Below are 115,343 nucleotides of genomic sequence, written 5' to 3'. Positions count from 1 at the left end.
ACCGAGGCGAATCCGTGCGCCTCGGCGATGACGACGGCGCGCCCCGTCTTGCGTACGGACGCGCAGACGGTCTCGTCGTCGAAGGGGACGAGGGTGCGCACGTCGATGACCTCGAGCGAGCGACCCTCCTCGGCAGCGGCAGCCGCGGCTGCGAGCGCAGTGGGAACAGACGGCCCGTAGGCGATCAGCGTCGCGTCGGTGCCAGGACGAGCAACAGCGGCGCGGCCCTCGGTGGAGGTGCCGGCGTCGTGCTCTGCGCGCAAGGCGTCCAGGTCCACCTGGTCTTTGGACCAGTAGAGCTTCTTGGGCTCCATGAACATCACGGGATCATCCGAGTCGATGGCTTCGCGGAGCATGCGGTAACCGTCCGCAACGGTGGCAGGGGTGTAGACCTTCAGGCCAGCGGTGTGGGCGTAGTAGGACTCGGAGGAGTCGCAGTGGTGTTCCACTCCCCCGATGCCGCCGGCGTACGGAACGCGGATGACCAGGGGCATCTTGAGCTTGCCCTTGGTTCTGTTGTGCATCTTGGCGACGTGGCTGACGATCTGTTCGAACGCCGGGTAGGCGAACGCATCAAACTGCATCTCGATGACGGGCCGCATGCCGTTGATGGCCATTCCGACAGCCATGCCGACGATGCCGGATTCTGCCAGCGGGGTGTCGAAGCAGCGCTGCTCGCCGAACTCGGCCATGAGGCCGTCGGTGATGCGGAAGACACCGCCCAGCATGCCGACGTCCTCGCCGAAGACCAGCACGGAGGCGTCGGCACGCATGGCATCGGCCATTGCTGCGTTGAGCGCCTTGGCCATGGTGATGGACTGGGGGCCGCTCGCCTCAGCGGTAGCTGCAGCGGAGGCGGCGGCGCTTGCGGTGGCTGCGCTGACGTTGGCTGTGGTGGTGCCGTTGGCAGTAGTGGTGACGGTCATTTTGCGCTCTCCGTTCCGTGATTTTCGGCGCTTTCAGCGCGGGCGAGTTCGTCAGCCAGCAGTTCAGACTGCTCTCTCAGCTGTGGGGTGGGCTTGGAGAACACGTACTTAAAGAGGTCCAGCGGCTGTACGGGGACATCTTCACCGAGGCCTTCGCGCAACTGTGTAGCGACGGCTTCTGCATGTTCGGCAATACGTTCATTGGCGGCGTCGTCCAGAAGTCCCTTGTGGGTGAGATAGGACTTCATTCGGGCCAGCGGATCCTTCGCTTGCCATTCGGCCACCTCGCTGTCCGGGCGGTAGCGCGTGGCATCGTCGGCGTTGGTGTGCGCCTGCATACGGTACGTGTGCGCCTCGATCAGGAGAGGTCCGGAGCCTTCGCGGGCCAACTTCACTGCACGGTCCATGACGGCGAGGAGCGCGACGAGGTCGTTGCCGTCCACTCGCTCACCGGCCATTCCGTAGCCGACAGCCTTGTGGGCCAGCGACGGCGCCACCGACTGGTGGCTGAGCGGAACGGAAATCGCGTATTTGTTGTTCTGCACGAAGAAGATGACCGGTAGGTGGAAGACGGCCGCAAAGTTCAGGGCCTCGTGGAAGTCACCCTCACTCGTGGCACCATCGCCGCACATTGCCATCACCACGGTGTCCTCACCGCGGAGTTTGGCGGCATGCGCGACGCCGACGGCGTGCAGCAGCTGGGTGGTCAGCGGGGTGCACTGGATCCCGACGTGGTGCTTCTTGGGGTCGTAGCCACCGTGCCAATCACCGCGGAAGATCGTCATCGCTTCGACAGGATCCACACCACGGGTCATCACTGCGACGGCGTCGCGATACGTCGGGAAGAGCCAGTCACCTTCGCTGAGGCACATGGCAGCCGCCACCTGGCAGGCTTCCTGGCCGTGGCTTGACGGATAGACAGCCATACGGCCCTGCCGGACGAGCGCAGAGTTCTGATCGTTGACCCGACGTCCGACGACGAGCTGCTCGTAAGCGGCCATGAGTTCAGCATCGCTTGGCGTGGGGTACTCATGGCCGGGTTCGGTGCCCTGCTCTTCGTGGGAGCGGAGGGTCCCATCCGGATTCACCATCTGAATCTGGTGCCGGGCCGGCAGCATGTAGTCCTCTACGCTGATGCCGAATTTTCTCTGAACGTCAGCAGCTTGGTCCTCTACTGCCGCTTCCGGCGCAGTGTGGTCTGCGTGGATCGTCATTGGTCCGTCCTTCTCTAGCCACTATGTGCTTCCAGTATGTTCCGGGGAGCTGTTTCGTATCCAGCTTTCGCGCAAATCATGGAAGAGCATGCAGGAAGTGGCTATTCTGAAAGACGAATTGCAAATGTGAGCTGGGTAACGCGCCAGTCCTGTAGACGAATTGGAGACCACATGAGCGAGACCGAGGCGGAGCAGACTGCCGTGCCCCTGGACGATGTTGACCGGGACATCATCCGGGAACTCACAACTGACGGCCGGATGTCCATTACGCAAGTGGCCGAGAACGTGCACATCAGCCGGGCGCATGCCTACTCACGCATTGCCCGGCTGACCGGCGAGGGGGTTCTGACCAAGTTCACGGCGTTGGTGGACCCAATCAAAGCCGGCCTGCGATCTTCGGCCTATGTCACGCTCAAAGTCCAGCAGCATTCTTGGCGGGAACTGAAGGAGCACCTGCGGGCGATTCCCGAGGTTCACCACATTGCCTTGGTGGGTGGCGACTTTGACGTCATTCTGCTGGTCCGGGCCACCGACAACATTCACCTCCGCCGTGTGATCTTCGACCAGCTTCAGTCCATGGAGGGAGTGCTGGATACCCAGACTTTCCTGGTGTTTGAGGACGTTGATACGCGGTAACTGCCCGGGCTGCAGGTGCCTCGTACCGAACGCACATTCGGGGACCATAGACTGTCCCCGTGCCCCTCAAAACCGCCTCCGTCACGCGCGCCGCTGCGCGGGTTGCTGTCTCGGTTGTGGCCATCGCCCTGATATGGCTGATTGCCGCTTTTCAGTTCTTTTACAGCCCTCCGAGAGTAGTGCCTCATCGTACCGACGCCATCGTGGTTTTGGGCGGGTTAAGTAAGGAACGACTTCCAGTGGCTCAGGAACTCCAGGAAAGCCTGGACATACCCATTTTGGTGGTCTCGACAACGGGCCTTTCCGGCAACGTTGAGGGTGACGCTTTGTGCCATGAAGACGACGACCCCGATCTGATCTGTTTCCGTCCCTCGCCGCTGAACACCCGAGGTGAAGCCAGAGGCCTTTCGGAGCTGATTGCGCAGAACGGATGGAAGTCCGTCACCGTGGTTACGTCCGACTATCACCTCCTTCGCGCTGGCACCCTCATTCGCCAATGTACGTCTGCTGAGGTCCAAATGGTCGGCTCACAACCCGACCTTTCGGCCGGAGCATGGCTGGACCGATTCGTCGTCGAAACAGGTGGGCTCATCGACGTGTGGATGCAGCCGGAGTGTTCTTCTCGCTAGTGGAACACTCGCGGATTTTAGGTTCTAAAACACAAATTCCATGTGACAGAGTTCGTTAATTCCTACCAAACCTCGCAAAAGAACTGTCACAAAATTTCGTTGACTTTCAGGCGTGCGTTCGTGCGTGAAGGATTTCGTCAAGTTCTTGAATTCGACAGGCATGCCCGTCATCCTTTTGCCATAGGTCCAAGGTCTCAGCCCTACGAGCCCAAGGATCCTCCGTGGCAAAGTTTAAAGCAGAGACGTACTACTTCAGCACGAGCAATGCCCGACATCTAACTGCCAGCATCTTGGCCGCTTTCGTCTTGGTGATGGGTTTCCTTCACGGATCCACAGCCCAAGCCGCGCCCTCCCCGGTTTACCCCATAAGCGGCTACTTCATTTTCGGCAGTACCAGTGATGACGCCAACTTGAAGAAATTGACGGATATTAAGTCCGTCGGCGGGGATACGATCATCACCTTCGGTTCTCAGATCAAACCAGCAACATCCGCTTCCGTGCCGGCAGGCTGCACCATTTCAGGCGTCAACTGCGTGACTGCTGCTACCTCTGGGGTCAGTGTGAATCGATACTTCACCTACGCCGACGGCAACACATGGGGCGCGCCTTCTCTCGCGTGTCCCCGCGACAAGACTGTGACGAGTGGATCCACCGTGTATACGGTCATGGTTATCCCCACCCAGGGAACCGGATGCAACTCGTCCAATAATTTGTATGACGTCGTCATCATCACCAGCGGGACCGCCTCGATCTCTGTCTCTGTGGCCAAGGCCGCTACCACGTTGGGGATGAAGTTTTACGCGGGAATGCCCGCTCCTGTGAAGAGAACAGACATCACGTATCTTGTCGACCTGTCATACCAGTCGACATTCACGGCTTTCACCAACCGGTTCCTGCAATTTCAAGGAAAGGTGAACAACGTTCCAGGCTTGACGGGCTATTACCACTATACGGAAATGCCCGTAGCCAATGGCGCTATATGGGATTCAACGCTCGCTGTCTATGACATCCAAAATCGAGCAATAGCCCAGTATCAGCCAGGTCGCTCCGCACTGGTGAGCCCGTATATCGATTCACGCAAGGAGCTTGCTGGGCATATCACGCCGGATAACGCTCGAGCAGCAGTGAGAAATATTGCTGAGACTGCGAATGGAGTCCATCTGGCCATCGCCGTTCAGGATGGGATGGGCACCGGGAAGGGGGGATCGTTCTTTGGCCACGAGAGCGGAAATAGCGTGGACCAGTATGCGGCCGCAATTGTCGGCAGTGGAACATGGGGCAACAAGTACGCCGCCCCAACCCGCGATTACTTCCTTGCAATGGCGGAAGGGGTCGAAGGCACCGACGTCGAGCTATGGGCCAACATGGAAGGAATGGCGCCAGGCACCAGCCAGAACCCCTGCGACGGCAACTACCGCGGCCAGAGCACGAAAGCGCGACATGACCGACAGTTGCAGCAGATAGGGAACTATCCGGTCAAAGTTATCTCATATATGTGGGATCCGTTCTACACCTGCAAGGGGACCTGGGCACCGATGGTGGAACAGATGAGGGCTGGCAGTATGACGCCAGTCATTACTGACTCAGTCTTCTACGGCAACGGCGATGTACTCGTCACAGGTCAAAACTTGAGTGGTGGCACCATCCAAGTGAAGTGGACAGATGCATACGGACGAACCTTCGATAAGACCGTGTCTGCCTCGAGTTACAACCCGAGCTACGGCAAACAACTGGGTATGAATCCACGCTTGGAATCCGTAACGGCAAAGCTCGGCAGGACAAGTCTTGGCTCCGGAAAGTATGTCTACATCAACGTGACGAACGGCTCCGGCGTCAGAAACGACGCGCCGTATTCTGATCGAGGCTAGTTCCCTTGGGAAGTGGGCGGCTTGCACAGTTTGTGCGAGCCGCCCTTCAATGGCGACTTCGCGCCTTGTCGCCAAACAAATAATCCATGCCGCTGACAGTGCGGCTGGGAGGGCCTCGTCTGCCCAAATATGGTCCCTTGCTGCTCGGATGCAACAATTGTGCGTGGCCATGTTCCGTCTGGACGCAGCTGAGGAGTGACGACGTGACAGATACTGTCCGCCAAGCGGCGGCACCTTCGCCGTCCCCACGACACATGCGCAAACGTCGATTCCTGGGGGATGTTCCCACATCTACTTTGCCCGGCAATCCGGGCACCGTAGATATCGCTCGTTCAGAATCCAGGCTCTCAGCCTCTCCGAAGCCGGCGCGGCCTGCCGGCGGTAGCACTGCGCCCAAACCCACGGCTTCTTCTGTACCGAGCATTAGTACCGGATCACGGAAAGCCAGCCCCCGGCAAAAGCGGCTGGTAGCCCTGACCATTGTGATACTCGTCTCTATCAGCATCCCGCTACTGGTACTGACCTTGATGTTTGCAGGTTGAGGCATGTTGGGCGTCACGCACAATTAATCACCTCGATTGGCTGTGCGATAGCATCGGTTGATCAGCCATTGCCTTCCCGGGGGAATCCATGCAAATCGTCATGCCAATTTTCGGTACTCGCCCGGAAGCCATCAAAATGGCTCCGATCGTCACCGCCCTTCAACAATCTACCGATTTCGATTGCGTAGTGACTGTCACAGGCCAACATCGCGAAATGCTGGATCAGGTCAACGAACTCTTCGGGATTATTCCAGACCACGACCTGAACATCCTTCAGCAGCGTCAGTCGCTGTCGGCGATTATGACCAGGACCATCGATGGCCTGGACAAATTATTCAGCAGCAACAAACCCGATGCTGTCATCGTTCAGGGTGACACCACGACGTCGACTGCTGCCGCCATCGCGGCTTTCTATCACGGTATCCCTGTTGTTCATGTCGAAGCCGGGCTTCGAAGCGGCGACTTGTACTCTCCATTCCCGGAGGAGGCGAACCGTAAGATCACCAGCCAGATCGCCAGTTTGCATCTCGCCCCAACCAGCACCAGTAAAGCCAATCTGCTGGCGGAAGGCATCAACGAGGATGACATCGTCGTCACCGGAAACACCGTGATCGATGCACTCCTCACCACAGTCAATAAGAATGTCCCTTTCACCGATCCAAAGCTCGAAGAGCTTGCGGCCAGCGGCCGCCGGATCCTTCTGGTCACCACGCACCGCCGCGAGAATCAAGGTGACGCCATGCGGGGTGTAGGACGCGCTTTGGCCCGAATAGCCGAGGCCGAACCGGATCTTGTCGTGGTACTTCCCGCACACAAGAATCCAGTCGTGAGAGAAGCAGTCCTGCCGGCAATCGAAGGTAAGGCAAACGTGATCGTCACTGAGCCTTTGGCTTATGGCGAATTCACACGGATGCTGTCCCTCGCACACATAGTCCTCACGGATTCCGGTGGAGTTCAGGAGGAAGCACCCAGCTTGGGAAAGCCTGTCTTGGTGATGCGCGACAACACGGAGCGTCCCGAAGCTGTTCACGCCGGCACCGTCACTCTCATCGGCACGGACGAGGAGACGATCGTCAAGGAAGTTGATCGGCTGCTTAATCAGCAGGACGCATTTGATGCCATGGCAAATGCTGTAAACCCCTACGGTGACGGCCAAGCTGCCGAACGCACGGTTGCGGCAGTGGCGGAGCTCCTGGGAGTAGGGACCAGAGTGCCGGAATTCGGCACCGAGATCCAGATAGTCCGCTAGATCGACGGCGATGCCCCTCGCCAACAATCTAGATCACTCCCCCAAACCCAGAAATTGGAGTCAAGCGTTGCTACGCAAACTCTTTGACCGCCAGGAAATACAACCGCACAGCATCTGGACCGGCGAGGACACAGCTCAGCCGCGATCTTTTGTGCTGCTCGACTCAAACAGCGACCCCGACGCCCACTTGGTGCTGCGCAAACGGCCTTATGAAGTGCGCCTGCAGGTGGTTCCAGGCTCGGAAGTGACCTCCACCTTCCAAACAGTCAGCAATCCCGATCAGCACGGCACTAAATCCGGGATTATCTGGGTGAAGTTCCTTGACTCGAGCGGCACTGAGGTCCCTAGCAGGGGACGAATCAGCAAAGGCCGCCAGGGCAACTACGTCTACATCGTTCCGAACGCTCTCGGTGTCTCTGAAACTACGTTGTACATCCCTATGGACTGCACCGAAGTAGTACTCGGCTTCGCACTCTGGAAGGGCTATGCCGGTAGCTTGTCCTTGACAAACGCAGTTCGCGTACGACACAACGTCCTCCCGCCCTTTTCGGAATCCCGCCAATCCGGCGCCGGAGATCTCCGGTCGAATCGGATATCCGTCTCCCGTGAGCACGGCACTGCGTCCGAAGTGGGTCTGGGCAGGGAGCCGCTCAGCCTCGACATTTCGACACTTGACGCCAAGCACTTAAGAGTCCAAGGCCAATTCGTAGGTTCCGAGCCGGTTGGGCTCAGGGATGCCGTGGCCCTCTTCAGGTTCGCCGATAAACACGGGGCTGAAGTGGGAAGTTTGACGGACATTCCCCGTGGTCCCGTCGGCGAATACATCTATCTGGTGCCGGATTCCTCTGGCGCGTTTTCATTCGAGGTCCATGCCCCCTCAGATTGCGCCAGTGTACGGATTGCTTTCGCGGCCTGGCATGCGGAGCCAGGCAAACTCAGGATTTTGAATGCCTTGGACATCGTCGAGTTGGGAACAGAATCCGCTGACGATCTCCGCCCAGGCTTCGGTCCTCCCCAGACCAATGGCAAAGCGTTGCAGTTCAATCGATTGCATGAGCTCGGAGCCAACGTGGCGGTGACTTCCCGGGCTCGATGGGCGAGGATTCCACTGGCCGACACAAAGGGCCCCCAGATCCAGGTTCAATTCTCGGTAATTCCTCAAGTCGAAGGGTTGTCCAGGAAGAGCGCGCTGGCACTCCTGGAATTTGCTGACAAGGACGGTGGCCGGATTTGCCCCGCCGGCCTCCCAACATCCGAGGAGTATGCCTACAAGTACATCGACGGGCGCCGCCCAAACGATGTGTCACTGACATTAACCGTGCCTCGAGGCGCTACAGAGCTTCGTGTAGGTACGGTGCTCTGGGAGGCGGCCGCGGGAGAGCTGCTGACGAGCAATCAGATTTGGGTAAAGGCACTTTCAGCGTCGAAGCAGGTTCCAGCCAAGAAAAAGGCCGGGGGTACTTCCACAGTCGCCGTAATCGATGACGCAGACGAGGCACCACGGCGGGCCAGGGAATTGAAGGTCGCCCTGATCGCAGACGAATTCACCTATAACTGCTTCAAATACGAGTTCAACCCGATCGTTATCGAGCCTCACAACTGGCGTGAGCGTTTTGAGGCAGACCGGCCCGATATCTTTTTCTGTGAGTCTGCATGGTCGGGCGTGGACAGTGAAAAGCGGCCGTGGAAGGGCCGCATCTATGCGAGCTCCAACTTTGCCCGGGAGAACCGTACCGAACTCCTTGAGATTCTGGAGTGGTGCGACAACGAGGACATTCCAACTGTCTTCTGGAACAAAGAAGACCCCACGCATTTCGATGACAAGGTCCACAACTTCATCGACACAGCGGTGAGGTTCGATCACGTTTTTACCACTGACGTGACCTGCGTTCCCCGCTATGAGGAAGAGTACGGACACTCCAGTGTTCATTGCCTTCCATTTGCTACACAACCAAAGCTTTTCAATCCGATAGAGACTTCCCCGAGGGACCAAGGAGTCTCGTTCGCAGGCAGTTGGTACGCAAACCACCTTGACCGTTCCAAAGAGATGGAAGTCATTTTCGACCAGATCCTCGATGCCGGCATGGACCTCCGCATCTTCGATAGATTTTGGGGATCGGAGGATGAGCTACACCATTTCCCCGAGCGCTATCGTCCCTTCACCAACCCTGCCGTTCCCCATTCAAAAATCGCCGACGCCTACAAGTCGACGACGCTTGGTCTCAACATCAACACCGTGACCTCGTCGCCCACTATGTTTGCGCGCCGCATATTTGAACTCATGTCCTGCAATACTTTGGTTGTCTCCAACTACTCCGAAGGCGTCGCGGAATTCTTCAAGGGCCGGATACTGTTTGCCGGTGACGGCCATTCAGACGTTCAGGACCTGGACGCGGCAACTGCGGATCACGTCAGGCACGCCGCCCTCCATGACGTGCTTGCACATCACACGTATGAACGGCGTTTCGAACAGATCCTGGACAGCATCGGCTTTGACTACGCCAAATCGCACCGCATGATCACCCTGGTTTGTCCAGTGGAAAGCGAAGCTGAACTCAACCAGGCCATCGCCCGCCAAGGTGAGTATGTCGACGTCGTCGATCGGGTGGTCATCGTTCTGGGACGGAGCTTCCAGAAGAGCGACGCATCCTATTTTCAGGCCAAGTACGGCCGCTTTGGTGTCGTGATTCTGTCATGGGCCTGGGCTGTCAATGAATCTCTGGACCCCAGCACGTTTATCAGCGGCGATTCGTTTGCCTTCATTTCACCTGATTCGACGGTCAGCGCAAAGGCAATTTACGAAGCCTCACTCCATCGCGCTTACGTCGACGGTCCCGTGGTGATCCAGTCCGGGGAACCGTACCGTTTCAGCGCCCAGCACGCCGTCGAGGACATTGTCGCGGGCCCGGCCTTCTTCAAGAAAGCCGTCGTCAACTACGGTAAAACCATCTCTGACAATTTCTACCTCGTCTAGGGGTTGAATCAGCCATTGCAAATCCTTGAGGATTCTCCGGATATGAAGCTCAGCATTGTTGTCCCTTGTTACAACGCAGAAACCAAGATCGGCCTCTGCCTGGAGTCGTTGGAGGGCATCGATCTTCCTGAAGACTCCTTCGAGGTTGTCTTTGTGGACGACCACTCCACCGATGGAACGTTTGCCTTGCTCGAGGAGAGGGCACGGGCACATTCAAACTGGCGGGTCGTGGCATTGACCTCCAACAGTGGTTCGCCCTCACGCCCCCGCAACGTTGGTATGTCCAAAGCTGCCGGGGAATACGTGTTCTTCCTTGACTCGGACGACGAGATCCTGCCGGACGCACTTCGGCAGCAGCTGGAACTTGCCTCGCAGGAAGATTCAGACATTGTCCGGGCCTCCTTGTACACGGTGGAACGAGGAAAGAAACCCCAACTGGTTAACAGGGTGGTGGGCTTTCACACTGCAGCGTCCAGGACTGAGAAGATCGCCAAGATCGTGCGAGATCAAAGTACGACAAACTCGTCGTTGATCCGTCGCAGTCTGCTCATCGACAACGGCATCATCTGGCCGGAGCATCTGCACATGGGAGAAGACACTGTTTTTCTCAATACTGTCCTGTCTGTATCTCAGAACATTTCCTACCTTGATGAACCAGCCATCATTTACCACAAGACCATCGGATTTGTTCGATCCACAACGCAGCAATACGGTGCTCGCGAGCTGGCTTCGCATCTCGAAGTATGGGAGAGCGCCGAGTCCACCCTCGCACACGTTGGTCTTAGCTACATGGAGATCAGAGGCCACGTCGCGCTTAGGGTTGCGCTCGAATCCATTTACAGGTTCAACCGTGGTGACATTGATGCCGGTCTGTTCTCAAAGCTTTCCCATCTTGTCCAAGACAACTGGGAGGCCATCAGCGGCAAGCCATATCGCGCCCGAATCCGTGAGACGCTCGAAATTATCAACAGCGGCAATTACGAAGGCTTTCAGCAGAACATTAAACAGCGTGTCCTCATCGCCGGTATGGATTTGAAATTCATTTCTCCTGCTATTCCATCCCTTCGCGAGCACTACGATGTGAAGCTGGACGAGTGGACCGGGCATGATTCCCACGATGAGAATCAAAGCCGGGAGCTTCTGGAGTGGGCAGACGTCATCTTCTGCGAATGGCTACTGGGCAACGCAGTTTGGTACGCAAACCACAAGAAGGCGCACCAACGTCTGATAGTCCGGCTCCATCGATTTGAACTCAATGCGAGGTTCGGGCATCTGGTGGATCAATCCAAGGTGGATTGCTTCATCTCTGTGTCACTTCACACCAGCGAAGACATGATCCGCACGTTCGGCATGGACCGAACGAAGGTTCGAATCATCCCGAACTACCTCGACGTCAACGCCTACAAAACCAGTAACGATCCAAGCAAGACCCAGAAGCTGGCAATGGTGGGCATGTTGCCCAAATTGAAGGGCTACCACCGCGCACTTGAACTTCTCCATTACTTGAATGCCCACGGCGAGTACTCCCTCACCGTCTTTGGGAAAGGGCCGCATGACCTCCCGTGGGTCTACAAGAACCCTGTGGAACGCGAGTACTACGAGCAATGTGAGCAGTACATTGTGGATCACAACCTAGCCGAAAAAGTCACCTTTTCCGGCTGGGTGGACACTAAGACGGCTTTGGCTGACTTTGGCTTTGTTCTGTCCCTCAGTGACTTGGAGAGTTTCCACGTCGCCCCTGGAGAGGGATTCGCCTCAGGAAACCAGGGAGTTTTTCTTCCTTGGCACGGCGTGGACTACGTTTACCCCGAGGACTACATTTTCGAGGATGTCTTCGGCATCCGCGACTACATCCTCGAGAACCAGGATCTGGACGTATTCAATAAGAATGCAGAGCCAGGCCAGCGTTTTGTTCGTGAACGGTACTCGCTCGAGGCTTTCATCTCCCTTGTTCAGGAAGCCTTCGAAGAGGTCTAGACGGACGACGCCGGAGCCGGCGCTTCTGCGTCAGGGGCGCGTTAGTAAGGCCCGTTGAAGTCCTCCTTGTGGTTTGGACTCTCGACGGGTTGTCGGCGTCTACGAGAATTGGAGGTCGTAGATCGTCGGCGCCTTTACATCCCAAGACGCTAATCCAATTGCATCAACTGACACTTCAGGGGCAAATCTAAGTTGAATGACGTGTGAAGACATGCCTTCGCCCAAGCCCACGTATTTGTAGTAACCAATATTCCGGTACGACGAATAGGAGAAGCCTTGCTGGCTAAGCATCTCGCGTGTACTTCCCCTAACAGCCGCACAAAAAACGAGACCCTTGTTACTGCCCGACGCAGGGTTGACGGCCTTGAATTCAACTGTAATCTCGCTGTCCCCTGCCGTTTTGATCCATGTAACAGCTTCCTGAAGTTCCCGCTCTCCCCATGAGCCATCATTCTCGACATGACATTGGGGAAATTCCAACCTTTGAGATTCATGTTCGGCAGACGGATAGTAGGCGGTCGGGACCGACTGAATCTCAGCGACTGACTTCAGGAATTTGATCATGAAAGGCGTTGGCTGAACTGCGTGCCCCTCATTACGGGAGGTCTGGTGAAGCGAAACCGAGCCGATGGAGTCAACGCTAGCAGCCAGGCCTTGAAGTCTGCCTACGAAGCTAAGGGTTTCCTCGAAAGCGCTATCTCCACGGTTTGTAACGATAGTTATGGGAGGAATGCACCGAGATGACTCGAATCTGGAATAGACATCTGTGCGGTTTGGGTGTTCACCAGCCAAGTCCGCTAAGGCCCGCCCGTTAAGGGCAAGTCTCTCAACGTCCGCCAGGGAACTTTTCACGGGATATCGCAACAAATCAAGCTGAGGGACCTCAGCAACAGCATGTGCGACTCTAAGCTCGGCTGCAATCATCAACGACCCGAAGCCACCCATGGAGCTGCCATAGAGAATTACGTTATCCAGCGTGATTCCTCTGCGGTCGCAGTATAGGCGAATGAAAGTGGCGAGCTCGGAAACAATATCCTCATCTGAGCTAGCAAACCAAGAGGCAGCCAAATCAGGAGCGTAATTCAGCATGGGATCACTCAGTGAAACGACATCCCAGTTCTCGAACGCCGTTGCCCACGACCAGCGTGGGTAGAAGGGCACTTTGGGAGGAGTGCTCGACGGTTGTGCTGACGGCAGGAAGCACAACAATTTCTGGGGATTCTCTGCGAAAGTCCCATAGGCTTCGATGCGGAGACCGCCGGCTGTCTTCCCTGTGATAACACGATCCACCGAAGAGAATTCCAAATCAGGGGACACCTCGAAGAGTGTTCGTGTTGCGTCCAATGCGGCCGCGATTTTCATCGACATTAATTTAACCTGAGCTAAAGGATCTGTTTGACAACCCATCATACCAACGGGTAGCGTCGAGGCCGCCGATCCGTCAGCATCGCCGGGCTAACCCGACTAGCGGTCCAGGAGAAGACGAAGCTGATCCGCGAACCAAGGACTAAAGATGTCATGCCCTTCGTCATTCAGATGAAGTTCGTCATAGAAGGCTGACGACTTATCCAGAAATTCAGCGTCGGCGTCAATGAATTTGACGCCGCTATCGGCGACAAATCGCTGCACGGCCCCGCGTATATCCGCACGCCGTTGCACAAGTGAAGTGTGCTGGTCCTCAGAGATCATTCGGTGGTAATACGAGTCGGTGGCCCACTGTGCGTTGCGGTGGGGTGACGTCACAAGCACCAGGTCGATGCCGAATTCTTGGGCAGCCCACACGGCCAACCCCAGGATCGAGGTCAGGGCCCCGGAACCTCGTGGAAGATCTGATGCCTCCGGCTCCACCGGCGGGAGCAACGGTGCGTATCTGTCTGTCGGGTACCAGTAGCTGTGGGGACGGAAGTAGATCGGGAGATCCGATTGCGGCAGGAAAAATACCACCGTGCCACCACGACCGACCAGTGGAACGATCTTGTTGAGGAAGACATTAAAAAGCTGGAGGGTAGTAGCCCCGGAATACCCGGCGTTCAGGCAGCGAACCTTTAGTCCGTGGCTGGCCAAGCGACGTTCGACTTGAGACACGAAACGGACGTCTTCCGGCGTGAAAGTTGCCTCCACAAAAGAGTCACCGAGAAACACAATCGGTGAGGCACCTTCCGCGGTCTCGTTGCCAGTCATGATGAAACCGTGCTCGTCCGTCCGAACCCGCCATGGCCCATCACCGATGGTTCCGTCAGTTGCTTCGAGGTAACCGTCGGGGCGGTTCCGCATGCCGTCCAGGTTAGGCGTAGATTCCTTTAGCCTGATGTAACGGCGCTCTGACATTATGGCTCCCCAAGGGTACGACGGATGACAACCTATAGATCCTATCGGTTGGGCACTGCCGGCAGTTAATTAGACGGATGCAGAGGCCTTCTGTGGACCTATGCTCCTGCGGCGTTAGGGTCGCGGTCCTCCAGGCGGTTGCTGAGTTCGCCAAGGAGCACTTCCAGTTGTTTGACGCGTTCGGACAGTCCCGCGACCGCGGTGCTCGCATCCTGTTCAGCGGGTGCCGTAGACAACCCGTCCTTGATTGACTTCAATTCGCCGTTGACAAGTCCTAAGCGATAGTACAAATCCCTGGTGGCCCAGTTAGTTCGCGTTATCAGACCGGCCGCTCTGCGTTCCATGTGGGCACGTTCAAGTGGCGTCGCGGAAGGAACCAGGATATAAGTGGGCGTCGCGTTGAATTGCGCCACGAAGGAGTAGCCCGATTCGGATGCAAACTGCTCAAGCTCGGCCTGCTCAACGGCTGTGGCGGCCTCGCAAGCAATGATCGGCCTGTCCCTGGCGATCAAATCGATCGCACCCTTCAGGACCGCCACATCCATTCCCTCGGCATCAACCTTAATGAGGGCAACCCGTTGCCGGATCTCCTCCACGTCAATGGCGCTCACGGCATATTCGCCGTTCGAGGACACCGCAAACGTGGTCGCACCAACGTTTTTGAGGTCGAGTTTATCCAGTGTGGCTCGTGAAGGCTTCTCCCCCAGCGCCACTCGGCGAACTTCAATATGATCTTGCAGCGAATTACTATCGACATTGCGCTGCAGGATATCTGCCGCAAGAGGGAGTGGCTCGAACGAGATAACTTTGGCTTCACATACCGCTGCGAAGTACAGGCTATGGTTGCCAATATTTGCGCCAACGTCCAGGACTAAGTCCCCGGGCTTAAGATACTCGGCCAACGTTCCAAGGTACTGCCATTCGTAGAACTTTTTCGACGCGTCAATCATGGCAGCGATGTGGTCGCCCGCCACGGCTTCAATGAGGATTCGTTTGCCGTGATGTTCAATAGCTAGCGACGTTGTTGCGATTGATTCAGTCGAACTGTCCATGGTTTCTCTCGTCGATAAAACATATCCCGCGTTATCGCTGGATTCTCTCACAACCAGCCGCCGAATTCAGAACCTGGCTGCAGCTGTGGATCAACAACCGCGTCCGGGCGGAGTACCCGGACGCGGTAAAGCCTCTAGAGAGTAATAGCGGCCTCGACGCCCTTGGACGTCAGTTCGCGCCAGATTCCCCTTGTGTCAACGATTGCCTTGCCTGCAAGAAGACCTGAATCGACGCTCTTGAATTCGTCATGATCTACCAAGACGACGACGACATCTGCCTGCGCGATCGCATCTTCCGTGTTTGCAAGTTCAACGTTGCGACGGTTGGCGAGTGCCTTGGGCAGCGCCTCGACGTGCGGTTCAGCAACAAGGACCTTGGCGGTGGGCAATTCATCTGCCAAAGCGGCCGTAATCCCAATGGCCGGAGATTCACGAAGGTCATCAATGTTGGCCTTGAAAGCCAACCCGAGCGTAGCGATCTTGGCCTCGCTGCCAAAGGATTCTGCCGCTTTGCGGACCTGTTCCACTACCCATTCAGGTTTGGAATCATTGACTTCGCGTGCGGTACGGATCAGCTTGGATTCAGTGGGTGCGGCGGCCACGATGAACCAAGGATCAACTGCGATGCAGTGCCCACCGACGCCAGGGCCAGGCTGAAGAATGTTAACCCTCGGGTGGTGGTTCGCCAATCGAATCAGCTCCCAGACATCGATATCCAGCTTGTCGCTGATCACGGAAAGCTCGTTGGCGAAGGCGATGTTTACGTCGCGGTAAGAATTTTCAACAAGCTTTGCCATCTCAGCAGTGACATCGTCCGTCACCAGGATCTCGCCTTGGCAGAAGACAGCATAGAGGTCCTTTGCCAGCTCAGCCGCTGCAGACGTAATGCCACCGACAATGCGGTCATTGGTCACAAGTTCGATCATGACCCGGCCAGGGAGTACTCGCTCCGGGCAGTGCGCAAAGTGGATAACGGGTGCTCCGCCCGCCCCATCCAAAGAGAGATCCGGCCGCAGGGCCAGGATGTACTCTGCCAAGTGGCGCGTCGCACGCGGAGGTGACGTGGATTCGAGGATGACAAGTTCGTCTCCGACGAGCTGGGGTGCGATCCCACGGGCCGCGGCCTCGATGTAGCTAAGATCCGCTGAGTGGTCCTCGCGGAAGGGCGTTGGCACAGCCACGATGTAAGCCTGCGCTGCTGGAGTTTCCGTCGTCGCCCGCAGATTGCCCTGGCTGACTGCCCCGGCAACGTGAACACCCAGATCAGGCTCAACGAAGGGAACCTCGCCACGGTTTACGGCGTCGACGGTGTTCTGATTCACGTCAACACCGATGACATTAATGCCGTTAGTGGCAAGGATGGCTGCAGTGGGCAAGCCGATGTAGCCCAGTCCGATAACTGCGACAGTCTTACTGGTGGTGGTCATTTTGTCCCCTATTTTTTAAACGGTGATGTTTTTTAAACGGTGATGTGTTCTTTGGGATCGCCAAAGAACTTGATTTCGCCAGACGCCGCCAATTCATCGTCCGAGATGTCCCAAGTGTGACCTTCTGCCTGACGCATCTGGCAGAAGTTGAACCTGTCGGCGGCGTAGATAGAGCCGCCAGCGGTGGCAACTGATTTCAAGAAGGCGGTGTCCTCACCCCGGTTGAGAGGCTCGAATGGGTGCGCCTTGAAAACTTCGCTGCGGGCCGTGATGGTTGGACCCATCACGAACCTGCTGTACTGATGCTCCTTGTGTGGCATACGCAAAACCGTGGCTTGGGTTGAAACGAAGTGCATGTGGTGCGCATGCTTCCCAACGACATCAGCTTTGGAATAATCAAGCGCGTGGAGCATGTCCGCAAGGTAGTTCGGACCGTAGTAATCGTCGTCATCCATCTTGGTCAGGACGTCTCCTGAAGCTGCGGCGACACAGAGATTGAGGCATTCTCCCAGCGTCGTCTCGCGGGGCTCTGTCAGCACCGTGTAACGCTCCACGCCGTACTCTTCCGCCAATGAAGCCGCACGTTCGGATGTGATCTCAAATCCGTGAGTCAGCAACACCAGCTCAAGATCCACTCCTACTTGGCTTCCAACCGCAGCGAATACATGCTCAAGCTGATGAGGCCGGATGGTTGGTACCAAGGCGCTGGCAGAAGGAAGCCGGACGGGCCGGCTGCGATCCGGCAGGGCAGAAGCCACTATCGTCTCGGCCCTGTGCGCATATGTATTCCCTGCCCAAATGCGTCTCTGGCCCTTATGGACTACCCGATCATTGAGCTCCGGGCTTCGCGCCAGCATGCGAATCTGGTGCTCGCCTTGTCCTTGGGATTCGGCTACAAACACTTCATCCGGTTCGAAGAATTGTCTGATGGCAGTGCTCGGAGCAGAGACGACTGGCGTGCCTGAAGCGGTGATTTCAAAAATTCGACGCGCACACATGCTGGGTGAGTCCACCACCGAGTTCACGTTGAGGAAGACTTTATAGGCCCGGTAGGCCGTGAGCATGGTGGCATAGTCCAGGCTTCCAACAACGTTCTCGGAGAACGGAACCGGGAACTGGTAGTTCGAGTCCCCGCTCAGTTGCCGTGAGAAGATCTCGAGGACAGGGCCGGACTTGGCCGATGCATCCCGTGCGGCCGTCAGGAGCATATCCATCTGTTGCCGGCGTTCCGGATACTTGTGCGCAAAATACATGCCCGCGAAGGCTACTCCCCGGGAGTGCCGTCCCTGCCCCACGCGTATGGGGTTGTGGATGGCTGGCTGTGCAGCAAAAGGAAGAGCCTGGATCCGGTCGTGGCCCAGATCCTCCTTGTAGAACGGGATCCGGCCGGAATCGCTGGTGAAGACCACATCGAACTGACGCGCCGCAGGCAGGAAGTCTTCGTAGTGGGGTGGATCTTCCTTATTCCAGAAGACTGTGGGAATTGACCGCTTGCGGCACCATTCCAGAAGTGCCAGAAATTCAGGCTTCGGGCCGGATGTTCCCGCAAGCTCATACTTCCATGAACCTTGGTTTCCGTTCCATGCGGATTCAACGAAGAGGAAGTCGATCTCAGTCTCGCCGAGTTGCTGCAACCAGCGATCTTTGCGGAGGTGGAGCAGATTCCACTCGAACGAGAATGCCGCTGACGAAAAGTCGTCAAGGATCACGCCGACAGTCAAGTCCGAGCGCCGCGGCTCCCGGTCAGGAACGCGGTACGGGCCGAAGATTGGAGGCCCATCTTGTTCTGCCTGTTGGCCCACTGATCGGTTTGCGTTGATGCGTCGGTCTATCCTTTTTCGACGGAGCCATTCATTGAATTGATCCAGTCCGCCTTCGCGCAAATGCCACACGGCCTTGCGGGCTTCAACCACCATTTTCATCTCAGCGCCCTTCCATTCGGCGTCCGCTGGATCTCTCCATGATTTGAGTGGCCACGAGATTTGCCCTTGCTTCGTCCCTGATCCGTGCGGCAGTAATGTTGTTGCCCTTTGAGAGGTTCGAGGAAAACTCCTGATACAGGTTGGTGGTCTCTTCCGACGAGCCGTCCATGATCAATTCGCCCTTATCCAGCCAAATCACACGGGTGCACATGTTTCGGATGGTGTCCAGGCTGTGGCTGACAATGAACACACAGCCGGCCTGGGCCCGCAACTCATCCATGCGTGCCTTGCTACGGTCGTTGAATTGAGCATCGCCTGTATTCAAAGCTTCGTCGACCAGGAGGATCTCCGGGTTGACTGCGGCGGCAATGGCGAAACGAAGCCGCGAGGCCATGCCCGATGAGTAGGACTTCATGGGAAGGTAGATCGCGGAGTCCAAGCCTGACACTTCAACGATGCTCTCGAAGCGCTGATCGATTTCATCCATGTCCATACCCATGGCAAGGCAACCAAGGACCACGTTCTGGTCGCCTGACAAATCGGGAACAAGCGCGGCGTGAACACCCAGGAGGACCGGCGTGCTTGACGCGTACACCGCCCCATCCGTGGGTGCAGCCTGTCCGCTGATCAGCTTCATCAGGGTGCTCTTACCGGAGCCGTTGCGGCCGATAATGCCTACGGATTCGCCTCGCTCCACCACCAACGAGAGTTCCTTCAGTGCGCTGACCGTCACCAGGTTCTCGCGTCCCAGAAGCTTCCGGAGACTTCCCCGGATACCTTTCCGGGTGGACGTGGAACGTTCAATGGAGGAAGGCACCTTATAGGTCATCTTCACCCGGTCCACCACTACGCAGGGCGGGCCGTCCAGGAACACAGCCTCATCAATCGCGACCATAGGTCTCTTCCCCTCTCCAGAAGAAGATGAATCCAACCAGCAGGGCCGCCAATGAAACTACGGCCAACGTGGCCCACGATTCCCACGCAGGAACCCGGTCATAGAGGACGCAGCTCCGGACGATATCAATGACGTTGAACAGTGGATTGAACTTCATGATGGCGAGCAATGTGGGCTCATGAACAAAGCGTTCATACGAGTAGAAAACTGCAGAGCCGTACATCCACGCGCGGATCGCGAAGGGCAAGAGGTGCGTCACGTCATGGGCAATCGAAATAATCCTCGCAAGGATCATTCCGATTCCGAGGTTGAAGATGAATTGGAGCAATAGGGCAGGTACGATCAGCACCCAATGCCAGCTGATCTTCTCCGCAGGAGGCAACACTACGATCAACAAGAGCATGCCCAGAACAAGCGGAACAGACGAAAGGAGCTCCCTGATGTTTGCGCCGAGCGGTAGGGCGGCACGCGGGAAATTGAAGGCCTGAACAACAGACTTTCCGTTCCGGATGGAGCGGGCACCTTCCGTAATTGCGCCGGAACTGAATTGGAACATGAAGATGCCGACGATCAGGTACCCAATGAAGTTTTCGATGCCACCGCTCGTGTTGAGCAGCATGCCGAAAATCACGTAGTAAGTGAGCCCGTTGAAGACCGGGTTGAGCAGGAGCCAGGCGCTCCCCAACCGGTCTTTTCGGGTTCCCGTCTGCACTCGGGCGCGGGCATCGTAGAAGATGAACTGCCGGTAATCCCACAGCCTTACCAAGTAATCCAGGAATCCGGGTCTGGAACCCACCCTGGACAACTTCCGCATGTCCACGGACATCGGTTGGATGGCCGCGGGCGGCGGAAGCTTTGCTTTCTTCGCCGACATCAGCTGACCCTCCTTACGTTGTTAGACGCCCAAATTTTCATAAGCCCGGATGTATGCCTGGGCATTTGCCTGCCACGTCCTCGTAGCCAATACTTCTTGCCTGCCAGCGGCGCCAAGCCGCTTCCGTAAACCTTCATCATCAAGCAATTCGTACAACACCTCAGCCAGTCCCCCGGGATCCTCAGCGTTCGCCACTCTGCCGTTTACGCCGTCGTGCACTATCTCCCGTAAGGCGTCCAGGTTGCTGGCCACCACTGGCCGGCCGGAGGCCAGGGCCTCCACAGGTTTAAGCGGTGTCACGGCCCGGGTAACAGCAAGGTCCTTGCGTGGAACCACAAAAATATCCAGCGCCAAGTGATAAAGGCGAGCCTGTTCCGAAGGGACACGCCCCGTGAAGATGGTCCGTTCCGATAGTCCCAAGCGCCGGACTTGGTCCTGAAGAGCGGGCGCGGCAGTGCCGTCCCCGACCAAAACCAGCTTCAACTGTGGCAGTCGTGGCGCAAGCAGCGCAAATGCTGTGACCAGATCGTCAAGGCCTTCATAGTCCACAAGGCTGCTTACTGTCCCGATATAGAGCGCGTTCGGGTCCAGTCCCAAAGCAAGCCGAGCCGCGCCATGATCGAGCGGTTCAGCGAGGTACGCGCCGCCCACTGCGTTCGGGCAGATCAGGATTTTGCTGTCCGGGACGCCCATGGCCACGATGTTGTCTTTCATGGATTCGCCGAGCGTCACTACAAGGTCCGCGCTCTGCATGACGTCGGCTTCCCGTTCGGTAAAGAGCTTGTACCGTTCGCTCCGGCGGGCTTCCTCGCCGCGCGTTGACGCCCACGTGTCGGCCAGTTGTCCTCGAACTTCGTACGCCCACGGGACGTCCAAGGCGTTTGCGACTTCCCGGGCTACCAGGCCGTTGACGAAGTGGGTGGTGGTATGGAGGACCGACGGCCGGAAGTCACGGGCGAGGGACAAAATGCCTTCGGCCTGCTGCTGTAAGCGACCATGCATGGACGGCTTCATGCGCGCCGGCAGGAGACGTTCGTAGCGCACGCCGTCAACAACGTCATGCTGCCGCGCTGTCAACGCACCGATTTGCACGGGGTAACCCAGGCGCGTCACGGCCATTGCTGACCAACCGGCGTCCTGTTGGGCGGTCAGGATGGAATGGCTGCGCCGGGCGTAGCCGCTGCCGGTATGCGGCACGGAGTTCGTCAGCAGGTGCAGGACCCTGCGCGCTTGCGGTTTTACCGCGGAAGCGGTCAGCGATGGACGCCACCCTTGGAAGACGCGGACTTCGGACTCAAGCCGCTGCCGCTGTTTTGCCATGCCGCCCCGCTCGCCAGCGAGGACGACGACGGCGCCGCTCATGTCGCCGTCGTACCACTTGCGTCTGGCGAGGGTCGCCGGAGTCCGGGTCGCCCCTGCTGCGAGGGGCAGGAAAACATCCGCCCACGCTGGCTGCCCGGCAGCGATGGCTACTTCTGCGGCCTTGCGGGCGCGGTCGGCATCAACACCGGTGCGGACGGCATGTTCAAACCGGTAAGTAAGCCCGGCGGTGTCCCCCGCCGCGTGGCTGGCCAGCAAGAAGAGGGGACGGGCGGAATTGGGCGCAAGCCTGGCCACGAAACGAGCCAGCGGCCTGACGATCCTGGACGGCAACCGGCGAAGGACCTGAAGGAACAACACATCGGGCGACTCAGTGAGGTGCTCCGACACGGTCCCTGCGGTCAAGGCAATGTTCTTGAGGAGTTGGATCACGCAGTCCCCCGGGCATCGGCTGGCTCCGGATTGACCAAGGAGGATATTGAGTCCATGTATCGCAAGGCCAGCTGCGCGTAGTCTGCGTTGTCCCGGACCCAGTCGCGTCCGCTGGTGCCTGAGGCCAGCCGGCTTCGGTCCTCGGAAAGTTCCCGCCACAGCTGCGCCACGGCTTCGGCGTTCGCCGCAACGACGTCGCCTCCGCCGGCTTCAATGATGATGCGCTCCGCTTCTCCGCGCACTACCGCCGTGACGTGCCTGCCAATGGCCAGAACCTCGTAGGTCTTGGACGGGACAGTGGTCTCGAACGACTTCCAGTCATCACGGAGGGAGACGATGCACGTATCCGCCTCACGGTATTTGTCCATGACTGCTTGACCCTGCAACGAAGGGAAGAAGGTCACAGGCGCGTTGAGCTCGCGAGCCAATTTCACCAGTTGTGGGCGGCTGGTGCCGTGACCCACGAGCGTGAGGTGGAATCCCTCGCCGAGCAGCGCGCTTGCCCTGATAAGGATGTCCAGGCGCTGGCTCTTGCCATGATTTCCGAGGTAGACGGCGTGAAAGACGTCGCGTTCCAAGGCCGGGGGCTCAAGGAAAGGCATCGAGTTCAAATCAAGGCCGTTACTCACGGTGACGACGTTCTTGATGCCGCGGTCCCGCAGAGTTTCGGCAAAACCGTCCGTAACTGTGACAACCAGGTCCGCACGCTGCTGGACGAACTCGACCACCCGCTCCACCACGCTTTTGACACTGCCTTGCACGATTCGGGCGTCGCGGGCCAGGTCCGGCCAGGCATCCCGCATCTCGACGATGAAAGGCACCCTGCGAAGCCGGGAAAGCACATACCCGGTAGCCAGCGTCGGGAGGCTCGGAGCGGTGGCGAGAATCGCGTCGGGTTTCTTGCCGCCCAAACCTATCGGAATGGACATCACAGCGGAGAAGAGTTGGTCAACGAAACGTGCCAGTGGCGAGGTGCCAAGATGCCGAAGGTACGGCACGCGCCTGATGGTTTCGCCGTGCAGGCCTTCCTGGTGGGCGAAAGCGAATCCGGCTTTTCGCCGGGGCAAATCCCGCTTGCCGTTGGGATAGTGCGCAACAGGAGCGACGACGTCGACGTCCCAGCCTGCCTTCCGGAATTCCCGGGTCAGGGAAAGCCAACGGCGCTGCGGCGGGCTGTGCTCCGGCCAATACGAGTGGGTGAGAAGCATTAGACGCAACGGGAATGCAGGATTTACGGCAGCCGCGTCCCTGGGTAGGGAAGTATCCATGGACTACTTGCCGTTGAGGCGGGGTCCGCGGATCCCCTTTGAGCGCAAGGCACGGAAGTACGCAAGGCCCAGCAGCAGCAACACCAAGACCGTCAGGCCTTGGACAAGGGGGTTGTTCTCCGCCACTGGGGCAAGGGCCACCTTCAAGGGGCCGGTGATGTCTGCGCTGACAACTGGCGGGGCTTCGGTTTTGGTGGGAGTGGGTGTGGGCGTCGGCGTTGCCTCCGCTGTGGCCGTGGTGGTCTCCGCGGGAACCTCTGGCTCTACAACGAAGTTCTCGATAGCAACATCAGTGGGTACAGCAGGATCGGGCAAGGTAGCGGGAGGTATCACCGCAGGTACTTCCGCGGGCGGAACGACGGGCCCGACGACGGGCGGCACCACAGGTGCGGGAGCTGGCTCTTCGGAAGGCTGGGCAGGTGCCGTAGGAATAGGTTCCAGAGTGGCCGGAGGCGAGGTCGGCTCAAGAACGGGCGGTATGACGACCGGGAACGTAGGCTCGGGCTTCGGTGATGGGTCCGACGGCTGTTCCGCATCGGGTCCGGGGTCGGTTACCGTGGTGGCCGAGGCCGGCTGGGTTGCAAAAAACCCGAGAATAGCCAGCAAGATGACCACAAGTGCGGCTTGAACACGTCTGATTCCGGTGCCCAACTTTCCCCCCGTTTGATATGTCGTACAGAACGCTATGAGCGTCCGTTCCAGCGCGTCCACCTGAATGGGGGTGGGCGGGGCCACCAACAGCAGGAGGGCAGCCCGGTTTAGTCTAGCGTATGGATAACAGTCATTTGATTCCGTAGGATCGTCTGCTGATGCCGACCCCAAGGAATTCATGACGCTCATTCGCGGAAGCCGTCCGCGCATCAAAGCCCTCCTCGCGGCACTTGTGCTCATAGCCGGAGTTGCAGGAACCGCTTTGGTTGCGCCCAACCACAGCATCGAGGCGGAACAACCGGCACAGGAGAAACAGCCACCAGCGGCCGCGAAGAAAACTCCGGCTGCCCAGGCGCCGACACCGGCAAGCTACCCAATTGGCGGCTATTTCGTCTACGCCACTCCGAGCAGTTCCCGGAACCTCCAGAAGCTCAGCGAAATTAAGGCAGCAGGCGCTGACACCGTCATCACTTTTGGAACATCCCTCGTACCAACTACCTTGGCGACTCTTCCCAAGGAATGCGTCATTGACGGAGTGAACTGTGCCAAGGCCGCTGCAGGAAACCTGGAAGTCAACCGCTATTTCACTTACTCCGATGGAAGCATCTGGGGCAACCAGGCCGTGCAATGCCCCCATGACCGCAGGATCGCCAGCCAAGGCAAGGCATTTGTTGTGTTGGTCCTCCCTGCCCAAGGCAGCGGCTGCACGTCCACGAACGGGAAGTACGATGTGGTGGTGGCGGGCGGTGGCGCAGCCGATGGCACAGATCCAGCAACTTCAATGGCTGTGGCGGCCACGAAACTGGGCATGAAGTTCTATGCTGGCCTACCTGCCCCGGTGAAGAGAACTGATAAGGCGTACCTCCCCGACGTTTCCTACCAAGGGACCCTTGGCCTCTTCACCGAGCGCCTACTTCAGTATCAAGCGGCTGTATATAACGTGGCCGGCTTGGCTGGCTTCTATCACCACACAGAAATGCCTCTGACCGATGGCCACACTTTTGATCCCATCCTGGATCTGTATCGCATGCAGAACCAAGCCATCCATCGAATCTTTCCCACTCGCAGCGCAATCGTTAGTCCCTACCTTGACGCGCGGGTCAGCGCCTTCAATATCAGCCTGAATCAAGCCCGAAACGGGGTACGAAGAATTGCCCAGACAGCCAGCGGACTGGTTCTGAGCATCGCCATTCAAGACGGCATGGGAACCGGGAAGGGTGGAGCGTTTCAGTCGAACGAAGCGAACTCGGCAGTGGACCGCTATGCGGAGAGCATTGTGGGCAAGGGTTCCTGGAGCAGCAAGTACGTGGCACCTATTCGGGACTATTTCCTTGCAGCTGCTGCCGGCATTTCCGGAACGGGTGCCGTCCTGTGGGCAAACTTGGAGGGCATGGCTCCGGCCACGGCTTCGAATCCTTGCGGAGACAGTCTCCGAGGACAGAGCTCCAAAGCGAGGATAGACCGCCAGCTGCAACAGCTCGCCAACGCGCAGAAGATCATTTCGTTCATGTGGGATTCGTATTACACCTGCGTTGGTACTGGCGTTCCCCTGAAGGCCCAGGTGGAGGCTGGAATTGCAACGCCGATTATTACCGACGCGACTTTTGACGCATCCACCGGCCAAGTGCGGATAATAGGCTTCAATCTTTCAGGTGGCAACGCCGAAGTGAAGTGGACCACGAAAGAGGGGCAACGCCTCGCGAAAACCGTGAAGCCCACGAGCACAAATACTGCGTACGGAGTCCAGAGCGGCATGAACCCGGAACTGGAAATGATCCTCGTGAATGTGGGCAAAACAACCCTGGCTGCAGGCCGCTACTACACCGTCAATGTCACCAACCAATGGGGCGCGGAAAACGACGCCTTCTATTCGCAACGCACCTATACGGCGCAGTCTTCCCGGGGGTCCAAAGGCTAGCTCCGGACCTGGCGTGTTTGTCCATCAAATTCCCCGTAATTGTGCCGATCAAATGAAGAACCTGCTCTTCGACGTCATTTGATCCAACCTCTGGCACCATACAGCTCGGTCGTGCCCAGAGGCCGCTAGGTCCAGCTGACCCTCCAGTTCTCCGATGTCCAACACATTCGGGTCCCTCGTGTATATGAAATCGTCATGTGAAAAAACTGAGCTTTCCTCCGTCTGTGCAAGCGTGTAAGCATGCACAGAAGGACGTGACCAGAAAATCCCTTTGCCTACGATGCGGGCCGGGACACCAGCTGCGGTGGAGTTGGAAGGGATGCTTTTGGTGACCAACGCGCGGGCCGCAAGGATACTGCCAGAGCCAACCCGTGCCCCCTTGAGCAGCAGGGTGTCTTCGCCCAGCCACACGTGGTCCCCTACCCAGATGGATGCGCTGGGATTGATTCGCTGGTGGTTACTCGCCGAATAGATCAGATGCGGATCGGCCGTTCGAAAGACAACCCGCGATGAAAACATGGCATCGCTGCCGATGATGACGTGTTTGCGTTCCGTTGGCAGGAACCGCGCTTCGGAAGTAAACGATGCTCCGGGTCCCAAGTAGAACACCGACTCATGGAAAACAGTGGCAAGTAACCGCAAATAGAAGGGGGAAGTGCGGATATGAATCACCGCGTTGTTGCCCAAGAATCGAAGCCGAGAATTACGCAGCTTGGCTCCGTCTTCTACATAGAGAACATTTCCAGTCCCCGCAAACTCGACTGAGGAATCGATAAATTCCGAGTCGTGTGTTTGGTTGAGGTGAATCACGTTGTCCCGAACGGCGGCGGCATCCTCGTAAGAGCGGATAATTTGGGTGTGCCCGAGTCTTCCGGAGCCAACGACGGAGTCGCTAGCTGACATTAACCGGCACCTCATGCGAGGAGGGCAACTCATCCACGATGGCAATAACACTTGAGGCCTTCCAGTCCACTGCTCCAAACGTATCCACGGCCTCGACAGCCGAACCGGCAGCATGAACCACGATCAACAGACGTTCGGCTTTAGCAGCGATAACGAATCTCAAAGCGAGCAGGTCCGCCATGGCCCAGCCGTCCAGAGGCTCCACCACGGCAACATGCGAAGCCTTATGCTCGCGACGGTCAAGAGTCAGGCTGGACACATCGATTTCGGCGTCGCTCACGAAGTGGACCTCCATCGTGTCGCCCTCGATGTCTGCGCCGTAGCTGCGATACCGAAAACGGGCGAAATGGTCACCGTCCAGGACCACATACGTCTCGGGATGCTTTGCATGGAGGCTCAGAGCAGATGCACTCATTGAGTGCTGCACTTCCTGGTTCGAATCCTGCATAAATGAACCAGGCAGAGTGCCGGTCCACTGAGTTCCGTTGGCTTCGATCGCTACTACCGCTGAAAGATGCTGGATCGGGTCGTAGGCCGGATAGAGCTGTTGCTTTTCCGAAGTGAACTTCACGAAGTCGTAGGAATGTTCGGACATCGACTGCAGGAATCTGGTCTGGCCCAGCCAACCTTCAATGAACCAGTTGGCGCGGGCAATCTTAGAACCGGCAGAATCAACCCGAACCTGCACTTGAATGCCGTCCTCTTGGGGGAAAGAACGTACTTCCTCGGCACCAATGTCCCGATGCTGCTGGCCGCCGCCCAGGAATCCACGGATAATGCCTAGCATGGCCGGCAACGCGGCCATTGCCACGTCAGAGTGGACTCCATCGATGCGATATTTCGTGAGGTTCGGAACGTCTTGAACAAGCTCGATGAGCGAGTGGTTGCTGAGTTCATCGGAATTCGTATAGAAATAATCGATTCTTCGTTCCTCGGCGAAGTATTCGCGAAGGCTGTCCTCGGGCTGCTGCACGTCGTGGAGTGCACGGTTCCGGAACAGGTTGTCTCGAAAGAACGGTTTGTTGAAGTAATACGGCAAATTCATTTGCGGCACAGCTAGCAGGAGCTGGGCCGCCGGGAAGTCCTTTGCATAGTGGATGGCTATGCTGCCACCTTTGGACGCCCCGAAGAATAGCATCTGTGCTGGGTCGATACCGAAGCGGGTCCGCAGATCCTCGATGGCCTGCCAAACCCGGCTGTACAAAGGCCTGCCCGCGTTGTCCACCATCATGTACGAGCCTGCGGCAAGGTAGCGGTCCTGAAAGCACACCATAAGGGTGTCCTTCAGGTCTGCATTGGTAATGGCTTTGAGGTAACTGACTGCGTACGAGATCCGTGAAGTTGACGGCCCGAATCCCGGGAAAGTTATGAAGAGCTTCTTGGGATTGGTGGTGTTGCCCCGTAGCGAATAGTAGGTGTCCCCGTGCTGCTCCACGCCGTACTGCTGGTCGTATTTGAGCTGCTGCGGGGTAGTGAAAGCCCCGCGGCCTATCTTCAGTTCATAGGGTGCACCGATGTCCAAGGTGAACCGTTTGGGGTCCTTCGACGTGACGATGATATTCCGATATTCAAGGGGAAAGCCGCGGGCTGGGGGTTCTATCTTGTTCCCGTAGACCACTTCGCCGTCCTGGAGCAGCCTGAATCCCCTGCCCTTGTGCACTTGCCACTTTGGAATAGTCAGTTTTGCAAAGTACGTTCCTTGCGGCAGGTTTTCGGACGCCAACCTGCGAATGCTGCCCTCCAAACCTTTTGCCTTGATGAATCGCCCTGCCGGTGCGCTGGCTGGGGCCGCCATCAGCTTGCGGGCGAAACCGGTGCCTGCCTGGGAGTAGGCAGCATCTACAGCGATGCCAGTGATGGTGCGTTTTAAGGCTCGGATCTTTCTCATTAGAGACTCAGCATCCTCTCAACGATTTTGGCATTGATTCTTTGGGGGTCCACGCCCTGGAAGAAGCGTTCGCGACGGGCACTGAACAGTTCATGAGGCCGGAGGTAGTGCTCATGGACGATGTGGTGGATCAGCTCTGCATGCTCCTCAAAGACCGGGCCCAAGCCATCATCGCGGTAGTCCACTCGGCCTTCGTAGGGTTGCTCATGGAAGAAGTCCGCTGCGTCCCAGTGGTAATAGGCAATAGGCGTACCAATAAAGGCAGCGTCAAGCACGGCCGAACTGTAGTCCGTGAAGACCATCTCAGCCGAGGCGATGGCTTCGCGATAGCTCAAATCAGTCCTGACAACGTTCCTGGAGAACCTGAATTGGCCGGCTCTCTTTTCCACGTTTGGATGGAGTTTTACGTGGAGAGTCCGGCCAGTTTCTTCGAGGAATGCCAGTAGCTTTGGATCCGCGAGGACGGCGTCGATTGCACGGAAGTACTCCGACTGGGCAAATAGTTCCGTGGACGCTTGGTGCAGGTTGAAACGCCACGTTGGCATGAAGAGCAGGTGCTGTGGCTCATGTCGCGTTCTGATCAGGGCCTCGAAGCGGGGCAGCCCTGAATTCAAGGTTTCGACGGGGGCAAGCTTGCGCAGATAGTCGGCTTCGAGTTGACCGGTAGCAACGAAAACATCGAAGTATTTGGAGAGGATCCAGTCGGTCATATCGTTCAACTGGATGCCGTGTTGCAGATACACAAAGCGGGAGTTCGCGAACGACTTGCCCCGGTATCTGATGTTGTAAATCTGAGACGAAACCACCAGGTCCGAAATGAGGAACTTCTCGTAGAACTCGGTAGTGAAGATCGGGATCAGTTTGAAGCCCTTTGCTTCCAGCCGCTCCCAGTCCGGCGATTTTGGGTTCAACGCGAAGTACGCCTCCGTGAACTCCCCATGGTTCACCATGAAATATTCGTACAGGTGCTCAGCATTGTCGTCTGCCTGTAGTGGCCGATCAAAGAAGATCATGGTTGACGAGGGACTGATAGGTCGGCTGTAGAAGTCGTAGCTGGCAGCCCGAGAATAACCCGGCCGTAGATCTCGCGGGCGATACGACTTCTCGATGACTACAGTGTCCCCGCCGAAATGCAATTCGTAGAGGGGCGGCTGAGCCCCTTCCGCGGGCTGGCCTTCTCTGAAAGACAAATATGAGTCACCGTCGCTCAACTGCTTGTAGAGGTGGGTATCGGATTCCGAGTCAGACAGCCAGCGAATCCAGGACGCCTCCACCGGCTGCAACGGTTCAACGAATCGCAGCAGCTCGACCAGACGATAGGACCGGACCACGTCCCGGAGATTAGCCAAAGCCACCTGTGTCACCTTCCCAGCCCGCATGCCGCGAAGGAACAGCGCAACATATCGCACCAGGTGGACACGGACCTCCTTCGAAGCCGTTGGAATCAGTGGGACCAGCCGCGTGACATCCTCGGCTATTTGCAGGCCAATGGCGGATTTGGTGTCAGATGCAACTGAGAAGCCTGTAACCAGAGGCTTTACTGTTCCGATGGACCAGTAAAGACGGTAACTGAGATACAGAGCCGAGCGATCGACGTCGCCAATTGCTTCCAAGGCATCCCGTAACCGACGAGTGTTGAAAACAACACCGAATACGTCAGTATCCCGGGCGTAGCGATACGGGTCATCGATCTTTGTGGCTGCCACTTTTTTGGAGATCATGCCTGTGTACATGACCGGCTCAGCCAGATAGACCGTCCGCGGACGTAGGTAATCCAACATGGTGGTCATGTAGGTGGGGGCAAGCTGATGCGACGTCCTCATGAACACCACGTATTTTGTTTCGACGAGTTCGCTAAGCCGTGCAATTTCCTGCGTTGTGAGCGGTTCATCAACCTGGAGTATGGAGAACTGCGCTTCATACCGAAGCCTTGCGGCGATGAGTCTCCGGTACATCACGGACTCGAGGTCAACACCTCCGGGGGCCTCGAGGACGATAGTGACCAGGGGAATTGAGTCGGGCATTTGAGTCCTAGGAATCGATGGCACGGAAGATCCCTTGGGCGCGGATCCCTCATGCCTACTTGTGGTTCATGAACACAGTGGGCACGTGGGCCATATCGTGACGCAGGAATGCCCTCAAGAGTCGCCGAACAAGAAGTGAGTTGCAACTACCAGTTATCAGGGTGATTCCCGACGCGGGCATTGACTGATTTGGAACGCGGAGGACGGATTCAAGCGACGGCTTAAAGTGCCAAACCTACGGTTTGAATGTCCATCGACGGCCTCAATAAACGCTCCTCAAAGAAGTACAGCCCTTTTTGAATCAATCTTGAAATCGCGTAGGGCAAGCTCCTGAGTGTCGGCAGCGGCCACTACTCATCGCTGCTTGATAGAATCATGGCTGCTGACGCCGACACCAAGGAACACATGACGCTCCCGACTGATACTGAAAATGCCGAGACCAACTCCCGGCCTCGACGTCAAAAGAGCCCAAAAAAGACTGCCCGAAATGTACTAATTGGGTTTGCAGCCGTCGTGCTGATCGCAGGTCTGATCGGAGGCGCCTACCTGTACAACTTGGCGCAGACCTTCAACTCGGGGACTACCAAGATCGAATCCGCCTTCCCTGACGAGACAACACGGCCACAAAAGACCGAGCCCGCTAATGGCGCCACAGCGCCAATGAACATCCTCGTCATGGGCAGCGACACCCGAGGATCAGACGAAGTGGACGTGGACGCGGCTACAGCCACCGATCAGCGGGCTGACACGCTCATGCTGGTGCACATTCCGGCCGACCGTAAGAATGTCTACGCCGTTTCCCTTATGCGTGACCTGTGGGTGAACATCCCGGGAAAGGGTGAGTCCAAGATCAACGCGGCTCTCGCCCTGGGTGGTGTGCCCCTGATGGTCCAGACTGTGGAGTCCCTCTTCCAACAGCGGATCGATCACGTGGCAATGGTGGACTTCGAAGGTTTCAAGGGACTTACCGATGCCCTGGGAGGCGTGGAAGTAGACGTCAAGATCCCCTTCGCACCTGCATCTGGTCCGATGAAGGGCCACTACTACGCAGCGGGCAAGCATACGTTGAACGGCGATGAAGCACTCGCCTTCGTCCGCGAACGGAAGTCATTCAGCGATGGCGACTATCAGCGGGTGCGAAATCAGCAGGCGTATATGAAGGCCATCATCGGTAAGACGATTGCCCGCGAAACCTTGACGAACCCAGTGACCGTCAGCAGCATGGTGAGTGCCGTTTCACCCTTCGTTAGCGTCGATAAGAACTTCGATGCCGCTGCTATCGGCAGCCTCGCACTGGGTCTGAAGGACATCAGGGTAAATGACACCGTGATGTTCACACTGCCCACGCTCGGCACCGGCACCTCTCTGGATGGCCAATCGATCGTCGTCGCAGACACCACTGCCATTTCCGAGATCGCCGGTGCGCTCTCCAAGGATCAGTTAGGCACGTACGTCACCGCACACGCACTAGAGAAGGGAAATTAGTGCGCAGGTCTGGGCCGACATTTCCGGAGATTCCCTCAGCTTCATAACTTCGACGTCATAGCCCGACCGCGCTGGAGTGTCCCAGCGTTTAGTGGAGCGCCCGCTATAAGGAGATGATGTTGAAGTGGAATCCCTAAACCCATTCCGTATCCTGACCGTCTGCACAGGAAATATTTGTCGTTCGCCGGTGGCCGAACGACTGTTGCAGGCGGGGCTGGATCAGATTTCGGGCGAGACTTTCGAGGTGAGAAGTGCTGGGACGCGTGCCATGGTTGGTGAGCCCATCCAGCCACTGTCTGCCGATATGATTCGGATGTTCGGCGGCAATGCTTCCGACTTCAAAGCAAGGCAGCTTACGCCGGTAATGCTCCGCCAGAGCGACCTCATACTGACCATGAGTTCTCGACACCGACCAGAGGTCCTGCAACTCGATGCATCGCTGCTGAAACGAACCTTTACGATCAGGGAATTCGCAAGGATGCTCAACGTTCTGATGGAGGATCCAGCAGGCGAGTCCCAGGGAACGATTGCAGATTGGCGTCAGCTCCCGGACCGTGCCGCTGCCGTTCGTCACCTGTCAATACCGGAAGATGCAAATGACAACGACGTCGTGGACCCTTACCGACGGGGTTCTGACGTTTATAAACAAATGGAGAATGAGCTCGCACCTGCAATCCTCTCTATCCTGCGTTTTGCTCGGCTAAACCCGGGAACTGGCCCCAAGGACGCCCTAGCGCTAGGCAACGACCAAGCCCAGTAAACGGCCGGACAAAATATCGGAGATTGCGGCGTAATGGTGGAACGCAAATCGATCCTGAATAGACCAAAAGTTATAGTCGAGTATGCCTTCCGCCCTTAACTCCCCACATCGTTCAACTTTTCGCAATGATATAGCTGGATTAAGGACAATCGCCATTCTGTCGGTAGTCCTGGTCCATGCTGGGGTCAGCTGGATCCCAGGAGGATTTGTCGGCGTAGACGTTTTCTTCGTTATCTCCGGGTTTCTCATCACCGGTCAACTTCTACGTGACTATGAAGCGACGGGCAGGATCCACCTTAAGGATTTTTGGGCCAGACGCGCCAGGCGGCTCTTGCCCGCTTTGGCCTTTGTAGCGTTGACCGTCTTGGCGGTCAGTCCGTTCATATTCTCACCCCTGGAGCTCAAAGAACTCGCAAGTCAGTCCGGCGCAGCTGTCCTGTCCGTATCCAACATGCTATTCGCATTCCAGGCTGCGGACTACTTCGGTCACGAAGTACAAGAGAGCCCGTTCCTGCACACTTGGTCGCTGGGAGTCGAAGAACAATTCTACTTGGCTCTGCCTTTGCTTCTGGTGATCGTTTTCTGGGCAGCACGACGATTGGGCTGGAACACGCGCCGGGCTACGCTTTTGACTTTGCTATCTTGCCTCGCCGTTTCGTTTGCTGCCTCAGCCGCCTTGACCCCAGTGCATCCGTTCTGGGCTTTCTATACAATTCCGACAAGGGCTTGGGAGTTTGCAGTCGGCGGGGTTCTCGCAATCGGTATTGGAACCATGAACTTGTCAAGGACAACGGCCGCAGTTGTGGCTGCCACGGGCATGGCGGCCATTCTTGCCAGTTGCTTGTTCGTCGGAGACGACCAACCGTTTCCGGGCACAGTGGCGGCCGTTCCTGTGGCGGGTGCGCTGATGGTGATTCTCGGCGGTTCTACGCCGAACCCGATATCGGGCTTGTTTGGTGCTAAGTCGATGGTCTGGGTAGGCGAGCGGTCCTATTCCTGGTATCTCTGGCATTGGCCTGCCGTAGTACTTGTAAGTGTGGGCGTCGAAGTCCATTCAGTCTGGCTCGGCCTTGCGGCGTCGGTACTCGCGTTAGGCATGGCGCACCTTACTTTCCTTTGGGTTGAGTCGCCGATTCGAGTATGGCGGGCCCTTCGGGCGAATAACCGCACCACCTATATCGCTATGTCGGGTGCGCTTGTTGTGTGCATTCTGGCGTCAGCCGGAATCTACACCGGCGGTTCGTTGGCGTCAACAACGCTAGAGAATCGTACGTGGCTGGCCGTGCGGGAGCAGGACGCGCCCATGGCATGCCCGGAGCGCCGCAAGGCACATTCCGGGATTGCATACTGTGTTTCTGGTTCCACTGATGCCCTGACAACTGTCATGGTGATTGGGGATTCCCACGCTGCTCAGTGGGTTCCCACGCTGTCGAAAGTCGGCACAGAGGAGGGGTTCCGCGTGGTGATTCGTGCCCTCGATGCCTGCCCGGCTGCCAATTTGACAGTCCTGGCGCACGGCGCGGTTAATTCCGATTGCGATTCTTTCCATCGCGAAACTGAAGCGCTCATCTACGAGCTTCAACCGGAAGTCGTTCTAACGGCAAATTCGAACAGTTATGTGGGACAAATCCCGGACAGCTCGGGCCACGTCAAGTCCGTGGACACGCAGTCCAGGTTATGGCAGGCAGGTTTCGCATCCGTTATTGAAGCGGCCCTCGCCGCCGGCGCCGTGCCGGCAGTTATCGAGGACACTCCTCGTCCCGGGGGTGACGCAGGTGTTTGCGTGACACGTCCTGGGGGGACCGAGCAGGGGTGCTCACCGACCCGGTTCAAGGCTTTTGAGGACATCATGGCCCTACGAGACGCCGAACGGGCAGTCCAACAGGAATGGACAATTAGTCACGTCCTTAACTTCGATGACCACCTCTGTCCTGCTGATACGTGCCTCATCTCTGATGGTGGAATCCCAGTTTTCACCGACAGCAACCATCTTTCCCAAGTTTGGGCCGCCGCTCAGGAGCCGAAAATCAAAGCCTTCATCCTGGCAGCTGTGAAACCGTTGATCAGGACTCCGTGACCAAGGGACACCGCCCGGTGCAAGTATCTTCCGCTGCAGTTCTTTCCAAAAGCGCGCGCAGCGACGTCATGAAGGGCCCAATGAAGCTGGTGATCCTTACGCTCACCAGCCGCCCGTCAACGACTGACTCGAGGAGAAATTCCTCCCCCTGACGAGTAGTAAGGACACCGTCGGCAATCCAAACCGAAGCCGTGGTGCCGCCGAACAATACTGATTGGAGTCTGTTTCGACTGTCCACGAGGGCTTCCTCCGGATCCATTTGGGCTTCTTGTTTCAACCTAAGGCGGCGGCGACAGCGCCGCACGAGTAGTGGGTACTCGACTTTTGAAGTCTTGGAAGTGTGGACTACTTGGATTCGAGGCGATAAGGACCACATTCGAGTCTCGTGCATTATTGCGTCGATGATAGAGTCTGACGGCGACAAGAGTAGGTTCGCAGCGGGCTGAACGGCGTGCTTCCGGACTTCCCACATTGTCACCTGCTCACTTAAGGGGAAACGTGAAGATTCTTGTGACAGGCGCAAACGGGCGCCTCGGAATGGTGCTACGACAACAGCTTGAGCGCCGCGAGGACCTTTCCCCTATTTATCTGATCAGTCCGCGTGCCATCCCACAGACGGAAAAGGATGTCACGGCAGACATCTCTGATCCCGGTGACTTGAAGAAGGTGGTGCTGCTTGCTGAGCCCGACGTCATTATTCACCTTGCGGGGGTCAGTGGGGCGGCATGTGACGCCAACTTGAAGCTCTCACGAGCTGTTAACGTCACGGCCATGCAAGTACTCTGTGATGCTGCTATGAATGCGGGGACTTCTCGCATCGTTTTTTCCTCTACGGCTGCCATTTACGGTGACCGCCACAGGGAACCTGTAAGTGAAGCGCATCAAGTCGACTTGAGCAGTACGTACGCTCGGATGAAGCACGATGCGGAGGAAATTCTTCGCGGCGCCTCCGCTGCGGGGCATTTTTCAAGTGTCGCATTGAGGATTTTCAACATATACGGCGACAGATTTTCGGACTCGCTCGTCCACCGTTTGTTGTCTTCGACGCTTTCCAAACCCTCACGGTTGCAGGGTCTCGACACCTTCGTTCGCGACTACGTTCACGCACCCGACGTAGCTGAGGCAATCCTGCGGTCCATCAAGGTGCCCTTGCACGGCCACCTAACCATGAACATCGGCAGTGGCGAACCCACGAGCAACAGGCAGCTCGTCCACCTTCTCAGCAACCTCAGAACCATCCACTATGAAATGGACGAGCCACGAGCCAGTTTTAGCTGTGCGGACATTGGTTTGGCGGCAACAAAGCTGAACTTCTCTCCTGAAACTCTTGGTGACGTTCTCGTGGGCTCACGACGTTAAGCCGAATGTTGCGCCCCGGTCACACCGGTTCTGTCGCCCTGCTTGAACCACTTCAAGGTCCGCTGGATTCCAGTCTGAAGATCAACAGGTTTGACGTCCGGGAAAAGTTCCTTCATTAGTCGGCCATCGCTTCGTGATGCTCTGACGTCTCCTGTTCGCGACTCGTGGTGGGAGACAGCCAACTTCTGGTCCATGGCGCTTTCCAGGGCTGCGATCACCTCAAGCAAGGTCGAGTTGGATCCAAAAGCGAGGTTGACCGGACTTTCCCAGCTCAATTGCTGTTGGCAGGCCGCAAGAAGGACTTCGCAGACCGTGTCAACATACGTAAAGTCGCGAGATTGTAATCCATCGCCATGCACCTCAAGTGGCTCACCGCGAAGCGCTGCGTCGAGGAACTTTGGGATAACGGCGGCGTACGCATGGCCCGCCCGTTGACCTGGCCCATAGACGTTAAAGAATCGGAAAGCCAGGGTCTGCATGCCGTAAGTGCGCCCATAGGCGATGGTGTAAGACTCGGCTGCAAGCTTGCTGGCCGCGTAGGGGCTCACCGGACGAGTCCAGTCAGTCTCGGACTTGGGCAGGATTGGGTTGCTCCCGTAAACGGAGCTGGACGAGGACATGAGAACATGCTTAACGCCGTGCTGCCTGGCTGCTTCCAGAACGTTCAAGGTACCCGTCGCGTTGGCGTGGTGGCTCTGCAAGGGGCGGGCCACTGATCTGGGCACGCTACCCAGGGCTCCGAGATGGACGACCGAGTCCACACCTTCCATGGCAATGTGGAGGGCCGCCTCATCGAGAACGGACCCTTCGACGACATGCACGAGACGTTCAGACAGGTTTTCTGCGTGTCCTGTACTGAAGTTGTCAATGACAACGAGTTCGGCCCGCGGCTCGTGTTCGTTGATGTATCGAACCAGGTTCGATCCGATGAAACCGGCACCACCAGTGATCAAGATCTTCATATTTCAATTGCTCCTTTATCTTGCCCGGTGCTGCGGAAAAGCCCGGCATCCGGTATCGGTTTCGGTTTCAGCCAGGCTCACAAATGCTCCACTGACGCACCCTTAAGTGCATTTTTTGTGTCAAGCACCGGTACATCGGAATTGTCCAGGATATTCAAGTCAAGGTAGTCGTGATCGGTGACTAAGAGGACCGCGTCGGAGTTGCTGACCGTTTCGGCATCCAATTTTCCTCGTAGCATTTCCTTAGGCCAGTGGTGGTCTTCGACCAGGTCGTCAACCCCTAAGACAATTGCACCAAACTCTTCAAGAAGCTCTCTGATGCGCAAGGACGGCGCCTCCCTGACATCCCCGGTGTTCTTCTTGTATGCCAGCCCGACCATAAGGATCCGTGAGCCTTTCAGAGGCTTGCCGACATTGTTCAAGCTCATGAGCAGGCGGCGGACGACATAGTCTGGCATGTGGTCATTGATGTCGTTGGCAAGTTCAACAAAGCGGAAGGCGTGCCCAAGCTGACGACGAACGTGCCAAGATAGATAGCTAGGATCTACGGGTAAGCAGTGTCCGCCGACGCCAGGACCCGGTACAAACTTCATATAACCGAAAGGTTTGGTTGAGGCAGCATCGATAGATTCCCACAGGTCGATTCCCAGGGCATGCGCATAGACCGCAAGCTCATTAACCAAGGCAATGTTCACATGCCGGAAGGTGTTCTCCAGCAGCTTTGTCATTTCGGCTTCCCTTGGTGTTCCGACGGGAACAGTCCGTTCGACTAAGGAATCGTAGAAATCTTTGACGCGGACGAGTGATTCCGGTCCGAGTCCTGAAACGACTTTTGGCGTCTCGACGAAGCCCCACACCTTGTTGCCAGGGTCGATTCGTTCTGGACTGTAGCCTACGTAGAAATCGACGTCTGCCGTTAGTCCTGAGCCGGCTTCCAAAATCGGTACAAGCAGTTCCTCGGTGGTTCCGGGATGTGTGGTGGATTCGAGAATAACTGTGGCACCGCGTGTAATGAATTGCGCCAATGCCTTTGCCGAATCCGTGATGTAGCTCAAATCCGGAAGGCTCTCCTTAAGAGGGGTCGGCACCGTGATAACGGCGAAATCGAAACCGGTGGCGTCGATGTAGCTAGTCGTGGGAAGGTAGCGTCCCGAGTCCAGTCCGTACCGCAATTCTTCACTTGTAATGTCTCCAACAAACGATTCGCCTTGGCTCAGGGCGGCGATCCTCCGTTCGTCAATGTCCAACCCGACAACGTCATAGCCGACTTCGACAGCCCTCATGGCCACGGGAAGGCCTACATAGCCTTGTCCGACTATGACTGCTTTCTTTGATTTATCCATGAGTGGATCCCTATCGGTTGTTTGCTGTAACTTTGTGGGAATTTTCGCTGGCAATCGGGCTCGCGCTGGGGTCTCGACGACGCCGTGGACGACCTGATACGCGTGGCGGTCCTATCGACGCTTTCCGGTGACGGGGTGTGTTTGATGGTCGCCGCCGCCTAATGATCAATATCCCGCATATGAGAAATAGGCTCATGGTGGCGTAGCCAGTGACGCATGCCCATGCCGCGCCAAGGCCACCGCTGCCGGGAATGAAGAGCAGCAGAAACAGACTCATCGCTGCCATGCCCACAACGCCAGTCAAACTGGAGAGCTTTATATGCCCTGCGCCGGCCACTGCACGACTCAAAACCAGGTAGGGCGACAAGGCGACCTCGGCCAGGGCGAGCACACGGACGATGTCGACCGCTGGTACATATTCTTGGCCAAAGACAAGCGGAATGAGCCATGGCGCTGCAAGGTACATCACAGCCGCGTAGGCCGCCGTCACTCCCGCGGCTCCGAGGACGAAGGTCAGCAGTTTCTTTCTGCCGAATTGATTCTGTGCAGAATCGCGGAAAGCGACTTGACCGACAGAATTGGATACGACCTGAATCAGACTCGCCGGCGTTGTCGCGACGGCATACAGGCCAACAGCGCGGGTGTCGGCCAAAGCAGCAAGAAGATATTGATCCAGGCGATAGGTAATGGACTGGCCCAGATTCATGCCCATCAGGCCGACGCCCGCACGCAAAAGCTCTTTCGTTCCACCCGATCTCGGTTCGGTTGTTTTCAGGACTACACTCTTGCCGATGATGCTGATGGCGATGACGCTGCGTGTTGTGAAACCGGCTGTGTAGGCAAGGAGTGCAGCAAGCAGACCGCTCCCCAACAGCCAGAAAGCGATGAGGGCAGCAGCGGTGACACCAAAGCCGACGCTGTTCGCCATCGATGCCCGGCTTGGGTAGCCGGTGGCACTCAAGGCGTCCGCCGTCTGATTGGCGAAGAACGCCGCAAGGCCTAAAGGCAGCACGCCGAAAATAACTTCATTGACGCCCAAATGCACGTCAATTGCGCCAAGCAAGAAATAAGAGACGAGGATAAGGAAGACCAATTGCAAAGCGCCCAGCCATAGCGACGTTTTGGCATAGCCCCGCATCGTGACCCGTGGATCCCGGGGAAGAAGGATGCGAAGTGAAATGTTCGTACCAAGCCCACTTACGAGCGAAACGATCGTAACGGTGGTGATCAGGATCGCTAGGACTCCGCGGTCATCCGGCAGGAGCATCCTGGCCGTGACAACGCCGCACAGCAAGGCCCCGAAGAGACCAGCCACGCTCCAGGCGGTAGTCCCAAGGACCTCCTTTCCTGACCCGGAACGGGTGGCGGCAAGCAGACGTCTCAATGTACCTTGCGCCCTTTAAGCCAACTCAGCCCTATAGCGAGGAGGATGAGTGCAACCCCGCCCGTGCCCCATGCGAAGATGGGCGCAAACGAATTCCTCACGTGCATCAGCAGGAGCGAGGCGGCAACGCCGAGGAAAGCCAGGGGGACGGGACGCGGCGGAATGATGCAGAGGCGGGAGGCCAGGAAGCCAGCCAGTGCCAAGGCGAGCAGTATGCCGGGGATTCCGAAATTGTGGTGTCCTTCGGCAATGATTGAACCACCGATGGGCCCTACACGGTGGGCGATCTCTGCGTTCATCAAACGAAAGTCCGTTTCAGCATCTTCCCTGGGCAGGCCGAGAATTCCCGCGAGCCCGCGCTCCAGGGGAGCTGCATAGGTGGCGCCAGCCATGTACGGTTCGTGCGCGGCTTCGTGCCAGCCAATAGTGGTAACAATAACCCGGGCAGAGTAGCCCATCTCCTCAATAGCCTTGATCGGCGAAGCGGATACCTCGTGAAGTGAGGTGTCCCCGAGCCCTTGGCTGCGGACCTGCTGTACTGCGGAGATCGCGACCAATCCGATGAGGACGCAGACTACCATTGACGCGAAAGAAGGTGTCTTCCTGCAGCGGATGAATACAGCAAGGGCCGCGATCAAGGGGAAGAGAGATTCACTGCGTAGCCCCATGGGCAGGGCAAGCAGCAAGAATGCGAACAAGAAAACTAGACCCGTCCGCGAGATTAGCCGAGTAGTGTCCTGCGCTATAAGCGCAGATCCGATGGTAATTCCGAAATAGATAATGCCCACGGAATTTCCGGAAGTTGCCTCCAGGTATTCGCCGTAGCTGTTGAGGAAGAACAATGGACCGAGCTGCGTATAGCAAACAAACAACCAACTTGCGACCGCCACTGACAGTGTCAGTCCGCCCACGTCAACAATCGCGTCCCGCATGGATCGGTCAGATGAATGTTCTTGCAGTTCAGAGGGCCGCATCTTGGTACCGGAGTTACTGGAAAGCCATGCGACAAACCCTATCGCCGTGGCATAGCTCAATAAGCCAAGGTCGATGAGGTAAGCGGCCCGGATCATCACAGGGTCGCTGTACCAACCTGTCCACGTTCCATCCAGGAATGACGCCATCCGTCCATTGTCAAGGGCCGGGGAGACGAACAATCCCAGGTGGAAAAGGCAAAGTATCAAGAAGTACAGGAACGGAAATGACCAAACGCCATCGGAGAGTGACTTGGCGACCAAGTAGCCCAGGGCACCCGCGAGTAAGAGCGAGATGATAGCCACCGTTTGGATGGGGGCCTGCTCGAATACTGGTGCAAGGACTAGCAGACAGATCAGGGTGGCGCTTCCGAGGTGAGCAAGTACGGCTCCGTGGAGTTTCGTTCGGGATAAGACCTCGTCCGGCAGAATTGAATGCGTAGTCCGTGTCTGGAGCCTCACGCGCACCACAGCCTGCGGAAGTGGCCGACGGCAACCTCAATATCCAGCTCAGAACCGTACAACTCTTTGCGGGCCAGCTCCCGGGTTTCAGGCGTTGGCCTGTCGCTTAGTGCTTCGGCGATGGCATCTGCCCAAGCGGATACGTCAGCTTGCAATGACAGAAGCTTTATCCCTCCGACATGCTGCGCGAGATGAACGGCCCCTGCAACATCAGATGCAATAACGGGCGTACCAGCCGCGCGTGCCTCTACCAGCACGCCGGGCAGGCCCTCCAACGTAGAAGTGAACAACAGAAGATCTGCAGATGCCAGCAGATCCGGGACGTCCATGCGTTCACCGGCATAATGAACACGGTCCGTGACATCTAATTGCTCCGATATCGACAGCCAACGAGCCCGATTTGCTGTCGACTGGACCTCGTCAGCTCCATCTCGACCTACAAAAACCAAAGCTCCCCGCGGGTGTGCTTTAGCGTACTCACCGAAGAACCGAATGGCCCCATCTCTATTCTTCGTGGGGATGTCAGCGCGACCTATGTGGAGAATCAAGGGTTCGGACGGGGCGATCCCAAGCTGATCGCGGATGTCGGTGGTACCGGCGGTGGAGAACTTTTCCAGGTCGAAACCTGTCATCAAGACACGGCAACGTGGGTCGTTCGCCCAATCTTTCTTCCAAGCCACCGTTAGCGTTGAGGGTGCGATTCCAATGATGTCGGTTGCGAACTGGTTAAGCAGCCAACGCATAACCGCATACTTTGCCCGCGCCAGCAGCGACTGTTCGGCGTGGGGCCGTCCGTCGCTGCTGAAGTTAGCGATCCGAATGTGGGCGCCACCAAGGGTTGCCAACGCGAGGATGAATCCAGATGCAAGATGAACGTGCGAGTGGACGACTTTGATGCGGTTGCCTCGGAGAAACCGGACGAACTTCAATGCAAACCAAGGGCTGGAGAGACGTAAAGGGACAATTGTGGCCCCCGCCGCTCTGTAGTCGCCCGCTAGGGACCCTTCCCGCCCGGTGAGTGTGACCATTGTAAGTTTCGGACCGGCCGCAGGCAGGGCTCGGGCTACTTCAAGCATCCGCATCTCGACACCACCGCGGTCGACGGATCCGAGGATGTGGGCCACCGTAGGGCCGCTCTTTTCAGCCACCGTCATGATCTTGCCAGTGCTTTCGGGGCAGAGTCGAGCTGGCTGAAAAAGTCAATAACCCTTTGCGGGTCAAGCGAATCGATAATTTGACGAGCATGCTCCAGGTTTGTGGCCCCCTGTTGTGTCATCCACTCATGGTTGTTAAGTGCTGAGTGGAGCAGCCCGGTTAGTTCTTCAACGGACCCTGAGGTAAAGAGGCAACCCGGTGGAAGCAATTCCGGGATTCCGCCTATGTCGGAACCAATGCAAGGCAGACCCCGGGCCATCGCCTCAATGAGCGCCCTCGGGACACCTTCAGTGCGGGATGGCATGGCAAAAAGGTCAGCACGGTCCAGGATGTCGCGTATTTCCTCGGGCGTTTCAACGTGTCCATGGAAAGTGACATGTTTATCGATGCCCAGGTCTCTAGCTAGCTCAACAAGTACCCGATGTTTCGCGCCTCCGCCGACAAGCTCCAGGGTAATGCTGTGACCCTTGCGTAGGAGTTGGGCCGCTGCCTGAATCAGGAGATCGTGGCCCTTGTACATCTGGTTGTGCGTTCCGACAGCGACCACGATGAGGCCCTCCCGATCAGCGTGAGCGACTTTCGGTTGCGCAGCAACGGTTCCGTCGCTAATGGCAACCCCGCTTCGAACGAGCGATGCCGCACCTGCGCGCACCGGGTATCGGCGTTGCAGCGTCCTCTCGGAGACGTAGATTGCGCCATCGACCCTGGAAACTTGCCGCGCGACAAGTAATTTCGCCAGCCATGCCAACTTGACTCCTGGCTTCCCCGCTACACCGGCCTTGAGGACGTCATAGGGGTCGCCCACCACGTGTGCGAACGTCCGGGCTCCCAGTCGGCGACCGGCGCTAACGGTGATTCCACCGATTACACCGGGAAACCGGCCTCCGTAAACAGCACCGGGGTCCGTGGACAACCGGCGCACAAGTTTGCGTATCTGCATGAATCGGGTCACCATGCCCCTTGCTCCCTGATACGAGGGGACTGCAAGGACCTTGACACCGTCGCCTTCAACGAGGCGGCCACTGTTCCGAGGAATGTCTTCGACCCTGGCGACAACGATGACTTCGTCGAAGCTGTTCAGCCACAGCAGATGGTTCTCGTACCAGTCCTGCGAAGCATCCGAGTAAACACGGCCATCCAAGCCGCGGTGCAAACGCGCTTCCGTGGCATAGAAGACCCTACGCTGACTGGCAGTCATGGGGTGGGTCCGATCTCAGCTGCAAAAGTGATGAGTGAGGAAATCATGGCCTATCTTTGCTTTCTGGTCATCAAACTGCTGGTCCGAGTGTTCTGGTCGCCGGTGTAAAAGTGGTACTGGCGGTTCCAAAGCCGCTCCCGGTCAAAGTCGCGGAACACTACAGCCTGGGCATTGAGAGCCATTGCCGTGGCCTCCTCAGGGTTTGTCAAGACCATGCGTAGTGCGGTTTCAAGTGCCGACGTGTCATCGATGGCCACAACCTTCCCGCATCCCGGATGCGGAATCACATCACGTACCCCCGTGGCATCGGTTGCCACGATTGGGGTCCCGGAAGCCGCTGCTTCCAGAAGTACGGTCGGAAGGCCTTCACGGCGGGACGGAAGGCACAGCAGATCCAATGCCGCGTACACCGTCGCAGTATCGTCCAAGTTGCCCGTCCTGTGTACCCAGGGCTCATCGAACGCAGTTACTGTCTCTGGGCGTAGCGATTCGATCCCGTCGTCCGGTCCAACCAGTACGAGGTGGACGTCATCCAGATGCTGCCTAAGAGCCTGCATTGCGTCCATAAGCGCGTCGATGCCCTTGTCCGCTGTTATGCGGCCGACGAAGCCTACAACTTTGGCATCGCCAGGGATATCCTGGTCCGCGCGGAATGACGAGCGCAGTTCGGGGTCTGTCCCCTTTAGCTTATAGCTCTCCAGATCGATGCTGTTGGCAGAGCCCTTGCCGAAAACTGTGACGTCAGCCGTGAGCCCTGCCTGGATCATCTGCTCCCTCAGAGCGTGGCCGACAGCCACGACGTCCGTGGAAAGCCTAATGATTGTTTTCTCAATGAGAAGCATCATCTGTTTGCTGGCGCCGGTCATGGTCTCGGACCGAAGACCGTAGACACAGTAAATGCGCCGAGGCTTCTGCAGCACCCAGGAAGCGATTGCACCCAGCAGCGAGGCCTTCGGTGTGCCGTACACAATGACATCAGGTTGGAGCTTTCGGATGAGACTAAAAATCCGCCAAAGTGCGCGCAGATCAGACAACACCGACGGGTCACGTTCAATCGGCAAGACGTGAGACGACACGTTGTCCCGCTCGGCGAGGGAACTCAGAAGACCGGTATCGCTTGATGCAACGGCAACGCGCAATCCCCGACGCTGCAGGTAACCCATCTGGCCGCTTAACTGGGAGCTAACCGATATGTCAGTAGTCTGAATGAAAAAAATGTCCATCGTGGATTTCATTCCTGAGCCCGCTCCCCTGCCGCCGAAGTACATTCCCCAATGCCAATGGATTGGCTGGCGGACGCTTGGCTGATCCGCTGGCCAAACCACAGCACCTCCGCCCTGCGGACGACGCTATCCACTTTGGGTGAGCCGAATTTCGCAAGCCAATAACCAACCTTGAGCATCAAACGGCACAACGCAGGAGGCAGCTGGAGGGGTTCTTTGTGCCCGTGCTGGAGTACAACATCGCGAACGGTCAGTCCCTCCCACGGTTGCACACTGACAGTCGGCACACGTTCCGGCGCGTCGCCTACGGCGAGCACGTACTCCGCTAGACCGCCAAGGCTGGACACCGGTGACGGTGCGGAACCAGGCGCGGCCACGCTGGCAAGCGGTGAACGCGCGAACCTGATCAGACTCCGCGTAGTGCTTCGGCTAGGGTCCTGAATCGACGTGGCCCGGACGATCCGGACTGTCAACGGCCTCGTGAGGGTCTGATCCATGAGCAATCGCAGGGCTCGTTCGCCTAGGGCTTTGGAAACTGAATAAGGTGAGAAGGGTTGATGATCCCACGAACCGTCAAGCACGGGCCGCCGTCCCTGCACAGCAGCACTACTTATGTGGACGTACGTCCGGACACCGGCCTGCTTTGCCGCCAGCCAGATGAGGACTGGCAAGACCGCGTTGGCGCCAAAAAGCTCCAGGCTCCGGCCGCCACCTGGGGTAGCAAGTCCAGCTGCGTTAACCACAACATCCTTGTCCGCAAATGAGGCTGCCAGCGCCGCGATCTCCTCGACGTGCTTCGAAGCTTCCGCTAGAACCTCCTGAGCAGACCACTTCGGATCAGCCAGCACACGTGGGGCGACTTGCTTCAAGACGCCGTGGCCCGAAGACGCCAGGATGTCGACGATACCGCCGCCAACAAATCCGCTGCCCCCGACGACAATCCAGTCAGCCATCGAGACGGCTCCTTCCCACGTCGGCATGACGATTGCCTGTCCAATGTCGGATCGCTGCCGGGGTCATGAGATAGCCTGCGATCAGCACCCCACCGATGCCCAGATATACCATCGCTGTCCAAGGCGCAGCCCGGGCGGCAAGTATTCCCAGTGCACCTGTGGCGGAGCTACCAGCAGCAACGATGCCGGCGACTTGGAGGTGAGACAGGCCGAGGTCTTCGAGCTGATGGTAGATATGGCTACGGTGGGATTCATACCAACGCTTGCCCCCGGCAATTCTGGACAGCAACGTGTACGACGCGTCTGCCAGGTAGATGGCTATTGGCCCAAGGATTGCGAGGAGCGGCGCTCCCGAGCAGAACGCTGCAAATGCCATGACAGAAACTGCTGCGCCGAGCAAGTAGCTGCCGCTGTCGCCAAGGAATATCCGATTACGCCCAAGATTCCAAGGCAAAAAGGCGGCATATACGGCAGCAAGTACCAATCCTGCCGCAGTCAGCCAGGGCTGCGACGTCAGCATTCCAGTCACCGCGTAAGCCACACCGAAAACGGCACCGTTGAGGCCCGAGATTCCGTCGACTCCATCCATGAAATTTGCGACATTTATGAACCCGGTTATGAACAGCCCTCCGAGCGGGATGATCCACGATTCCGCGCCGGAAACGGCAACCACGGCCCCCGCGGCGGAAAGCCCGATCACCAGTTGGCTCGCCACCCGATATCTAATGGAAATCCCTTTGAAGTCCTCCAGCCAGCCAGCGCCCGCCGCTGCCACGGATGCAAGAAGAACACAAATGACTAGCTCCGGCGTACGACCTCCCGCCAAGATGACCAGACCACCGCTTATGAAGCCAACAAGGGTTGCTAGACCAGCCCCACGGATAGCCGGGGACGAATGCGAGGAACGGGCTGATGGGATGTCAACGACACCCAATCGCCGTAGCAGGGGCAGGACCGCGTAGGGCGCTAGAAGGCTGGCCACCAGCCCCAGAGCCGCCGCCGCGAACTCAAGCCTCACGCTGGCCCCTTCGAAACGAGTTTATTCGGTCCTGTTTCCAGGTCATCCGCAAAAAGCTGATACCACTCTTCGACGTCGAGATCTTCGGGCTTCAACTGGGCGGCCATCGTATGGGAGATCTTGGGATGGATGGGACGCACATCTGATTCGTTGTGGCTGACAAGGACTTCGTGAAGCTTCTCGCCTTCACGCAGGCCGGTGTAGACGATCTCAATGTTTTTGCCGCTGGCTGCAATCATCCGCTCAGCGACGTCCTGGATCCGAACCGGCTCCCCCATGTCCAGGATCAACACCTCTCCCGGGCTACCGATGCCGCCCGCCTGCACGACAAGCTGACATGCCTCGGGAATCGTCATGAAGAACCTGGTAACTTCAGGATGAGTGATGGTTAGCGGCCCGCCAGCGGCGATGAGTGTCTGGAACGTCGGAAGCATGGATCCCCTGCTTCCGATGACGTTTCCGAAGCGCACCGAAAGGTATCTTCCGCCACAATTGGCTGCAGCCCAAGCGGTAAGCTGCTCAGCAAGTCGCTTGGAATGCCCAAGCACACTAGTCGGATCGGCGGCCTTGTCAGTCGAGATGTTGACGAAGGTCGAAACACCAGCTTCACGAGCTGCGTTCAGTACGTTGAGGGTGCCGAGGACGTTGGTCTTCCAGGCCTCACCCGGGTATTGCTCCAACATCGGCAAATGCTTGAGCGCAGCCGCATGAAACACAACCTCCGGCTGTCGCTCCCGGAAAATTTCGTCCAATGCCAGCGGATCACGAATATCGGCAAGGACGACGTCTTTGGTATCCAGGAGTCCGTGCCCGGCAATGGATATCTGCGCGCTTTGAAGTCCGGACTCATCGCGGTCAAGCATCATCAATTCGGCCGGTTCGAATCTGACGATCTGGCGGCAGAGCTCAGACCCGATGGAACCGCCAGCCCCAGTCACGAGAACACGCTTGCCCTTAAGGTAGCCGGCAATAGAGGCGACCTCGGTGTCCACGGGGTGCCGTCCAATGAGGTCTTCAATGGCTATGTCACGGACGTCCGCAGGCGCGGCTCTACCTTCCATGATCTCGCTTAAAGTCGGCAGTACCTTGACTTGGATGCCGCAGGCCGCTGCCGCATCGGAAATAGATCGGAGGAGTTCCGAATCAGCCCTGGCTATCGAGACGATCAGGACTTCAACCTCGGATTCATTGACGATCTGCGAAAGCCGGCTGCTGTCACCCAGGACGGGGACACCCACGAGCCTAAGGTTGCGCTTCGAAGGGTCGTCGTCGATGAGACCGACAGGCTGGAAACCGGAATGCGCGTCAGCGTACATATTCCGGATCAACAGTTGGCCCATGTGACCTGCTCCGTAGATGAGCGTGCGCTTTGCGTCCGTTTGGGGCTTGAGTAGGCGGTCCGAGTTCAGGCGGCGAAGGTAGCGCGAGGAACCCATGAGGAGGAAAGCCAAGGGCAGTGCCATGAGCGTTGCGCTGCGGGGAATCCCCAGGCTCTCGCCGAGGAAGACTACGGGAATGCCAACGAGCATGGCAACGGAAATAACGGTTACAAGCAGGGCCGCAGCTTCTTCAAAACTTGCCGACGTGTACCGACCCCGGTAAAGCCAAAATAGCCAGCCGATGAGGAGTTGGGCGATGACCAGAGCCACGCTAACGGCCAGCAACGGAGGGAGGCTCATCTGGCTTCCATCAAACTCGTACCGGAAGAAAACACCGACAATTAGCCCGATAACCCAAGACACAGCATCCAAGCCAAATTGAAGGCGGTGGCTGAACGAGGTCAAATGCGAACTGCTTTGGGGAGCGAGGTCCGTCGAGGGGGTCCCCATAAAGTCACTAACGGTGTTGATCCGGTTGTTGTGTTTCATCGACTATCCCCAATGTTGTGCAAGTCCGGACTGACCTGGTCCGTAGAATCGTGAGCGCTGAAAGCTTGGTGAATCCGACACTGACGATTGAAGTCTGCGTCGGGGTTCGATGCGCCATGCATTGTGGACTGGATGCGAGGGCAACGAAGCGTACAGGAAACGGCTACGGCCTTAGACTGCCGTGGCGCATTTCCTGCCGGTTCCTGCCTTCAGTCGAACGCCTCTTGCCTTTGTCGACCTGAGGCTTGTAGTCGTAGTAGTTGTGATCACCTTTGGTTGCCGGGAGGCGGTTGATCACCACGCCCAACATGCGGGCACGAACCGCTTCAATATTTGTGACAGCCCTGGCCAAATCGGCCTTCTTGGTTCGACCGTCAACACTCACAACCAGCAGGATGCCACTGGCGTTCGCCGCAAGAACAGCAGGGTCCGTGACCGGGAGTAAAGGAGGGGCGTCGATAATGACCACTTCATACTCAGATTCCAAATGAGTAAGTAGCTTGTCCATGGTCGAAGACCCAAGCAACTCGCTTGGGTTCGGCGCCAAACGCCCCGACGCCAAAACGTGAAGCTGGCCAGCCGGGCCCCATGTCTGAATTGCATCCTCGAGCGCCACGCTTCCCGTAAGGACGCCAGTAAGCCCCACGGAACCTTCTAAGCCCAGGTAGTTGGCCACACGCGGCCGCCGCAAATCGGCATCGATGAGAAGAACTCGCGTACCGCTTTCAGCGAGCATAATCGCCAAATTGACAGCGGTGGACGTTTTCCCTTCACCTGGGATCGACGAAGAAACAACGACGCTTTGGTGCCCGCCACCGAGGTTCGTGAATGACAAGTGAGTTCGCAGCTGACGAAAGCCCTCTGCCCGAGGACTGTATGGGTCTCCCTGAGTAAGGACAGGGGTCTTTTCCAAAGAAGGATCGCCGACGAAAGTGCCTAGAATACCTGCGCTGACGACTCGCTCGATGTCATCCTGTGTCCGCAGTCGTGTATTGAGAACTTCACGTATGAACGCCAAGCCAAGGCCAAGGAGCAACCCCGCAACCAAGCCAAGAATCAGGTTCATCATGGGCCGAGGTGAAGAAGGACTGACGGGTGGCTCTGCCCGTTCAAAGACGCTCAATTTCACCAACGAAACATCCTCTACGGATGCCACGCCTTTGATGAGTTCGTCCGCCGTGGAGTTGGCTATCCTGGCTGCCAATTCGGGGTCTGCGTCGGAAGCCGTGATGTCGATGAGTACTGTTTGTGGGGGCGCCGAGGCCGCAACGCGACCTGCCAGTTTCCTTGATCCACCTGGCAGGTTTAAGTCATCCGCGACGGCTTGGAGGACGCGGGGGCTCGTAGCGAGACTTACATAAGACGTTACGCGGTTCTGCGCGAACATGTTTCCCTGCGTCACATCAGTTGCCGAATTGCCGCCCTTGACGGAGACGAACAATTGTGAATGTGCGTCATAGGTGGGCGTCTGGGTTAACGTTTGTCCCAATGCCACGAGAACGGCCAAGGCCGTGACAAGCAGTATGGAAATCCAGCGCTTGCGGATGACGTGCAGGTAGGTACGCAACTCCACGGGGTTCCCCAATATTTTCGTGAGCGATTATCCAACAGAGGGCGAGCCGAGGCGATCGGTTCGCTCACCGTTATTAGATCATGCCGTATAACCGATGTTGCAACACATGTAGACTCGGCTAGTCATATGATTACGCTCGGCTATTTTGACGCTATCATGCATCATTTAGGCAGGTTTAAAGCATCCTGTCGGCAGGTACTAAGTATTCAACTAAAAAGGGTTGACAAACTTGCTGGAAGTGGATCTTCCTCGCCTCCGGAGCTAGGCAATAAGGACGGGCTCGAATGCAGCGCTCGGTCGACCACCTGCAGTGTTTCCCCGGCAATGGGTAGCCAGGGACTTCCCAGGTCCCTGTATAGCTCCAGAGCGACCCGCGGTCCTGACCCATTCACTGCGAGCACTCAAACAGTTCCCCGATATCGTCATACTTGCCCTGTAAACGAACCCACGCTCGCTCCGTTTTGGCGTGCACTTCTCATCTGAAACCTGCAAAGGGAAGCCAGTCGTGCGACTCTTCTACACTTCGCAAGGCAATGCACCCACGCTTCAGACTAATTCGCGGCTGGGCAAGAAATGTGTGCACGTCAGTCTCTGCCACGCTCCACGGGCAACTACTGGATCTCTTGATATTCAATCTCATCCCTCGAATTGAGGCCGCGCTTCCATGGGCAAGCGAATTCCTGTGAAACTTTCATATTAGGAGCCCCGACACCGGATGCCCAAACTACCACGTGCCGCAGGTAAGTTCCCAATTTATTCGGATGAGAAATGGGCGCTGATTTCAAATTTACCGGGCACATGATGGCAGATCTTCGGGAGAAACGGAGAATTATCAGCCGGGACACCTAGTGTTGACGGCACATTTTGAAGTAACCACAACCGGCAGGACACCCTCTCCTAGTACAGATTTTCAGACTGGCCGAGCAGTGGGCTCCCCGCGCCAGCGAATCGGGGTGCGCCACCGGAAGTGTACTGAGAAACCTAAGCAGGTCCCGCCCACGTCAGGAAGGGCCGGCTCGAGTAGCGTTGCACTTCTGCCGCGACTCCGTAACCCGACCGACCTCATTGCGGGACTTCTTGACGAGGGCAGGGATTCACAGCCCCACAGCCTGCACTCCCTCAAGCGAAGTGTGCCACTTACCGCCCTGGCACGACCCGGAGCTCCGCACGAGTAGGTGACGCGAATGATCCGAGTAGCCAATGCAAGTAGTACAAGTATTCTCCGATGAATAGATGCAAGTACGCCAAGTAGTAAACGCGCATCATGCGCAACTAACTCGAGTACTTAATACTGTTGTTAAGGACCACATTACACACTATTTTCAAATTGTGATGGAATACCGTTTCAAGAATGAAGTTCAATTCTTGCCCGGGATGTCCGCCACTAATTAATGAGTTGGCGAGTAAGACCTTTCTTCCCAGTCCGCCAGGTTCATCGGCCCATGTTGTTTCCTCCAAACAGCCGCCCGAGATAGCTACCTCACGGGAACCAGTGAATAGGGGTGTCTTCATGAGTAATAGCAAAGAGAATCTGGATGGCTCGGTAACCGAACGCAATACCGGCATAGGACGTCGAGGGATTTTTAAATTCCTCCCTTTGGCAACGGCCGCAGCCGCGAGCGAAGGTTTGTTGGTTCTTAACGCAGGCTCAGCTCATGCTGCCGGAGTCGGCTCAACAGTCTCAGCCGCGACTGATCCTTCGGTCCAGTACGCACTTCGCGCAAACGAACCCGTCAATGCCAAAGACTATGGTGCCGTCGGAAACGGCATTGCCGACGATTCGGCTGCCATTAGCGCAGCACTTCGCGCTGCGGGAGGAGGTTCTGTTGTCTTACCAGCCGGGACCTATTTGATTCCGTCTGCGACGCGACTCCAGATGTTGACGAGTTACTCGTCCCTTGTTGGCGATCCCTCCGGTTCGTCCGTGCTCAGGTTTACTCACCCAAGCGGGGGTATCGATGTGGGGAATGGAACGGATTTCATCTACCAGAACCTGATACAGAACCTAGTCATCGATGGGTTCAATATAGCCCAGACCCCTTTGCGAATACGCAAGTCCGAAGAAATGGGCATGGTCAACGTCAGAGTTCACCAAGCCGTCCTTGCCGCAATCGAAACCACCGACACAAGCCTGTTCCATTCGACACGTCTTCAACTCGCTCGGACCCCAATCGGTATCAGGACCCTGGGTTACCTAGGCACGGCCGGGCTGCACGACGGTAACTTTTACCTCCTCGACAGCATCGTTTCCGTGGAAGGTACAGGCGTCGCGCACTTGGTCGTGAGCGGCGTGACTTACGTTGAAGGCGTCAAGGCCGGCGTTAGATTCAACCGACCGGGTGGTCCTGTCTCGGTCGGTACCATACATTTTCGTGATTGTTACGTGACCAGCAGTCTGAACGAGTTTTCACTCTTCAAGGGCGTGGCGGCAACTGGTGTTAATGCCGCTGCTTTGGTTGCTACGGATCTCAATGCCTATCTGCCAAATGTGACGACACCACCATTCGTGGACTTTAGAGCTTTGAACAACTCCGGTTCGACGTTGAGAGCACGCCTCACGGGCGGAACCTTCACGCTTACATCTCTTGGATCCGGAAAACTCGTGGCGGTCCACAAATCGCAGAACTGGTTCCAGTTCTTCGTTACCCTGGCCAGCGTTACAGGTGCTGCCACAACTCAATTCGCCAACCCATACGTCACTGGAGGCGTGGCACTCAGCCCGCTTCAACTAGTTGGCTCCGGCAGTCCCGAGAAACGCGAAATGGCGCCGGTCGGTTCGACCTACCAAAATTACGGAGGTGGCGCTGGAACGACGTTCTACGTCAAACAGAGTGGAAACGGGAGCACCGGCTGGGTCGGTAAATGACGAGCGCTGTCACGAAAGCCCGGCGAAGGTAGCGCTACCTTGAGACGCGGGCCATAGTTCAAGAACTTGTAACCCGGACGGAAGCTCCAGGTGGCGGGTTCCTACCCCGCTACACCAGACAGAAAAGTTTCCACATCCTCAGCAACCCGTTCCGGGCACTCCCACAACACCAGGTGCCCCGTCTTCTCGTAGATCTCGAACCGAGCACCGTGAATACGTCTGGCCAGGGTTACCTGATGGTGCCGCGGCACCAGGTGGTCGTGTGCGCCCCACAGGATGAGCGTCGGGGCTGAGATGGTTCCGGCTTCGGTTGGCGGAACAGCATCGTAGTAGCCGCGCAAGGACGCCTTCCAAACGGCTGCCGGCATGGCCAAGCCGTCCTGCACCCTGTCCTCGATGTAGGCAACGGGAACGGTGTGCAGCAGCCGGTACCAGGACAGGGATTCCCGAACCCAGTCCGCCGAAATTGGATCAGTGAGCGCCTCCACCTCGCTCGCAAAAGGTGGTTTCCCCTGCAGACTCAAGGGAGATCCCACCAGAATCAGCGATGCCACGAGTTCCGGATGCATCACAGCGAGTTGTTCGGCCACGTATCCGCCACTGGATGAACCCAATACATGAGCCCTCGCCACGCCCAAAGCATCCAGCACGGCCACAACATCTTCCACAACCGCTTTGAGTGAGTACCCGTCTTCAGGTTTGTCGGCCCCACCATGGCCGCGTAGGTCTGGCGCCACCAGAGTAAAGGATGGTAGCGAGGCAATGAGCCGCTCAAAACTCCGCCAGGATTCACCCCACGCATGCAACAAGACCAAGGCCGTGGCGTCGTCGTCGTTCGCTTCACCAAGGTGCCCCTGCACGAAGCAGGGCACGCTAATCCCTGTCCGCAAAGCGACGGTCCTGACCTCGGACTTCATGCGGTCAGCGTACGCCGGTGCTGGCTACTGCACGACCGTCTTGGCAGGATCCCCCGGGGCCTGGCCTTCCCCGCAGCATCCCGCGTCTTCGGAGGAAGGACGCACGCAGCGGCGGCAGCTCCGCCGTCGTACGCTTTGCCGACATGGCAGAGGCGGAGCCACCGTGTTAGGTGGCCCCGCCTCTGGTGCGTTGGGATTATCCAGTCCTGCGCCCGTCTTTCGGGTTACCTGTTGCGTTGGTATGCAGGGCGGGTCCCTCCGCGTGCCGACCTGGAGTTGCCGGCAGTCATGTGAAAAGTTGCGGTTTAGAGGATGCCTGTCGGAACCAGGAGGGCCCAAGCCATTGCAGGCGCCACCAGGACCACTCCACCGGCGTACATCATCAGCTGCTTGTAGACGCGCTGACGGTCTGATTCCTGTGCGTTGGCCACGATCAGTGCGCCGTCGGTGGAGAAGGGCGAAACATCCACCACAGTTGCTGCGATTGCAAGAGCTGCGACCGTCCCTGATGCGCTCAACGTGCTGGAGGCCAGCAGCGGCCCGGCGAGCGGGATGAACGCAGTCAGCAGCGCGGTGGACGAGGCGAATGCTGATCCGACCCCGATGACGTAGCAGAGAACCAACGCGATCAGCAGCGGTGCGCCGAGAGCCAAAGCCATCTCTGCAAGGGTGTCGATAACGCCCACGTGCTGCAGCAGGGAGACGTAGGTGATCATGCCGGCCACCAGGAGGACGGTGGACCATGAAACGCCGCCGATGAAGGTCCGGTGTTCCTTGATGTTGATGAGCGCCAGCAGCAGGCCAGCGGAAAGAGCAACAAAGCCAATCGGCATCCGGAAGCCCAAGGTGCAGACGAGCATTACAGCGATCAGTACGAGCGTCAGGATCTGCTGGCCGTGAGGCCTGGTAGTGCGGGGAGTTTCGAGGTCCACGTTCTGGACCCCTGCGCCGTCCTTCAGCTTTCCGAAGACGGCGAACAAAGCCAGGGAGAGCGCCGAGAGAAGCAGGTTGATGGCGAAGCTCGCAGCGAAGAGTCCACCCTGGGAAATGGGGAAACCATTGTCGTGGGCGATGTTGTGGACCAGGACGCCGGCAACCGACAGCGGCGAGAACCCACCTGCGTGTGCGCCATTGATGACGAAGGCGCCCATGAGGACGGGGTGGATACGCGACTCATAGGCGAACCCCATTGCGGCAGGTGCAAGAAGTGCGACGGCGGCAGGCGAGAACGTGCCCAGCGAGGTCAGCGCGGCTGCAATGAGGAAGAAGACCCACGGCAGCAACATCGTCTTACCCCTGACGAGGCGCACGCAATTCTGCACGATGATGTCGATGGTTCCATTGCGGTTGGCCATGCTGAAGAAGTACGTCACGCCGATGATCGTCAGGACGATGCTGGCCGGGAAGTCCTCCAGGATCTCCTTATCGGACATTCCAAGCATGAAATACCCGACGCCGAAGGAGGCTACCAGCCCCATCACACCGATGTTCAGGGGCCACTTGGTAGCGACAACGAACATGACCACGAGGACGACCAAGGGAATGATCTGGGTAGCGGTCAAGGTCGACTCCGTTCCCGAGGTGGCCGCCGGGTTGAAGACGGCGCCTCCGAACATCAGAGCGACCAGACCCAGGACAGCAATCACGGCTGCTGTTATCAGCAGGATACGGCGGCCGCGGTTGGGAAGTTTGGAACCAGCCTCCTGGAGATCATCCACTGTTGTTGAGGGGGCTTGGAAATCGGTCTTAGTCATGATCTTTACTCCTCGTTGAGTGGGCTGATGTCACTGGGCGCTGATACGAAGGAAGGCTCGACGGCGCTGCCGAGGAGTTCCGGGAGATGCAGGGTGCTGGTGGCGATAGTGCGTGCCGTCCGGTCCACCCCGACCAACAGGGACCCGTCGCGCTCTTCGCTCCAGGTCTCGATCACGCCCGCAGGAGTCCGAAGCCGCAGGGTGGAACGCGGTTCGCTGCCCGTGATGCTGTTGAGGACAGTTCCTGGGGTGCTTGCTGCAAGCGTCAGGGCGATGCTTCCGGTAATTGCCAGGGCCGGGTGGGGCTTGCCCATGGAGAGCATCATGACGTTTACATCGCCGGTGTCCCCTGTGCCGGCGTCTCCTGCTTTCGGGGCTCCGACTATTGCGAGCTTGGGGATAGCGCGGGCAGCATCTTGGACTGTTGACGCCAGGCCCATGCGGACTGCGGACTGCCGCCGGATCTGGTCCATGGTGTCCAACTGCAGCATCACTCCGGCCTGCCAGCTTTCGAATCGTGCGGTGTCCAGGCCCAGTTCCTCAGCCTTGACGATCACAACTGGAGCTCCGGCGTCGACCATTGAAACGGTCCACCGCGTACCGCCGGCACTTATCGTGTCCGCTGGTTCACCGGTGGGCAGCAACTTCCCGGTGGTCTTTCCGGCGGGATCCTCGAAACCCAGGCCCACCCGGTAGCCGGGAAATACGACGCCGGGCATCTGCGCATCCGGAACGATCGGCAAAGCGCCCGCTGGGGTACCAACGCGCTGGATGATGATCTGGCCGGTGTTGGTGTTGCGCGTGACGATCCGGGTGTTGTCGCCGTTGGGAGTCACCCAGCCCTTCTCGATCGCGTAAAGGCCAACAACCGCAGAGCAGTTTCCGCAGTTACTCCCCCAGTCCACGGCCGCTTCCTCGATACCCACCTGAGCGAAGGTGAACTCGACGTCGACATTCGGGTCGGCCGGACGGCGCAGAATCATGGCCTTGCTGGTAGTGGAGGTTGATCCTCCGACGCCGTCAATCTGGCGGTGGTCCGGGCTTCCGAAAAGCCGGGGCAGCAAAGAGTCCAGGTCCTTGTTGGTTTCGTCCAGGTGTTCACCTTCGAAGACCCAGCACTTGCTGGTGCCTCCACGCATCCATTCCGCTTCAATCTTCATGGCAATCCGTCCATCTCCTCATGCCGCGCTGGGTTTCAGGGGCCTATAAAGAGAATGATCCGGATCACAAATGAAGACAATGTTGGATATTTTATGGGGGATGTAGAGATGCTTCATTCAGTGTCGTTCTAGCAGTTGAGGCTCGTCTGGTGTTCCGATTTTGGGTCTGGATAGGGCAATAGCTAGGTGAAATCCCGCAGGATTGCATAGAATGAACCAAAATCAGAGGAGAGTTAACTGATGCTTAATGAGCATGGCCAGGAATTATTCGACATTCGGCGGTTGGCTCTGCTGGTTGAGGTTGTGGAGCAGGGATCCATCACCGCTGCGGCCGATCTGATGCTGTACACGCCATCGGCGGTTTCCCAACAATTGCGGAAGCTCGAACAGGAAGTAGGGCAGCCCCTCCTCACCCGCCGCTCGCGTGGTGTGGTGCCGACAGAAGCCGGCCAAGTTCTCGCCGGGCACGCCCGCAAAATGGTGGGACAGATGCGCGCCGCCCGGAACGATCTGGACCAGATCGCGGGCCTCCGCCGCGGCTCCCTGACGGTGGGCACGTTTCCCACCCTCGCAGGATCGTTCTTGCCGCTGGTGATCCGCGCCTTCAAGAAGCGATACCCGGCCATCAGCCTGTCAGTCCGAAGCGCGCGCTTTGAGGAACTGGTATCAGACCTCGAATCCGGGGAGACCGGCCTCTGCCTGCTCTGGGACTACCCTTGGAATCGCTTCCATGACGACGCCATCCGGACAACCGAAGTCTTCCAGGAAAGCACCGTCATCCTTGTGGCCAAGGGACACCGCCTCGCGGAGCTCGATGAAGTAAAGATGGAGGACCTGAAAAAGGAATCCTGGATCGTGCGTGCGGATGCCCATCCCGTGGTGGAAGTGCTCCGGCGCTCCGCCAACGAAGCCGGCTTCGAGCCGACCATCGGATTCCTGGCCAACGACTACCAGGAAGCTCAGGCCATGGTCAGCGTCGGAATGGGCGTCGCCTTGGTGCCCAAAACCGCCGTCGCTCTTCAACATCCGGACGTTCGGGTACTGAGCCTCGGCGCTGCTGCCCCGCTGCGGCGGGTTCTCCTGGCCCAGCGCCAGGACAAGGTCTACGCCCCGGCCGAGGTCGCATTCCACACAACACTGTTGGAAATCGCCCGGGACCACGTTGGGGATTACCTCTAAGGCCGTCACTGGATCCCAGCGAGACCATCCCTTGGCCGCTGCAACGGATATCCTTTGTTATGCCCATCCCGGACACACCGCCGTCGAACGCACCCGGAGACCCTGGAGACACATCCGGGGTCCTTCACGACAAGCTCACCATCCCGGAACGATACGTTGCACCGCGGAGTCAAAAGGTCCTCTACGTCATCGCGGTTGTCCTCGCGGTGGTTGGCGCCGGAACCTTCTTCCTCATCCTCGCCGAAGTACAGCAAAAAATAGATCTGGCCACGGTGGATAGCTCAGTCAGCTCGTGGTTCGTGAGCCAACGCTCACCGACGGCGACAACCGTGATGGGTGTCCTTGCCACCATTTTTGGGCCAATAGTCATGCCCATCATCGTGGCGGCCGTGACCGGGATCTGGATACTCAGGGCGCGAAAGCTTTGGCGACCCCTCTTGCTTGCCGGGGCCATGCTGACCGGAGTGATCCTCGCCCAGGTCATTACACGTTTGGTCGAACGGCCAAGGCCGCCCGTGGATCTGATGGTACTTGGCGCTGACAGCACCTACTCTTTTCCGTCGGGCCACGTACTCGGCGCATCCGACTTCCTTCTGGTCGGCGCGTTCCTCGTTTTTTCGCGTCGCCGCAAAATAGGTGCTGTCATTGCCGGCTTCAGCGCCGCCGTCGCAGGGATCGCCACCCAAGCCATCAGCAGGCTCTACCTCGGCTACCACTGGCTGACGGATGTCCTTGCTTCCGTCTCTTTGTCACTCATAGTGCTGGCCGCGGTCATTGCCTTGGACACGTGGCGCACCACCAAGGCGCTACCCGGGCCGGAAGAGATGGCTGCGAAAAAGCGCGGCTGATTTGCAGCGGGGATCACGTCTTGGGTATGTCCATAACAAGAGTTGAGTGACATTCGCCGGATCGAATTCGGTTGGGCTGAGAGACGATGGAGGAAGGAGGAGCCATGTCAGCACTCACGCACACCATAGAAATCGACCGCCCACCAGATGAGGTTTTTGCGTACGCGAGCGACCCGCTGCACTTCCCGGAGTGGCAGGCTGACGTCCTGGAGGTGCACTTCGAGGGCGCGGGCGGCCGGAAGGTCGGATCGCGGTTCACCACCACCCGCCGGATCGGACCCAACGAGCGCACGATGACCCAGGAGATCACAGAGGACCAGCCGCCCCATCGGTTCGCCGCACATGGGGTTGGGGGTCCCATCCGCCCTCACGCGAGCATCGACGTCGAACCGCTCGGCGACGGCGCACGGTCCCGGGTGACGTTCGAGCTCGATTTCGAAGGGCACGGCCTCGGCAAGGCCCTCGTGCCCGCCGTACGTCAACTCGCGGCACGGGGTGCCCCAGCGAGCCACAGGCGGCTCAAGGAGCGGCTCGAGGCGGACGCATAGCAGCCCTGGGGTCGAGCAGTCCGCGGACAGGCGGTTGGTGGGCAGAGCTTATTGCTTCGCCCAGCCTCCGCAGCCTTCGGTGATGAACCTCTGGCCCCGGACCAGTTTCACCACTGGGAATCCGCCAGTGACAGCTCCCTCGGAACTGTCAATGCTGCCCGGGCGCGTGATTTGCCAGGAGCAGGAGCGTGAGACTTCATGCGTGGTTCGGTACGTTCCCGGGGCGATATCCCTCCCAACAATCCGCGTCCCGTCTTGGATTGTCCCATCTTGGATGGTCCCGTCTTGGGTGGTGCTCGGAGCTTGCCGAGCAGCGGCAACGGCCGAATCACGAGCGGCTTCAGTCCCGGCAGCAACCACGCCCAGGAAAAGCGCTGCCGCTCCCGCGACGGCAACCATTATCGCCGCCTGTTTGCTTGGTAAGGCTGCCCACGAGGACCTTTTGAAAATGAGCGAATAGAGACCGGTGAGCGACGCTGCCAGGCCGATGAAGATCAGGATCGATTCACCATTCCCTGTAGCAGCATTGGCCAGGGCAAGTACGGCAAGCACTGCGCCCACGATCCAAAACGATGGGCCGAAGCGCTTCTTGGAACCGCTGGAGGGATTTTCCCGCGGAGGACTCTGCGGGAAAGGTGGAGGTCCGAAGCCCGGATGTTGAAATGGCTGCTGCTGATAGTAGGGCTGGTACGGCAAATGTGACTGCTGGAATGGTGGCTGCTGGTAGTGGTGCAGCGCCGGCACTGCAGCCGGTGCTGCAAAAGGCTGCGGCGACCCGTAGGGAGGCACGCCCGGTGGCGCAAACGGCTGCGGCTGTTGCCCAGCATCCCCGGCACGTCCGTCTGACCGTATGCGGGACCATCCGTGTCATTCGTCATTGATTCCCCCACATGAAAGTAACCGGCATGGCGCGTTCCTCAGCAACTGGCCCGACTACGCATCACACTACGACACTGGGTCCGAACATCATGGGCTTTTCAGGACATCTTCCGGGCACGCCTGAACACAATTTGGCCTAACGACGGAAAAGGCGCGCCGCCTAAACTGAGGGGACACCAAGCAATCGCGGCTTGCGGGGTTGCCGGTGTTTAAGGAACGGAGAGCGCCATGCTCAAGATGCTGATGTGCAAACTGAACCTGAGTCACGCCTGGCACGTGGAATCGGCAGAAGATGGCAGCGGCCGTTACAGGCGATGCACCCGGTGCGGTAAGTACGACCGCGACTGGGACGGTAGCGGCTTTATGCACTGAACGGGCCTATGCCTTCACGTTCTCCTGGGGTGGCGTGGCCGGAAGCGAAACCGTAAAGGTGCTGCCCCTTCCGGGTTTGCTTGTGCAGGTGATGCTGCCGCCATGCCGTTCCACGATGGACTTGGTGATGGACAGACCCAGGCCCACACCCGGAATGGCTGCCTGGCGGGCAGCACCCGTCCGGAAGAAGCGCGTGAAGATCTTTTCGGTCTCCTCCGTGGTCATACCCATACCGGTATCCTGAACTTCCAGCTGGATCCACCCGTCGTTCCGGGCGGCCCTCACAGTCACTCGTCCGCCACCCGGGGAGTACTTGATGGCATTGGACACGAGGTTATCCAAGGCTTGCCCCAACCTCAGAGGATCCGCATCTGCCCATAGCGGTGAAGGTACATCGGCCACGAGGCCCACATTGGCAAAATCGGCCTGCGCGTGGGCTGAGACCAAACTGTTTTCAACCAGGCCTGCGACGTCTGTACGCCGTAGGTGGATGCTCTCCACTGCGGCCGCTGACATGAGCAGATCATCCACCAGAGCACGGAGCCGCTCGGCGTTGCGCTCTGCGACTTCCAACCGGGTCCTCGCTCTGTCGGAGAGCTTTTCATCCCCGCTGAGCACCAAGTCCAGGTTGCCCAGGATCGAGGTCAGTGGGGACCCGAACTCGTGAGAGACGTTGGCCACCAGTTCATCCTTGGCCGCGAGGGCCTGGACAACGTCAGTCACGTCGCGAAACACGATCACAGCTCCGCCGAACCCTTCGTCCACGCCGTATTTCATGCTGCGCGCGGCGGTGGAAATGGCCCGCTGTTCTGCTCCGGCACCGAACCACACAAGGTAATCCGAATACGTCTCCCCCTGCACTGCCCTTTGAGTGGGGCTCTTTTCGGGCGGAAGCGGTGTCAGCCGATCCTGACCAAAGATCAAAAGCTCGTCCCGTGTGGGAGCAGCTCCAGAGCGTGATGGAGTTGCCACCCGATGGAATTCTTTTTGCTGGTTGTTGGTCAAAAGCGTCTCGCCCTTGGAATCGACGGCGACAATTCCGACGTCGATTGTGTCCAGGATCGTCCCAAGCAGCATTTCGCGATCCCTGCTCGCCGCCAGCAATTGCCGCAAAGCCTGGTCACGCTGCCTGACACGCTGTTGCTGAATCCTGGCATTCGAGCCGGATAGCCGAATGGTGACTGCAACGGCAAACATCACCAGAGGCAAGACGATAACCGAGAACATGTCGGAGGATGGGGGCTTTGGCAAGTGCGAAATGAACGGCGGGAGGGCAATAATGAGGGGACCCAGAAAGCTGATGATAAGGCTAGACCTGGTTCGCATACCTGAGGCGGACAACCAGATCACAGGAAAAAGTGCGAGGACGACGAGGCCCGGCAGCGAGCCATACGCACCACTTCGCGTGAAGGCAAGGGCAACCAGATCCAGGACCGGAATGGCCAGGCTTGCGCCCGGCGCAAGGCGCTCCCACGGTACCAGGAAGCAACTCAGGAAAAGGATCCCGTGCATGAGGATTCCGGTGACAAACAACCCGTTCTGCATGAGATTTGGCCAAAGGGCAGGGGCAGAGACGAACAATCCTCCGACTACCAGCGTCAAAGGCAATTCGCAGACGGCCACCCTGGCTCTGGGCGTCAGTTTTCTAAAGATGCGGGCGGCTGTGCGAAGCAAAGGCTGCTCAGTCAAGGCAGAATCCTTCGTTTGGGGGGACACGGACCAAATATCGTTTCGCGCCGATTCCGGGAAGAGCGGGGGCGGAGCGTAAAACCGGAAGTTGGGACGGCGCATATTGCACATATTAGGTGCTATAAAACGTGAATGCTTGTATCGTACGTATTGGGTGACACTTCCCGCTCTGCGCTGGGCTTGCGGGGATGTGCGCCGACTCGAGGGAATCAATGAGCGAGCCTGGGGTTGCTGTAGTCATTGAGGATGATGAAGACGTCCGGAACTTGGTGGGCGCCATCCTAAAAGAGGCGGGTTTTGTGGTCCATTCCGCCGCCACGGGACGCGAAGGCGTCGAAGTTGTCCGACATCATCAAGCCGTGGCGGTGACACTGGACGTCGGGCTTCCAGACATGGATGGTCACGAGGTTTTGCGGCGAATCAGACAATTCAGCGATGCCTACGTTGTCATGCTCACCGCACGCCGGGACGAGCCGGACACCTTGACCGCTTTCCTGACGGGTGCGGACGACTACGTGAAAAAGCCGTTCCTGCCACGCGAGCTAAGGGCAAGAGTCACAGCGATGATGCGGCGGCCCCGTGTCAGCGCCGGGTTGTCCTTGCCTGAGGATGCCGGCGACAACGGCTTGGTCCGTTCGAACGGACGTCATGATGCGGTCATTGAACACAACGGATTGTCGTTGAATTACAAATCCCGGGCAGTTGCCCTTGATGGTTCTCCCCTGACCTTGACCAGAAGCGAATTCGATCTACTGCTGGATTTGCTTCGCAACCCGGAGGAAGTGCGTACACGGGCTGACCTGGTTCGAGCTGCCCGCGGTGACTATTACGACGACGACGCTTACATCAGCGAGGCCGACGAACGGGCTGTTGAAACCCACATTGGAAATCTTCGCCGAAAGCTGCGCGAAGATTCACAGTCTCCCCGGTTTTTGCAGACCATCCGGGGGGTCGGTTATCGACTCGCCCCGAAAAGACCCGATTAGGAGATGGGATCGGGGTCAGGACTTTCATTCCTCAGAACGTAGCTTTCCCTGAGCTCCTTGACAGTGCGCTGACCACACTCTGCAATCTCATCTAGGAGAGGCTGGGAATTGCGTAATTCCCCGTCCAGAATGTGTTCCTCAAGCCTGGCTGCGAGAACCGAAAGGCGAATGCCCCCCACCATGGCAGAAGATGTTCTCAGGCTCAGGATGGTGTCCAGGGCAGCCGCTTCGTCACTACGTTCGATGGCGGCCGCGAGGCTTTCGTACCGTGTCGGCCAGAGCCTCGCGAAGTCGCTTGCAAAAATGCGCGCTATGCCAGGATCGCCCACCTGATCTTCCAAGAGTTGGAATTCCGCGAGGTCAAGTATCGGCCGCCCATCGGCGTCGGGCTTCCACGTGGAACCCTTCGCTGGGCCGATACGGTCGGAGTCCCCACGCTCGTCGACCTCACTGAAATCTGAACTGAACATAACTCGATGCTACTTCCTGAACTCAGATTTAAACCGATCTTGCGCTGATCTTGAGCAAATCCTTAGATCCTCCTGATTTCTTGAGTTTCTCTTTATTGCGACATTTAGCTATTCCGCTTATCCACCACTGAGCGTCGTTATGGTGTTGATGACTGCTGGTCCCAAAATCGCAATAAACAAGACCGGAAAGATGAAGAATAGCAGGGGAAAGAGAATTGTTACCGGAAGCTTCATGGCTTTCTCCTCGGCGCGTTGCCTGCGCTTAACCCTCATGACCTTCGCCTGAACTTTCAACACGCGACTAATGGCAATCCCGTACGTGTCCGCCTGGATAACGGCCTGCACGAAGCTTCTCAGTTCAGGAATGTTGGTCCGTTGGGCCAACGCGAGATAGGACTCGCGGCGGCTCCTGCCAACCTGCATGTCCTGGAGTGTCCTTACAATTTCTTCCGCCAGCGGTCCCTTGCCGTTTTCTCCCGCGCGGGCCATGGCTCCTTCGAAGCCGAGGCCGGCCTCCACTGAGATGAGCATTTGGTCCATGGTGTTGGCAAGTTCCAACTGGATCTTCTTTTGCCGCTCCTGCCCCTTGCTATAAAGCATCAGGTCCGGAATGAAATATCCCAGCAGGACCACAAAGATCCCCACAAGCTTGATGAGTCCACTCTGGCTGCTGGTAGTTATAAACAAACCGAAAATCGCACCGAGAAGGCCAAGCGCAGGCTTGGCCGCGAGGACACGTCCCAGAGGGAGTGAGGTGGGACGGCCAGCCAAAGCCAGTAGTCTGTCCAGTTTCTGGACGTAACTTCCGGGCGTAAGCCTGTAGCCGAGGCGCTCCAAGGCACCGCTCCTGCTCTGTTGCTCCACCTCCATCGCGATCTGACCCCGGGAGAGCAGCTCGCGGACTGCCCGCGGGGTCCTCCGGTCAGCTGAAAGGAGAGACCACGCGAAATACGCGCTCGGCAGCGGAACGAGAAACAAGGATAAAAGCAGGAAAGGGTGCAAGGTTCACCTCAAAATTTCAAATCGATGATCTTGCGCATCCAGAGACCGCCGATGGTCATAAGGACGGCCGAGCCGACAATCATGCCCCAACCCAGCGGATTGGTAAACATGACGTTCATATAGCCGGGGTTGACGATCATGAGCATAATGACGATTCCCACCGGAAGAGCCATCAGAATGTAGGCCGAGAACTTTCCCTCAGCAGCCAGGGACTTGATGTGTCCTTTGATTTCGCTACGTTCGCGAATGGTGTCGTTCACCTGGTCCAACACGTCTGCGAGGTTCCCGCCCACCTCGCGGTTGATCTGGATCGCTTGGGCTATCCAGACGAAGTCCTCGTTTCGCATTCTCTCCGCCGTATCGTTCAGGGAAGCTTGCAGGTCGCGTCCCAGACTTGTCTCGGTGATGACCCTGCGCATTTCCTCGGATGTGGGGCTGATTGATTCCGTGGCAGCCGCGTCGATGGCGCGCAGGATGCTGTGGCCAGCCCGTAGGCCACCGGAAAGAAGCTGAAGGGTATCCCCAAGCTGATCATCGAACCTGTCGCGCCTTTTCCCCGCGCGGAACCTCAGGACCAGGCGGGCCACGAAGGGTGCCAAAACAGCGAGCAGAATGGCACCGATGATGCCCCCAACAACCAGCCCGATCAAAGCTCCCACCACAGCGCCTGCGATCACCAGGACGACGAAGTCCGCTTGGCTCATTCGCACACCCGCGTCATCGAGTTGTTCGCGGTTGAAAAGCCGAACGTTGCGCTGCGTCAGCACACGATGAAGTACGTCAGTTGTTGACCCTGTGAATCGCGTCAGATGGGAACCGGGACCTACCTGGTACGGCCGCCTCCGGTCCAGCGGAACCTCGGGGGTCTTTGGCAGAATGACGGCCACCCCGAACAGCAGGATGGCTGACAGCATGAGGGCCAGTCCGACGAAAAGAATCATGGCGCGCTCACGTCCTCGGCGTCGATGTCAGTGGAGCCGCGAAAAGCTCGGGAGATACATGAATGCCCAAGTCCGTGAAGCGATCGATGAACCGGGGCCGGATACCGGTCGATACTGGTCTGCCGAGGAACATACCGTGAGCGTCGACGCCGGCCGAGTAGTCGAAAACAAAAGCGTCCTGGAGCGTGACGATATCGCCTTCCATCCCTTGAACCTCAGTCACATGGGTAATGCGGCGCGTGCCGTCGCGGAGACGCGAAATTTGAATGATGAGATTCACGGCGGACGCCAGCTGCTCACGGATTGCCCGCAAGGGGAGGTCCATTCCAGCCATAAGTACCAGCGTTTCAAGCCTGGCCACGGCATCACGGGGAGAATTCGAGTGCACCGTCGAGAGGGACCCGTCGTGCCCAGTGTTCATGGCTTGCAGCATGTCCAGCGACTCTCCCCCGCGCACCTCGCCCACCACGATCCTGTCCGGGCGCATACGTAGGGAGTTCCGGAGCAGTTCCCGGATAGTGACTTCGCCCTTGCCCTCAGTGTTCGGCGGCCGGCTCTCAAGCCTGACCACGTGCTGCTGCTGGATCTGCAGCTCCACTGCGTCCTCAATGGTGACAATCCGGTTGTCCTCAGGAATGAATGAAGACAGGACATTTAACAGCGTGGTTTTGCCGGTTCCGGTACCGCCGGAAACAATAATGTTCAGTTTCGCTTTGACGCAGGCATTCAGGAGTTCGGCGATTTCAGGAGTCAGCGTGCCAAAGTCGATCAAATTCCTGATGGTCAAGGGCACCTTGCTGAATTTTCGGATCGTGAGAGACGAACCTCCAACAGCAAGCGGCGGAATCACGGCGTTAACGCGTGAGCCATCCTCCAACCGTGCGTCGACCAGCGGAGACGATTCATCGATCCGGCGTCCCACCTTGGAGACGATGCGTTCGATGACTCTTCTTAGATGGTCTTCGGAGCTAAATCCCGAATCAGTAAGGATCAGCTTGCCGCGCCGTTCGACGTAAATCTGATCCATTCTGTTGACCATGATCTCCGTAACTTCCGGGTCATCCAGCAGGCGCTGCAGTGGCCCGTAGCCCAGGACATCATCGGCCACGTCCGCCACAAGCCGGCTGCGCTCCTCAGGAGAGAGCGGCACCTGTTCAGAGTCGATGATCCTGGTGAGCTCTTCGCGGGCAGCAGTCCGTAGTTCCTGCTCACTTAACGATGAGTCATTGAACCTCGCACCCAGCCGCTCGAACAACGCCGTCGCGGCCCGTCGTTTGAGCGCAGCGAAGGCATCCACCGGCTGCTGGGCCTTCGGCCGAGGAGCGTCCGGATGATCAGCCAGCTTCACTGAAGTGTGAGGGTTCGCCGCAACCGTAGCTTTCGCTTGGAGATTTGGCTTAACCTGCTGCGCTGCCTGCGCAAAGGTGGGGTTCGTCGTCGAGAGTGGCTTTGGTCCTTGCCCAAGCGCAGCCCCTGGACCCGCGGACTTTTCCTCGGCGTCATGCAGGCGTTCGGACAGCTTCACTGAACTACCACCCTTCTGTGCAGCTTTCGCTGGGACGAGGCGCGCCATGCGGGGTTGAAGCGTTCAACGAGATGGTTCAATCCCTTGATTGCTGGATCCTTCGCCCCCTCCTGCAGCACCGGAATTCCCCGGTTGGTGGAGAGCGCTACTGCTTTTGACCGGGGGATGCTGACATCAACGGGGGCACCAACAGTCGATTCAACGTCCTGGACGGACAACCCGGACTTGGAATCGGCCATGTTGAGCACCACATGGCGGGTTTCCGGGAGAAGATTCAGCCGGCGGAGGATGTCCAGGCCGGAGCGCAGGCCTCGCACGCTTGGCACATCCATCGCTGACACCCACACCGCATCCGTGCACCGCTCCAGGGCTGCGAGGCCAATTTCCGGCAATCCAGGGGCCGTATCGACCACCACGTACTGGAACTCTTCGGCAAGTTGCTCAAGCAGCCGAGCAACTTGGTCCGGAGTAACTTCATCCGCCTCTTCGGGGGTTTTAGGTGCGCACAAAGCATAAATGCTCGCAGGATGGACCGTAAGAAACGCCTTGAGTACCAGCGAATCCTGGCTGGCCGACGGTGTGACAGCGTCCGTAACAGTGTGTTCCGGATTGAGGTAGAGTCCCGAGGCGACATCCCCGAACTGCAAATCCAGATCCACGATAACCACACTCATGGGCGCTATCTTGCCCAGCCCCACGGCGATGTTCGTGGCGATGGTTGTCTTACCCACACCGCCTTTGGGAGAAAAGACGCCGATCACCATGCCCTTGGGTGCACCGGATGGCTTCGGTTCCGAAGTCCGCTGGCGGGTGGCGAAGGACTGGCACGCCCGCTCCAACGTAATCCTGATCTCCGCCATGTCCGCAGTTGGGCTCATGATGTCGCGGATGCCGGATCGCATCGCCTGGAGGATGAAGTCTGGCTGCGGCTCGGCTACAAGAAGCACGCTGAGCTCAGGCACTTGAACATTAAGGACAGTGGCCAGGCGCATCGCATCCTCCACTGGGACCTCCGGACCCAGGATCAGCACCTCGAGTTGTCCCTGGTCCAAAGCGCCGAAGAGCTCAGCGGGGTCAACAGGCAGGACGTTAGTGAAGAACGTCTGCACAGATCCCGGGAGGCCGCCGGCAACGGCTTGACGCAACCGCTGATCAAATTCCGGGCTGGGGGTTATCAGGGCAAACCGGCTCACTTGTACACCTCGCTCCTTTGGATGATTCTGGGTCCGCTCTCTTGGGCGTCCACCGGCTCCTTACTCAGCCAGATTTTGGCGAACTCGTTGGCGAAAACGATCTTGGCTGCGTCCGAGTCGCCCACTGCAACGGTCAGGAGCAGGGAACCGGTGGGAAGGGCGCTTTCCTTGGGATCAGGTCCTGTGGTCCCGGGACTTGGTGCAGGGCTGGGCTGGGCCGTGGCTGCTGGCTCGGGGGCCCGCTGCACTGCGGTCACAAGCACCTTGTGAATGGACAATTGGGTAGTTTCCTTCTCCGGCTTGGACTCAATTCCACCGTTCTCCATGGAAATGAAAATCCCGATATGGTCACCAGGAACCACCCGTCCCCCCACCACGCGCACCGGGTCCAGCTGGAACGAGACCTCTTGCATTCCGGGAGGCACTGCAACGTTTCCCGGAGTCTTCAGTGCCTCCGGAGCTACCAGACGCTCCGCCACCAATGGTTCGCCCGGAACGAGGTCCACAGCGGCCACCTTGCCCGCCGAATCGCCCAACGTCTTCAGCGCTGATGCGGGGACAGAAGACTCCGGAAGCTGCTGCGCGGCCAGGGAAGCCTTCATGGCCTCTACCGGTGTGCCGGCGGGAATCGGAGCCTTGACCATCAAGACGTCAACAGGGGCAAGATTCTGGACAGCCCGTTGATCCGCGCCCTGCGCGTAGACGAACACGAGGATCACCCCTATGACCGCCAGCAGCGCTGCTGCCGATCCTGCCAATAAGCGTGATTTCACTTAACACTCCTGTGCTCAAAAATTGGAAAGACTAGTTGGTCAGGCGCACTACAGTGACTCCATTGGCATCCACAGGACCCAAGGAATAGCCGTCTGCCAGCGAGACATACTTGACGAATCTCCCCACGATCCCCCGGCAATTTCCCGTGCAGGACAGCGAGGAAGAAACATAGGGACTCTCGTTATGGAAAGCGTCCGGGAGGCTGCTGCCGCCGCTGAACTTCCATCCCGTCACTTTGAAGGCGGCAAACGAGACCAAGTGGTAAATGGCTCCGCTGCCTGTGCCGGTTACGGAATTGAAGACAGGAAGCAGCACAATGATGTCTTTTCCGGCGTTGATGGTGGCTGCCCATTTGTTGAGGGTAGTTGCACAATTTGGCGGCACACTGTTCCCGGGGGCGCTGCCACCTTCGCTCAGCGCCAGGTCAATGGTGCCACCGCACACGCCAGGATCCTGGACAGTCCATCCGAACCCGCCCTCTACTGCCGCACCTGAAGGCCCGTAGTTGCAGCTGGGGTTGGCGCCGGTGCCGTGAGCCTGCAAAAGCTGCTGGACACCGCCAACGTACCCTTGCACCTGGCAGATCGAAAACGCCAGGGGAAATGGAGTAGTTCCAGCACGAGGACTGCCCCACTGAACGGTGGATGAGGTCACAACGTCGGCGGAATTCATGCCCAGGACACGGCCGAAGACAAGTGAAACGGCATTTGGAGCCCCACCGGCCTGCTGGGAGCCGGCGGACACGGTTACCTTCCGGTTAGTCAGATCGAGGTTAACCGAGTTGATGTTTCCAAGGCCGTCCACAGCGTTCTTGTTGGCCATGTCCTTGGCGATCTGGGACGTACTCGAGCAATTCGGGTCGCTGGTGCTGGCGGCACACTTCTCCGCCACGGCCAGGGCCGCGGCATCGGATCCGTTCTGCGCTTGCGCCTTTTCCGAGTAGAGCATTCCAGCGTCCACAGCCAGGGCGGCGAAGCCAAGTAACGCAACCAGAATCAGAGCTATGAGGACCGCAACCGCCCCGCGTTCGCCGTCGTCATTGCCCTTTATCCGCCACATACCATCACCCCTACGCCTTGCATCGGGAATGGTCCTGCTATTCCCGTGAGGGTGCTGAGTGTGTACTTGACGGTTACGGACATCTGCGCGCCGGACGTGCAGCTGGTGGCACTGAAGGTGAAGTTCGCGTCTGCCAGCTTGGGATTCAGGGTTACAGCGGCGTTTTTCGCCGCGGTCCTAGCAGCCGATTGATCATTCGCGATCGACATCACACGCACGCCCTCGCGGGCAGCGTTCGTGAGCGAGACCTGCGCATTGTAGGCCCGCCCGAATTCCATGATCCCCAGAACCAGGAGGATCAGGACGGGTGCGAGCAACGCGAACTCGACCGCTACCGCACCCCGTTCTGATGTCCTGTGCATGTGAATCTGCCTTCTTATCGCAAATGGAAAGAGGAACGGGCGGGTGGGGCCACCGACCCACCCACCCGGGTACCCGCCGTGAGTCCGGTCTACTTTGAGCAGCTGCCAACAACGGCCGGGGTTGAACCCGAAGCTGGTGCTGAGGCCGTCCAGGTGCCGCCCTTGACGGCACAGGCTGAGCTGTTGAAGGTCTCGACGAGGTTCCCGCCGAGCAGGGTTACAGCGACGATGATGACCACGGCGATGAGCGCAACCATGATGCCGTATTCGACGGCGGTAGCGCCGTTCTCTTCACGACGGGCACGGGATGCGATGGTGCGGAAGGTAGCAAACATTTTGAAAACTCCTGAGCGAGTTGGGGAGATGTGGGCTGGCCCGATACCAGCTCCCTAACAACGTAGCAACGGAGTGAACTCCATTTCGGAGTCCTTGGGACTTCCTGTGGAAAGCCTCTGGAACCTGCGCATTTCCTGCGCTAAACCTAGGAATTCCCTCGCTTTGCCCACACAAAAATAAGGCCGCGCCACCATTGGCACGGCCTTATCGTTGAGATTTGTCAGCCCATTGCAGGGGCAACCACGGGTGGTGGCGAGAGCTGCTTACGCGCCCACCGGGCCAACTTCTTGCCCTTGCCCTTCCACCAGTTGTCTTCATCCTTGTCGGAGTGCCAGCGGAAGATGATCATCACCAGCACGGCCATACACATGGCCACCTGAAGCCATGACCACGTGACCGCTTCAGCGAGCGCGCTGATCCCCATGACCATGATGGAAGGCACCGCCAAGGTCCTGAAAATGGTATTCGCCACGTACCGGGGTCGTGAACTGGGTATGGACATCGCACGCACCATATCGAAGCACAGGCACACCACCACCATTATTTGGCCCACGGACATAAGGAGAAGCCCGGGCAGCGACCCCGCGAACATTGCTGCCGATTCCATTCCTGTACTCAACGTAATCCCCTCCAACAAAAACGTCATTTCAGATCCTCTGTGCTCCATTGAATCGGCTGCAGGAGGTACCCGTCACGAGTAGTGAGTACTCGTTTCCGGCAGGCCCGACTACTCGGTTGCTTGCCGGGTACTTGGTCTTGGAGGGCAGGACTTTCCACAAATTCCTGTGCTTACGTGCCGCCGCCTTGTCTCAGCTCATCTGTAAATCACTATGCTGGCAGCAGAGCTTGTTTTTTCAGATCCCGGGGGATGGAAGGTGCTTGGCTATGGGGGATAGCGTTTTCTTACCGCTGGAGGATTATTTCAGCAGAATCGGAGCGCGCAAGGCGATTGTCTTATGCCAGCTGCCATTGGTGGCCACGGTGGCCTTCATTGTTTTTCTGGCGGTTCTCTTTAATCCCGCAAGCCTCTTACACCCGGCCTTCTTCCCGGTCCTTCTCCTGCAGGTCGTGATCCTGGGGGCATGCGTCGTTCTTCCATGGAACCGTCTTCCCATGTGGAGCTTCGTTTTCATCCCGGTGCTGGATTGTCTCGCGGTGGGCCTCCTGCGCGAGGTCGGCGGTCCGGTGCTCAGCGTGGTGGGGCTTGCCATGGCTTTCCCTGTGATCTGGCTGTCAGTCAGTGCCAGCAAGATCCGCGTAGCCGTGGCTATCCTGGCCCCCCTTTGCGCGACCGTTGCTTCACCATTCGTGCTGGGGCACGAGGTTGAACGGTCAGAGCTGATCCGCATGATTATCTTCCCCGCCATCATGGCCGGTCTGGCCCTCTCCGGGCATGCTGTTGCCCGCGGGCTGATCAAACATGGCGAGAGGCTGGACCGTAAGGATCGCGAACTGGTGCGTCTCCATGGTGCTACCAAAGAACACGCCCAACTCCTGGATACAGTCCTGGAAACGGTCAACGTTGGTGTCTGGGCGATGGACGCAAATGGTGCCGACATTCTTACCAACCGTCGCCTTCGGGCCGACCGTTCGTGGGTTCAAGAGTCGACGAACGCCGCGAACCCGTTCACTGTAGTGACTGAGCCGTCCGACGAAGAACGGAACAATCCTGCGGATCTGGCCGTTCGAGGGGCCAGCTTCACCAACAGACTTGTCCGGGTAGGCGATGGGGAGAAGCAACGGACCTTTTCGGCCGCCTCACGTCCCCTTCTCGGCGACGCGGGCCAGTTGAAGGGTTCCATCATTGCTTTCACTGACGTCACGGCGCTGGTGAAGGCGCAAACAGCACGCGACAAGTTCGTTGCCACGATCTCCCATGAGCTTCGAACGCCACTAACGTCCATTCTTGGTTACCTGGAAATACTCGACAGCCAGCCAAATCCTGCGTTCATGGGCATCATCGAACGGAACGCAGAACGTTTACTAACACTTGTCAACGATCTTCTGCTTGTCGCCTCCGAAGACCTCGAACTGCGTCGCCGGCCCACCAACGTTTCCGAATTGCTCCAGGAGGCGGTGAGGAACGCCAAGCCAGCAGCTGCTGCAAGGGGCATCACCATTGCTATGAGAATCCACGGAAACGTAGCGGCAGATGTTGACCCTGGCCAGTTCTCCAAAGCCATTGACCAATTGCTATCCAACGCCATCAAGTTCTCTCCCGAAGGCACCCAGGTGGTCATCGGTCTGCGGGGAAATAACGGCGAGGTAGAACTCTCTGTCATGGATCACGGAATCGGCATGACCGAAGAAGAACAAGACGAGGCCTTCACCAAGTTTTTCAGGGCCGATCAGGCAATGGAATCAGCAATACCCGGGGCCGGCCTGGGGTTGCCCCTCAGCAAAGCAATCATCGAAGCCCACGGTGGAACGATCGGGTTGAACAGCCGGCCAGGGGCCGGCACCACCGTGACGGTCACCGTTCCGCGCTAGCTGCAGACTTGCTCCTGATCCGCAGGCTCCCGTGCGGACCGCGCGTTGGATAATCGAGTATGGGCGCTGAGCTGCTGACAATTCCTGAATGTCCCCATGCTGCGGCCGCTCAGCAACTCTTCGAGCGGGCACTGAGGCTGGCCGGGATTTCCGGCATGGTGCACTTAGTGGTGGACTCCGAGGAGGAAGCAGCCTCGCTCGGTTTCCACGGCTCCCCCACATTCCAGATCGACGGACAGGACCTCTTTCCGGCCCTCGGCGACCCCGCGCTGAGCTGCCGGATCTATCCAGCCCCCGACGGCCCCCGAAGCTTGCCGGATCTGGAATCGCTCCGAACGGCGATTCAAGAAAAGCTGAAGGGCAGGTAGCTTAGGGCCGAGTCAGGAACGACTCGACTTTGCCCGGATCCCGCTCGATGACCGGCTCCAATACCTGGTCAATCCTGTGGAGCAGTTCAGCATCAAGCTTCACGCCCGACGCCGTGGCGTTGTCCACCAGTTGCTCTGGCTTGGATGCCCCGACGATCGCTGCCGAGACGTTGCTGTTCTGCAACACCCAGGCCACCGCCAAGGCTGCCATGGATAGTCCTGCTTCCTTGGCAATGGGCTGCAATTCCTGGACCTTCTCCAGCACCTCCGGACGCATGAACTTGTGGTCGTCTTTCAGGGTCCCGTCCTCGGAGGTGAAGCGCGAATCTGTGGGCGCACCCTTGCCGGGAATGTACTTGCCTGTAAGGACGCCTTGGGCCAAGGGGGACCAGCAAATCTGTCCCAAGCCCAGCTCCTCGCTGGTGGGAACGACTTCCTCCTCGATGACCCGCCACAGCATTGAGTATTGGGGCTGGTTGGAAATCAGGCCGATACCAAGGTCTTTGGCGAGTCTGGCGCCGGCCCGGATCTCGTCCGGCGTCCATTCGGAAACTCCGATGTAAAGTGCTTTGCCGGCCCGGACGATGTCCGCAAATGCCTGCATCGTCTCCTCAAGCGGCGTTTCATAGTCGTAGCGGTGGGCTTGGTAGAGGTCAACGTAATCCGTACCGAGCCTGCGCAACGAGCCGTTGATTGACTCCACCATGTGTTTACGCGAGAGCCCACGATCGTTCTTTCCCTCACCAGTGGGAAAGTAGACCTTGGTGAAGATTTCCAAGCCTTCACGGCGGACCCCCTTCAGGGCTTCGCCCAAGGCCGATTCTGCACGGGTTCCCGCGTAAGCGTCCGCAGTATCGAACGTGGTGATACCAAGATCCAGTGCCTGCCGTACGCAGGATGTTGCCGCTTCCTGGTCGATCTGTTCGCCGTGGGTGACCCAGTTGCCGTAGGCCAGTTCGCTGATGTACATGCCGGAGGCGCCGAGCTTGCGATATTCCATGGGGTAGGTCCCTTTCAAAAAGTGTGATTGTGGTGTGATTTAGGCAGGTGTGGCAGTGCGCCGGCCTCGCAAGGGAAATGGCGGCGCTGTAGTGCCGCGAACAATCAGTTGGGCGGACAGCACCAAATCCGGCTCCGCACCGGCGTCGGGCGTTATCAAAGCCAGCAAGCGACGCGCGGTTTCGGACCCCTGCAGGGCGACGGAGTGGTCCATGGTAGTCAGGTCGAGAATCTCGGAGAGTTCGTGGTTATCGAAGCCAATGACCGACATGTCGCCCGGAACATCGATTCCTCCTGCTTTGAGAGTGCGCAGCACGCCGAAAGCCATTTCGTCCGACGCCACGAAGACTGCGGTAGGGGCGACTTCCGCGCACAACAACCGGGACATGGCCCTTGATCCGCCAGCCGTTGAATTCTCTTCGTGGACCTCAAGATCCTGGCCGGGCTCCAGCCCAGCTTCAGCCAGGGCCTCGCGGTAGCCCTTCAAACGGTTTGCCGGCGGGACGCCACCCAAGGTGCTGTCCGCAGCCTCGCGAATTCCGATGAAGGCGATGCGTTCGTGCCCTAGATTGATAAGGTGCCGGGCTGCTGCCCGCCCCGCCCCGTGGTCGTCTACCCGGACACCAGACCTGCCAGGAGTTCCCGATCCCAAAAACGCGATCGGCAAATTCTGGGCTTCAAGGGTAGCCAGCTCCTCCGGAGTTGGCTGCAAGGCAAAGATCAACACGCCATCGGCTCGCCCAGCAAGGCTCGACCCGGCGAAGAAGCGCTCCCGCGCGGCAGTATCCGCGAGTTCGTACAACAGGACGTCAAAGCCTGCTTGGCGAAGCACCCGCCCCGCTGAAGCCAGCACCTGCCCAAAGAACCATTTGGAGAGGTTGGGAGTGACAATCGCGATGGCTCCCGTGCGGCCAGTTGCCAAGCGGGAACCAGCCAGCGAGGGAACATAACCCAGTTCCCTTGCGATATTTTGCACGCGCTTGCGCGTCTCTTGCGAAACACCTGGCATATCCCGCAAGGCACGCGAGACTGTTGATACTGAGACATTCGCGCGTTCCGCAACCGCATCCACTGTTGACGACATGGGAACGACGGTAGCCGCGACGCAAGATAAACGCAAGCGCTTGCGAACGAATCCTAACTCTGGACGGTCTAACGAGATGTGCTTGGCGAAGATGAGGAAGTAACGCTGCCCTCCGAGGTGTTCATGGTTGGTGTCGATGTCGACGGCGAACCCGTCATGCTGCTGGACGAAGTGGCCGTACTGGTCATGCTGCTGGACGAACTGGTCATCATTTCACTGGGAGTTTCGCTACCACCCTCGGCTTTCTCAAGCACCTTGTTGATCAAGTCTTCGAGTTCCTTCTGGTCAGGATCGCCCAGGCTTGGCCCGCTCTTAGTGGCGACCACCAGCAACCTCCCGTCGGCCGCGGAGACCTGCATGAGCTTCTTCTGGCTCTCACCGGAACGGGTGCTGATTGTCCCGAACGTTTCCTTTGCCTTCGTCTTCGCGTCTAATTCCTCACTGGAGACTTCATATGCCTGGCCCACGGCCTTCACAGTGAACTTTGCGCATTTGTCCATTTTGCCGCTGATGTCCTTGAGAACTTTCTCTGCGTCCGGACCTTCGCTACCGGATTGCGCGGACAGGGACCTGGGCTGATCACTGTCAGACAGGGCCACAGCAACATCTCCGTGTTCAACCTTGTCTACCAGCCCCGCCGTGGCGATGTCCTTGCAATCCCCAGGATCCACGCTGGCCGTGCTCAAAAGGAGATCTGCGATCTTGCCACCCTGGTCTACCTGCTCCTTGGAATAGAGCTTGAACTCGTTGCCATCCCCATCCCTCATACCGGAGATTAGCTCGCGCAACTGATCCTCGCTGTAGACCTTCTCCTGGGCCGGCGTCGAGGCGGAGGCCGACGAGGTAGTGGCAGATGAAGGGCTTGCTGCACTGCCCCCGCCACCGCTACACCCCGCCAAAGCCACTGTGGCAACTGCAAATACTGCAAGCGCTGGAACTCTTCGCATCAGATACTGCCTTCCTCGGCTTTGGAAGGGCATTTCTAAATCTGTCCGCCCGGACCGCTGTCCTCCACTTCACCGCGCCAGGCACCTGTTTCCGTTCCCCGGGACTCGATAAAGTCCTTGAATTTCCGCAGATCCGCTTTAACCTGCATCTCGTCGATCTTCAGGGCAGCGCCTGCCTTCTCCGTGAACGTTTCCGGTGCCCACTCGAAATGGACGTTAACTTTGGTGTGGTTATCATCCATCCGGGTGAACCGCACGACGCCGGCATGGGACTTCCCGTCGGTACTGCGCCAGGCGATCCGGTCATCAGGCTCTTGGTCCACGATTTCCGTATCGAATTCGCGCTCTACGCCAGCGATTTTGGTGACCCAGTGATTGGTGGTGTCACTCAGCTGGGTCACGGCCTCCACACCGGACATGAACTGGGGAAAGGACTCAAACTGGGTCCATTGGTTATAGGCAGTGTGCACTGGGACAGCGACATCGATGGTTTCTTCAACGGTTTGCATTTTTCCTCCTATTTGTTGGAGCGGCCCGCAAACAGCGGACAGCAGTAGGCCTCCGAGGCGCGCTGGAGTACGCGGCGGTACTGAATGGCTTTGATCTCCGGGAAGTGGAGCGCCTGAGGATAGTCGGATGGACTTCGTCCGGCGATGGAAAATCGCCGGGGAGGTAGGGATCAGAGATGATCGACATCGACTGTTTCCTCAAGAAAGGGAGGCTGCTGCCCACCTCTGGACCGTGCTCCCGCTTTTAGGCTAGACCTCGATATGTTGCGGGGCAAGGACCCGACGAGGCCTGGCGCGCGGAGGCAGAAGTCCCTTCTTCGGCAGCAATTTTCAGTTCACTCCGGAGCAGGTTTCCAACTGCGGCTCCGATGGATGAAAGAGGCCTGCCCCATTGTTGAGAACTTAAAAGTCCATTCAAAGTCCCTTTTGAAGGATGTGATCGAAATGGTCAAGATCGCGGTTGTTGTTGGGAGCACCCGTCCGGGACGGCGAAGCAAGCAGGTGGCCGATTGGGTGCTTGAACGTGCGGCGGCCAAAGGCGGTGCCGAATACGAACTGCTTGACGTGGCCGATTACAAACTGCCGCTGCTTGATGAGCCAATGCCTCCATCAATGGGGAATTATCAACACGAGCACACCAAGACATGGGCACGGGCCGTAGCCGAATTCGATGGCTATATCTTTGTCACGGCCGAATACAACCACTCCGTTCCCGGGGCATTGAAGAATGCACTCGACTTCCTCTACGCCGAATGGAACAACAAGGCGGCCGGCTTTGTCTCCTACGGAAGTGCCGGTGGGGTGCGCGCGGTGGAAAACCTCCGCCTGATATCCGGCGAGCTCCAAATGGCCGACGTCCGGGCGCAAGTGGCGCTGCCCTTTGCTACAGAATTTGAAGGTTTCACGACGTTCACCCCGAGTGCAACGGCGGAAGAAAACCTGGACGTCCTCATTGAGCAAATCGTTGCCTGGTCAACGGCCCTAGAAACCATCCGTCACTGACACGTCCGGTTAGTAGGAGATGAATACAGACCTAAGTGCCGCAGAACGTCCGGTAGGGCCCGAAGCTCTCCGGTGCCGGCGATGCATAGAGTTCCAGCCCCGGCCTTTCCCTGTACGGAGAACCCAATGCTTCAAGCAAACGTTCGACTGGCCCCGTATCCCCCTCCGTGGCGGCCGAAAGAGCTTCTTCCACCAAGTGGTTGCGAGGGATGTAAATCGGGTTGACCCGGTCCATGGCATCAGCATCCGGCGTCACAGCGCGCCAGCGTTCCAGCCAGGCATCGAACGCTGCCGAATCCAGGATCTGGCCGCGCGCGGGTTCAACCTCCCCACGGGCTGCCTTGCCGAGGCTCCGGAAAAACGAGGTGTAATCCGCACGTGACTCTTGAACCAGCTCAAGCAGGTCATCCACCAAAGGTGAGGCAACGTCGTCGTTGATTCCCTCAGGTAGCCCAAGTTTGGCCTTCATACCGCTGAACCAAGTAGCGCTGTATTGCTGGCGGAACCCGTTGAGTGCCTCGACGGCAAGGGCCACCGCCTGCTCTTCATCCTCGTGGATAAGAGGGGCGAGTGATTCGGCGAAACGGGCAAGATTCCACTCCGCGACCAGCGGCTGGTTGCGATAGGCATAGCGTCCGGTTTCATCGATGGAGCTGTATACCGCTCCCGGATCGAAGCCATCCATGAAGGCGCACGGCCCGTAATCGATGGTTTCGCCAGACACGGTCATGTTGTCGGTATTCATGACACCATGCACGAAACCGACGAGCATCCACTGGGCCACCAGTTTCGCTTGGACGGCAATGACGCCTTTTAGAAGCCCGAGGTAGCGGTTGACGTCCTCCGCCGCGGACGGGTGGTGGCGTTCGATCGCGTGATCGGCAAGACGGCGCAACAGATCCATGTCATTGGTGGCCCTGGCGTATTGGAAACTGCCCACTCGCAGGTGACTGCTGGCAACCCGGGTCAGAACGGCGCCCGGCAGGAGAGTCTCACGCTGAACCGGACGGCCCGTCGCGACGACTGCCAGGGACCTTGTGGTGGGAATGTTCAACGCATGCATCGCTTCGCTCACGATGTACTCGCGAAGCATGGGACCCAGCACTGCCTGGCCATCACCATTGCGGGCAAAGGGCGTCCGCCCCGAGCCCTTAAGGTGGACGTCGCGGAGCGTCCCGTCAGCGCCGGCGATCTCGCCCAGCAAGAGGGCACGGCCATCCCCCAAACGGGGTGAGTACCAGCCGAACTGGTGGCCCGAATATGCCTGGGCCACCGGGCTTGTCCCTTCCGGGAGCGCATTCCCGATCAGCAGCCGAACGCCCTCCGGGCTGCGGAGAAAACCAAGGTCAAAACCGAGTTCGACGGCGAGGGGCTCGTTGAGTGCCAAAAGCTGCGGCTCAGGAGCCGCCTCCGCCCGCCAAGGAATAGCCATCTCCGGGAAGTCCCGGGCGAAATAGCCCTCAAGCGCGACGGTGGGATGCGCAATTTCGCTCATCATTCAAGGATACGGGGCTGATCGATGGTGCCCTTGTTCGCCCTACTCCCCGTACAAGGCTGAGTAGGGCGAACAAGAGCGGGATCCTTGGCAGGGGCTCGCTATTACCCCTTGAAAACCGGCGCCCGTTTCTCTTGGAAGGCCCGGAAGCCCTCGGCGTAGTCGTCGGTCTTGCAGAGACGGGCCTGCTCAGTGTTTTCCTCGGCCATCGATGCCCAGAGGCCCAGGCGCTGATCGCGGATGTGGGCCACAAGTTCCTTGGAGGCAACGAAAGCACCGGTGGCACCGGTAGCCACGCGTTCGACGATCGCCCGGGTCATGGCAAGCAGCGCATCATCCGGCATCGCCCGGCTGAACATTCCGCGCTCCACGGCCTCCGAACCAGAGATTAGATCGGCCGTATAGATCAGGTCCAGTGTCCGGTGCATGCCCAGACGCTCGGTAAAGTACCAGTGCCCACCGGAGTCCAAGGTTGCGCCGAGCTTGGCAAAGGGCGAACCGAACTTGGCATTCTCCGCCACGTACACCACGTCAGTGGCCAGCAAGAGCCCTAAACCAACACCCAGGCAAGCTCCGTGTGCGGCAGCAAAAGTAGGTGCCGGGAACGCCGCCATCTTCTTCAACAGCGGTTCCACCAGCCCGCCGAGGTACGCCTGCGCGTCGTCGGTTTCGGGGGTAACGCCAGCAATGTCGCGGCCGGCGCAGAAGGCCCGTCCCTCTCCGCGAAGCAGCAGCGCCCGCACCTCACCGCGCGAGGCGGCGGCAGCAGCGTCGTCGTACGCCTTGTCCAGTTCGGCAAGCGCGTCCTCGTTGAGCGAGTTCAGCTTTTCGGGGGCATTGAGGACAATTTCGGCAATGCCGTTGGCAATGGAGAGCTCGATCATGGGACTCCTTAGACGTCGAAGTCGACGGTAACTTCTTCGCTGGTGGGGTGTGACTGGCAGGTGAGGACGTAGCCCTTGTCCAGCTCGTCCTGCTCAAGGGCGTAGTTCTCATCCATGGAAACCGTACCGCTCACAAGCTTGGCGCGGCAGGTGCCGCAGACCCCGCCTGCACATGCGAACGGAACGTCTGGGCGGGCACGCAGGGCAGCGTTGAGGATGGACTCGCGGGCGTGCGTGGGACTGGCGACATCGCCGGTCAAACCATCCAGCTTGAACGTGATCTTGTAGGTTTCCTTCGACTCGTCCTCCACAACCGGACGGCCGGCATTACCCTCAGGGCGGTCCGGACGACCAGTGGTGAACAGCTCGAAGCGCACGTGCTCGGGCTTCACACCGCGGGCAGCGAGCGTGTCGCGGCAGAGTTGGACCAACTCGAACGGTCCGCAGAGGAACCATTCGTCCACATCCTCGGCATGGATGGCGCTGCTCAGCAAGGCCTGCAGCTTCTCGGAATCGATGCGGCCGGTCATCAACGGGGCGATCCGCTGCTCGCGGGACAAAACGTGGTGCAGCGCCAGGCGCGACGGGTACTTGTCCTTCAGGTCCGCCAGCTCCTCAAGGAACATGACGTCCATTGCCGCCTTGTTGGCATAGATCAGGTCAAACGTGGTCTCCGGATTGGCGGCCAGCAGCGTCCGCGCAATCGCCATGACAGGCGTGATGCCCGAACCCGCAGCGATCGCAACGAAGTTCCCGGGCTCTCCCGCCAACTCCTCCGGGTGGTTCATGGAGTTCATGACGTTGTGCTGGACCGACGAGCCGTCCTTGCCGTGCCGTGAGATAAACGCGCCCTGCGGGCTCATGACGTCCAGGACGTCGCCAGCCTTCAGCTCGGCATTGGCCCATGTGGAGAAGACACCGCCAAGGTCCTTCTTGACGGCCACCCGGATCTCGCTGCTGCCATCCGCGAAAGTGCGCGGCTCTGCGCAGATCGAGTAGCTGCGGCGGACCTCGTGCGGCTGACCTTGCTCATCGGGCAGTGTGGTGCGCAGCGCGACGTACTGGCCAGGGAGGTAGTCATACTGACCGGCCAGCTCCGCGGGAACAGCGAACGTCACCTCGATTGCGTCGTCCGTAAGGCGCCGGACGTCCGAGACGGTCAGGGTATGGAAAGACGCACGACGGCGGCTGGCCGTCTGGGTTTCGGTGGTCATGGAATTCCTTAGAGGACTTTGAAGTAGTCGAACGGTTCCTTGCAGTCCTGGCAGACGAACAATGCCTTGCAGGACGTGGAACCAAAGCGGGTGAGCTCCTTGGTGTTCAGCGAAGAACACTGCGGGCATTTCACGGCCAGGCTCAAACGAACGGGACCGGAATGGCCACCGGCGGCGGACCGGCCCGACGGCGGCGCAATGCCGTACTCCTGCAGCTTGGCCTTGCCGGACTCCGTCATCCAGTCGGTGGTCCAGGCCGGGGAGAGCACGAGGTTAATGTGCACGCTCGCGTAGCCCTCCGCCTCGAAGGCCCTCCGCAGGTCGTCACCAATCGCATCCATGGCCGGGCACCCCGAGTACGTGGGCGTGATGGTGACATCGACGGCGGTACGTGAGGTGCCGCCGTCGTCCGTTTTGTCCGTGAGCTGCTGCGCGTCCGTCGCCTCGACGACGTGAACGCCGCGGAGGATGCCGAGGTCCTCGATGGTGAGGACCGGGATCTCCGGATCGCAGACCGTGGACGCAATGTCCCAGGCCCGCTGCTCTTGTGTCCTTACCTGCGTTGCCATGATGGTCACCAGCTCGCGCCAGGGTGCTCGCGGGCCAGGACCTGCATCTCAGCAAGGATGTAACCCAGGAATTCGGAATGCTTGCCGCGACGGCCGCCTCCCAGTGCTTGGGGAACGGCAGGGATGTCCAGTTCGGCTTCGGCCATGATCTCGCCGGTGAGCCGGTCAAACCCAGCGCGAAGGCTTGAGGGCTGGACAGTAACGCCCGCCTCGGCCAGGCGGGTGGTGAGCTCATCGTCTTCGAAGAGTTCGTCCACGTACGGCCATACGAGCTTGAAGCCTTGGATGATGCGGGCGCGGGATTCGTCCGTGCCGCCAGCCAGGCGCAGTACCCACTGGGCACTGTGGTCGCGGTGGTAATCCACTTCCTTCACGGCCTTCGCGGAGATGGCTGCCAGGGTGGCGTCCTTGGATGCGGTGAGGGCCGTGTAGAGCTCGTACTGGTAGTAGCTCACTATGAACTGGCGGGCGATGGTCACCGCGAAGTCCCCGTTCGGCTGCTCGAACAGGTGCGCGGAACGGAATTCGTGCTCACGGCGGAAGTACGCCAGATCGTCCTCGGACTTGTCCCAAGCGGCACCCGCATAGGTCAGGAACGAGCGCGCGTGGCCCAACTGGTCCAGCGCGATGTTGCCGAGCGCGATGTCTTCCTCAAGCTCAGGAGCACGGGAAATCCAGTGGCCCAGGCGCTGCGCCAGGATCAGTCCGTCGTCGCCGATCCTCAGGGCAAATTCCGCCACGTCCTCGCTCGGCTTGACCTGTCCGCGCCGTACTTCGAGGGCGATATCCTCCGGGCGGAGGGCATTGCCCGGCGTGATGCGGGTAGCGCTGGCTGAACCGTCACCGGAAGCTCCCGCTCCCTGGACGCCCACGGAGATGTCTCCGTGGCCTTCGATGGCGAAGTCAGTGTCTTTGTCAGTCATCACAGGTGCTTCACGCCTTCGCTCTTGGTGTAGTACGTCGCGTGGCGGTAGTCCTTGCCCTGCGGCGACTCGAAGAAGGCACCCTTGGAATCGGGATCGCTGGAGGAGATAGCCTCGGCCGGGACAACCCAGATAGAGACGCCTTCATTGCGACGCGTGTAAAGGTCGCGGGCATTCCTGAGGGCCATCGCGGCGTCAGGAGCGTGCAGGGACCCGGCGTGCACGTGGGACAAGCCACGGCTGGAGCGTACGAAGACCTCCCACAGGGACCACGGGGTCTCGTGGTGCTGCTGTTCCGTCGGCGTCGTCGCCGCGACCTTGGGGGCCTCGCGCTTGATCTCGCTGGCCGAGCTTGCGGGTTCTTCCGGGTTACCGTGAGGACTCATGCTGCGTGTTCCTTCTGTGCTTGCTTGCGGGCGTAGGCAACGGCGGCTTCGCGAACCCAGGCACCGTTTTCGTGTGCCTCACGGCGGCGCTCGATGCGCTGCGAGTTGCAGGGGCCGCGGCCGGCCAGGACTTCCTTGAACTCGTTCCAGTCCAGGGGTCCGTGCTCCCACTTCTTGGTTTCTTCGTTGAAACGGATGTCCTTGTCAGGCAGGGTCAGGCCGAGGACCTTGACCTGCTCCACCATCATGCCGACGAACCGGCTGCGCAGTTCATCGTTGCTGAAACGCTTGATGTTCCAAGCCATGGACTGCTTGGAGTTGGGTGAGTCATCATCCGGCGGGCCAAACATCATCAGCGACGGCGCGTACCAGCGGTTTACGGCCTCCTGGGCCATCTGCTTCTGCTCAGGCGTGCCGTTGGACAGTTCCAGCAAGATCTCGAAACCCTGGCGCTGGTGGAAGGATTCTTCCTTGCAGATGCGCACCATTGCGCGTCCATAAGGACCGAACGAGGCCCGGCACAGTGGTACCTGGTTGCAAATCGCTGCGCCATCCACGAGCCAACCGATGGCTCCCATGTCCGCCCAGGAAATCGCCGGGTAGTTGAAGATCGACGAGTACCGGGCCTTGCCGGCAATGAGGTCTTCCATCATCTTGTCCCGGGTCTGGCCCAGAGTCTCAGCTGCCGAGTAGAGATACAGACCGTGGCCTGCCTCGTCCTGGACCTTGGCCATAAGGATGGACTTGCGCTTCAGGCTGGGAGCGCGGGTGATCCAGTTGGCTTCCGGCTGCATGCCGATGATTTCCGAGTGCGCGTGCTGCGAGATCTGACGCAGCAAAGTCTTGCGGTAAGCCTCCGGCATCCAGTCGCGCGGTTCGATGCGCGAGTCTTCCGAAATGATGCGATCAAAGTACGCCTTCCCGGCTGCCTCCCGCTCCTGCTCTTCCGGGGACAGCTCAGCGGGCACTGATTGCAGATTCTGCGATGCCATGGTTGCTCCTAATAAATTACCGACCGTTCGTTCAGAATATGCGGAGCGGACGTTTTCAGTCAAGCTTTTCGGCTTCACCTGAGGCTCACTCTCTGTTCACGGCGGCCCGGAAGAGTGGAACCATGACTGATCTCTCACGCCGCACCCTCGTCAAAACATCCTTAACCGGCTTGGCATTGGCTGGCCTGGCGACCGGTACCGCCGCACCTGCCCCCGCCGCCATCCCCTTGGTCCGCAAACGTCTCACACTCCCGACTGGAATCGCCACCGGGGATGTCACCACCGATTCCGCTGTCCTCTGGTCACGTGCTTCGGGCCCGGGCCGCTTGAGCGCCCGGCTGCAGGCAGTGGATAGCGAGGGCGAAATCCTGAGGGGACGCTACGGCTTCAGCCGCACCATCCAAGGCCCTCTCGCCACCGAAGCCAGCGACTTCACCGCCAAGATCCACGCCAAGGAACTTCCTGCGGGGACCCGCTTCGCCCTTGAACTTAACTTCGAGGACGCGAACGGCCTAGGCGATCCAGTCAAGGGGACGTTCACAACGGCGCCGGACTCATCCGGGAACGGCGGCCCTGAAGACGCGCGCGGAGGCGGCAGGCCGTCGTCGTCCTCCCAGTCCTTCGTGTGGACAGGCGACACTGCAGGGCAGGGCTGGGGCATCAACGAGGAGATCGGCGGCATGCGTGGCTACAAGGCAATGCACGCAGCGCGCCCGGATTTCTTCATCCATTCCGGGGACACTATCTACGCCGACGGCCCCATTGCCGCCACGGTCACCGAGAAGGATGGCCAGGTGTGGCGGAACATCGTCACCGAGAAAGTCTCCAAGGTCGCCGAGACACTCGCCGAATACCGGGGTCGTCACCGTTACAACTCGCTGGACGCGAATATGCGCGCCATGTTCGCCGACGTCCCCGTAATCGCCCAGTGGGATGACCACGAGACACACAACAACTGGTACCCCGGCCAGATCCTGGACGACGCCCGCTACACCGAACGCAACGTCAACGTCCTGGCCGCCCGCGGCCGGCAGGCCTGGCAGGAGAACATGCCGATCGCGGACTCGGCGGCGCTATGGCGTCCAGGAACGTTCGACGCCGGGCAGTACCAACCTGCGCGCATCTACAGGAAGATTTCACGCGGCCCGCAACTGGACATCTTCTGCCTGGACATGAGGTCGTTCAAGTCCCCCAACACCGATGGCAAAGAGCTCTATGCAACCAACATCCTGGGCCAGGAGCAGGTGGACTGGCTCATCAAGGAAGTCCGCCAATCCAAGGCAACGTGGAAGGTGATCGCAGCCGATCTGCCGCTGGGCATCATCGTTCCGGATGGGCCGGTGAACCAAGAAAGCCTCTCCAACCGGGACAACGGTGCTCCCCTTGGCCGCGAACTGGAAATCGCGGGCGTATTGAGCGCCTTCAAACGGTACGGCGTGAAAAACACGGTGTGGCTGACGGCGGACGTGCACTACTGCGCCGCCCATCACTACTCCCCCGAACGTGCATCCTTCACTGATTTCAATCCCTTCTGGGAGTTCGTGGCTGGCCCTATCAACGCGGGCTCGTTCGGTCCGAATGATATGGACGGAACGTTTGGACCCGAAGTGGTGTTCTCAAAGGCCGGGCGCTTCCCGGGTGAGTCCCCGAGGGATGGCGAGAACCAATATTTCGGGCACGTGGACCTCGCCCCGGACGGCACCTTTACTGTGAGCCTCCGCAACACCAACGGGGCAGTGCTGTTCTCGAAGCCCCTCACCCCGGAGCGCTGAGCCCAACTGACTCGCAGTAGTGGTTCTCGAAGCCCTCAGAACAACCACTACTGCCAGTCAGATGGGGTTTCACGGGACGATGGGGTTTCACGGGGCGTCACCTTTGTGTGTTGCCGGTCACTTAAGCGCGCTTTCGGCGTATGCTCTCCTCAGCGCAAAGGCAGGATGCGTTGTTCGCTTTTGGTGGGGCCACTTTTGAAGGCAGGGGTTCAGTGGCAGGAGTGAAGCACGAGGTTCTTCCGGTGCGCTCGTGGTCGCGGCAGGGTATGCCGCTTTTCCTTGTAGCAGTCGGCATCTGCGCGGTCCTGTTGGCCGCCGGGCTCGGAAGCGGTTCCGGCACACCCACAGCGCAACTGGCAGGCGACTTTGCGATACTTATTGCCGCCCTGACTGCGCTGATGACACATACCAGCGCGGCCTTGCGGGGCCACGGCAACACAACGGCCCGATGGTTCGTGGTCGGAGGGTTGGCCCTCTGGTCCGCCGGCATGGCATTTTGGACCTTCAACGGCGTGGTGCTGGACCACGCATACCCTTACCCATCGGCTTCCGACATCGGATTCGTCGGCTATGCGCTGCCGGTCGCCGTCGGACTTGTCCTGCTTTCCAAGGGCGGCAGCGTCCGCATGCCAGTTGTCCGGACTGTCCTGGACGTCGGAACAGTGGCCAGCGCCGTCCTTTTCATCGCGTGGGGCGCGGTCCTGGGACCAGTGATCGCGGCAGGCAACGATGACGCCCTTGCCTTCCTGACCACGCTTGCTTACCCGTTCGTGGACGTAGTGATGGTCTCTCTCCTCATCGTCCTGACCATGCGGGCTACCCGCGGCCGGCGCCTTCCCTGGCTGTGCCTTGGCCTCGGCTTCCTGGTGCTGGCGTTGACTGACCTTACCTACGTACGGCTCACCACCGAAGGCATTACGGGTGTGACGGGGTCCCCCTTGGCGCTCGGCTGGGTGGCAGCTTTCCTGCTGGTTGGACTCAGCCCCCTCGCTCCGGAGAGCAGCAGCAGCAAGAAAGACGGACGTACGTATGCTGCCGCACTGGAGCTCCTTCCATACATTCCCGTCTTCGGCGCAGTCCTGTTCAACCGCAGCCGAGCCATCAACATGTCAGACCCGATCCTGCTGGTCACGGGCCTGACTGTGCTGGTCTTCGTGATCGTGCGGCAGGTGCTGATCGTCGTCGAGAATGTGACGCTTACGCGGGACCTCGAGTCCAAGGTGGCGGCCCGCACGGTGGAGCTGGAGGGTTTGGGAGCAATCGTGAACTCCTCCGGCGACGCAATCATTGGCAAGACGCCTGAGGGAGAGATCGTCAGCTGGAATCCGGGGGCAGAGCGGATTTTTGGTTATACGGCGGCGGAGGCCATCGGCCGGAACAGCGATTTCTTTGTCCCCGAGGAATTGCAGGAGGACGAACACGAAGCCCTCCGAATAACCGCTGAAAGTGGGGCCGTTCAGAACTTTGAAACCCTTCGCAAACGAGGAGACGGCGCCACCATTCCGGTCTCCGTAACGCTTTCCCCCGTCCGCAATGAATCGGGCACCTGGGGAGTGGCAACGATTTCCCGCGACATCACGGAACGAAAAGCTGCAGAAGCCGAACTCCTGGCTGCCCGGGAAGCAGCCTTGGAATCGAGCAGGCTCAAGTCCGAGTTCCTGGCGACCATGAGCCACGAGATCCGGACGCCCCTCAACGCAGTGATCGGCCTGACGTCGCTCATGTTGGACACACGCCTGAACGAGGTCCAACGGCAGTACGCCCAAGGAGTCAGGGGCGCCGGTGAGGTCCTCCTGACGCTGATCAACGACATCCTGGACTTCTCCAAGCTGGAAGCCGGCAAGGTGGACCTGGACATCACAGCGTTCGATCCCCGGGTGCTCGTGGAAGAGGTAGCTGGGCTGGTAGCCGAGCAAGCCCAAAGCAAGGAACTGGAGCTGATCTCCTACTGCCACCCGAACGTGCCTGAACGACTCATGGGCGACTCCGGGCGGATTCGCCAGATCCTGCTGAACCTTTCATCCAACGCGGTCAAGTTCACTCCATCCGGCGAGGTGGAGATTCAGGTTTCAGTGGTCAGCCAGGATTCGAACAAAGCTTCCTTGCGGTTTGAAGTCCGTGACACCGGAATCGGCATCAGCACCGAAGACCATCACCGACTCTTCGAATCCTTCGCCCAGGCAGACGCTTCCACCACCCGCCGTTACGGCGGAACAGGCCTGGGCCTGGCCATCTCAAGGCGCCTGACCGAAGTCATGGGCGGCGAAATCGGACTCGACAGCGAAGTGGGTGTGGGCAGCAAATTTTGGTTCGTCCTGGAACTTCCGGTCGGCCCTCCAGCCACGGACACCGGAATCCTGCCTGCCTCGCTCGCGGGCCGCAAAGTCCTCGTGGTGGACGACAACGCCACCAACCGCTTGGTGCTGGAGACGCAGCTTGCAAGCTGGGGAATGCAGCCGCTGGCAGTCGCCGATGCGCACACCGCCATGGACGAGTACCGTTTGGCCCTTTCCGACCACCACCCCTACGACATCGCTGTGGTGGACATGTGCATGCCCGACGTCGACGGCCTGGAATTGGCCCGCCAAATCAAGGAAGAGAGCAACGGCTCGGGCGGCCCGGGGATCATTCTCCTGACCTCCACCATGCAAGTGGACAAGGCCGATCTCGCCTCCGCAGGAATCCGCGAGTACCTTACCAAGCCCGTCCGAAGCTCTGAGTTCTATAACCGGCTCCTACGGCTCATGGCCACGAAAACGATGGGTAAGCCGACGCCCCTTGGATCCCAGCCCGAGCTGCCGTCCCGGGACCCGGAACTCCTGCTGGGCAAGCTTCTGGTGGCTGAAGACAACGAAGTCAACCAGCTGGTGGCGCGAGGGATGGCGAACAGGCTCGGCTACGAAGTGGACATCGTCGACGACGGCGCGCAAGCCGTTGCTGCGACACTCACCGGAAACTATGCTGCCGTTCTTATGGACTGCCACATGCCGGTGATGGACGGTTTTGAGGCGACGAAAACCATTCGGTCGCGTGACTCCAAGACCGTGAGGATCCCCATCATTGCCATGACAGCCGGGGCCCTGAACGAGGACCGCGAGCGCTGTTTCGCAGCTGGCATGGACGACTACATCAGCAAGCCGGTGGATCTGGACAAGCTCCGTGACATCCTGGCCCGGTGGGTGCCGCAGGAGCAGCGGGCGGAAGCACCGCCGTCGAACGTTGTTGTTATGGACGCTGCCAGTCCCGACGACGCTGACGCTGCTGACCCTGGCGCCACCGTCCTCGATGAGGACAGGCTGCAGGTCCTGCGCGACCTTGGACCGGCGGACGGTATGGGCCTGTTGCCTGACGCCGTCAGGGCGTTCCGTGAGGAAGCCCAGCGCGCCCAGGAGAAGCTGCGTTCGGCCCTGGAGAGCGGGCAGGCCAACGAAGTGGCGGCGGCCGCGCACAAACTCGCGGGCGCCGCAGCCAACATCGGCGCTACGGGTGCCGCAGCCCTGGCCAAGGACTTGGAACGGCTGGGCCGCGAGGCGGGCCCGGGCGTTGCAGCGCATGGAACGCATGTACTCGATCAACTAAATTCGGAACTCGCACGGGTGGATGGGGCACTCGAGCGCACACTAATGGGAGCCCCATGAAAGTACTCATCGCCGACGACGACCAGATCTCACGCATGATCACCAAGGCCGCCGTCGAGCAATCCGGTCATGATTGCATCGTGGCAGTGGATGGCGATTCGGCCTGGGATCTATACCAGGAACATGCCCCCGCAGCGGTGGTGACGGACCTGATGATGCCGGGCCTGAACGGCTTGGATCTTTGCCGGGCCATCCGCGAGCGCGAGCAGGACACCTATACGTACGTCATCCTGGTGACCTCCCACGGTTCGCGTAAGGACGTCCTGGCGGGCATGGAGGCGGGCGCGGACGATTACGTCACTAAACCGTTGGACCCCTTCAACCTGCACATCCGATTGCTGGCCGCGCAACGCATCACTTCGCTGCACGCTGACCTCGCAAAGTACCGGACAGCGCTGACCAAGCAGGCCCGCACAGATCCCCTGACCAAGCTGCACAACAGGCTTAAGCTGACGGAAGACCTGGGCCAGCTGCACAGCAGGAGTGACCGCTACTCGCGGGATTACTGTCTGGCGATGGTGGATGTGGACAACTTCAAGAGGTACAACGACATTTACGGCCACCAGGCGGGAGACGCCGCCTTGGTGGCCATCGCCTCGACCCTTGCCGGTGAGGTCCGTCAGTCCGACGGCGTGTACAGGTTCGGTGGCGAGGAGTTCCTCCTGGTCCTTCGGGAGCAAACAGCTGCCGGGGCCGAAGTTGTCATGGAACGGGTCCGGGCAGCTGTGCATGCGCTGCAGATCGAGCACTCCGGCGACCCCGATGGCATACTCACGATCAGCGCCGGCGTGTCTGCTTTCGCCGATGGGCACCGCGCGGGGACGGAGCAGTTGCTGCGCGAAGCGGACCTGGCCCTGTACGCGGCAAAGGCTTCGGGCCGGAACCGTGTGACGCTGGCCAGCACGCTTTCGCAGGGCGTGGACTGAGCGTCTGGGCGCTCTGAGCGAAATCGCTGGTTCCGTGTCAGAGCCCGTCTATAGAGTTGCCATATGAGCCACACTTCCTCCGCGCCTGCCGCTGCCCCTGCCAACGGTTCAGCACCCCGGCCGCCCGTTGCCAAACATGTCCCCAGCCGCCGCGAACACCACGGCGATGTCTTCGTGGACAACTACGAGTGGCTCCGGGACAAGGAATCCGCAGAGGTAGTGGACCATCTCAAGGCAGAGAACGCCTATCAGGAAGCTGTGACGGCCCACCAGGAACCTCTCCGCGAAGCAATCTTCCAAGAGATCAAGGGCCGTACCCAGGAAACCGACCTGTCAGTACCCAACCGCAAGGATGGATGGTGGTATTACAGCCGTTCGGTGGAGGGCAAGGAATACAGCATCCACTGCCGCGTGGTGGCACAGAATACGGGTGACCCCGTAGCCGACTGGACTCCGCCGTCCGTTGAGCCGGGCGTGGAGATCCCGGGTGAGCAGGTGCTTCTGGACGGAAACGTGGAAGCCGAGGGCCAGCCGTTCTTCAGCGTCGGTGGCGCTGCCGTGACCATCGACGGCAACCTCTACGCATACGCGGTGGATAACTCCGGCGACGAACGCTTCACCCTGCGCATCAAGGACCTCCGGACGGGCGAACTGCTGCCGGACGTCATCGAGAACATCTTCTATGGCGTGGCGTTCTCCCCGGACGGCACCCGCCTCTTCTACACCGTGGTGGACGATTCCTGGCGCCCTTACCAGGTCAAGGCCCACGTATTAGGCACGCCGGTTGCCGAGGATGAGGTTCTTTACCAGGAGGACGACGTCGCAATGTGGCTGGGCTTCGATCTCGCCTCGGACCGCCGGCACCTTGTGCTCAGCATCGGCTGCTCGGAGTTCAGCGAAACCCGGCTGCTCCGCTTTGACGATTACGACGCCGGTCTCAGCACAGTCATTCCTCGCGAGGAGCACATTCTTTACGAGGCCGAGCCTTTCCTCCTGGATGGCCAGGAAACCCTGCTCCTGACCCACAACAAGGACGCCATCAATTCAATGGTGAGCCTGGTCGACCCGTCCGAGCTAACAAAGCCGCTGACAGAGCAGCAGTGGCGGACCGTCGTCGAGCATTCCGACGACGTGAGGGTCAATGGCGCGGGTGTCACGTCCACGCACTTGGTGCTGTCCGTCCGGAAGGACACCATCGAGCGTGTTCAGGTGCTGCCGCTCGCGGGCGTGGGCACGCCGGAGCAGGCCTCGCCAGTGGAGCCGGCCTTCGACGAAGAGCTCTACACGGCCGGTGTTTCCAGTTCCGATTACGAGGCCCCCGTGATTCGCATGGGCTACACCTCCTACTTCACACCGTCCCGCGTCTACGACTTCGTTCTGCCCACTGCCGGGCAGCCCGCGGGCCAGCTACTGCTGCGCAAGGAAAGCCCGGTCTTGGGCGGCTACTCCCCACAGGATTATGTGGCGGCCCGTGAGTGGGCAATCGCCGACGACGGCACCCGGATTCCGCTGTCCGTGCTGCGCCACGCTTCGGTACAGCAGGACGGCACGGCCGCTGGCTTGGTGTACGGCTATGGCTCGTACGAGTTGAGCATGGACCCGAGCTTCGGGGTTGCGCGGTTGTCGCTGCTGGACCGCGGCATCGTCATGGTCATTGCGCACATTCGCGGTGGCGGGGAGCTGGGCCGCCATTGGTACGAGGATGGGAAGAAGCTCACCAAGAAGAACACCTTCACCGACTTCATCGCAGCCACCGACTGGCTGGCCGGCTCGGGCTGGGTGGAACCTTCCCGGATTGCTGCCATGGGTGGTTCTGCTGGCGGCCTGCTCATGGGTGCCATTGCCAACATGGCTCCGGAAAAGTATGCGGCGGTGGTGGCCCAGGTTCCCTTCGTGGACCCACTGACCAGCATCCTGGATCCAGAGCTTCCCCTGTCCGCCTTGGAATGGGAGGAGTGGGGCAACCCGATTACCGATCCCGAAGCCTATGCCTACATGAAGTCCTATGCACCGTACGAGAACGTTCGCAGCGTGCCCTACCCCAAGATCGCAGCCGTGACGTCCTTCAACGACACCCGCGTGCTGTACGTGGAACCGGCCAAGTGGGTGCAGGCACTGCGTTCGGCATCCACTGGCTCGGAACCGATCGTCATGAAGATCGAAATGGACGGCGGCCACGGCGGAGCGTCGGGCCGGTACGTTCAGTGGCGGGAGCGGGCGTGGGACTACGCGTTCGTTGCCGACTCACTGGGCGCCACGGAACTTCTTTCTGGAGCGGGGCTCAAGTAGCAGTGGAACGGGAACATGAGGCGCTGCGCTTGGCAGCGAGCCTCGTTGCCGCCTCCCTTGCCCCTGGCGCTTTGAGTTTCGCTGAAAGGCTCCTCGTTCCGTTCCCTTGGCTGGGTTTCCTGCCGCATAGCCAGCGAGAGCAATTTGCAGCTGAAATTGTGGAAGTAGCTCGCGCCTGTGCTGCTATTTCGAGCTTTGAAAGGTTGTTCGTCGTTCTGGCTGAGTGGAGGTCAACGGCTGAGGCTGTCGCTTCCGGATACACGCCCGATGACCAGCTTGACTGGCTGGACGAGTCCGAAGCCGTCGACGATCCCCGAGCCAGCGAGTGACGCCCGGGAAGGAAGCAGTCCCTCGCCCACACCTGGGCATTAGTTGCTACTCCCGGAGGAGCATGCTGATCCACATCGCAGCAAGCCAGTCCGCGAACCGTTCATCGGTCCAGCCGCGCTGCCCTACGAACCGGCTCCAGAGCGTGCCGTCCATGGTCGCGAACAGGACATCGCGGCATTCCTCTTCCGCAACGCCAAGCTGCCCGGTGGCGGCCGCGGCGTGTGCGTAACGCGTCGCCACATCCAAGCGGCGGTCGGCCCATTCGGTGAGCATGGCGACGGCGTCGGGCTCGCTCGCAGCTGCTCCCGTGAGGGCTTCAAGGAGCGGGGCAATCCGCCGATTGCTCGCTGTCACGAATGCGGCGTGGCGTCGGATCCGGGCGCGCAGGTCCGGCTCGGCCAGGATGGCCTGCATCTCCGCCCTGTCGTATAGGGTCACCTCGGCCTCGTCGCCGCGGAAATCGACGTACCAAACGTGCCGGAGCAGCGCAGCTTTCGTGCGAAACGCCGCGTAGACGGTTTCGACGGCGACACCCGCCCGCTCAGCCACCTGCTTCATAGTGGTCTGCCCGTATCCCTGCGAGATAAACAGCTCGTTCGCCGCCGTGATGATGCTTCGCCGAGTCTCCGCAGCCTGCTGCTGGCGGCGGGTGGAATCGTACGGCCTCTTGATTTTTGCGCCCATTGGATGCATTCTAACAGTATTCAAAACAGTCTCACTGTAATGGAGTTGGTCATGTCTACTGAGACCGATGTTTTCCTCGCTGAAATGGTTCCGAAGCAGCGAGCCGCGGACGGCGCAATCCACGATGGCGACGCCGGCCCGCGTCTCGCGCTGTGGTCGCAGAACGATCCGCTCACGCTCTTCGGTGCGAGCCTCAGCGGTAGCGGCCGGGCAGAGCTTGAGCCCATGTTCCACAACGTCGCCTCGTGGTTCTCGCACTCGGATTCGTTCGATCTTGAGATCATCGCAGCCGGTGCTAGCGCGGACCTCGCCTACACGGTCGGCTACGAGCACACCACCACCACTGTCGATGGCACACCGAGGAAGTACAACTTGCGGGTGACCCACGTCTATCGTCGTGAAGACGGCACTTGGCGGATTGTGCATCGTCACGCGGATTTTCCGGCTGAAGAGGCCCGCGTTCCGTTGTCCTCTGGCCGGACTGGCCCCATGATGGGCGAGCGGCAGGCCATGGGAAAGGAGACCAAGGCCTTCCTGGCCGAGATCCTGCCGAAGCAGCGGGACATGACGGTTGCCCTGCACAAGGGCGACGTAACAGCACGCATCGCTCTGTGGTCGCACACTGACCCAACCACCCTGTTCGGTGCGCACGTCTCCGGAGTGGGCTGGATCGATCTGGAGCCCAAGTTCCGCCGGGAGGCCACCCGGTTCGCCGGCGCCACCGGGTTCGAGTTTGAGGTTGTCGCGGCCGGTACCAGCGGTAGCCTCGCCTACACCGTTGGGTTGGAGCACAGCCACGCCGTTGTTGATGGCGTCCCGGCCGACTACACGATGCGAACGACGCACGTTTACCGCCGCGAGGACGGCGCCTGGCGGATCGTTCACCGGCACTCGGATCTTATTCCAGTTCAACATCCCTGATGACCCCAGTGCCGCTCCTTGCGGTGGCGCGCGATGCTCGCGGGCGCGTTGTTAGCGGGAGTGGTGCCCAAGCGCGCGGTGTTACCGGGCGCGGAGCAAGGCGAAGTATCCCGGAATGAGGTCCGGGTCTGAAGGATTGCTCAGCGGCCGGGTCTCGATGCTCGTCGCGCCCTCCTCCAGAAGGTTCCAGTCCGCCGTCGGGAACGCCTTGGCGCGCTGGGCGGCGCCGAAGCGGCCCGGCATCGGCAAGCCCTTGATGGCCCACTCCAAGGGGGCAGGAATGGAGTCGCGCGTCGCGCCGAGGTGGCTAACGTAATCCACGGGGGTGCCGGGAAAGTTGGTTTCTGCCAGGAACACGCTGCCGCGGGATCCGACGACGGGCAGCAGGTTTGCGGCCAGGGCCGCCCTTCCTTTGGAGTCCAGGACGTGCAGTACGCCCCGGATGAACACGTTGGCATCGCCCGTCCAGCCCGCAGCTTCCAGGGCCGTCACGACCGTCCGCCCAGCGTCAGGTGCCGTCATATCGCGCACAGCGAATGACGCCGTCGTGATGTCCCCTGACTCTTGACGTGCACGGTCTACGGCGTTCGCGGAGTAATCGAGCCCAAGGGCGTGGGGGAAATGCTGGGCCAGGAGGCGTGTGAAGCTGCCGTTGCCACACCCCACGTCCACCATCGGGAGGGACTGATCCATCCGGGCAAATTTGGGCAGGTAACCCTCAAGTTCATGAGAGCTGCCGGAGTCCCACAACACATCCCCGGTTGCCCCGGTGGACCGGACGTTGCCCCAATAGCGATCCCATGCTGTGAGTGGGTCCTTGGGCGCGGCCGAGGAAAGCCTGATCAGGCGAGGAATAAGCAGGTATTTCCGGAGCGCGGAGAGCATGCTCCAAATATAGGTGGCGCTACTGCTCTTTCAACCAAAGCAGGGCTTCTGTTTCGGACGTGAAGAATCTGGTGGGGCACGGCGGTTTCATGATCCCAATGAAGAAATTGGCGATGACCCTGTCCACGGGAGACGAACCCCAGAGGGCGATCCGTGAGGCCTGGCAGGGTTTGGCGAACACGGAACGGGCGCCCCTGGTGACGTCTGCCGTTGTGGCCATGTCCACAATCATCGGGTGGCGCGCCTCACCGCAGATCTCGTTGACCCGGTCCATCGCCCGTTGCGCGTCCGCCTGCTGGATCCTGGAACCGCGTGGCCACGTTAGCCGGAGGATTCCTGAGTCTTCGAGTTCCAGCTCGAACGTCACCTCTTGGTGGTCTTGCGGTGCTGCTGGCTGGCTCACTGATCTCCTTGGCGTTTCCTCGCGGACGGCAGGAGGACGAAGCCTCCCCCTGGGCTTTCACCCTCTAGGCTGCCGAATCCGGCTCCGAATGTAAAGGCTCTCTTCCCCGACGCAATACCCCATGCGGCGACGTAAATGAGCACGAATTGCCCCTACTGGGCCGCAGCCCGCGGTGGCGCTGATAGTGTGTTGCCAAATCTGGAATTACGGTGAACGAACGTTGTAACGGAGGGGGCTCAGTGGGTAAGAACGGGGCCGATGTGCAGCACGTTTCCCGCTCCGCCGTCGTGGCGGATTCAGACGCTGATCGCTTGGCCTTAACGACGGTTGCGCTCAAGGCCGCAGGGTTCAAAGTTTTCACCGCTGCAGATGCCGCGTCTATGGCCGCACGGCTGGAAACCGGCAGTCCCGCTGTACTGGTGCTGGAGAACTCCCTGGCACATGGCCTTCGCAGTCCTGGCGTTCCAGTGCTGCTGCTCCTCGATGCCGGCGAATCCCTGGACCTCGAAGAAGCCCAGGCGTGGGGCGTCGTGGACTATGTGATCAACCCGGTGCGTGCCGATGAACTTGTCTACCGCGTAGAAACCTTGATTGGCAGATCCCGGGAGCGTGCCCGGTCCCGGGGAGAAGTAGAAGCACTCCGCGAAAGCCTCCGGAACGTGTCATCCGCCATCCGGCAAACCAACGATCCCCAGCTCATTGCTGACCACGTGGTGAGGGGTTTCGGCGAAGCCCTCGGCGTGGACCACGTCTGGTTTGCGACCTTCCGGGACGAACGCGTTCCCTCGATCCGCGCCCAATGGAACCGCCCCGGCACGCCGATGCTCCCCGCCAGATTGGGCGACAGCGAGAAGCTGATCGTCGAGGCAGCCAACAGGCTATGGGCCGAAGCTGACGTTCTTGCTGTGACCGACCACCGAACCCAGCCGGAATCCAGGATCACCCAGGCGCTGAAGGAATGGTCCTGCGAGCTCAACCCGGTCTCGTCCGTGCTCCTACCTGTGGGCGAAGGTGGGGCAGCTTTGGGAATCATCCTTCTCACCACGGTGGAGGAACGGCACGAGTGGACCCGGCCTGAGATCGCATTGATGCAGCACGTCGCCGGCAATGTGGCGCACGGACTCATTCAGGGTCACCTCATCAGCGCCCAGCAACGCGTGCTGCACCAGCTCAGGCAGTTGGACAAGGCCAAGACGGACTTCCTGGCGACGGTGAACCATGAACTCCGGACGCCCCTGACCTCGATCACGGCCTATCTGGACATGATCAGGGACGGTTCGGGCGGCCCTGTTCCTGAGGGCATCAGCAAGATGCTGGATGTGATCGCCAGGAACTCCGACAGGCTCCGCCGGCTCATCGAGGACATGTTGACGGTGTCCATGCAGGACGGCAGCAACCTGGACCTCAAACCTGTGGACATTGCCAAGCTCCTCCAGGTGGTGGTGGCCACCCTGCGGCCTCTGGCAGAGTCCCGGCACGTGGCTGTGTCCTTCACTGAGGGAACCGAGGACGTGGAGGTCACCGCCGATGAAGCCAAGCTGGAACAGGTCTTCACCAACATCGTGGCCAATGCCATCAAGTTCACCCCGGCAGGTGGACGGGTAGGCATCACGAGTTCGATGTTTGCCTCGGCAGATGGTGGCCGTGCAGCGCTGGTCAAAGTGGCAGACACAGGTTTGGGCATCCCCGAACACGATCTTCCCCACATCTTCACGCGGTTCTACCGCGCCTCCAACGCCACGGCAGCTGCTGTTCCCGGAAGTGGCCTGGGGCTGGCGATCGCCCAGGACATCATCAGCCGGCATATGGGGCGGATGGTCTTCGACTCAACCTTGGGCTCCGGGACTACGGTGTCGGTCGAGTTGCCGGTAGGCGGTCCCTAGGGGCCCTGAACGGTCCCCGAAGGGCCCGTTGACGCCCTCAAATTACCAGTTGACTGCGCATTCCTTGCCACTTGACGGCCTCGTGACGCCATGAACCCTGCCATGACAGGCCGGTCAACCGTTGGCCGGAACCTGACCCGCAAAGTCACTAATCCGCGACACAGTCCGCAACAAAACTGATGCCCCGAGCAATGGCCCGAGGCATCAGTTTGAGTCATGTGGCCTTGAAAGGCGCTCCCCCAATTTAGTTCGGCCACCAACCTATGGTGGTGGTTTCCGTCTTGGTGGTAGTGCTGTTCGGCCACCAGCCGATTGCCGTGCTGTTGCTGTCCTGCGAAGGCTCGGCATTAGCCGGAGCAGCGAGCCCCGTTACTGCCAGGACTGCTGCCATGAGCAGTGTTGCCGCAAATTTCTTCATCCGCTGTGCCCTTTCATACTGATGCGAATTACCGGTGTGACTTGAATAAAGTCACGAGACAAACTATACGAGCTTTTCTTCTTCAAGGACATGGATAATGGGCACATGCAGAGTCCACAATTAACACCCCATCTTGTAGCCGGACTCAATGCGCGCACAAAATGGAAAGAACGGCACTTTGACGAGGCCTTTCGCTTAGCCGGTGAAGCTGCACAGCTTGCCGCTGATGCCGGGGATGAAGTGTCCTGGTGGAACATGCGTTACCTGCAGGCGGAATGCCTCCGGGACCAAGGCCGGATCGATGAATACCTGGCATTGGCACTGGAACTGAACGAGCACGAGCTCACGGCGTCCTCACCTGAGCTTGGGGCCAAAGCCGGGACCATGGTTGCAGTCGCCCTGCAGGGGCTGGGGCGTCTGGCGGAGGCCGCTGCCATGGCCGCGGACGCTGCCAAACTGGCGGCCCGGGACGCGGACCTGGTGTACGTGCAGATCCTCGCACAGCGTGCACTCATTGCCTCCCTTGCCGAAAGCCGCTTGCTGGACGATGCCTGGCGTGAGTGCTTGGAGCTGGAATCCCTACTGACCGAAGACATTGACGAAGACACCGCGGGCAAGGGCTACTGGGTGATCGGCAATGTCGCCTTCCTGGCAAACCGGGTTGAGGATGGCAGCCGGTACCACGATCTTGCCTCCGAACGGCTGTCTCCATCCAAGGACGTGGACTTGTGGGCCCGCTTCAATCGCGCCTCGGCGGAAATGCGTCTTCAGGCCCGGCTGAGTGATGCCGCCACGCTCCGATGCATTGAGCGGGCCGAGCTCGCCACAGACATCGTGGGCGGTTCCGAGCGGGACCATTTGGAAATGTCCCTGGTCCGCGCCCACTGGAACTATCTCAACGGCGACATGCATGAAGCCCTCACCATCCTTGAGCCCTTGTGCGCGCGGTCTTCCATCCTCGCCACCCAAACCTCCGCGGAGTCGCACTTCCTTCTGGCCAGAACCTTGCTTGCCTTGGGCCGTAGGGAAGAAGCCGTGGCGACCTTCAGCGAAACCGCAAGCCTTTTCGATCAGGCAGCGCTGCCTGATCGAAGCTCGGCCGTTCGCGAGTACCTCCGGGATATGGTTGATCAGCGAGGCGAACCGCACGGGGAGTGACCATGTCCGAGGAAAACTCGAATGCCGCATCAGATCCACGCCTGGGGTGGCTGCTTGATGGCATCGTCAGGCTTGCCGCGGGAGACCTGAACACCAGGATTGAAATTTCTGATGCCCGCGACGAGATCGACGCCGTGATCATGGGTACCAACCTCCTTGCCGAGGACCTCCAGATTGTCTATGAAGAGCTGGAGCAGCGGGTGGCAGCCCGCACCCGGCAGCTGCACGAGGCCCACCGCGAAATGCAGCATATGGCCATGACCGATCCCCTCACAGGCCTTCACAACCGCTCCGCCTTCGCCGCCGCGCTAGCCGAATCCCTCGACCGGGACCCCAATGGCAACCAACGGCCAGGCATCTTGCTGATGGACATGAACGGCTTCAAGGGCGTCAATGACTCCCTTGGCCACAGCATCGGAGACAAAGTGCTGGAAACGGTGGCAGCCCGCATCAGCGCTGCCGTCCGCGAGGAGGACATGGTGGCCCGCATGGGCGGCGACGAATTCGCGGTCCTGCTGCAGGACGTTACCCCGGCCAAGGCGGCTTCCATCGGTAATCGGATCCTCGCTGCCATGGACGATCCGATGGAGATCGACGGCCAGCACGTACGATGCGGCGCCAGCATGGGCCTTCGGATGGCAGATCCCGGCAAGAGCGCCGAGGAACTGATGATGGAAGCGGACATCGCCATGTATGAATCCAAGGCGGATGGGCGCGGAAAACTGAAGGTTTTTGACGCGGACATGCTCCTTGCCCGGCAACTGCGCAACCAACTCGTGGGTGAGCTCAAGGAAGCGATCGCCGGTTCGCAGCTGGTGCTCTACTACCAGCCAATCATCCGCTTGGACACCCGGGGAATTGAAGGCGTCGAGGCCCTGGTCCGTTGGAACCACCCCACTCGCGGCATGATCATGCCCGATGAATTCATCCCCATTGCCGAGGAAACGGGGATGATTTCCGATCTCGGCGGTTGGGTGCTGCGCACCGCCGTCGAGCAGTTGCAGCGGTGGCGCAGCGACCCCCTGACGGGGCGCCACGACTTCAACATGCGCATCAACGTGTCCGCCGCAGACCTCCAGCGGCTGGAGTTCGTGGAGGACGTCCGCGAAGCCCTGACCTCGGCCGGGCTGGACCCCTCGCTGCTGGTTCTGGAGCTGACAGAAAGCGCTGTCATTCAAGGCAACGACCTTGACCGCTACACGCTGAACAGCCTCCGACGGCTGGGCATCGAGATGGAGATCGACGACTTCGGCACCGGCTACTCCTCCATTGACTACCTCCGCCGCTTGCCCGTGCACGCCGTCAAGGTGGACCGAACGCTCCTCTCGGCACTCGGTAGCGACCCCGCGCAGCCCGCCCTCCTCGCGGCAGTCCTGCAACTCATTCGGGCGTGCGGCCTCGGTGCCGTGTGGGAGGGAATCGAAACGGCCGAGCAGGCAGACTTCCTGCTCAGCATCGGGTGCACCAGCGGGCAGGGCTACTACTTCAGCCGGCCGTTACCGGAAGCACAACTTACCGAACAGCTGAAGCACCACAAGACCTGGCCGATCCAGGATTAACGCACGACGGCGGTGGGCTGGCTTGGGTCTGCGGCCTGGTGGCTGTTTCGGCCGTGTCAGGCGCCCTTTTGGCGCGCCCGCCATTCGGAGTCGAGGATCGCATAAATGTTCTCGGTGGCCCACTGGCCTTTGTAGTGCCAGTTGTCCACAAGCGTGGCCTCCAGCCGCATCCCCAAGCGTTTGCATATTCCGGCGGACCCCGTATTTAGCGCGTCGAGTTTCGCGTCTATGCGGTGGAAGTTCAACTGGCCGAACGCCAACTTCATGACGGCCTCCGCCGCCTCCGTGGCGATTCCCTGCCCCCTGCCCTCGGGGTGGAGGATCCAGCCAAGCTCAGCCTGGCCTGTTCCCTCCAGCCATTTCAGCACGATCTCGCCCATGAGTCCCGGGCGGTCCTGGCGTTCGATGGCGAGGCAGGCCCAGTCGCCTTCATGCATGAACTTTGCATTCGCGTAGCGGCCCAGGACCTCCATGGATTGCGTCTTGCTCAGTTCGTTTCGGAACAGGTACCGGGCGGTTTCCGGCAGCGACTGATAGGCGTGGAACCGCTCAAGGTCCTCGGCCTCGAAACGCCGCAGAATGAGTCGTTCGGTCGTGATCGGAAGCTCAATTTCGGGCATGTCTACGAGGCTACTAGCCTCGTCCAAATCCTCGCCCCGAGCTTGTCCAGCCTTGACAGTTGGGCCGAACTGGGATTACCTAATGAACATTCGGTAAAAAAAGCTGGAGGCAATGACGCATGGTTGAAACAACCCTCTCCGGTGCAACGCACCACATCCTGACGAACGACTACGCGTCTGAATGGATGGGCATTGAGGTCCTCAAGATCGACGACGGCCATGCCACCATCCGCATGCACCTCCGCCAGGAAATGCTCAATGGATTCGGAATGGCCCACGGCGGAATGATCTTCGCCTTCGCGGACACAGCCTTCGCACTGGCCTGCAACCCGGCCAACCCCACGCCGAAGCAAGCCGCCAACATCACGGTGGCGTCCGGCGTCGACATCAACTTCATCAAGCCCGCGTTCGAAGGCCAGGTGATTACCGCCGTCGCAAACCGTCGCGCGAGTACCGGCCGCAGCGGCCTCTACGACATCCAGATCTACGCGGCTTCACCCGGCGCCGCGGGCGCCACCCCCGATCAAGATCCCGGAGAACTCATTGCAGAGTTCCGGGGCCGCAGCCGCACCATCTCCAAGAAGTAGGAACTCCAGATGACCCAGAACACCGTCGCCGCTCCCGCCGCCCCCATCTTGGACCGCGAAGAAACGATGTCCCGCGACGAACTTGAAGCACTACAGCTCAGCCGCCTGCAGCACACGGTGGCCTACGCCTACGATCGCGTGCCGCTGTACAAGCGCAAGTTCGATGAAGCCGGCGTGCACCCCACCGACCTCCGCGAGCTGAGCGACCTCGGCAAGTTCCCGTACACCACCAAAGAAGACCTCCGCCTGGAGTACCCGTTTGGCATGTTCGCCGTCCCGCAGGACCAGGTGGCACGCATCCACGCGAGCTCCGGCACCACCGGGCGTCCCACCGTGGTGGGCTACACCAAGAACGACCTCGCCAACTGGGCAACCCTGGTGGCCCGTTCCCTGCGCGCCTCCGGGGTTCGTCCGGGCATGAAGGTCCACAACGCCTACGGTTACGGCCTCTTCACCGGCGGCCTCGGGGCACACGCTGGAGCTGAAGCGCTCGGTTGCACGGTCATCCCGATGTCCGGCGGCCAGACCGAACGCCAGATCCAGCTCATCCAGGACTTCAAGCCTGACGCCATCCTGGCCACCCCCACGTACCTGCTGACCATCGCCGACGCGATGGCGCACCAGGGCATCGACCCCACGTCCACCTCACTCAAATTCGCCGTGCTGGGCGCCGAGCCGTGGACCGAAGAGATGCGCCACGAACTCGAAACCACCATGAACATCAAGGCCTCGGACATCTACGGGCTCTCCGAAGTCATGGGCCCGGGAGTGGCTGGCGAAGCTGTTGAAACGCAGGACGGTTGCCACATCTGGGAGGACCATTTCCGACCCGAAATCATCGATCCGTTCGATCACTCCACGGTCCTGGGCGATGGCGAACCCGGCGAATTGGTCTTCACGTCCCTCACCAAAGAAGCGCTGCCGATCATCCGCTACCGCACCAAGGACCTCACACGCCTGCTCCCCGGAACCGCCCGCCCGGCCCACCGTCGGATGGGCCGCATCACCGGCCGCAGCGACGACATGATCATCCTGCGCGGCGTGAACCTTTTCCCCTCCCAGATCGAGGAAATCGCCCTGCGCATCCCCGAGCTTAGCCCGCACTTCCAGCTCGAAATCACCCGTCCCGAGGGCAAGCGCATGGATTCGCTGACCGTGAAAATCGAGAGGCGCGAGAACGTCCCCGCAGAGACAAGCACGACGGCGGCCCGCACCTTGCGCGAACAGATCAAGATTCACGTGGGGTCTTCTTGCGTAGTTGAAGTTGTAGACCCCGGCTCCCTTGAGCGTTCCAACGGGAAGCTCCGCCGGATCTACGACCTGCGGCCAAAGGGCTGACATGCGGCGTCGCTGAACGGCAGCCCGTCTAGAGATCGTGAGAAAATGCCACCATGCCTACTGAGACAACCACCAAGCGCGGACGGCCCGGTTACGACCAGCAGTCGGTGCTCCGCGTCGCCGTCGACGTCTTCAACCGCCACGGGTACGATGCAACGTCCATGGGCATCCTGGCGGAGAACCTCGGGATCTCCAAGTCAGCCATCTACCACCACGTGCCGTCCAAGGGCGATCTGCTGAAGCTCGCCCTAGACCACGCACTGGGAGGTTTGGAGGCGATCCTCGACGAGCCCGCCGCCACCTCCGGGCCGGCCGATGCGAGGCTCGAGTTCGTGCTCCGGCAGACCATCGCGGTGCTGGTTGACAGGCTGCCGTTCGTCACCTTGCTGCTGCGCTTGCGGGGAAATACCGAGATCGAACGCGACGCCCTTGAACGCCGGCGCGCCTTCGACCACAAGGTTGCCGCACTCATCGCCGCTGCCCGGCAAGACGGCTCCCTGCGACAGGACATCGATCCCCGCACGGTCACCCGGCTCTTGTTCGGCACGATCAACTCGATCGTGGAGTGGTACAAGCCAGGCGGGTCACTCTCCCCCGAGAAACTAGCCGACGACGTCATCAGCATGGCATTCGACGGCCTCCACACCGCCGCCTGACGCTCTCTCACATCCCGACGCCTTTTCCCGGTTCCTCTCTCACACCCCGACGTCTTTTCCCGGTTCCTCTCTCACACCCCGACGTCCTTTCCCGGTTCTTCTCTCACATCCCGCGGGTCTTTTCCCGGTTCCTCTCGCACGTCCCGACGTCTTTTCCCGGTTCTTCTCTCACATCCACGCCCATAGACGCGAAACGCTTCCCCGCGCGATGCGGGAAAGCGTTTCGCGTTTGTTGACTTGACGTTCAGAGCTGGTATTCGGCCTGCTGGCCAAGAGTTTCATGGATGCAGAGCACGTTGTTCTCGGTATCCATGAACCAGGCACACTTTTCGGCGTCCGTGGTGCAGATATGGTTCTCCGTTTTGATGTCGGCTTCGTCGTAGTCCTGGAAAACTACGCCTTTTCCTTCCATCTCCTGAACCAGACGCTCGATGTCGTGTACCTCGAAACTGAGGGCGGTGTGACCGGAGTGCTTACCGTCCGTAACTGGCAACAACTGCAGCATGGGACCGCCGTCGTAGCCGAACAAATCATTTCCATCCCAGGTTCTGCCGCGGTGCGGCAAGCCGAGCTTCTCCGCATAGAACATGCGGGCACGGCTCATGTCATCGACGGGCAGGACAGTAGTGGCTGTGTTGAGGGCTAGATGCATTTGGGCCACCTCCTACGCAGAAAATTTTACGCCCGGAAGGACCCCCGGGACCTTACAGAACCGGGATGTGAGAGAAGAAGCGCCAAAACGCGTCGGGAGATGATAGAGGAACCGGGAAAAACCCGCAGGATGTGAGAGAGGACCGGTTTTGAGCCTCACGCACACCCCTTGACACGCGTGACGGGCATCACCTACCTTTATGAGATCGATCCCATCCATACATTGCTTTCGTTGGGGACATGAATGAGATCGATCCCAAAGATACTGTTAATCGACGAGGACTAACATGAACGCCCCACATTCGAAGCGCCCGTCCACGGCTCCACGCAAGACATCGCCGTGGACCGCCGCCACCGCCAGCACTATCGGTTCGGTGCTGGAGTACTACGACTTTTTCGTCTACGGCCCTATGGCTGCGCTCGTCTTCGGAGCAGTCTTCTTCCCCAGTGGCGATCCCGGCCTTGCCTCAGTCCTCTCACTGAGCACGTTCGCCGTCGGATTCGTTGCAAGGCCGCTTGGCGGCATCGTCATCGGCCACCTGGGCGATCGCGTTGGTCGTAAGAAGATGCTCCTCTTCACCTTCTTCCTCACCGGCCTGGTTACTGTAGGCATCGGGTTCCTGCCCACTTACGCGCAAGTGGGCGTGTGGGCACCGATCATGCTGGTCTCGCTCCGTTTCCTCCAAGGAATTGGCCTCGGCGGTGAGTGGGGCGGTGCAGCACTGCTCGCCGTCGAGCATGCACCCGAAGCCAAGCGCGGCTTCTTTGGCAGCCTCGTCCAGGCGGGTGCTCCCATTGGCGTCATTCTCTCCAGCGGCGTCGTAGCCATCCTCACGGGCACACTATCCCGGGCAGACCTGCTCGCCTGGGGCTGGCGCATCCCGTTCCTGCTGAGCGTCGTTCTGGTGATTTTTGGACTCATCCTGCGTCTGAAGATCACGGAGACCCCGGACTTTGAGAAGACCGTGGCGGTTCCCGCCGCCAAGGAAAAGCTGCCACTGATTGTGGCGCTGCGCCGGTATCCCAAGCAGATCCTCGCCATGATCGGCGTGCACGTCAGCGATACAACACTCGGCTTCATGCAGGGCGTCTTCATCATCGGTTTCGCCACAACTACCCTGGGCATCAGTCCCACCGTGGCCTTGATGGCCAACATTGCGTCCTCCATTACCAATCTGATCATCACGCCAATTTCAGGCATCATTTCCGACCGTTTCGGCCCACGACGGGTCCTGGTCACCGCCACCGCGGCCTTGGCACTCTGGGCCTTCCCCATGTTCTGGCTCATGGAGACCAAGAGCGTCCTGGCACTGTTCCTGGTGATGTCCGCCAACGGCCTGATCGTTGGAATGCTCTTTAGCCAGCAGGCCACGCTCTTTGCCGCGGTGCTGGATCCGAAGGTCCGCTACACGGGCATGTCCATTGGATTCCAGGTAGCCACTGTGATCGGCGGCGGCTTTGGTCCGCTGATCGCCCAAGCCCTCCAGAACAACGCTGGCGGCGCCACCTGGAGCATCTCCGGATATCTCATGCTCGTGGCGCTGATCGCCCTCGGTTGTGCGCTGTACCTGACATCCCGCAAGACCCGGCTGGCCAACGTTTCCCAGCCCTCCCCCGAGTCCGTGGCTGCTTCCCAGCTCTAAAGCCATCTCGTCCCGAAACAGAACGGAACCGCAGTAATGCAGCACGAATTTCTCGGCCGCATCGGCACCACAGTTGCCGAATCCGAGGCTTGGTGGCCCGAGCAGCACGGAGCCAACGGCTCACAACCCAACATTCTCATGGTCATCCTTGATGACACGGGATGGTCCGATTTTGGCTGCTTCGGCTCGGAAATCAACACTCCCGCAATCGATGGACTGGCCGGGCAGGGACTCAGGTACACTAATTTCCACGTGACCCCGCTCTGCTCCCCCACAAGGGCCAGCCTGCTCACGGGCCGCAACAACCACTCCGTGGGCATGCGCTTCCTGGCCGACGCGGATACTGGCTTCCCCAACTCCCGCGGCTGCGTTCGTCCGGACGTGCCGATGCTCCCGGAGCTGCTCCGAAGCAACGGCTACGGCACCTTCCTTGCCGGTAAGTGGCACCTGGCGCCCCTGAACGAGCTCACCCCCGCGGGCCCTTTCCACAACTGGCCCCTGAGCCGCGGATTCGACCGCTTCTACGGGTTCCTCGACGGCTGCACTGACCAGTACTCCCCCGAACTGATTGCCGACAACCACAGCATCCAGCCGCCGGACCGGGACGGTTACCACCTCAGCGAAGACCTGGCCGAGCAATCAATCCGCTTCCTCAAGGACCACACCACCTACCGTCCACACGCTCCCTTCTACCTGCAGCTCGCGCTGGGGGCCACACACGCTCCTTTCCAGGCGCCCAGGGAGTACATCGAAAAGTACATCGACGTTTTCACCAAGGGCTGGGACGCCACCCGCAGCGATCGGCTGAAGCGGCAAGTGGAACTGGGCGTGGTTCCGGACGGTACAGCGCTGACGGAACGCTTGGCAGAGGTCCGGGCATGGGAGGACTTGGACAGCACCGAACAGGACGTCTTCACCCACTTACAGGCGGCTTTCGCTGGCTTCCTGGAGCACGCTGATGCCCAGATTGGGCGCGTTGTTGAGGCGCTGAAGGCCATGGACCTTTACCAGAACACCATCGTCCTGGTGATGTCGGACAACGGAGCTTCCCGCGAAGGCGGCCCCACAGGCGACGTCGATTGCAACGCGCCGTACTCGGGTGTCCGCAGGCCCGCCGTCGAGCAGGTCAGCCTGCTGCCGAAGCTCGGCGGTCCCCTGGGTGGCGCGCACTATCCCGAAGGATGGGCCATGGCTGGCAACACGCCGTTCCGCCGCTACAAGCAGTTCGTTGACCTTGGTGGCGTTCGTTCGCCGCTTGTCGTTTCCTGGCCCGCGGGGATCAAGAAAGCCGGAGAAGTCAGAGGCCAGTTCCTGCACGCCATTGACATCATGCCCACCTTGCTGGAGGCCGCGGGCATAGAAACGGATACAACGTTCGACGGCGGATCGGCAGTTGCGACGTTCGTCGACGCCAAGGCGAAGGAACCCCGCGAAACGCAATTCTGGGAGATGCTCGGCCACCGGGCCATCCGCCAAGGCAACTGGAAAGCCGTCACAGCCCACGTTCATGGCGAGGACTACAGCCGGGACGACTGGCGCCTGTACAACACCCGGGAAGACTTCGCCGAGGCGCACGACCTCGCAGCCACTGAACTGGAACAGCTGCAGGCCTTGCAGGAACTGTGGTGGCAGCAAGCGGAGCGGGTGGGGGCCTTCCCCTTGGATGACCGTACCTTGGTGGAACTGCTCACCGCCCGGGGTCCCGCTGGCTTGGTCAATCGCAAGGAGATCGTCTTCCGGCCGGGGCAGAGCCACATTCCCCTGGCCAGCGCGATCACGGGCAGCGACCGCGCCCTTGAGTTCACGGTCCACCTGGAGGACTTCAGCCCGGGCATGGAGGGAGTCCTGGTTTCCAGCGGCAATCAGCAAGGCGGCTACGTCCTCTACGTTCGCAACGATGTCCTGATCTTCGAGCACCATGCCTTGGGCGTCCGCGATGTAGTGAAGTCGGACGTCGTGCTGCCCACCGGACCGCAGACCGTGGGCCTACGCCTCACTCCAAGAGACGACAAAGCCGCGCTGGCGGAGTTGCTTCATCAGGACGAGGTGGTTGCGGCTACAACCATCAGCGCCACATCAAGCCACCTGTCGTTCTGGGGAATGGACATCGGCGCAGACCCGGTCAGTACGGTTTCCGCGGAGTACGAGGCACCGTTCGCCTTCCCCGAGGCAGCGATGGACCGCGTAGTGTTGCGGTTCAGGGACACCCCGGACCTTGAGGACCTCGCCGAGCTCATTGAATCCACGGAGTAGAAATATGCGACAACTGATTCTTGATGTGGACACCGGGGTGGACGACGCCCTCGCCCTGATGCTGGCCGCTCGTCACCCCGGCTGGAACCTCCGGGCCGTCACCTGCGTGGCGGGAAACACCAGCCTGGAAGGCGTGGTCCGCAACACCCTGACGGTCCTCGAAGCCGTCGGCGCAACCAGTGTTCCAGTGGCAGCAGGGGCCGCCAGGCCCCTGCTCGAAGAACCCCGCGACGCCGGCCACGTCCACGGCGGGGACGGGCTGGCCGATCTTGGCTGGGTACCGTCGGCCAGAAAGCCCGAGGCGATTCACGCCGTCGAGCTTTTACGCCGCGAGATCCTGGCGAGTCCTGAGCCTGTTGTCTTGGTGCCGCTGGCCCCGATGACGAACATCGCGCTGTTGCTGCGGACGTATCCTGAAGTCGCGGCGAACATCGGGCAGATCGTTTTCATGGGCGGTTCGGCGGCCGTTGGCAATGCCTCGCCGGTGGCCGAGTTCAACGTGTGGCACGATCCCGAGGCTGCCCAAATCGTGATCAGCAGCGGCCTGCCGATCACCATGTATGGACTGGATGTGTTCTATTCCGTGGCGATCGAGGCACCCGACATTGAGCTGCTGAGGGAATCGGACGACGCCGGATGCCGGCTAAGCGGTCACCTTCTGACCCATCTGGCGAAGGTCAATGCGGATGACTTCCGGCTGACCTCGCCCGGATCGGCGGGCATCGGCGACGCTGGTGCTGTGTGCGCCGTGATTGATCCGGAAGGCCTGGTGACCCATCGCCACCGGGTTGAGGTCAGCCTTTCGAACCCCCTGACCCGGGGGCAGACCGTGGTGGACCGCAGGACGAAGGCCTCGGAGGCAACGCTCGCGCACGGCTACCTAAGCCGGGACAGCATTGACGTCGCTCTCGGTGTTGACGGACGTCGCTACGCATCGCTGTTTCTCGATACCATCAGATCCCATGACGGTAAGTAGCGCGGCACCAGCAACCATGCTCGATGTGGCGCGGGCGGCCGGCGTCTCCCGCGCTACGGTTTCGCGTGTTTTTACAGCGCCATCTTCTGTTGCAGAGGAGACGCGCACCAAGGTGATGGACGCCGTCGCGCAGTTGAACTATGTGCTGAACAGCGCGGCCCGCAGCCTGCGCAGCGGTCGTTCCAACACCATCGCGCTGTTGGTGGGCGACATCGCCCAGCCGTTCCACAGCCAGCTCGCCAAGGCCGTTGCCCACGCCGCTGAAGGGCGCGGATACAGCGTCCTTCTCTGCGACCTGGACCACAGCATCACGCGTCTGGAGCGGCTTCTCGAATCCCTGCCTCTGCAGGGTGTTGACGGGGTCATTCTGGCAACGGGTGACGACATCGATACCGACGCCGTGCGGGCTGCGATCCGCGAAGCCGAAGAGCGCGATACGAAGGTCCTGCTCGGCACTCCCCAGCTGGCAGGGATCGCGACCTTGGTCATGACCACGGATTACGAATCCGTGGCCTATCAAGCCACCAAGCACCTGCTGGACCAGGAACGATGGCCGGTTGCCCTGCTGGGCGGGGGTGCGTCGTCGGTCCTTTCTCCGCTCCTGAAGCAGGGCTATCTGCGGGCCTGTTCAGAAGCCGGGCACTCAGCGGCCGACGCCATGCTCGCCGTGACGGAGTACAGCACGGACGCCGCCCGCGCAGCGACACAGGGCTTGCTCTCCGGCCCCGTCCGCCCGGAAGGCATTGTGGCCTCCAGCGTATCCGTAGCTTTGGGGGCAATGTCCGCACTGGCCGACGCCGGTTTGGGAGCCCCGGGGCAAATTGGCTTGGTGGCCTGCGAAGAAGTCCTGTTGGCCGAGCAATTGCGGCCCAGGCTGACGACTGTGGGGACCAAACTCGATCTTCAGGGCGCTGCAATGGCGGACGCGTTGATCGATGCCATCCAGGGCAATTCCGCCGAGAGCCAGGATTGGGTGCCCCAGTTGAATCTCCGGGAATCCAGCGCCCGGTAAATAGCAACGCGGGGTCACTTAGGGCCCATGTTTGCTGTGAACATGGGCCGCAAGTGACCCCGCGTTGCTTCTACGTTGGGGTTACTTTTCCACGAGGGTCAGGACGTCGTACGTTGCTACGATTTCATCGTTCTGGTTGGTGAGCACGGCGTCCCAGGCAACCTCGCCGTATTCGTCAGTCTCGCGGGGAGTGATCTTCTTCGCGGTCAACGTGACGCGGATGGAGTCGCCGGCAGCCACTGGGGTTATGAAGCGCAGGTTCTCCAGGCCGTAGTTGGCCAGAACGGGACCCGGCGCGGGCTCAACGAACAACCCGGCAGCCCAGCTCAGGAGCAGGTAGCCATGCGCGACGATGCCCGGGAAGAACGGGTTCGCCTCGGCGGCTTCCTGGTTGGTGTGGGCGTAGAACGTATCGCCCGTGGAGTTGGCGAAGGCCGTGATGTCCTCGAGGGTCACCTGGCGCAGATCGGAACGAACGGCGTCGCCGATCCTCAGCGTCGAGAGGTGCTTCCGGAAAGGGTGCTCGCCTTCGGTTTCCACCGTGAAGTTGCGGTCAGCACCCGTGTGCCATTGACCGGTGACGGCGGTGAGCATGTTCGGCGAGCCCTGGATCGCGGTGCGCTGCATGTGGTGCAGGACGGAGCGGATACCGCCCAGTTCTTCGCCGCCACCTGCGCGGCCGGGACCGCCGTGGACCAGGTGCGGTACGGGCGAGCCGTGGCCGGTGGAGGACCGGGCGTCCTCGCGGTTAAGCATGTGGACGCGGCCGTGGTGCGCTGCGATTCCGAGTACCAGTTGCTGTGCCACGGAAGGATCGTTGGTGCACACGGACACCACCAACGAGCCCGAGCCCTTGGCAGCGAGGCGGATGGCGTCAGCGAGATCCGAGTATCCGATCACAGAGGAGACGGGGCCGAAAGCTTCAAGCGAGTGGACTTCTTCGGCTTCGGCGTTGGCCCAGTTGAGGAGCACTGGAGACATGAACGCCCCGTCTTCCACGACCCCCACGGCACCGCCAACCGAGGTGACCGACGGCGAATCGAGGGATCCGTACGCAAGCTCACCACCGGCGTCGAGCATTGACTGAACGGCCGCGCGGACGTCCGCGAGCTGCTCCAGCGAAGCCAACGCGCCCATGGTGACACCCTCGGCACGAGGATCACCAACCACCACGCGCTCGTTGATACGGGCTCCGATGGCTGCGGCGACCTCGGAGGTGAGTTCCTTGGGGACGATCACGCGGCGGATGGCGGTGCACTTCTGGCCGGCTTTGACGGTCATTTCAGTGACGACAGCCCGGACAAACGCGTCGAACTCCGGAGTGCCGGGAACGGCGTCGGGGCCAAGGATCGCGGCGTTCAGCGAGTCGGTTTCGCACGTGAAACGGACGCCGCCCTGGACCACGTTGCGATGGCCCTTCAAGGAGTTGGCAGTAGACGCCGAGCCCGTGAAGGAGACGAGGTCGCGGTAATCCAGTTCGTCCAGGATGGTCCGGGCAGACCCGGAAATCAGCTGAAGGGAGCCCGCGGGCAGGATGCCGGACTCGACGATCGCCTTGACGGCGGCAGCTGCAACGTAACCCGTTGGCGTGGCCGGCTTGACGATGGTTGGAACGCCGGCCAGGAAGGCGGGCGCGAACTTCTCCAACATGCCCCAGACAGGGAAATTGAAGGCGTTGATCTGCACCGCAACACCAGGAATACGCGTGTAGATGTGCTCGCCGGCGAACGAACCGTCCTTGGACAGCACCTCCATCGGGCCGTCCACCACAACCTGCGAGTTGGGCAGTTCACGGCGCCCCTTGGATCCGAAAGTGAAGAGAACGCCAATGCCGCCGTCGATGTCGATCATGTTGTCGATCTTGGTCGCGCCGGACTGCGACGAGGACTCATACAGCTCTTCACGCCGGCCGTTGAGGTACATGGCAAGCTCTTTGAGCTTGAGCGCGCGCTGGTGGAAAGTCAGCTTGCCAAGTTCCGCTTGGCCCGTGGTGCGGCCATGATTTACGACGGCGGCAAAGTCCAGTCCGTCGGTGCTGACGTTGGCCAGGACTTCTCCGGTGCTGGCATCACGGACCGGGACGGTTTTGGCATCAGGAGCGGGCGTCCACCAGGCATCCTGGACATAGCTGGGGACGGTTGCAACGGCTGTGGTTTCCGGGGCGACTGCGGTAGTGGTCATCGTCGACGGGTCCTTCCAAGGCACGTGAAATCGGCTCGGTCATTGGGTCTGCGGGACCGCAAACATTACTGACCGGCCGTTCGGTAATATATACAGGGTACATGAATGCCCGGAGGAGTACAGCAGCAATTTTCGCGACGCTCTCTCACATACCGCCCCATTTGGGCCATCGTTCTCTCACATACCGCCCGGTTCGGGCCATCCTTCTCTCACATCACCGCAGCTTGGCGCGGATCGCCGTCACTTCTGCGTCCGTGACTCCATTCCGCGCCAGGAACGATTCGACATCCAGCGAACCCAAGAATGTCCGCACGCCCGCACGTTTGTGCTCCAACCAGGCCTCAAATTCCTCGCCCGAAAGATAGGGATCGTGCGCATGCGGTGCCCCGTGAGTTCGGTGCCGTTCATTAATCCCCCGGGCCGCAAGTTCGTAGCCGCGCAGGATTTCGTCATCACCTATACCGGCTAAACGTTGCAACATGAGTGCGATCACCCCGCTGCGATCCCTGCCGGCCGAGCAGTGAATCACAACCTTGCCAGGCGCGGCCGCGATGGCTTTGAAGACCGCCGCAATCTTTCCCGCAAACAGCCTCACATAGTCGCCATACTGTGCCGGATCCTTCAGATACGGGCCGAAGAGCTCGCCGAAATGGCTATGGCCAGGGTCCTCCGTGGGGCAATGTACGACGTCGATCCGAGCCTTCACGTCGTCCGGCACCTCGGGATCGGTGTCGCGTTGCCGCCGCTCGCCCGAGGCGCGCAGATCGATGACAGTGCGGACGCCGTCGTCGTACATTTGGCGCCAGCCGACTTCGGTAACCCACTCGTGGCGACCCATCCTGTACACGTCCCCCGCGATCCGCCAAGCGTTCACAGCGCCATCCCAGTGGACGCCTAACTGCGGAGCTGTCCCATCCATAGGAGCCAGCTAAGCACATTCGTCCGCAGTGATGTGATAGAGGAACCGCCGAAAAGGCGATGGGATGTGAGAGAGGAACCGCCCTAAAGCGCAGGCTGTCAAGCTGTGTGGAGTCAGTGGGTTGGTTGTTTGTTTGGTTCGGGGAGGTTGATTCCTACGTAGGTTTGCGGTGCTGGTGTTGTGGGGCGTTGTCGGAATCGGTGTGGGTATT

Annotated in this window: 95 protein-coding genes (1 of these 95 running past the window's edge); 35 read left to right on the top strand and 60 right to left on the bottom strand. The window is 59.5% G+C overall.

The window, feature by feature from the left end; genetic code table 11:
- Positions 1–926, bottom strand: the 5' portion of a protein-coding gene (locus KSW38_RS18690; protein WP_216926442.1) for an alpha-ketoacid dehydrogenase subunit beta. The gene continues 175 nt to the left of window position 1, outside the view; the window shows 926 of its 1,101 coding nt (coding positions 1–926); its start codon is at positions 924–926; its stop codon lies beyond the left edge, outside the window.
- On the bottom strand, positions 923–2,140 hold the full coding sequence (pdhA, locus tag KSW38_RS18685) for a pyruvate dehydrogenase (acetyl-transferring) E1 component subunit alpha (protein WP_216926441.1): 1,218 nt from the start codon (positions 2,138–2,140) through the stop codon (positions 923–925). The genes KSW38_RS18690 and pdhA overlap by 4 nt, the downstream gene beginning before the upstream one ends.
- Positions 2,141–2,311: 171 nt before the next feature.
- Here pdhA and KSW38_RS18680 point away from each other — a divergent pair, with 171 nt between their 5' ends.
- The 6 genes from KSW38_RS18680 to KSW38_RS18655 all read left to right on the top strand — a co-directional run bounded on the left by KSW38_RS18680 (position 2,312) and on the right by KSW38_RS18655 (position 12,015).
- Complete coding sequence (locus KSW38_RS18680) at positions 2,312–2,776, top strand: Lrp/AsnC family transcriptional regulator (protein WP_216926440.1); 465 nt, start codon at positions 2,312–2,314, stop codon at positions 2,774–2,776.
- A 59-nt stretch (positions 2,777–2,835) separates the two neighbouring features.
- Complete coding sequence (locus tag KSW38_RS18675) at positions 2,836–3,405, top strand: YdcF family protein (RefSeq protein ID WP_308169445.1); 570 nt, start codon at positions 2,836–2,838, stop codon at positions 3,403–3,405.
- Between the two features lie 221 nt (positions 3,406–3,626).
- A complete protein-coding gene (locus KSW38_RS18670) occupies positions 3,627–5,273 on the top strand; it encodes a hypothetical protein (protein WP_216926439.1) in 1,647 nt (548 codons plus the stop codon).
- Positions 5,274–5,903: 630 nt separating this feature from the next.
- Positions 5,904–7,064 (top strand): non-hydrolyzing UDP-N-acetylglucosamine 2-epimerase, encoded by a 1,161-nt coding sequence (gene wecB / locus KSW38_RS18665; protein WP_216926438.1) that lies wholly within the window; start codon positions 5,904–5,906, stop codon positions 7,062–7,064.
- Positions 7,065–7,131: 67 nt separating this feature from the next.
- Positions 7,132–10,038, top strand: coding sequence for a CgeB family protein (locus tag KSW38_RS18660; protein ID WP_216926437.1), 2,907 nt, complete (start codon positions 7,132–7,134; stop codon positions 10,036–10,038).
- Positions 10,039–10,080: 42 nt separating this feature from the next.
- Positions 10,081–12,015, top strand: a complete 1,935-nt coding sequence (locus KSW38_RS18655; protein WP_216926436.1) for a glycosyltransferase — start codon at positions 10,081–10,083, stop codon at positions 12,013–12,015.
- A gap of 99 nt (positions 12,016–12,114) precedes the next feature.
- Here KSW38_RS18655 and KSW38_RS18650 read toward each other — a convergent pair whose 3' ends face one another.
- The 10 genes from KSW38_RS18650 to KSW38_RS18605 all read right to left on the bottom strand — a co-directional run bounded on the left by KSW38_RS18650 (position 12,115) and on the right by KSW38_RS18605 (position 24,148).
- The gene (locus KSW38_RS18650) at positions 12,115–13,383 is read right to left on the bottom strand and encodes a hypothetical protein (RefSeq protein WP_216926435.1); all 1,269 of its coding nucleotides are present in this window, start codon (positions 13,381–13,383) and stop codon (positions 12,115–12,117) included.
- Between the two features lie 96 nt (positions 13,384–13,479).
- Positions 13,480–14,343, bottom strand: coding sequence for an SGNH/GDSL hydrolase family protein (locus tag KSW38_RS18645; protein WP_216926434.1), 864 nt, complete (start codon positions 14,341–14,343; stop codon positions 13,480–13,482).
- Positions 14,344–14,441: 98 nt separating this feature from the next.
- The gene (locus KSW38_RS18640; RefSeq protein WP_216926433.1) at positions 14,442–15,395 is read right to left on the bottom strand and encodes an FkbM family methyltransferase; all 954 of its coding nucleotides are present in this window, start codon (positions 15,393–15,395) and stop codon (positions 14,442–14,444) included.
- 134 nt (positions 15,396–15,529) lie between these two features.
- A complete protein-coding gene (wecC, locus tag KSW38_RS18635; protein ID WP_216926432.1) occupies positions 15,530–16,822 on the bottom strand; it encodes a UDP-N-acetyl-D-mannosamine dehydrogenase in 1,293 nt (430 codons plus the stop codon).
- Positions 16,823–16,854: 32 nt separating this feature from the next.
- Entirely contained in the window at positions 16,855–18,744 is a 1,890-nt protein-coding gene (locus tag KSW38_RS18630) for a glycosyltransferase family protein (RefSeq protein WP_216926431.1), read from the bottom strand.
- A gap of 1 nt (position 18,745) precedes the next feature.
- Positions 18,746–19,639 carry an ABC transporter ATP-binding protein gene (locus KSW38_RS18625; RefSeq protein WP_216926430.1) on the bottom strand — a complete coding sequence of 298 codons (894 nt, stop codon included), beginning with the start codon at positions 19,637–19,639 and terminating at the stop codon, positions 18,746–18,748.
- Positions 19,626–20,513, bottom strand: a complete 888-nt coding sequence (locus KSW38_RS18620) for an ABC transporter permease (protein ID WP_223946703.1) — start codon at positions 20,511–20,513, stop codon at positions 19,626–19,628. Before KSW38_RS18620 ends, KSW38_RS18625 begins: the two co-directional genes overlap by 14 nt.
- A gap of 21 nt (positions 20,514–20,534) precedes the next feature.
- The gene (locus KSW38_RS18615; RefSeq protein WP_216926429.1) at positions 20,535–22,265 is read right to left on the bottom strand and encodes a glycosyltransferase family 4 protein; all 1,731 of its coding nucleotides are present in this window, start codon (positions 22,263–22,265) and stop codon (positions 20,535–20,537) included.
- Complete coding sequence (locus KSW38_RS18610; protein WP_216926428.1) at positions 22,262–23,533, bottom strand: glycosyltransferase family 4 protein; 1,272 nt, start codon at positions 23,531–23,533, stop codon at positions 22,262–22,264. The genes KSW38_RS18615 and KSW38_RS18610 overlap by 4 nt, the downstream gene beginning before the upstream one ends.
- 3 nt (positions 23,534–23,536) lie before the next feature.
- Positions 23,537–24,148, bottom strand: a complete 612-nt coding sequence (locus KSW38_RS18605; RefSeq protein WP_216926427.1) for a hypothetical protein — start codon at positions 24,146–24,148, stop codon at positions 23,537–23,539.
- A 214-nt stretch (positions 24,149–24,362) separates the two neighbouring features.
- On the opposite strand from KSW38_RS18605, the gene KSW38_RS18600 reads away from it, so the two are divergent.
- Entirely contained in the window at positions 24,363–26,102 is a 1,740-nt protein-coding gene (locus KSW38_RS18600; RefSeq protein WP_216926426.1) for a DUF4434 domain-containing protein, read from the top strand.
- Positions 26,103–26,150: 48 nt separating this feature from the next.
- Here the strand turns inward: KSW38_RS18600 and KSW38_RS18595 are convergent, their stop codons facing one another.
- From KSW38_RS18595 to KSW38_RS18585, 3 genes are all read right to left on the bottom strand, one after another.
- The gene (locus tag KSW38_RS18595; protein WP_216926425.1) at positions 26,151–26,912 is read right to left on the bottom strand and encodes an acyltransferase; all 762 of its coding nucleotides are present in this window, start codon (positions 26,910–26,912) and stop codon (positions 26,151–26,153) included.
- A gap of 82 nt (positions 26,913–26,994) precedes the next feature.
- The gene (locus KSW38_RS18590; protein ID WP_216926424.1) at positions 26,995–28,893 is read right to left on the bottom strand and encodes a hypothetical protein; all 1,899 of its coding nucleotides are present in this window, start codon (positions 28,891–28,893) and stop codon (positions 26,995–26,997) included.
- Positions 28,893–30,917, bottom strand: a complete 2,025-nt coding sequence (locus KSW38_RS18585; protein WP_216926423.1) for a CDP-glycerol glycerophosphotransferase family protein — start codon at positions 30,915–30,917, stop codon at positions 28,893–28,895. Before KSW38_RS18585 ends, KSW38_RS18590 begins: the two co-directional genes overlap by 1 nt.
- A 375-nt stretch (positions 30,918–31,292) precedes the next feature.
- On the opposite strand from KSW38_RS18585, the gene KSW38_RS18580 reads away from it, so the two are divergent.
- The 4 genes from KSW38_RS18580 (at position 31,293) to KSW38_RS18565 (ending at position 36,598) form a co-directional block, all read left to right on the top strand.
- A complete protein-coding gene (locus tag KSW38_RS18580) occupies positions 31,293–32,402 on the top strand; it encodes an LCP family protein (protein ID WP_254186681.1) in 1,110 nt (369 codons plus the stop codon).
- A 124-nt stretch (positions 32,403–32,526) separates the two neighbouring features.
- Positions 32,527–33,162 (top strand): arsenate reductase/protein-tyrosine-phosphatase family protein, encoded by a 636-nt coding sequence (locus KSW38_RS18575; RefSeq protein ID WP_216926422.1) that lies wholly within the window; start codon positions 32,527–32,529, stop codon positions 33,160–33,162.
- Between the two features lie 82 nt (positions 33,163–33,244).
- Entirely contained in the window at positions 33,245–35,239 is a 1,995-nt protein-coding gene (locus tag KSW38_RS18570) for an acyltransferase family protein (RefSeq protein WP_216926421.1), read from the top strand.
- A gap of 498 nt (positions 35,240–35,737) precedes the next feature.
- The gene (locus KSW38_RS18565; RefSeq protein WP_216926420.1) at positions 35,738–36,598 is read left to right on the top strand and encodes an NAD-dependent epimerase/dehydratase family protein; all 861 of its coding nucleotides are present in this window, start codon (positions 35,738–35,740) and stop codon (positions 36,596–36,598) included.
- Here KSW38_RS18565 and KSW38_RS18560 read toward each other — a convergent pair.
- From KSW38_RS18560 to KSW38_RS18510, 11 genes are all read right to left on the bottom strand, one after another.
- Entirely contained in the window at positions 36,595–37,560 is a 966-nt protein-coding gene (locus KSW38_RS18560) for an NAD-dependent epimerase/dehydratase family protein (RefSeq protein WP_216926419.1), read from the bottom strand. The genes KSW38_RS18565 and KSW38_RS18560 overlap by 4 nt on opposite strands.
- Positions 37,561–37,637: 77 nt before the next feature.
- On the bottom strand, positions 37,638–38,903 hold the full coding sequence (locus KSW38_RS18555; protein WP_216926418.1) for a nucleotide sugar dehydrogenase: 1,266 nt from the start codon (positions 38,901–38,903) through the stop codon (positions 37,638–37,640).
- Positions 38,904–38,913: 10 nt separating this feature from the next.
- Entirely contained in the window at positions 38,914–40,218 is a 1,305-nt protein-coding gene (locus tag KSW38_RS18550) for a lipopolysaccharide biosynthesis protein (RefSeq protein WP_308169444.1), read from the bottom strand.
- A gap of 65 nt (positions 40,219–40,283) precedes the next feature.
- A complete protein-coding gene (wzy, locus tag KSW38_RS18545) occupies positions 40,284–41,720 on the bottom strand; it encodes an O-antigen polysaccharide polymerase Wzy (protein WP_216926416.1) in 1,437 nt (478 codons plus the stop codon).
- Positions 41,717–42,868, bottom strand: coding sequence for a glycosyltransferase (locus KSW38_RS18540; protein ID WP_216926415.1), 1,152 nt, complete (start codon positions 42,866–42,868; stop codon positions 41,717–41,719). The genes wzy and KSW38_RS18540 overlap by 4 nt, the downstream gene beginning before the upstream one ends.
- A gap of 2 nt (positions 42,869–42,870) precedes the next feature.
- Positions 42,871–44,073, bottom strand: coding sequence for a glycosyltransferase family 4 protein (locus tag KSW38_RS18535; RefSeq protein WP_216926414.1), 1,203 nt, complete (start codon positions 44,071–44,073; stop codon positions 42,871–42,873).
- 50 nt (positions 44,074–44,123) lie between these two features.
- Positions 44,124–45,296 carry a glycosyltransferase gene (locus KSW38_RS18530; RefSeq protein ID WP_216926413.1) on the bottom strand — a complete coding sequence of 391 codons (1,173 nt, stop codon included), beginning with the start codon at positions 45,294–45,296 and terminating at the stop codon, positions 44,124–44,126.
- Between the two features lie 8 nt (positions 45,297–45,304).
- Positions 45,305–46,249 (bottom strand): NAD-dependent epimerase/dehydratase family protein, encoded by a 945-nt coding sequence (locus KSW38_RS18525; RefSeq protein ID WP_216926412.1) that lies wholly within the window; start codon positions 46,247–46,249, stop codon positions 45,305–45,307.
- Positions 46,242–47,267: an MraY family glycosyltransferase gene (locus KSW38_RS18520; RefSeq protein ID WP_216926411.1), complete on the bottom strand. Its 1,026-nt coding sequence runs from the start codon at positions 47,265–47,267 to the stop codon at positions 46,242–46,244. Before KSW38_RS18520 ends, KSW38_RS18525 begins: the two co-directional genes overlap by 8 nt.
- A complete protein-coding gene (locus KSW38_RS18515) occupies positions 47,264–48,946 on the bottom strand; it encodes a polysaccharide biosynthesis protein (protein ID WP_254186680.1) in 1,683 nt (560 codons plus the stop codon). The genes KSW38_RS18520 and KSW38_RS18515 overlap by 4 nt, the downstream gene beginning before the upstream one ends.
- 352 nt (positions 48,947–49,298) lie before the next feature.
- The gene (locus KSW38_RS18510) at positions 49,299–50,708 is read right to left on the bottom strand and encodes a tyrosine-protein kinase domain-containing protein (RefSeq protein WP_216926410.1); all 1,410 of its coding nucleotides are present in this window, start codon (positions 50,706–50,708) and stop codon (positions 49,299–49,301) included.
- A 1,510-nt stretch (positions 50,709–52,218) separates the two neighbouring features.
- Here KSW38_RS18510 and KSW38_RS18505 point away from each other — a divergent pair.
- Positions 52,219–53,574 carry a glycosyl hydrolase family 28-related protein gene (locus KSW38_RS18505; RefSeq protein ID WP_305799014.1) on the top strand — a complete coding sequence of 452 codons (1,356 nt, stop codon included), beginning with the start codon at positions 52,219–52,221 and terminating at the stop codon, positions 53,572–53,574.
- A gap of 101 nt (positions 53,575–53,675) precedes the next feature.
- On the opposite strand, the gene KSW38_RS18500 is transcribed toward KSW38_RS18505, so the two are convergent.
- The 3 genes from KSW38_RS18500 to KSW38_RS18490 all read right to left on the bottom strand — a co-directional run bounded on the left by KSW38_RS18500 (position 53,676) and on the right by KSW38_RS18490 (position 57,405).
- A complete protein-coding gene (locus KSW38_RS18500; protein ID WP_216926408.1) occupies positions 53,676–54,491 on the bottom strand; it encodes an alpha/beta fold hydrolase in 816 nt (271 codons plus the stop codon).
- Between the two features lie 305 nt (positions 54,492–54,796).
- Complete coding sequence (locus KSW38_RS18495) at positions 54,797–56,245, bottom strand: SLC13 family permease (RefSeq protein ID WP_216926407.1); 1,449 nt, start codon at positions 56,243–56,245, stop codon at positions 54,797–54,799.
- Between the two features lie 5 nt (positions 56,246–56,250).
- Positions 56,251–57,405, bottom strand: coding sequence for a PrpF domain-containing protein (locus tag KSW38_RS18490; protein ID WP_216926406.1), 1,155 nt, complete (start codon positions 57,403–57,405; stop codon positions 56,251–56,253).
- A 240-nt stretch (positions 57,406–57,645) separates the two neighbouring features.
- Here KSW38_RS18490 and KSW38_RS18485 point away from each other — a divergent pair, with 240 nt between their 5' ends.
- From KSW38_RS18485 to KSW38_RS18475, 3 genes are all read left to right on the top strand, one after another.
- Positions 57,646–58,584 carry a LysR family transcriptional regulator gene (locus KSW38_RS18485; RefSeq protein ID WP_216926405.1) on the top strand — a complete coding sequence of 313 codons (939 nt, stop codon included), beginning with the start codon at positions 57,646–57,648 and terminating at the stop codon, positions 58,582–58,584.
- Positions 58,585–58,643: 59 nt separating this feature from the next.
- On the top strand, positions 58,644–59,432 hold the full coding sequence (locus tag KSW38_RS18480) for a phosphatase PAP2 family protein (protein ID WP_216926404.1): 789 nt from the start codon (positions 58,644–58,646) through the stop codon (positions 59,430–59,432).
- Positions 59,433–59,536: 104 nt separating this feature from the next.
- Positions 59,537–59,980 carry an SRPBCC family protein gene (locus KSW38_RS18475; protein WP_216926403.1) on the top strand — a complete coding sequence of 148 codons (444 nt, stop codon included), beginning with the start codon at positions 59,537–59,539 and terminating at the stop codon, positions 59,978–59,980.
- A 48-nt stretch (positions 59,981–60,028) separates the two neighbouring features.
- Here the strand turns inward: KSW38_RS18475 and KSW38_RS18470 are convergent, their stop codons facing one another.
- Together KSW38_RS18470 and KSW38_RS18465 are read right to left on the bottom strand one after the other, a co-directional pair.
- Positions 60,029–60,541 carry a SecY family transport protein gene (locus tag KSW38_RS18470; protein WP_216926402.1) on the bottom strand — a complete coding sequence of 171 codons (513 nt, stop codon included), beginning with the start codon at positions 60,539–60,541 and terminating at the stop codon, positions 60,029–60,031.
- Between the two features lie 696 nt (positions 60,542–61,237).
- Complete coding sequence (locus KSW38_RS18465; protein ID WP_254186679.1) at positions 61,238–62,920, bottom strand: sensor histidine kinase; 1,683 nt, start codon at positions 62,918–62,920, stop codon at positions 61,238–61,240.
- Between the two features lie 212 nt (positions 62,921–63,132).
- On the opposite strand from KSW38_RS18465, the gene KSW38_RS18460 reads away from it, so the two are divergent.
- Positions 63,133–63,906, top strand: a complete 774-nt coding sequence (locus KSW38_RS18460; protein ID WP_216926400.1) for a response regulator transcription factor — start codon at positions 63,133–63,135, stop codon at positions 63,904–63,906.
- On the opposite strand, the gene KSW38_RS18455 is transcribed toward KSW38_RS18460, so the two are convergent.
- From KSW38_RS18455 to KSW38_RS18410, 10 genes are all read right to left on the bottom strand, one after another.
- On the bottom strand, positions 63,903–64,376 hold the full coding sequence (locus tag KSW38_RS18455) for an Hpt domain-containing protein (RefSeq protein WP_216926399.1): 474 nt from the start codon (positions 64,374–64,376) through the stop codon (positions 63,903–63,905). The genes KSW38_RS18460 and KSW38_RS18455 overlap by 4 nt on opposite strands.
- Before the next feature lie 117 nt (positions 64,377–64,493).
- Entirely contained in the window at positions 64,494–65,378 is an 885-nt protein-coding gene (locus KSW38_RS18450; RefSeq protein ID WP_216926398.1) for a type II secretion system F family protein, read from the bottom strand.
- A gap of 8 nt (positions 65,379–65,386) precedes the next feature.
- Entirely contained in the window at positions 65,387–66,319 is a 933-nt protein-coding gene (locus tag KSW38_RS18445; RefSeq protein WP_216926397.1) for a type II secretion system F family protein, read from the bottom strand.
- A gap of 7 nt (positions 66,320–66,326) precedes the next feature.
- The gene (locus KSW38_RS18440) at positions 66,327–67,667 is read right to left on the bottom strand and encodes a TadA family conjugal transfer-associated ATPase (RefSeq protein ID WP_428982408.1); all 1,341 of its coding nucleotides are present in this window, start codon (positions 67,665–67,667) and stop codon (positions 66,327–66,329) included.
- 173 nt (positions 67,668–67,840) lie between these two features.
- Positions 67,841–69,037 carry a CpaE/TadZ family protein gene (locus KSW38_RS18435; protein WP_216926395.1) on the bottom strand — a complete coding sequence of 399 codons (1,197 nt, stop codon included), beginning with the start codon at positions 69,035–69,037 and terminating at the stop codon, positions 67,841–67,843.
- The gene (gene cpaB, locus KSW38_RS18430) at positions 69,034–69,810 is read right to left on the bottom strand and encodes a Flp pilus assembly protein CpaB (protein ID WP_216926394.1); all 777 of its coding nucleotides are present in this window, start codon (positions 69,808–69,810) and stop codon (positions 69,034–69,036) included. Before cpaB ends, KSW38_RS18435 begins: the two co-directional genes overlap by 4 nt.
- A 31-nt stretch (positions 69,811–69,841) precedes the next feature.
- Positions 69,842–70,870 (bottom strand): Tad domain-containing protein, encoded by a 1,029-nt coding sequence (locus tag KSW38_RS18425; RefSeq protein ID WP_216926393.1) that lies wholly within the window; start codon positions 70,868–70,870, stop codon positions 69,842–69,844.
- Positions 70,858–71,232, bottom strand: coding sequence for a TadE/TadG family type IV pilus assembly protein (locus KSW38_RS18420; RefSeq protein ID WP_216926392.1), 375 nt, complete (start codon positions 71,230–71,232; stop codon positions 70,858–70,860). The genes KSW38_RS18425 and KSW38_RS18420 overlap by 13 nt, the downstream gene beginning before the upstream one ends.
- Before the next feature lie 89 nt (positions 71,233–71,321).
- A complete protein-coding gene (locus tag KSW38_RS18415; protein ID WP_216926391.1) occupies positions 71,322–71,567 on the bottom strand; it encodes a Flp family type IVb pilin in 246 nt (81 codons plus the stop codon).
- Positions 71,568–71,788: 221 nt separating this feature from the next.
- Positions 71,789–72,214, bottom strand: coding sequence for a hypothetical protein (locus KSW38_RS18410; RefSeq protein WP_254186678.1), 426 nt, complete (start codon positions 72,212–72,214; stop codon positions 71,789–71,791).
- Between the two features lie 467 nt (positions 72,215–72,681).
- On the opposite strand from KSW38_RS18410, the gene KSW38_RS18405 reads away from it, so the two are divergent.
- Positions 72,682–74,058 (top strand): sensor histidine kinase, encoded by a 1,377-nt coding sequence (locus KSW38_RS18405; protein ID WP_216926390.1) that lies wholly within the window; start codon positions 72,682–72,684, stop codon positions 74,056–74,058.
- A gap of 59 nt (positions 74,059–74,117) precedes the next feature.
- Positions 74,118–74,426: a hypothetical protein gene (locus KSW38_RS18400; RefSeq protein WP_216926389.1), complete on the top strand. Its 309-nt coding sequence runs from the start codon at positions 74,118–74,120 to the stop codon at positions 74,424–74,426.
- A gap of 1 nt (position 74,427) precedes the next feature.
- On the opposite strand, the gene KSW38_RS18395 is transcribed toward KSW38_RS18400, so the two are convergent.
- From KSW38_RS18395 to KSW38_RS18380, 4 genes are all read right to left on the bottom strand, one after another.
- Positions 74,428–75,426, bottom strand: a complete 999-nt coding sequence (locus KSW38_RS18395) for an aldo/keto reductase family protein (protein ID WP_216926388.1) — start codon at positions 75,424–75,426, stop codon at positions 74,428–74,430.
- A 39-nt stretch (positions 75,427–75,465) separates the two neighbouring features.
- Positions 75,466–76,509: a LacI family DNA-binding transcriptional regulator gene (locus tag KSW38_RS18390; protein WP_216926387.1), complete on the bottom strand. Its 1,044-nt coding sequence runs from the start codon at positions 76,507–76,509 to the stop codon at positions 75,466–75,468.
- Positions 76,510–76,577: 68 nt separating this feature from the next.
- On the bottom strand, positions 76,578–77,456 hold the full coding sequence (locus KSW38_RS18385; RefSeq protein WP_216926386.1) for a hypothetical protein: 879 nt from the start codon (positions 77,454–77,456) through the stop codon (positions 76,578–76,580).
- Between the two features lie 35 nt (positions 77,457–77,491).
- Positions 77,492–77,965 (bottom strand): SRPBCC family protein, encoded by a 474-nt coding sequence (locus KSW38_RS18380; RefSeq protein WP_216926385.1) that lies wholly within the window; start codon positions 77,963–77,965, stop codon positions 77,492–77,494.
- A gap of 444 nt (positions 77,966–78,409) precedes the next feature.
- Here KSW38_RS18380 and KSW38_RS18375 point away from each other — a divergent pair, with 444 nt between their 5' ends.
- On the top strand, positions 78,410–78,967 hold the full coding sequence (locus tag KSW38_RS18375) for an NADPH-dependent FMN reductase (protein WP_216926384.1): 558 nt from the start codon (positions 78,410–78,412) through the stop codon (positions 78,965–78,967).
- Positions 78,968–78,998: 31 nt separating this feature from the next.
- Here KSW38_RS18375 and KSW38_RS18370 read toward each other — a convergent pair whose 3' ends face one another.
- The 7 genes from KSW38_RS18370 to paaA all read right to left on the bottom strand — a co-directional run bounded on the left by KSW38_RS18370 (position 78,999) and on the right by paaA (position 85,430).
- Positions 78,999–80,462 (bottom strand): protein adenylyltransferase SelO, encoded by a 1,464-nt coding sequence (locus KSW38_RS18370; protein WP_216926383.1) that lies wholly within the window; start codon positions 80,460–80,462, stop codon positions 78,999–79,001.
- A gap of 104 nt (positions 80,463–80,566) precedes the next feature.
- Positions 80,567–81,346, bottom strand: a complete 780-nt coding sequence (locus KSW38_RS18365; protein ID WP_216926382.1) for an enoyl-CoA hydratase/isomerase family protein — start codon at positions 81,344–81,346, stop codon at positions 80,567–80,569.
- Positions 81,347–81,354: 8 nt separating this feature from the next.
- On the bottom strand, positions 81,355–82,560 hold the full coding sequence (gene paaE, locus KSW38_RS18360; protein WP_216926381.1) for a 1,2-phenylacetyl-CoA epoxidase subunit PaaE: 1,206 nt from the start codon (positions 82,558–82,560) through the stop codon (positions 81,355–81,357).
- Positions 82,561–82,568: 8 nt separating this feature from the next.
- Positions 82,569–83,129: a 1,2-phenylacetyl-CoA epoxidase subunit PaaD gene (gene paaD, locus KSW38_RS18355; RefSeq protein ID WP_216926380.1), complete on the bottom strand. Its 561-nt coding sequence runs from the start codon at positions 83,127–83,129 to the stop codon at positions 82,569–82,571.
- A 5-nt stretch (positions 83,130–83,134) separates the two neighbouring features.
- Entirely contained in the window at positions 83,135–84,052 is a 918-nt protein-coding gene (paaC, locus tag KSW38_RS18350; RefSeq protein WP_216926379.1) for a 1,2-phenylacetyl-CoA epoxidase subunit PaaC, read from the bottom strand.
- Complete coding sequence (gene paaB / locus KSW38_RS18345; protein ID WP_216926378.1) at positions 84,052–84,438, bottom strand: 1,2-phenylacetyl-CoA epoxidase subunit PaaB; 387 nt, start codon at positions 84,436–84,438, stop codon at positions 84,052–84,054. Before paaB ends, paaC begins: the two co-directional genes overlap by 1 nt.
- Complete coding sequence (gene paaA / locus KSW38_RS18340; protein WP_216926377.1) at positions 84,435–85,430, bottom strand: 1,2-phenylacetyl-CoA epoxidase subunit PaaA; 996 nt, start codon at positions 85,428–85,430, stop codon at positions 84,435–84,437. Before paaA ends, paaB begins: the two co-directional genes overlap by 4 nt.
- A 122-nt stretch (positions 85,431–85,552) precedes the next feature.
- On the opposite strand from paaA, the gene KSW38_RS18335 reads away from it, so the two are divergent.
- The 5 genes from KSW38_RS18335 to KSW38_RS18315 all read left to right on the top strand — a co-directional run bounded on the left by KSW38_RS18335 (position 85,553) and on the right by KSW38_RS18315 (position 94,384).
- Entirely contained in the window at positions 85,553–87,202 is a 1,650-nt protein-coding gene (locus KSW38_RS18335) for an alkaline phosphatase D family protein (RefSeq protein ID WP_216926376.1), read from the top strand.
- Positions 87,203–87,414: 212 nt separating this feature from the next.
- A complete protein-coding gene (locus tag KSW38_RS18330) occupies positions 87,415–90,840 on the top strand; it encodes a response regulator (protein ID WP_216926375.1) in 3,426 nt (1,141 codons plus the stop codon).
- Positions 90,837–91,766, top strand: coding sequence for a GGDEF domain-containing protein (locus tag KSW38_RS18325; protein WP_216926374.1), 930 nt, complete (start codon positions 90,837–90,839; stop codon positions 91,764–91,766). The genes KSW38_RS18330 and KSW38_RS18325 overlap by 4 nt, the downstream gene beginning before the upstream one ends.
- Before the next feature lie 63 nt (positions 91,767–91,829).
- Positions 91,830–94,055, top strand: coding sequence for a S9 family peptidase (locus KSW38_RS18320; RefSeq protein ID WP_216926373.1), 2,226 nt, complete (start codon positions 91,830–91,832; stop codon positions 94,053–94,055).
- 29 nt (positions 94,056–94,084) lie between these two features.
- Entirely contained in the window at positions 94,085–94,384 is a 300-nt protein-coding gene (locus KSW38_RS18315) for a hypothetical protein (protein ID WP_216926372.1), read from the top strand.
- A gap of 46 nt (positions 94,385–94,430) precedes the next feature.
- Here KSW38_RS18315 and KSW38_RS18310 read toward each other — a convergent pair whose 3' ends face one another.
- Positions 94,431–95,069 carry a TetR/AcrR family transcriptional regulator gene (locus tag KSW38_RS18310; RefSeq protein WP_216926371.1) on the bottom strand — a complete coding sequence of 213 codons (639 nt, stop codon included), beginning with the start codon at positions 95,067–95,069 and terminating at the stop codon, positions 94,431–94,433.
- A 51-nt stretch (positions 95,070–95,120) separates the two neighbouring features.
- Here KSW38_RS18310 and KSW38_RS23530 point away from each other — a divergent pair, with 51 nt between their 5' ends.
- On the top strand, positions 95,121–95,990 hold the full coding sequence (locus KSW38_RS23530; protein ID WP_254186677.1) for a nuclear transport factor 2 family protein: 870 nt from the start codon (positions 95,121–95,123) through the stop codon (positions 95,988–95,990).
- Between the two features lie 81 nt (positions 95,991–96,071).
- Here the strand turns inward: KSW38_RS23530 and KSW38_RS18295 are convergent, their stop codons facing one another.
- Positions 96,072–96,875 carry a class I SAM-dependent methyltransferase gene (locus tag KSW38_RS18295; protein WP_216926370.1) on the bottom strand — a complete coding sequence of 268 codons (804 nt, stop codon included), beginning with the start codon at positions 96,873–96,875 and terminating at the stop codon, positions 96,072–96,074.
- Positions 96,876–96,894: 19 nt separating this feature from the next.
- Positions 96,895–97,278 (bottom strand): DUF7793 family protein, encoded by a 384-nt coding sequence (locus KSW38_RS18290; protein ID WP_216926369.1) that lies wholly within the window; start codon positions 97,276–97,278, stop codon positions 96,895–96,897.
- A 239-nt stretch (positions 97,279–97,517) separates the two neighbouring features.
- On the opposite strand from KSW38_RS18290, the gene KSW38_RS18285 reads away from it, so the two are divergent.
- Positions 97,518–99,161, top strand: a complete 1,644-nt coding sequence (locus KSW38_RS18285) for an ATP-binding protein (protein WP_216926368.1) — start codon at positions 97,518–97,520, stop codon at positions 99,159–99,161.
- Positions 99,162–99,405: 244 nt separating this feature from the next.
- Here KSW38_RS18285 and KSW38_RS18280 read toward each other — a convergent pair whose 3' ends face one another.
- A complete protein-coding gene (locus tag KSW38_RS18280) occupies positions 99,406–99,579 on the bottom strand; it encodes a hypothetical protein (protein ID WP_216926367.1) in 174 nt (57 codons plus the stop codon).
- A 105-nt stretch (positions 99,580–99,684) separates the two neighbouring features.
- Here KSW38_RS18280 and KSW38_RS18275 point away from each other — a divergent pair, with 105 nt between their 5' ends.
- Both KSW38_RS18275 and KSW38_RS18270 read left to right on the top strand, forming a co-directional pair.
- Positions 99,685–100,737: a CDC27 family protein gene (locus KSW38_RS18275; protein ID WP_216926366.1), complete on the top strand. Its 1,053-nt coding sequence runs from the start codon at positions 99,685–99,687 to the stop codon at positions 100,735–100,737.
- 2 nt (positions 100,738–100,739) lie between these two features.
- Positions 100,740–102,296, top strand: coding sequence for a putative bifunctional diguanylate cyclase/phosphodiesterase (locus tag KSW38_RS18270; RefSeq protein ID WP_216926365.1), 1,557 nt, complete (start codon positions 100,740–100,742; stop codon positions 102,294–102,296).
- Positions 102,297–102,352: 56 nt separating this feature from the next.
- On the opposite strand, the gene KSW38_RS18265 is transcribed toward KSW38_RS18270, so the two are convergent.
- Positions 102,353–102,916: a GNAT family N-acetyltransferase gene (locus KSW38_RS18265; RefSeq protein WP_216926364.1), complete on the bottom strand. Its 564-nt coding sequence runs from the start codon at positions 102,914–102,916 to the stop codon at positions 102,353–102,355.
- Positions 102,917–103,035: 119 nt separating this feature from the next.
- Between KSW38_RS18265 and KSW38_RS18260 the strand changes: the two genes are divergently transcribed.
- Genes KSW38_RS18260 through KSW38_RS18250 form a run of 3 tightly spaced genes read left to right on the top strand, consistent with a single transcriptional unit; the run spans position 103,036 to position 105,497 of the window.
- Positions 103,036–103,503, top strand: coding sequence for a hotdog fold thioesterase (locus KSW38_RS18260; RefSeq protein ID WP_216926363.1), 468 nt, complete (start codon positions 103,036–103,038; stop codon positions 103,501–103,503).
- 9 nt (positions 103,504–103,512) lie between these two features.
- Positions 103,513–104,841, top strand: coding sequence for a phenylacetate--CoA ligase PaaK (paaK, locus tag KSW38_RS18255; RefSeq protein ID WP_216926362.1), 1,329 nt, complete (start codon positions 103,513–103,515; stop codon positions 104,839–104,841).
- 53 nt (positions 104,842–104,894) lie between these two features.
- Positions 104,895–105,497, top strand: a complete 603-nt coding sequence (locus tag KSW38_RS18250) for a TetR/AcrR family transcriptional regulator (protein WP_216926361.1) — start codon at positions 104,895–104,897, stop codon at positions 105,495–105,497.
- A 244-nt stretch (positions 105,498–105,741) separates the two neighbouring features.
- Here KSW38_RS18250 and KSW38_RS18245 read toward each other — a convergent pair whose 3' ends face one another.
- The gene (locus KSW38_RS18245; RefSeq protein WP_216926360.1) at positions 105,742–106,149 is read right to left on the bottom strand and encodes a VOC family protein; all 408 of its coding nucleotides are present in this window, start codon (positions 106,147–106,149) and stop codon (positions 105,742–105,744) included.
- Positions 106,150–106,435: 286 nt separating this feature from the next.
- Here KSW38_RS18245 and KSW38_RS18240 point away from each other — a divergent pair, with 286 nt between their 5' ends.
- The 4 genes from KSW38_RS18240 to KSW38_RS18225 are packed head-to-tail and all read left to right on the top strand — an operon-like array spanning position 106,436 to position 112,032.
- Complete coding sequence (locus KSW38_RS18240) at positions 106,436–107,791, top strand: MFS transporter (RefSeq protein ID WP_216926359.1); 1,356 nt, start codon at positions 106,436–106,438, stop codon at positions 107,789–107,791.
- A gap of 36 nt (positions 107,792–107,827) precedes the next feature.
- Positions 107,828–110,044 (top strand): arylsulfatase, encoded by a 2,217-nt coding sequence (locus KSW38_RS18235; protein WP_216926358.1) that lies wholly within the window; start codon positions 107,828–107,830, stop codon positions 110,042–110,044.
- Positions 110,045–110,048: 4 nt separating this feature from the next.
- Entirely contained in the window at positions 110,049–111,020 is a 972-nt protein-coding gene (locus KSW38_RS18230) for a nucleoside hydrolase (protein WP_216926357.1), read from the top strand.
- On the top strand, positions 111,007–112,032 hold the full coding sequence (locus tag KSW38_RS18225; RefSeq protein WP_216926356.1) for a LacI family DNA-binding transcriptional regulator: 1,026 nt from the start codon (positions 111,007–111,009) through the stop codon (positions 112,030–112,032). The genes KSW38_RS18230 and KSW38_RS18225 overlap by 14 nt, the downstream gene beginning before the upstream one ends.
- An 81-nt stretch (positions 112,033–112,113) precedes the next feature.
- Here KSW38_RS18225 and paaZ read toward each other — a convergent pair whose 3' ends face one another.
- The gene (gene paaZ / locus KSW38_RS18220; protein WP_216926355.1) at positions 112,114–114,213 is read right to left on the bottom strand and encodes a phenylacetic acid degradation bifunctional protein PaaZ; all 2,100 of its coding nucleotides are present in this window, start codon (positions 114,211–114,213) and stop codon (positions 112,114–112,116) included.
- Between the two features lie 214 nt (positions 114,214–114,427).
- Complete coding sequence (locus tag KSW38_RS18215; RefSeq protein WP_216926354.1) at positions 114,428–115,132, bottom strand: tyrosine-protein phosphatase; 705 nt, start codon at positions 115,130–115,132, stop codon at positions 114,428–114,430.
- Positions 115,133–115,343: the final 211 nt, after the last annotated feature.

The organism is Paenarthrobacter aromaticivorans, assembly GCF_019038615.1.
In the GTDB taxonomy this organism is placed as follows: Bacteria; Actinomycetota; Actinomycetes; order Actinomycetales; family Micrococcaceae; genus Arthrobacter; species Arthrobacter aromaticivorans.
Note: the sequence above shows the minus strand (reverse complement) of the source record. Positions and strands in the feature narration are given on the sequence as shown.

Excerpts from the sequence above, each read along its gene's own strand:
- pdhA (WP_216926441.1), bottom strand. The coding sequence starts at position 2,140 with ATGACGATCCACGCAGACCACACTGCGCCGGAAGCGGCAGTAGAGGAC.
- KSW38_RS18680 (WP_216926440.1), top strand. The coding sequence starts at position 2,312 with ATGAGCGAGACCGAGGCGGAGCAGACTGCCGTGCCCCTGGACGATGTT.
- wecB (WP_216926438.1), top strand. The coding sequence starts at position 5,904 with ATGCAAATCGTCATGCCAATTTTCGGTACTCGCCCGGAAGCCATCAAA.
- KSW38_RS18655 (WP_216926436.1), top strand. The coding sequence starts at position 10,081 with ATGAAGCTCAGCATTGTTGTCCCTTGTTACAACGCAGAAACCAAGATC.
- KSW38_RS18650 (WP_216926435.1), bottom strand. The coding sequence starts at position 13,383 with ATGTCGATGAAAATCGCGGCCGCATTGGACGCAACACGAACACTCTTC.
- KSW38_RS18645 (WP_216926434.1), bottom strand. The coding sequence starts at position 14,343 with ATGTCAGAGCGCCGTTACATCAGGCTAAAGGAATCTACGCCTAACCTG.
- KSW38_RS18640 (WP_216926433.1), bottom strand. The coding sequence starts at position 15,395 with ATGGACAGTTCGACTGAATCAATCGCAACAACGTCGCTAGCTATTGAA.
- wecC (WP_216926432.1), bottom strand. The coding sequence starts at position 16,822 with ATGACCACCACCAGTAAGACTGTCGCAGTTATCGGACTGGGCTACATC.
- KSW38_RS18630 (WP_216926431.1), bottom strand. The coding sequence starts at position 18,744 with ATGAAAATGGTGGTTGAAGCCCGCAAGGCCGTGTGGCATTTGCGCGAA.
- KSW38_RS18625 (WP_216926430.1), bottom strand. The coding sequence starts at position 19,639 with ATGGTCGCGATTGATGAGGCTGTGTTCCTGGACGGCCCGCCCTGCGTA.
- KSW38_RS18620 (WP_223946703.1), bottom strand. The coding sequence starts at position 20,513 with ATGTCGGCGAAGAAAGCAAAGCTTCCGCCGCCCGCGGCCATCCAACCG.
- KSW38_RS18610 (WP_216926428.1), bottom strand. The coding sequence starts at position 23,533 with ATGGATACTTCCCTACCCAGGGACGCGGCTGCCGTAAATCCTGCATTC.
- KSW38_RS18600 (WP_216926426.1), top strand. The coding sequence starts at position 24,363 with ATGACGCTCATTCGCGGAAGCCGTCCGCGCATCAAAGCCCTCCTCGCG.
- KSW38_RS18590 (WP_216926424.1), bottom strand. The coding sequence starts at position 28,893 with ATGAGAAAGATCCGAGCCTTAAAACGCACCATCACTGGCATCGCTGTA.
- KSW38_RS18585 (WP_216926423.1), bottom strand. The coding sequence starts at position 30,917 with ATGCCCGACTCAATTCCCCTGGTCACTATCGTCCTCGAGGCCCCCGGA.
- KSW38_RS18580 (WP_254186681.1), top strand. The coding sequence starts at position 31,293 with ATGGCTGCTGACGCCGACACCAAGGAACACATGACGCTCCCGACTGAT.
- KSW38_RS18570 (WP_216926421.1), top strand. The coding sequence starts at position 33,245 with ATGCCTTCCGCCCTTAACTCCCCACATCGTTCAACTTTTCGCAATGAT.
- KSW38_RS18560 (WP_216926419.1), bottom strand. The coding sequence starts at position 37,560 with ATGAAGATCTTGATCACTGGTGGTGCCGGTTTCATCGGATCGAACCTG.
- KSW38_RS18555 (WP_216926418.1), bottom strand. The coding sequence starts at position 38,903 with ATGGATAAATCAAAGAAAGCAGTCATAGTCGGACAAGGCTATGTAGGC.
- KSW38_RS18535 (WP_216926414.1), bottom strand. The coding sequence starts at position 44,073 with ATGACTGCCAGTCAGCGTAGGGTCTTCTATGCCACGGAAGCGCGTTTG.
- KSW38_RS18530 (WP_216926413.1), bottom strand. The coding sequence starts at position 45,296 with ATGGACATTTTTTTCATTCAGACTACTGACATATCGGTTAGCTCCCAG.
- KSW38_RS18525 (WP_216926412.1), bottom strand. The coding sequence starts at position 46,249 with ATGGCTGACTGGATTGTCGTCGGGGGCAGCGGATTTGTTGGCGGCGGT.
- KSW38_RS18515 (WP_254186680.1), bottom strand. The coding sequence starts at position 48,946 with ATGAGCCTCCCTCCGTTGCTGGCCGTTAGCGTGGCTCTGGTCATCGCC.
- KSW38_RS18505 (WP_305799014.1), top strand. The coding sequence starts at position 52,219 with ATGAGTAATAGCAAAGAGAATCTGGATGGCTCGGTAACCGAACGCAAT.
- KSW38_RS18500 (WP_216926408.1), bottom strand. The coding sequence starts at position 54,491 with ATGAAGTCCGAGGTCAGGACCGTCGCTTTGCGGACAGGGATTAGCGTG.
- KSW38_RS18495 (WP_216926407.1), bottom strand. The coding sequence starts at position 56,245 with ATGACTAAGACCGATTTCCAAGCCCCCTCAACAACAGTGGATGATCTC.
- KSW38_RS18490 (WP_216926406.1), bottom strand. The coding sequence starts at position 57,405 with ATGAAGATTGAAGCGGAATGGATGCGTGGAGGCACCAGCAAGTGCTGG.
- KSW38_RS18485 (WP_216926405.1), top strand. The coding sequence starts at position 57,646 with ATGCTTAATGAGCATGGCCAGGAATTATTCGACATTCGGCGGTTGGCT.
- KSW38_RS18480 (WP_216926404.1), top strand. The coding sequence starts at position 58,644 with ATGCCCATCCCGGACACACCGCCGTCGAACGCACCCGGAGACCCTGGA.
- KSW38_RS18475 (WP_216926403.1), top strand. The coding sequence starts at position 59,537 with ATGTCAGCACTCACGCACACCATAGAAATCGACCGCCCACCAGATGAG.
- KSW38_RS18460 (WP_216926400.1), top strand. The coding sequence starts at position 63,133 with ATGAGCGAGCCTGGGGTTGCTGTAGTCATTGAGGATGATGAAGACGTC.
- KSW38_RS18455 (WP_216926399.1), bottom strand. The coding sequence starts at position 64,376 with ATGTTCAGTTCAGATTTCAGTGAGGTCGACGAGCGTGGGGACTCCGAC.
- KSW38_RS18445 (WP_216926397.1), bottom strand. The coding sequence starts at position 66,319 with ATGATTCTTTTCGTCGGACTGGCCCTCATGCTGTCAGCCATCCTGCTG.
- KSW38_RS18425 (WP_216926393.1), bottom strand. The coding sequence starts at position 70,870 with ATGTGGCGGATAAAGGGCAATGACGACGGCGAACGCGGGGCGGTTGCG.
- KSW38_RS18420 (WP_216926392.1), bottom strand. The coding sequence starts at position 71,232 with ATGCACAGGACATCAGAACGGGGTGCGGTAGCGGTCGAGTTCGCGTTG.
- KSW38_RS18415 (WP_216926391.1), bottom strand. The coding sequence starts at position 71,567 with ATGTTTGCTACCTTCCGCACCATCGCATCCCGTGCCCGTCGTGAAGAG.
- KSW38_RS18410 (WP_254186678.1), bottom strand. The coding sequence starts at position 72,214 with ATGACGTTTTTGTTGGAGGGGATTACGTTGAGTACAGGAATGGAATCG.
- KSW38_RS18405 (WP_216926390.1), top strand. The coding sequence starts at position 72,682 with ATGTGGAGCTTCGTTTTCATCCCGGTGCTGGATTGTCTCGCGGTGGGC.
- KSW38_RS18400 (WP_216926389.1), top strand. The coding sequence starts at position 74,118 with ATGGGCGCTGAGCTGCTGACAATTCCTGAATGTCCCCATGCTGCGGCC.
- KSW38_RS18395 (WP_216926388.1), bottom strand. The coding sequence starts at position 75,426 with ATGGAATATCGCAAGCTCGGCGCCTCCGGCATGTACATCAGCGAACTG.
- KSW38_RS18390 (WP_216926387.1), bottom strand. The coding sequence starts at position 76,509 with ATGTCGTCAACAGTGGATGCGGTTGCGGAACGCGCGAATGTCTCAGTA.
- KSW38_RS18385 (WP_216926386.1), bottom strand. The coding sequence starts at position 77,456 with ATGCGAAGAGTTCCAGCGCTTGCAGTATTTGCAGTTGCCACAGTGGCT.
- KSW38_RS18380 (WP_216926385.1), bottom strand. The coding sequence starts at position 77,965 with ATGCAAACCGTTGAAGAAACCATCGATGTCGCTGTCCCAGTGCACACT.
- KSW38_RS18375 (WP_216926384.1), top strand. The coding sequence starts at position 78,410 with ATGGTCAAGATCGCGGTTGTTGTTGGGAGCACCCGTCCGGGACGGCGA.
- KSW38_RS18370 (WP_216926383.1), bottom strand. The coding sequence starts at position 80,462 with ATGAGCGAAATTGCGCATCCCACCGTCGCGCTTGAGGGCTATTTCGCC.
- KSW38_RS18365 (WP_216926382.1), bottom strand. The coding sequence starts at position 81,346 with ATGATCGAGCTCTCCATTGCCAACGGCATTGCCGAAATTGTCCTCAAT.
- paaE (WP_216926381.1), bottom strand. The coding sequence starts at position 82,560 with ATGACCACCGAAACCCAGACGGCCAGCCGCCGTCGTGCGTCTTTCCAT.
- paaD (WP_216926380.1), bottom strand. The coding sequence starts at position 83,129 with ATGGCAACGCAGGTAAGGACACAAGAGCAGCGGGCCTGGGACATTGCG.
- paaC (WP_216926379.1), bottom strand. The coding sequence starts at position 84,052 with ATGACTGACAAAGACACTGACTTCGCCATCGAAGGCCACGGAGACATC.
- paaB (WP_216926378.1), bottom strand. The coding sequence starts at position 84,438 with ATGAGTCCTCACGGTAACCCGGAAGAACCCGCAAGCTCGGCCAGCGAG.
- paaA (WP_216926377.1), bottom strand. The coding sequence starts at position 85,430 with ATGGCATCGCAGAATCTGCAATCAGTGCCCGCTGAGCTGTCCCCGGAA.
- KSW38_RS18335 (WP_216926376.1), top strand. The coding sequence starts at position 85,553 with ATGACTGATCTCTCACGCCGCACCCTCGTCAAAACATCCTTAACCGGC.
- KSW38_RS18325 (WP_216926374.1), top strand. The coding sequence starts at position 90,837 with ATGAAAGTACTCATCGCCGACGACGACCAGATCTCACGCATGATCACC.
- KSW38_RS18320 (WP_216926373.1), top strand. The coding sequence starts at position 91,830 with ATGAGCCACACTTCCTCCGCGCCTGCCGCTGCCCCTGCCAACGGTTCA.
- KSW38_RS18310 (WP_216926371.1), bottom strand. The coding sequence starts at position 95,069 with ATGGGCGCAAAAATCAAGAGGCCGTACGATTCCACCCGCCGCCAGCAG.
- KSW38_RS23530 (WP_254186677.1), top strand. The coding sequence starts at position 95,121 with ATGTCTACTGAGACCGATGTTTTCCTCGCTGAAATGGTTCCGAAGCAG.
- KSW38_RS18295 (WP_216926370.1), bottom strand. The coding sequence starts at position 96,875 with ATGCTCTCCGCGCTCCGGAAATACCTGCTTATTCCTCGCCTGATCAGG.
- KSW38_RS18280 (WP_216926367.1), bottom strand. The coding sequence starts at position 99,579 with ATGAAGAAATTTGCGGCAACACTGCTCATGGCAGCAGTCCTGGCAGTA.
- KSW38_RS18275 (WP_216926366.1), top strand. The coding sequence starts at position 99,685 with ATGCAGAGTCCACAATTAACACCCCATCTTGTAGCCGGACTCAATGCG.
- KSW38_RS18270 (WP_216926365.1), top strand. The coding sequence starts at position 100,740 with ATGTCCGAGGAAAACTCGAATGCCGCATCAGATCCACGCCTGGGGTGG.
- KSW38_RS18265 (WP_216926364.1), bottom strand. The coding sequence starts at position 102,916 with ATGCCCGAAATTGAGCTTCCGATCACGACCGAACGACTCATTCTGCGG.
- KSW38_RS18260 (WP_216926363.1), top strand. The coding sequence starts at position 103,036 with ATGGTTGAAACAACCCTCTCCGGTGCAACGCACCACATCCTGACGAAC.
- paaK (WP_216926362.1), top strand. The coding sequence starts at position 103,513 with ATGACCCAGAACACCGTCGCCGCTCCCGCCGCCCCCATCTTGGACCGC.
- KSW38_RS18250 (WP_216926361.1), top strand. The coding sequence starts at position 104,895 with ATGCCTACTGAGACAACCACCAAGCGCGGACGGCCCGGTTACGACCAG.
- KSW38_RS18245 (WP_216926360.1), bottom strand. The coding sequence starts at position 106,149 with ATGCATCTAGCCCTCAACACAGCCACTACTGTCCTGCCCGTCGATGAC.
- KSW38_RS18240 (WP_216926359.1), top strand. The coding sequence starts at position 106,436 with ATGAACGCCCCACATTCGAAGCGCCCGTCCACGGCTCCACGCAAGACA.
- KSW38_RS18235 (WP_216926358.1), top strand. The coding sequence starts at position 107,828 with ATGCAGCACGAATTTCTCGGCCGCATCGGCACCACAGTTGCCGAATCC.
- KSW38_RS18230 (WP_216926357.1), top strand. The coding sequence starts at position 110,049 with ATGCGACAACTGATTCTTGATGTGGACACCGGGGTGGACGACGCCCTC.
- KSW38_RS18225 (WP_216926356.1), top strand. The coding sequence starts at position 111,007 with ATGACGGTAAGTAGCGCGGCACCAGCAACCATGCTCGATGTGGCGCGG.
- paaZ (WP_216926355.1), bottom strand. The coding sequence starts at position 114,213 with ATGACCACTACCGCAGTCGCCCCGGAAACCACAGCCGTTGCAACCGTC.
- KSW38_RS18215 (WP_216926354.1), bottom strand. The coding sequence starts at position 115,132 with ATGGATGGGACAGCTCCGCAGTTAGGCGTCCACTGGGATGGCGCTGTG.